At 72.3% G+C, this 104,506-nt stretch carries 94 protein-coding genes and 1 pseudogene (1 of these 95 cut by a window edge); 39 read left to right on the forward strand and 56 right to left on the reverse strand.

Going from position 1 to position 104,506, the window contains the following annotated elements:
• A protein-coding gene (locus IE275_RS03050; RefSeq protein ID WP_189707391.1) for a GNAT family N-acetyltransferase crosses the window boundary here: on the reverse strand, positions 1–547 show its 5' portion. It extends 221 nt beyond the left edge of the window; 547 of the gene's 768 nt are visible here — the first part of the coding sequence; its start codon is at positions 545–547; its stop codon lies beyond the left edge, outside the window.
• Between the two features lie 287 nt (positions 548–834).
• Entirely contained in the window at positions 835–2,316 is a 1,482-nt protein-coding gene (locus tag IE275_RS03055; RefSeq protein ID WP_189707135.1) for an MFS transporter, read from the reverse strand.
• Between the two features lie 247 nt (positions 2,317–2,563).
• On the opposite strand from IE275_RS03055, the gene IE275_RS03060 reads away from it, so the two are divergent.
• The 3 genes from IE275_RS03060 (at position 2,564) to IE275_RS03070 (ending at position 7,048) form a co-directional block, all read left to right on the forward strand.
• A complete protein-coding gene (locus IE275_RS03060; protein WP_189707137.1) occupies positions 2,564–3,187 on the forward strand; it encodes a TetR/AcrR family transcriptional regulator in 624 nt (207 codons plus the stop codon).
• A 205-nt stretch (positions 3,188–3,392) separates the two neighbouring features.
• A complete protein-coding gene (locus IE275_RS03065; RefSeq protein ID WP_189707139.1) occupies positions 3,393–5,702 on the forward strand; it encodes a family 78 glycoside hydrolase catalytic domain in 2,310 nt (769 codons plus the stop codon).
• 80 nt (positions 5,703–5,782) lie between these two features.
• Positions 5,783–7,048: a family 1 glycosylhydrolase gene (locus IE275_RS03070; protein WP_189707141.1), complete on the forward strand. Its 1,266-nt coding sequence runs from the start codon at positions 5,783–5,785 to the stop codon at positions 7,046–7,048.
• A 102-nt stretch (positions 7,049–7,150) separates the two neighbouring features.
• On the opposite strand, the gene IE275_RS03075 is transcribed toward IE275_RS03070, so the two are convergent.
• The 3 genes from IE275_RS03075 to IE275_RS03085 all read right to left on the reverse strand — a co-directional run bounded on the left by IE275_RS03075 (position 7,151) and on the right by IE275_RS03085 (position 9,531).
• On the reverse strand, positions 7,151–7,801 hold the full coding sequence (locus tag IE275_RS03075) for an alpha/beta hydrolase (protein WP_189707143.1): 651 nt from the start codon (positions 7,799–7,801) through the stop codon (positions 7,151–7,153).
• Between the two features lie 120 nt (positions 7,802–7,921).
• On the reverse strand, positions 7,922–8,407 hold the full coding sequence (locus IE275_RS03080; protein WP_229870080.1) for a DoxX family protein: 486 nt from the start codon (positions 8,405–8,407) through the stop codon (positions 7,922–7,924).
• A gap of 143 nt (positions 8,408–8,550) precedes the next feature.
• The gene (locus IE275_RS03085; protein ID WP_189707393.1) at positions 8,551–9,531 is read right to left on the reverse strand and encodes a helix-turn-helix domain-containing protein; all 981 of its coding nucleotides are present in this window, start codon (positions 9,529–9,531) and stop codon (positions 8,551–8,553) included.
• 444 nt (positions 9,532–9,975) lie between these two features.
• Between IE275_RS03085 and IE275_RS03090 the strand changes: the two genes are divergently transcribed.
• The gene (locus IE275_RS03090) at positions 9,976–10,812 is read left to right on the forward strand and encodes a DUF1206 domain-containing protein (RefSeq protein WP_189707147.1); all 837 of its coding nucleotides are present in this window, start codon (positions 9,976–9,978) and stop codon (positions 10,810–10,812) included.
• Between the two features lie 88 nt (positions 10,813–10,900).
• On the opposite strand, the gene IE275_RS03095 is transcribed toward IE275_RS03090, so the two are convergent.
• Positions 10,901–11,659 carry a DeoR/GlpR family DNA-binding transcription regulator gene (locus tag IE275_RS03095; protein ID WP_189707149.1) on the reverse strand — a complete coding sequence of 253 codons (759 nt, stop codon included), beginning with the start codon at positions 11,657–11,659 and terminating at the stop codon, positions 10,901–10,903.
• 47 nt (positions 11,660–11,706) lie between these two features.
• On the opposite strand from IE275_RS03095, the gene IE275_RS46765 reads away from it, so the two are divergent.
• A complete protein-coding gene (locus IE275_RS46765) occupies positions 11,707–11,835 on the forward strand; it encodes a hypothetical protein (RefSeq protein ID WP_268255246.1) in 129 nt (42 codons plus the stop codon).
• Positions 11,832–12,509 (forward strand): NUDIX domain-containing protein, encoded by a 678-nt coding sequence (locus IE275_RS03100; RefSeq protein WP_189707151.1) that lies wholly within the window; start codon positions 11,832–11,834, stop codon positions 12,507–12,509. Before IE275_RS46765 ends, IE275_RS03100 begins: the two co-directional genes overlap by 4 nt.
• Before the next feature lie 33 nt (positions 12,510–12,542).
• On the opposite strand, the gene IE275_RS03105 is transcribed toward IE275_RS03100, so the two are convergent.
• Together IE275_RS03105 and IE275_RS03110 are read right to left on the reverse strand one after the other, a co-directional pair.
• Positions 12,543–14,138, reverse strand: coding sequence for a glycerol-3-phosphate dehydrogenase/oxidase (locus IE275_RS03105; protein WP_189707153.1), 1,596 nt, complete (start codon positions 14,136–14,138; stop codon positions 12,543–12,545).
• Positions 14,135–14,734, reverse strand: coding sequence for a TetR/AcrR family transcriptional regulator (locus IE275_RS03110; protein WP_189707155.1), 600 nt, complete (start codon positions 14,732–14,734; stop codon positions 14,135–14,137). Before IE275_RS03110 ends, IE275_RS03105 begins: the two co-directional genes overlap by 4 nt.
• A 72-nt stretch (positions 14,735–14,806) precedes the next feature.
• Here IE275_RS03110 and IE275_RS03115 point away from each other — a divergent pair, with 72 nt between their 5' ends.
• From IE275_RS03115 to IE275_RS03125, 3 genes are all read left to right on the forward strand, one after another.
• Positions 14,807–16,399 carry an FAD-binding oxidoreductase gene (locus tag IE275_RS03115; protein WP_189707158.1) on the forward strand — a complete coding sequence of 531 codons (1,593 nt, stop codon included), beginning with the start codon at positions 14,807–14,809 and terminating at the stop codon, positions 16,397–16,399.
• 73 nt (positions 16,400–16,472) lie between these two features.
• Positions 16,473–17,351: a YegS/Rv2252/BmrU family lipid kinase gene (locus tag IE275_RS03120; protein WP_189707160.1), complete on the forward strand. Its 879-nt coding sequence runs from the start codon at positions 16,473–16,475 to the stop codon at positions 17,349–17,351.
• Between the two features lie 86 nt (positions 17,352–17,437).
• On the forward strand, positions 17,438–18,301 hold the full coding sequence (locus IE275_RS03125; RefSeq protein ID WP_189707163.1) for a PhzF family phenazine biosynthesis protein: 864 nt from the start codon (positions 17,438–17,440) through the stop codon (positions 18,299–18,301).
• Positions 18,302–18,406: 105 nt separating this feature from the next.
• Here IE275_RS03125 and IE275_RS03130 read toward each other — a convergent pair whose 3' ends face one another.
• From IE275_RS03130 to IE275_RS03160, 7 genes are all read right to left on the reverse strand, one after another.
• Positions 18,407–19,150: a dienelactone hydrolase family protein gene (locus IE275_RS03130; protein WP_189707165.1), complete on the reverse strand. Its 744-nt coding sequence runs from the start codon at positions 19,148–19,150 to the stop codon at positions 18,407–18,409.
• Between the two features lie 232 nt (positions 19,151–19,382).
• Positions 19,383–19,754 (reverse strand): VOC family protein, encoded by a 372-nt coding sequence (locus tag IE275_RS03135; RefSeq protein ID WP_189707167.1) that lies wholly within the window; start codon positions 19,752–19,754, stop codon positions 19,383–19,385.
• 49 nt (positions 19,755–19,803) lie between these two features.
• Positions 19,804–20,253: a DUF4265 domain-containing protein gene (locus tag IE275_RS03140; protein ID WP_189707169.1), complete on the reverse strand. Its 450-nt coding sequence runs from the start codon at positions 20,251–20,253 to the stop codon at positions 19,804–19,806.
• 68 nt (positions 20,254–20,321) lie between these two features.
• Positions 20,322–20,990, reverse strand: coding sequence for an Rv1733c family protein (locus IE275_RS03145; protein ID WP_189707171.1), 669 nt, complete (start codon positions 20,988–20,990; stop codon positions 20,322–20,324).
• A gap of 117 nt (positions 20,991–21,107) precedes the next feature.
• The gene (locus tag IE275_RS03150) at positions 21,108–21,962 is read right to left on the reverse strand and encodes a rod shape-determining protein (RefSeq protein WP_189707173.1); all 855 of its coding nucleotides are present in this window, start codon (positions 21,960–21,962) and stop codon (positions 21,108–21,110) included.
• Positions 21,959–22,327 (reverse strand): TraR/DksA family transcriptional regulator, encoded by a 369-nt coding sequence (locus tag IE275_RS03155; protein ID WP_373299160.1) that lies wholly within the window; start codon positions 22,325–22,327, stop codon positions 21,959–21,961. Before IE275_RS03155 ends, IE275_RS03150 begins: the two co-directional genes overlap by 4 nt.
• Positions 22,328–22,386: 59 nt before the next feature.
• A complete protein-coding gene (locus IE275_RS03160; protein WP_189707177.1) occupies positions 22,387–22,716 on the reverse strand; it encodes a TraR/DksA family transcriptional regulator in 330 nt (109 codons plus the stop codon).
• Positions 22,717–23,152: 436 nt separating this feature from the next.
• Here IE275_RS03160 and IE275_RS03165 point away from each other — a divergent pair, with 436 nt between their 5' ends.
• The 4 genes from IE275_RS03165 to secD all read left to right on the forward strand — a co-directional run bounded on the left by IE275_RS03165 (position 23,153) and on the right by secD (position 28,133).
• On the forward strand, positions 23,153–24,127 hold the full coding sequence (locus IE275_RS03165) for a sensor histidine kinase (protein WP_189707179.1): 975 nt from the start codon (positions 23,153–23,155) through the stop codon (positions 24,125–24,127).
• Between the two features lie 3 nt (positions 24,128–24,130).
• On the forward strand, positions 24,131–24,913 hold the full coding sequence (locus IE275_RS03170) for a response regulator (RefSeq protein ID WP_189707181.1): 783 nt from the start codon (positions 24,131–24,133) through the stop codon (positions 24,911–24,913).
• 122 nt (positions 24,914–25,035) lie between these two features.
• Positions 25,036–25,722, forward strand: coding sequence for a hypothetical protein (locus IE275_RS03175; protein WP_189707184.1), 687 nt, complete (start codon positions 25,036–25,038; stop codon positions 25,720–25,722).
• Between the two features lie 77 nt (positions 25,723–25,799).
• The gene (gene secD, locus IE275_RS03180; RefSeq protein ID WP_229870058.1) at positions 25,800–28,133 is read left to right on the forward strand and encodes a protein translocase subunit SecD; all 2,334 of its coding nucleotides are present in this window, start codon (positions 25,800–25,802) and stop codon (positions 28,131–28,133) included.
• Positions 28,134–28,207: 74 nt separating this feature from the next.
• Here secD and IE275_RS03185 read toward each other — a convergent pair whose 3' ends face one another.
• From IE275_RS03185 to IE275_RS03210, 6 genes are all read right to left on the reverse strand, one after another.
• On the reverse strand, positions 28,208–29,644 hold the full coding sequence (locus IE275_RS03185; RefSeq protein ID WP_189707186.1) for a GMC family oxidoreductase: 1,437 nt from the start codon (positions 29,642–29,644) through the stop codon (positions 28,208–28,210).
• A gap of 255 nt (positions 29,645–29,899) precedes the next feature.
• The gene (locus IE275_RS03190) at positions 29,900–31,354 is read right to left on the reverse strand and encodes an aldehyde dehydrogenase family protein (protein ID WP_189707188.1); all 1,455 of its coding nucleotides are present in this window, start codon (positions 31,352–31,354) and stop codon (positions 29,900–29,902) included.
• Positions 31,355–31,580: 226 nt separating this feature from the next.
• On the reverse strand, positions 31,581–33,242 hold the full coding sequence (locus tag IE275_RS03195) for an IclR family transcriptional regulator domain-containing protein (RefSeq protein ID WP_229870059.1): 1,662 nt from the start codon (positions 33,240–33,242) through the stop codon (positions 31,581–31,583).
• 177 nt (positions 33,243–33,419) lie between these two features.
• Positions 33,420–34,760, reverse strand: coding sequence for an MFS transporter (locus IE275_RS03200; RefSeq protein ID WP_229870060.1), 1,341 nt, complete (start codon positions 34,758–34,760; stop codon positions 33,420–33,422).
• A gap of 524 nt (positions 34,761–35,284) precedes the next feature.
• Positions 35,285–36,163, reverse strand: coding sequence for an AraC family transcriptional regulator (locus IE275_RS03205; protein WP_189707190.1), 879 nt, complete (start codon positions 36,161–36,163; stop codon positions 35,285–35,287).
• Between the two features lie 120 nt (positions 36,164–36,283).
• Positions 36,284–36,862: a helix-turn-helix domain-containing protein gene (locus IE275_RS03210; protein WP_189707192.1), complete on the reverse strand. Its 579-nt coding sequence runs from the start codon at positions 36,860–36,862 to the stop codon at positions 36,284–36,286.
• Positions 36,863–36,981: 119 nt separating this feature from the next.
• Here IE275_RS03210 and IE275_RS03215 point away from each other — a divergent pair, with 119 nt between their 5' ends.
• Positions 36,982–38,388 carry an MFS transporter gene (locus IE275_RS03215; protein WP_229870061.1) on the forward strand — a complete coding sequence of 469 codons (1,407 nt, stop codon included), beginning with the start codon at positions 36,982–36,984 and terminating at the stop codon, positions 38,386–38,388.
• Between the two features lie 66 nt (positions 38,389–38,454).
• Here IE275_RS03215 and IE275_RS03220 read toward each other — a convergent pair whose 3' ends face one another.
• The gene (locus tag IE275_RS03220; RefSeq protein WP_189707194.1) at positions 38,455–38,832 is read right to left on the reverse strand and encodes a nuclear transport factor 2 family protein; all 378 of its coding nucleotides are present in this window, start codon (positions 38,830–38,832) and stop codon (positions 38,455–38,457) included.
• Between the two features lie 118 nt (positions 38,833–38,950).
• Between IE275_RS03220 and IE275_RS03225 the strand changes: the two genes are divergently transcribed.
• Positions 38,951–39,295, forward strand: coding sequence for a hypothetical protein (locus tag IE275_RS03225; protein ID WP_189707196.1), 345 nt, complete (start codon positions 38,951–38,953; stop codon positions 39,293–39,295).
• A gap of 87 nt (positions 39,296–39,382) precedes the next feature.
• Positions 39,383–40,207 carry an L-histidine N(alpha)-methyltransferase gene (locus tag IE275_RS03230; RefSeq protein WP_189707198.1) on the forward strand — a complete coding sequence of 275 codons (825 nt, stop codon included), beginning with the start codon at positions 39,383–39,385 and terminating at the stop codon, positions 40,205–40,207.
• 48 nt (positions 40,208–40,255) lie between these two features.
• Here the strand turns inward: IE275_RS03230 and IE275_RS03235 are convergent, their stop codons facing one another.
• Entirely contained in the window at positions 40,256–40,825 is a 570-nt protein-coding gene (locus IE275_RS03235) for a GNAT family N-acetyltransferase (RefSeq protein ID WP_189707200.1), read from the reverse strand.
• A 289-nt stretch (positions 40,826–41,114) separates the two neighbouring features.
• On the opposite strand from IE275_RS03235, the gene IE275_RS03240 reads away from it, so the two are divergent.
• Positions 41,115–41,756 carry a superoxide dismutase gene (locus IE275_RS03240; RefSeq protein ID WP_189707202.1) on the forward strand — a complete coding sequence of 214 codons (642 nt, stop codon included), beginning with the start codon at positions 41,115–41,117 and terminating at the stop codon, positions 41,754–41,756.
• Between the two features lie 138 nt (positions 41,757–41,894).
• Here the strand turns inward: IE275_RS03240 and IE275_RS03245 are convergent, their stop codons facing one another.
• Both IE275_RS03245 and IE275_RS03250 read right to left on the reverse strand, forming a co-directional pair.
• The gene (locus tag IE275_RS03245) at positions 41,895–43,748 is read right to left on the reverse strand and encodes a DEAD/DEAH box helicase (RefSeq protein ID WP_189707204.1); all 1,854 of its coding nucleotides are present in this window, start codon (positions 43,746–43,748) and stop codon (positions 41,895–41,897) included.
• 87 nt (positions 43,749–43,835) lie between these two features.
• Positions 43,836–44,039: a cold-shock protein gene (locus IE275_RS03250; RefSeq protein ID WP_020943502.1), complete on the reverse strand. Its 204-nt coding sequence runs from the start codon at positions 44,037–44,039 to the stop codon at positions 43,836–43,838.
• Between the two features lie 315 nt (positions 44,040–44,354).
• Between IE275_RS03250 and IE275_RS03255 the strand changes: the two genes are divergently transcribed.
• Together IE275_RS03255 and IE275_RS03260 are read left to right on the forward strand one after the other, a co-directional pair.
• Positions 44,355–45,377 carry a phosphotransferase family protein gene (locus IE275_RS03255; RefSeq protein WP_189707206.1) on the forward strand — a complete coding sequence of 341 codons (1,023 nt, stop codon included), beginning with the start codon at positions 44,355–44,357 and terminating at the stop codon, positions 45,375–45,377.
• Between the two features lie 75 nt (positions 45,378–45,452).
• Positions 45,453–46,319 carry an NmrA family NAD(P)-binding protein gene (locus tag IE275_RS03260; protein ID WP_189707208.1) on the forward strand — a complete coding sequence of 289 codons (867 nt, stop codon included), beginning with the start codon at positions 45,453–45,455 and terminating at the stop codon, positions 46,317–46,319.
• 400 nt (positions 46,320–46,719) lie between these two features.
• On the opposite strand, the gene IE275_RS03265 is transcribed toward IE275_RS03260, so the two are convergent.
• Positions 46,720–47,262, reverse strand: coding sequence for a hypothetical protein (locus IE275_RS03265; RefSeq protein WP_189707210.1), 543 nt, complete (start codon positions 47,260–47,262; stop codon positions 46,720–46,722).
• 96 nt (positions 47,263–47,358) lie between these two features.
• Positions 47,359–47,730 carry an MFS transporter gene (locus IE275_RS03270; RefSeq protein WP_189707212.1) on the reverse strand — a complete coding sequence of 124 codons (372 nt, stop codon included), beginning with the start codon at positions 47,728–47,730 and terminating at the stop codon, positions 47,359–47,361.
• A gap of 16 nt (positions 47,731–47,746) precedes the next feature.
• Between IE275_RS03270 and IE275_RS03275 the strand changes: the two genes are divergently transcribed.
• Positions 47,747–47,938 (forward strand): hypothetical protein, encoded by a 192-nt coding sequence (locus tag IE275_RS03275; protein WP_229870062.1) that lies wholly within the window; start codon positions 47,747–47,749, stop codon positions 47,936–47,938.
• Positions 47,939–48,050: 112 nt separating this feature from the next.
• Here IE275_RS03275 and IE275_RS03280 read toward each other — a convergent pair whose 3' ends face one another.
• Complete coding sequence (locus tag IE275_RS03280) at positions 48,051–49,562, reverse strand: protein kinase domain-containing protein (protein WP_189707214.1); 1,512 nt, start codon at positions 49,560–49,562, stop codon at positions 48,051–48,053.
• Between the two features lie 222 nt (positions 49,563–49,784).
• Between IE275_RS03280 and IE275_RS03285 the strand changes: the two genes are divergently transcribed.
• Together IE275_RS03285 and IE275_RS03290 are read left to right on the forward strand one after the other, a co-directional pair.
• Positions 49,785–50,327, forward strand: a complete 543-nt coding sequence (locus tag IE275_RS03285) for a hypothetical protein (protein WP_189707216.1) — start codon at positions 49,785–49,787, stop codon at positions 50,325–50,327.
• Positions 50,328–50,465: 138 nt separating this feature from the next.
• Positions 50,466–50,783 (forward strand): hypothetical protein, encoded by a 318-nt coding sequence (locus tag IE275_RS03290; protein ID WP_189707218.1) that lies wholly within the window; start codon positions 50,466–50,468, stop codon positions 50,781–50,783.
• Between the two features lie 179 nt (positions 50,784–50,962).
• On the opposite strand, the gene IE275_RS03295 is transcribed toward IE275_RS03290, so the two are convergent.
• Positions 50,963–52,396: an MFS transporter gene (locus IE275_RS03295; RefSeq protein WP_189707220.1), complete on the reverse strand. Its 1,434-nt coding sequence runs from the start codon at positions 52,394–52,396 to the stop codon at positions 50,963–50,965.
• Positions 52,397–52,567: 171 nt separating this feature from the next.
• Between IE275_RS03295 and IE275_RS03300 the strand changes: the two genes are divergently transcribed.
• On the forward strand, positions 52,568–53,554 hold the full coding sequence (locus tag IE275_RS03300) for an Lrp/AsnC family transcriptional regulator (protein WP_189707222.1): 987 nt from the start codon (positions 52,568–52,570) through the stop codon (positions 53,552–53,554).
• Between the two features lie 31 nt (positions 53,555–53,585).
• Here IE275_RS03300 and IE275_RS03305 read toward each other — a convergent pair whose 3' ends face one another.
• The 3 genes from IE275_RS03305 to IE275_RS03315 all read right to left on the reverse strand — a co-directional run bounded on the left by IE275_RS03305 (position 53,586) and on the right by IE275_RS03315 (position 56,860).
• Entirely contained in the window at positions 53,586–54,236 is a 651-nt protein-coding gene (locus tag IE275_RS03305) for a tetratricopeptide repeat protein (protein WP_189707224.1), read from the reverse strand.
• 108 nt (positions 54,237–54,344) lie between these two features.
• Positions 54,345–55,757: an NtaA/DmoA family FMN-dependent monooxygenase gene (locus tag IE275_RS03310; RefSeq protein ID WP_189707226.1), complete on the reverse strand. Its 1,413-nt coding sequence runs from the start codon at positions 55,755–55,757 to the stop codon at positions 54,345–54,347.
• A complete protein-coding gene (locus tag IE275_RS03315) occupies positions 55,754–56,860 on the reverse strand; it encodes an LLM class flavin-dependent oxidoreductase (RefSeq protein WP_189707228.1) in 1,107 nt (368 codons plus the stop codon). The genes IE275_RS03310 and IE275_RS03315 overlap by 4 nt, the downstream gene beginning before the upstream one ends.
• 407 nt (positions 56,861–57,267) lie before the next feature.
• Here IE275_RS03315 and IE275_RS03320 point away from each other — a divergent pair, with 407 nt between their 5' ends.
• Entirely contained in the window at positions 57,268–58,089 is an 822-nt protein-coding gene (locus IE275_RS03320) for a DUF1684 domain-containing protein (protein WP_189707230.1), read from the forward strand.
• A 112-nt stretch (positions 58,090–58,201) separates the two neighbouring features.
• On the opposite strand, the gene IE275_RS03325 is transcribed toward IE275_RS03320, so the two are convergent.
• From IE275_RS03325 to IE275_RS03335, 3 genes are all read right to left on the reverse strand, one after another.
• Positions 58,202–59,473, reverse strand: a complete 1,272-nt coding sequence (locus IE275_RS03325) for an MBL fold metallo-hydrolase (protein WP_189707232.1) — start codon at positions 59,471–59,473, stop codon at positions 58,202–58,204.
• Between the two features lie 120 nt (positions 59,474–59,593).
• A complete protein-coding gene (locus tag IE275_RS03330) occupies positions 59,594–59,959 on the reverse strand; it encodes a winged helix-turn-helix transcriptional regulator (protein WP_189707234.1) in 366 nt (121 codons plus the stop codon).
• Between the two features lie 142 nt (positions 59,960–60,101).
• Positions 60,102–61,793 (reverse strand): IclR family transcriptional regulator domain-containing protein, encoded by a 1,692-nt coding sequence (locus IE275_RS03335; RefSeq protein WP_189707236.1) that lies wholly within the window; start codon positions 61,791–61,793, stop codon positions 60,102–60,104.
• Positions 61,794–62,096: 303 nt separating this feature from the next.
• On the opposite strand from IE275_RS03335, the gene IE275_RS03340 reads away from it, so the two are divergent.
• From IE275_RS03340 to IE275_RS03350, 3 genes are all read left to right on the forward strand, one after another.
• Positions 62,097–62,834, forward strand: coding sequence for an aquaporin (locus tag IE275_RS03340; protein WP_189707238.1), 738 nt, complete (start codon positions 62,097–62,099; stop codon positions 62,832–62,834).
• Between the two features lie 147 nt (positions 62,835–62,981).
• Entirely contained in the window at positions 62,982–64,451 is a 1,470-nt protein-coding gene (locus tag IE275_RS03345; RefSeq protein ID WP_189707240.1) for an aldehyde dehydrogenase family protein, read from the forward strand.
• Positions 64,452–64,576: 125 nt separating this feature from the next.
• Positions 64,577–64,867 (forward strand): hypothetical protein, encoded by a 291-nt coding sequence (locus tag IE275_RS03350; RefSeq protein WP_229870063.1) that lies wholly within the window; start codon positions 64,577–64,579, stop codon positions 64,865–64,867.
• Between the two features lie 42 nt (positions 64,868–64,909).
• Here the strand turns inward: IE275_RS03350 and IE275_RS03355 are convergent, their stop codons facing one another.
• The 3 genes from IE275_RS03355 to IE275_RS03365 form a co-directional block, all read right to left on the reverse strand.
• Entirely contained in the window at positions 64,910–65,737 is an 828-nt protein-coding gene (locus tag IE275_RS03355) for a thioesterase family protein (protein WP_189707244.1), read from the reverse strand.
• Positions 65,738–66,026: 289 nt separating this feature from the next.
• Positions 66,027–67,376 carry an ankyrin repeat domain-containing protein gene (locus IE275_RS03360; RefSeq protein ID WP_189707246.1) on the reverse strand — a complete coding sequence of 450 codons (1,350 nt, stop codon included), beginning with the start codon at positions 67,374–67,376 and terminating at the stop codon, positions 66,027–66,029.
• Positions 67,377–67,378: 2 nt separating this feature from the next.
• Complete coding sequence (locus tag IE275_RS03365; RefSeq protein ID WP_373299162.1) at positions 67,379–67,585, reverse strand: hypothetical protein; 207 nt, start codon at positions 67,583–67,585, stop codon at positions 67,379–67,381.
• A 142-nt stretch (positions 67,586–67,727) separates the two neighbouring features.
• On the opposite strand from IE275_RS03365, the gene sigJ reads away from it, so the two are divergent.
• From sigJ to IE275_RS03385, 4 genes are all read left to right on the forward strand, one after another.
• A complete protein-coding gene (gene sigJ, locus IE275_RS03370; RefSeq protein ID WP_189707248.1) occupies positions 67,728–68,672 on the forward strand; it encodes an RNA polymerase sigma factor SigJ in 945 nt (314 codons plus the stop codon).
• 112 nt (positions 68,673–68,784) lie between these two features.
• A complete protein-coding gene (locus IE275_RS03375) occupies positions 68,785–69,987 on the forward strand; it encodes an NAD(P)/FAD-dependent oxidoreductase (RefSeq protein ID WP_189707250.1) in 1,203 nt (400 codons plus the stop codon).
• A gap of 212 nt (positions 69,988–70,199) precedes the next feature.
• The gene (locus IE275_RS03380; protein WP_189707252.1) at positions 70,200–70,619 is read left to right on the forward strand and encodes a hypothetical protein; all 420 of its coding nucleotides are present in this window, start codon (positions 70,200–70,202) and stop codon (positions 70,617–70,619) included.
• A gap of 260 nt (positions 70,620–70,879) precedes the next feature.
• Positions 70,880–71,725, forward strand: a complete 846-nt coding sequence (locus IE275_RS03385) for an RNA polymerase sigma factor SigF (protein ID WP_189707254.1) — start codon at positions 70,880–70,882, stop codon at positions 71,723–71,725.
• A 229-nt stretch (positions 71,726–71,954) separates the two neighbouring features.
• Here IE275_RS03385 and IE275_RS03390 read toward each other — a convergent pair whose 3' ends face one another.
• The 3 genes and pseudogenes from IE275_RS03390 to IE275_RS03400 form a co-directional block, all read right to left on the reverse strand.
• A complete protein-coding gene (locus IE275_RS03390; RefSeq protein ID WP_189707256.1) occupies positions 71,955–73,181 on the reverse strand; it encodes a glycoside hydrolase family 88 protein in 1,227 nt (408 codons plus the stop codon).
• A 172-nt stretch (positions 73,182–73,353) separates the two neighbouring features.
• The gene (locus IE275_RS03395; protein WP_189707258.1) at positions 73,354–74,403 is read right to left on the reverse strand and encodes a hypothetical protein; all 1,050 of its coding nucleotides are present in this window, start codon (positions 74,401–74,403) and stop codon (positions 73,354–73,356) included.
• 194 nt (positions 74,404–74,597) lie between these two features.
• Positions 74,598–75,035 (reverse strand): annotated as a pseudogene (locus IE275_RS03400) (phosphotransferase); the annotation flags it as partial.
• Between the two features lie 346 nt (positions 75,036–75,381).
• Between IE275_RS03400 and IE275_RS03405 the strand changes: the two are divergent.
• Positions 75,382–76,320, forward strand: coding sequence for an amidohydrolase family protein (locus tag IE275_RS03405; RefSeq protein WP_189707260.1), 939 nt, complete (start codon positions 75,382–75,384; stop codon positions 76,318–76,320).
• Positions 76,321–76,446: 126 nt separating this feature from the next.
• Here the strand turns inward: IE275_RS03405 and IE275_RS03410 are convergent, their stop codons facing one another.
• Both IE275_RS03410 and IE275_RS03415 read right to left on the reverse strand, forming a co-directional pair.
• Entirely contained in the window at positions 76,447–77,202 is a 756-nt protein-coding gene (locus tag IE275_RS03410) for an esterase/lipase family protein (protein ID WP_189707262.1), read from the reverse strand.
• A 296-nt stretch (positions 77,203–77,498) separates the two neighbouring features.
• Positions 77,499–78,296: a DeoR/GlpR family DNA-binding transcription regulator gene (locus IE275_RS03415; RefSeq protein ID WP_189707264.1), complete on the reverse strand. Its 798-nt coding sequence runs from the start codon at positions 78,294–78,296 to the stop codon at positions 77,499–77,501.
• A 514-nt stretch (positions 78,297–78,810) separates the two neighbouring features.
• Here IE275_RS03415 and IE275_RS03420 point away from each other — a divergent pair.
• Entirely contained in the window at positions 78,811–79,125 is a 315-nt protein-coding gene (locus IE275_RS03420; protein WP_189707266.1) for an alpha-amylase inhibitor, read from the forward strand.
• Between the two features lie 194 nt (positions 79,126–79,319).
• Here the strand turns inward: IE275_RS03420 and IE275_RS03425 are convergent, their stop codons facing one another.
• Positions 79,320–79,970: an FMN-dependent NADH-azoreductase gene (locus IE275_RS03425; RefSeq protein ID WP_189707268.1), complete on the reverse strand. Its 651-nt coding sequence runs from the start codon at positions 79,968–79,970 to the stop codon at positions 79,320–79,322.
• Between the two features lie 144 nt (positions 79,971–80,114).
• On the opposite strand from IE275_RS03425, the gene IE275_RS03430 reads away from it, so the two are divergent.
• Positions 80,115–80,474 (forward strand): winged helix-turn-helix transcriptional regulator, encoded by a 360-nt coding sequence (locus IE275_RS03430; protein ID WP_189707270.1) that lies wholly within the window; start codon positions 80,115–80,117, stop codon positions 80,472–80,474.
• A gap of 25 nt (positions 80,475–80,499) precedes the next feature.
• Here IE275_RS03430 and IE275_RS03435 read toward each other — a convergent pair whose 3' ends face one another.
• The 3 genes from IE275_RS03435 to IE275_RS03445 are packed head-to-tail and all read right to left on the reverse strand — an operon-like array spanning position 80,500 to position 82,939.
• Positions 80,500–81,399 carry an SDR family oxidoreductase gene (locus IE275_RS03435; RefSeq protein WP_189707272.1) on the reverse strand — a complete coding sequence of 300 codons (900 nt, stop codon included), beginning with the start codon at positions 81,397–81,399 and terminating at the stop codon, positions 80,500–80,502.
• Positions 81,400–81,448: 49 nt separating this feature from the next.
• Positions 81,449–82,192 carry an SDR family oxidoreductase gene (locus IE275_RS03440; protein ID WP_189707274.1) on the reverse strand — a complete coding sequence of 248 codons (744 nt, stop codon included), beginning with the start codon at positions 82,190–82,192 and terminating at the stop codon, positions 81,449–81,451.
• A 48-nt stretch (positions 82,193–82,240) separates the two neighbouring features.
• A complete protein-coding gene (locus IE275_RS03445; RefSeq protein ID WP_189707276.1) occupies positions 82,241–82,939 on the reverse strand; it encodes a TetR/AcrR family transcriptional regulator in 699 nt (232 codons plus the stop codon).
• A 163-nt stretch (positions 82,940–83,102) separates the two neighbouring features.
• Here IE275_RS03445 and IE275_RS03450 point away from each other — a divergent pair, with 163 nt between their 5' ends.
• Complete coding sequence (locus IE275_RS03450) at positions 83,103–83,771, forward strand: HAD family hydrolase (RefSeq protein ID WP_189707277.1); 669 nt, start codon at positions 83,103–83,105, stop codon at positions 83,769–83,771.
• A gap of 163 nt (positions 83,772–83,934) precedes the next feature.
• On the forward strand, positions 83,935–84,600 hold the full coding sequence (locus IE275_RS03455) for a nitroreductase (protein ID WP_189707279.1): 666 nt from the start codon (positions 83,935–83,937) through the stop codon (positions 84,598–84,600).
• A 63-nt stretch (positions 84,601–84,663) separates the two neighbouring features.
• Here IE275_RS03455 and IE275_RS03460 read toward each other — a convergent pair whose 3' ends face one another.
• The gene (locus tag IE275_RS03460) at positions 84,664–85,338 is read right to left on the reverse strand and encodes a class F sortase (protein WP_189707281.1); all 675 of its coding nucleotides are present in this window, start codon (positions 85,336–85,338) and stop codon (positions 84,664–84,666) included.
• Positions 85,339–85,462: 124 nt separating this feature from the next.
• Entirely contained in the window at positions 85,463–85,951 is a 489-nt protein-coding gene (locus IE275_RS03465; RefSeq protein WP_189707283.1) for a sortase, read from the reverse strand.
• Between the two features lie 356 nt (positions 85,952–86,307).
• Between IE275_RS03465 and IE275_RS03470 the strand changes: the two genes are divergently transcribed.
• The 3 genes from IE275_RS03470 to IE275_RS03480 all read left to right on the forward strand — a co-directional run bounded on the left by IE275_RS03470 (position 86,308) and on the right by IE275_RS03480 (position 88,454).
• Positions 86,308–86,976 carry a DUF4232 domain-containing protein gene (locus tag IE275_RS03470; protein WP_189707285.1) on the forward strand — a complete coding sequence of 223 codons (669 nt, stop codon included), beginning with the start codon at positions 86,308–86,310 and terminating at the stop codon, positions 86,974–86,976.
• A 224-nt stretch (positions 86,977–87,200) separates the two neighbouring features.
• Complete coding sequence (gene gcvH / locus IE275_RS03475; protein ID WP_189707287.1) at positions 87,201–87,593, forward strand: glycine cleavage system protein GcvH; 393 nt, start codon at positions 87,201–87,203, stop codon at positions 87,591–87,593.
• Positions 87,594–87,779: 186 nt separating this feature from the next.
• Positions 87,780–88,454 carry a hypothetical protein gene (locus tag IE275_RS03480; protein WP_189707289.1) on the forward strand — a complete coding sequence of 225 codons (675 nt, stop codon included), beginning with the start codon at positions 87,780–87,782 and terminating at the stop codon, positions 88,452–88,454.
• Between the two features lie 94 nt (positions 88,455–88,548).
• Here IE275_RS03480 and IE275_RS03485 read toward each other — a convergent pair whose 3' ends face one another.
• The 7 genes from IE275_RS03485 to IE275_RS03515 all read right to left on the reverse strand — a co-directional run.
• A complete protein-coding gene (locus tag IE275_RS03485; protein WP_037751662.1) occupies positions 88,549–88,752 on the reverse strand; it encodes a cold-shock protein in 204 nt (67 codons plus the stop codon).
• A gap of 269 nt (positions 88,753–89,021) precedes the next feature.
• Positions 89,022–89,840, reverse strand: coding sequence for a class I SAM-dependent methyltransferase (locus IE275_RS03490; protein ID WP_189707291.1), 819 nt, complete (start codon positions 89,838–89,840; stop codon positions 89,022–89,024).
• 434 nt (positions 89,841–90,274) lie between these two features.
• Positions 90,275–90,838: a hypothetical protein gene (locus IE275_RS03495; protein ID WP_189707293.1), complete on the reverse strand. Its 564-nt coding sequence runs from the start codon at positions 90,836–90,838 to the stop codon at positions 90,275–90,277.
• Entirely contained in the window at positions 90,835–97,338 is a 6,504-nt protein-coding gene (locus tag IE275_RS03500) for an RHS repeat domain-containing protein (protein ID WP_189707296.1), read from the reverse strand. Before IE275_RS03500 ends, IE275_RS03495 begins: the two co-directional genes overlap by 4 nt.
• A 164-nt stretch (positions 97,339–97,502) precedes the next feature.
• A complete protein-coding gene (locus IE275_RS03505) occupies positions 97,503–101,186 on the reverse strand; it encodes a laminin G domain-containing protein (RefSeq protein WP_229870065.1) in 3,684 nt (1,227 codons plus the stop codon).
• Positions 101,187–101,426: 240 nt separating this feature from the next.
• Positions 101,427–102,926, reverse strand: coding sequence for a carotenoid oxygenase family protein (locus IE275_RS03510; RefSeq protein WP_189707300.1), 1,500 nt, complete (start codon positions 102,924–102,926; stop codon positions 101,427–101,429).
• 164 nt (positions 102,927–103,090) lie between these two features.
• On the reverse strand, positions 103,091–104,506 hold a 1,416-nt coding region (locus IE275_RS03515; RefSeq protein ID WP_308435630.1), incomplete at its 5' end, for a glycoside hydrolase family 2 protein.

Below are 104,506 nucleotides of genomic sequence, written 5' to 3' on the forward strand. Positions count from 1 at the left end.
TCGTCGCGGCGCAGGTGACGGGGACACCGTCCCGCAGGCCCAGGTAGGCGTGCACATCCTCCTTCCACAGGGTGGATCCGGCGAGTCCGTCGCGGCCGTGTTCAAGGGGGAAGCCGTAGGCGCGCGAGTTGAGGTCGGCGTAGGCGTGAAGGTGCTCGTCGGTGCGCACGCGTACGAACGTGAGGTCGGGGTGGGCCGGTTCGGGAAGGGGGAGCAGGTCCCCGGCCATGCCGGTGCCGGGGAAGGCGTGGACGAGACCCGCTCGCTCGGCCGCCGCCGTGAGACCGGTGCGCGCGTCGGCGTCGAGGAGGTCCTCGAAGACCCACAGGAAGCCCGGGAACGTCTTCGCGCGCATGAGGTCCGCCGCTTCGGTCAGCCGCCGCTCCAGCAGCGCGGGGTCCGCTCCCAGGTCGGTCAGCGTGACGCAGTTCCAGAACGCGAACCGGCAGTCGGCCCAGCGCACGGCGATCCCGGGCAGGTCCCGTACATCGGCACCCGCGTCCCGGTCGAGCACCATGGACCGCCAGACCGTGGCGAGTTGCTCCATCGATTCGACCGAGTCCTCGTATCGCGTCACCGTCGTCACTCCTTCGATCGTCGAGCTTCACGGAGAAGCCTTCGGCGCAGCCTTCAGCGAAGCCTTCGGCACAGCCTTCAGGGTGACAACGACCGCGTCCCGTCCGACGGTTCGCGCTTTTCGGCCGAGTCGGGGGCGATCCCCGGTCGAGTCCGGGGCGCCCCCAGCCGGGCCCGGGGCCGCCCCCCAGTCGGGCCCGGGGCCGCCCCACGGTCGCGGCCGGGCCCGTCCGTCCGGCGGCCCCGGCGGTCGGTCGGTCAGGCGAGCTGCGGGGCGGCCCCGGGCTCCTCGTCGGCCGGGTCGTGCAGGGGCGGGATGAACAGGGAGAGCAGCAGGGCGACCAGTGTGACCAGGGCACCGAGCCAGAAGATCCAGGAGTAGCCGGTGTCGAGGTAGAAGGCGGTGCCCTGGACGAGCGTGCTGTCCGAGGCGAGGACGGCGTAGGCCCCCGCGGTGAGGAGGGCACCGAACAGGCTGATGAGCATGTTGAGCATGCCGCTGCCCAGGCCCTGCTCCTCGCGCGAGACCACGCCGACCACGAGAGCCGGTGCTCCCGCGACGACGACGCCGGCCCCGATGTTGGCGACGCAGGAGGTGAGGACGAGTTCGAGTTCGCTGCTGTGGTGGAAGCCGACGAGGGCGTAGCCGACGGCCATCACGGCCAGCCCGGCGCACCAGATCCGGCGGGCGTCGAAGTGCCGCAGATAGCGGCTGACGAGCAGGCCGACGCCGAACATCACCAGGTTCCAGCTCACGCTGACGACGGCGTTGTGGTGCGCCGTCCAGCCGAGGCCGTCCGACACGCCGGGGATGTGGGGGTAGAGGGCGAGCAGGATGGCGAGGCCCGGCATCGTGAACGCGACCGTCTGGGCGAGGCCGCCCGCGGTGAGCGCGAGGGCCACCGGGCGGCGGCGCAGGACTCCAAGGTTCAGGATCGGATGGGCGCTGGAGCGCTCCACGAACAGGAAGGCGACGAGCGCGACGGCTCCCGCGGCCAGCCAGCCGAGCGTGCGCGGGTCCGACCAGCCCCAGCTCTGTCCCTGGCCCACGGCGTAGACCACGGAGGTCAGGCCACCGCCGAGGACCAGGCCGCCGAGCCAGTCGAAGCCGCTGTCGAAGGCGTGCCGCGGTGTCTCCGGGACCAGCAGCGCGATGAGTGCGAAGGCGACGGCGGTGGCGGCGGCGAGGAACCACAGGGCACCGCGGTAGCCCCAGTTGTCGACCAGCCAGCCGGCCAGGAACGGGGAGACGAGGGCCACCAGGCCGACGCTGCTGCCCATGATGCCGCTGGCCGGCTTGACCAGCTTGGCCGGGAAGACGTCCCGTACCGCGGCGAACGACAGGGCGCCGAACGGCCCGTAGAACCCGGCGACGGCCCGGCCCGCCAGGACGAGCCAGAAGCTGCCGGCCAGGGCCGCCAGGGTCTCGCCGAGGGCGCCGAGGGCCGTCATGGCGAGCATGACGCGCTTCTTGCCGTACAGGTCGCCCAGCTTGATCACGAAGGGGGTGAGCAGGGTGGAGACCAGGGTCAGGGTGAGCCCGAACCACACCACCTGTGTGGTGTGGAAGGCCTGCGCGACGCCCGCTGTGGCGTTGGCGCCGAGGATGCCACCCGCGGCCAGCAACTGGGTCGGCCAGGCGAGCGCGATCAGCAGCAGGACGAGGCGGGGGGTCCACCGCCCGTCCCGAGGGGCCCGGGCTGCGAGGTCGACTGAGGGGCTTGATGACAGCGGCGTCATGCCAGCCCTCCTTTCACGGAGGTGCCGAGGGAAGGGGGAGCGCGGGGGGTGGCACGCGGGAGCGGACCGGCGTAACACGTCGCTCACGGGGACGTGACGGCGCGGAAACCCGTCATGGCGTGACGTTGATGATGACTCGAACACTTAGTGGTCGCTAGGTATCCAGGGTGTGACCCATGTCACACGGCGTGTCCGTGGGCGACCGGCGGCCGGTCGCCGCCGGGCGCCTCACCGGTACTGTTCTGGCATGGCGACACCCAGGGGGCCGCGCGGCCAGTACACGGCAGGCCGGGCGCGGCGGACGCAGATCCTGGAGGCGGCTCTGCTGCGCTTCGGCCAGGACGGCTATCGCAAGACGTCCCTCGCCCGCATCGCGCGCGACGCCGAGATCACCGATGCCGGGCTGCTGCACCACTTCCGCGACAAGCAGCAGCTGCTGCTCGCGGTGGTCGAGTACTGGCACGAGCGCATGGACGTCCGCTGGGAGCGGGTCTCGGACTCGGTGCGGGACGCCTTCCGCTGCCATCTGGAGGACACGGCCGAGACGCTCGCCATGCCCGGCATGGTCGAGCTGGCGGTCGTCCTCACGGCCGAGTCCGTCGCGCCCGACCATCCGGCCCACGCCCACTTCACCGAGTGGCAGGAGAAGGGCGTCAGGGAACTGGCCGACCGGCTGCGGGCCGGTGGCCGCAACGGCGAACTCCGGCCCGACCTGGACCACGAGGGCATCGCCCGTGAGTGCGCCGCCATGGATGTCGGATTGCGGCAGCAGTGGCTCGCCGGGGGCCGGTCCTTCGATCTCATCGCCGTCATGCGCGGCCACCTCGACCGCCTGATGCGGGCCATTTCCGCTGATGGACAGGGGTTGTAGGGGCCGGGTGATCCAGGGGCTTCCGGGTGATCCCCGCACACCTATGGATTGACATGCGCATGACTGAATGACGCGACCCGCCCCGTGTCCGGCCGCCGATGGCCATCACCTATGTGTCGCACGCCACACACTCGAACACCTAGTTTTCACTAGGTATTGACCGCATGATCGAGCCTGCTCACTTCCGGTGCTGAGAAAGGCCGCCATGCACCACCACTGGACCGCACGTGTCGTCAGTCCCCGCCCCGCCGCCCCCGCCGACGGGGCCCGCCCCGCCGCCCTGCTGCGCGGCGAGTTCACCGCGCGCTCGGCCGTCGGCTCGGCCCGGCTCCTGGTCACGGCCCTCGGCGTCTACGAACTCGAACTCAACGGCACCGTGGTGGGCGACCACGTCCTGGCCCCCGGTTGGACGAGCTACCGCCATCGCCACCGCTACCAGTCCTTCGACGTCACCGCCCTGGTCCGCGAGGGCCGCAACGCCTGGGGCGCCCGGCTGGCCGACGGCTGGTACCGCGGCCTGCTCGGATTCAACGGCGGCACCAGGGACATCTACGGCGAGCGCACGGGGCTCCTCGCCGAACTGCGCATCGACTACGCCGACGGCTCCACCGACACCGTCGCCACCGGGGACAACTGGCGCTGGAGCCCCGGGCCCGTCCTCGCCACCGGCCTGTACGAGGGCGAGGAGCACGACGCCCGCCAGGAGCACGCCGGCTTCAGTGACGCCGGCTTCGACGACTCGGCGTGGCAGCCGGCCGACATCCTGGAGTTCGACACCGCGGTCCTCTTCCCGGCCGACAGCCCCCCGGTCCGCCGGATCGAACACCTCGCACCCGTCGCCGTGACCACCTCGCCCGGCGGCCGTACGATCCTCGACTTCGGCCAGAACCTCGTCGGGCGGCTGCGCATCCGCGTACGCGGCGAGGCGGGACGCACGGTCACCCTCCGCCACGCCGAGGTCCTCCAGGACGGCGAACTGTGCACGCGTCCGCTGCGGCACGCCACCGCCACCGACCGCTACGTCCTGCGCGGCGACCCGGCGGGCGAGGAGTGGGAACCCCGCTTCACCTTCCACGGCTTCCGCTACGCCGACGTCGAGGGCTGGCCCGGCGACCTCGACGCCGCCGACGTCACCGCCGTCGTCCTGCACAGCGACCTGCGCCGCACGGGCTGGTTCTCCTGCTCGGACGATTCCCTGAACCGGCTGCACGACAACGTGGTGTGGGGGATGCGCGGCAACTTCGTCGACGTACCCACCGACTGCCCGCAACGCGACGAACGCCTCGGCTGGACCGGCGACGTCCAGGTCTTCGCCCCCACCGCCGCCTTCCTCTACGACGTCCGCGGCTTCCTGCGGTCCTGGCTGCGCGATCTCGCCGCCGACCAGGAACAGGACGAGCGGGGAGTCCCCCCGGTGTTCAGCCCGGACATCCCGGTGATCACCCCGGTGCCCCTCCCGCCCGGCAACCCGCCGATGGCCGGCTGGTGCGACGCGGCCGTCGTCGTCCCCTGGGTGCTGTACGAGCGCTACGGCGACGCCGAGGTGCTGGGCGCCCAGTACCCCTCCATGCGCGCCTGGGTCGACGCCGTCGACGCTCTCGCCGGTCCGGCCCGGATCTGGGGCGAGGGCTTCCAGTTCGGCGACTGGCTGGACCCGACCGCCCCGGCCGACGACCCCGGCCGCGCGATGACGTCGTCCGCCCTGGTCGCCACCGCGTACTTCGCGCACTCCACGCGCCTGCTGGCCCGCACCGCCGAGGTCCTGGACGACCAGAACGACGCCGCCCGCTACCACGCGCTGGCCGACGCGGTCCGCGACGCCTTCCGCGCCCGGTTCCACACCGGCGGCGGACGCCTCGCGGAGGAGACCCAGACCGCCTACGCCCTCGCCCTGTGCTTCCGGCTGCTGGAGGACGACGCCGAGCGCGCCGAGGCCGGACGCCGGCTGGCGGACCTCGTGGCCGGAGGCGACCACCGCATCGGTACCGGCTTCCTCGGCACCCCCCTGGTGTGCGACGCGCTGACCGACACCGGACACGTGGACACCGCCTACCGGCTGCTGACCCGGCGATCCTGCCCCTCGTGGCTCTACCAGGTCGACATGGGCGCTACCACCGTGTGGGAGCGCTGGGACAGCATGCTTCCCGACGGCAGCGTCAACGCCGGCGAGATGACCTCCTTCAACCACTACGCGCTCGGAGCGGTCGCCGACTGGATCCACCGCACCGTGGCCGGGCTGGCGCCCGCCGAGCCGGGCTACCGACGGCTGCTCGTCCGGCCCCGCCCCGGAGGCGGCCTCACCTGGGCGCGGGCCGAGCACGACACGCCGTACGGCCGGGCCGAGACCGGGTGGCGTCTCGAAGGCGGCACGCTGCACGTCGACCTCCTCGTGCCGCCGCACGTCACCGCGCTGGTCGAGCTGCCGGGCACCGAACCCGTGGAGATCGGACCCGGCCGGCATTCCTTCTACACCCCGTACCCCGCCCGCACCCCGAATCCCGCGGCCACGTGGTGACGCCCGTGAGCCCGGCCCCTCGGGGCGCATCCCTCACCGGACCGGTGCGGGGAGCACACGCACCAGCGCAAGGAGCACACATGACACACGCCGGCCTGCTCGACGCCTTCCCCCGTGACACCTTCCTGTGGGGTGTCGCCACCGCCGGGCACCAGAACGAGGGCGACAACACCGCCAGCGACACCTGGTTCCTGGAGCACACGACGCCCTCGCTGTTCCGTGAGCCGAGCGGGCCGGCCTGCCGGGGCTATCAGCAGCGGGACACCGACCTCGACCTGGCCGCCGGACTCGGACTCAACGCCTTCCGGTTCTCCGTCGAATGGTCCCGCGTCGAACCCGAGCGCGGCGTCGTGTCCACCGAGGCCCTCGACCACTACGAGCGCAAGGTCGACGGCTGCCTGGAGCGCGGTCTCGCACCCCTCGTGACGTTCAGCCACTTCACCGCACCGCACTGGTTCGCGGCGGCCGGTTCCTGGACCGCCGCCGACGCCCCGGCATGGTTCGCCGAGCAGTGCGACCGTGTCATGGCGCGCTTCGGCGACCGCATCGCGTACGCCGTCACCCTCAACGAACCCAACCTGGAACAGCTGCTCCAGGCCGGCGCGAAGCTTCCGCCCGAGGCGGAGGCGGTCAAGACGCAGATGCTCGCGGCCGCCGCCCGCGCCGCCGGGACCGACAGCTACGCCAGTGCGAACGTCATCCCCGCCGACCTGCAGGACGAGTTCCAGGCGGCGTTCACCCGCGCCCACCGCGCCGCCCGTGGCGCGATCAAGGCCCGCCGCGCCGATCTCCCCGTCGGCGTCTCCATCGCCATCGCCGACGAGGTGGCGACACCCGGTGGCGAGGAACGCCGGGACGCCAAGCGGGCCGCCGTGTACGACCACTGGCTGCGCGAGGCACGCCACGACGACTTCATCGGCGTGCAGAACTACGAGCGCGTCGTGCACGGCCCCGACGGCGAGGTGACCGTCGACGGTGAGCTGAACGGCATGGGCACGGTGATCGCGCCCGGCTCCCTCGCCGGCGCCGTGCGCTACGCCCACGAGGTGTCGGGGGTGCCCGTCCTCGTGACCGAGCACGGCATCCAGACCTCGGACGACGCGCAGCGCGCCGCCTTCGTCCCCGCCGCGGTCCAGGAGCTCGCGGCCGAGGTCCGCGCGGGAACCCCGGTCCTCGGCTACTGCCACTGGACGCTCATGGACAACTTCGAATGGATCTTCGGGTACGGCGCCCAGCTCGGGCTCCACGAGGTCGACCGCGAGACGTTCCGGCGCCGTCCGAAGCCGAGCGCGAAGGTGTACGCGGACGTCGTACGGAGCCACCGAGGGACGCTCGCCCACCGGTGACCCACGGCGGGTGCCGGCCGGGACGCCCCGGACGGCTGCGACGGCTGTGAGGACTGCGGGGCCTGCGCGGACGGGGACCGCGGCGACTGCGACGACCGGGCGTCAGAAGGCGGCGGACGCCGATCGCTCGCCCTGGTTCGCCTCCGTGCCCAGCCAGTCGGCCAGGGCGGCGAGCGCCGGGGGCGCGATCGTGTGGCCCACCGGATCGCGTCGCGCGGTGGTGCGCGCTCCGGATGCGCCGGTCAGGTACCGCCAGGTGTTGTCGAGGAGCTCGCGGGGAATCACGTGGTCGTCCTCGCCCTGCGCGACGAACACGGGCACGCCGTCCAGGTGGCCCGGTCCGGTCGGCAGCCCGGCGTCGAAGGGCAGCGTGCCGTACAGGACGGCGACTCCCGCGTACCGGGCGGGGTCGTCCAGGAGCAGTCCGCCGGCGAAGGCGGCCCCGCCGCTGAACCCGACGAGGAACACCGGCCGGCCGGTCGGCGCGACATCGTCGAGCCATGCCCGGAACCAGTCCATGGTGTCGCGCAGCGACTGCGGTACGGGCCGTCCGATGCCCCGGTTGGCGAACCAGGCGAAGCCGCCGTGCTCGGCGATGGGCGCGCGGACCGCCGCGTACCGCAGACCGGGCGGCAGCGCGTCGGCCAGCGTGATGATCTCGCTCTCGCGCGAGCCGCGGCCGTGCAGCAGGACGACGAGAGGCGCGTCGGGTTCGCCCCGGGTCAGGACGACGGGCGGGGTGGACGTACTCATGGGACAGCTCCAGGCATGAAGCGGACGGAAAGGGTTGGAAAGGGCTGGAAAGGGATGGAAGGGGACGGGCGGGGTGGAGGCGGGGCGCCCGTACCGGGTGCGCGGCGCAGTCGGGGCCGTTCAGTCCCGTACGAGCAGGACGAGACCGGCGATCACGGCGGCGAGGACGACCGCGGCGATGCCGTGGAGGAGACGGTGGGCGCGCAGCACCGGGAGACGGCGGTCGACGGCGAGCCGGCCGGGACCGGTCAGGGCCAGCCCGGCGGCCGTGGCGGCGAGCAGGAGCTCGTACTCGACTCCGGCGGGCGCGAAGAAGCCGCCGCCCCACTTCACGGCCATCGCGTTGATCATCGTGCCGAGTACGGCGGCGCCGGCCAGCGGTGTGAGGAGGCCGAGGACGAGACCGAGGCCGCCGAGGGTCTCGCTCAGCCCCGCCACGAGCGCCATGGTCTTTCCGGAGGGGTAGCCGCTCATGGCGAAGAACTGCCCGGTGCCCTCCAGCCCGCCGCCGCCGAACCAGCCGAACAGCTTCTGGGTGCCGTGCGCGGCGACGGTGAGGCCGAGCGCCAGGCGCACGATCAGCAGGCCGGCGTCGTAGGCGTGCAGGGGCGAGGAGGGCGAGCCCGGCTCGGTGGCCGGGCGCTGGGGGCTGAGCGTGGACGTCACGAGGTCTCCTGAGCGGAACGGAATCATCGACGGAAGTCATTGAAGGTTCAAACGCAGTTCGACTCTACCTGATGCGTGAAACTTCAATCATTCGGGTGGTCCTTCGCGAAGGTGAGCCGCTCGACCTGACCGGGCGGGAACCGGTGCCCGGTCCTCTTCCCGTCGACGTACAGCTCGACCGCGCCCGCGTTCCCCAGGACGAGGCCGATCCGCTCGCTGTCCTGGAAGGTCCTGGAGTCACCTCGTTCGAGCAGGCCGGACCACAGAGGCCGGCCGGCGTGGTCCTCGGCGGAGATCCAGCTGCGGTCGCGGTCGGCGCTGACCTGCACGGTCACACGGTCGCGGGCCGCGGCTGCGGTGGCGCGGCCCGTCGGCCGGGGCGCGGAGCCCGTGCCGGGCCGCTCCGTCTTCCGCGTGGCGGGGGCGGGCCGGCTCGTGGTCGTCGTCGGGCCGACGGCCGCCCGCGTGCCGCCGGCGTCACCGTCGAGAACGGTGTAGCCGATGAAGCCGGTCACCGCGACGACCGCGGCGACCAGGGCGGCGGTCCACCTGGGCTCGCGTCGCCCGGCGCGGATCCGTTCCGCCGGGGACAGGAGAGCGGCCGGGGCATTCGACCCGGGCTGTCCACCGTGGTCCGCGGTGAACCGTGCGAGGAGTGGCTCCGGATCGAGGCGCACCGCGCGTGCGAGGGCGCGAATGTGGCCGCGCGCGTAGAAGTCCCCGCCGCACGGGGCGAAGTCGTCCCGCTCGATCGCGTGCACGAGGCAGCGGCGGACCCGGGTCGTCGTGCTGACGTCGTCGCAGGTCAGCCCGGCCGCGATACGCGCCTGCCGGAGGGTGCGGCCGACGGAGGAGCGTTCCGGAGCGGCGGACCTGCCGGCATCGGGGGTGATCCCGCTTCGGGACTGGTGAGGTACGAAGGCCCGCCGAGTCCCTTCCTCCGGTTCGGATCGGCCCGGCCGGCCGATCACGGCGTCCGGGGTGCTGATGGCGCGGGCGCGCTGCGGTTCGCGAAGCTTGCGCAATTCGCCGTTCGCCGCGGGAATTCCCTGTCCGGCGGCCATGCGGAGACAGTGAGCGCCCCGCTCGAAGTCGCCTTGCTCCAGGTGCTGCCGGGCGAGGGCATAGGTCTCGTATCCGAGCAGCAGATGCTCGGTTCTCTCCTTCAGCTCTCGTGCCGAATCCTGATCGATTCGATTCAATCGCGTCATCACTGCCGCGAATCTCGCCTCGATCTGCGCGGAGTTCACAGTGACGGACTCTTCGTGGCCCATTTCTCCACCTCCCCGACGGCCGTGCGGCCGCCCGTCCCCCGGGCTCGTCACCCCGTACATCGCCTGGACGACACGAATGGGCACTGCCCATTCCAAGATTCTTTTCGGGAACCGGCCGCACCGGTGCCGTGCCCCTCTCCCGCTAGCGCGCGTGATGCGTCGAGCGGCTCCGGGTGTGTCCCGCGTTCCGCAGGGCAGTCGGACTCGGACTCACTCGGAGGAGGGGAGGCCGCGATGAACGCGAGCGCGTCGGTGCGGAACGGCAGGACCGAAGTGGAGCGGGCCGCGCGGGGATCCGTGGTGAAGGGGGCCGCGCGGGCCGGCTTCGCCGCCCGGGGCCTGATCTATCTGCTCGTCGGGGTGCTGGCCCTGCAGATCGCCTTCGGCGACCGTGGGCACGAGGCCGACCGGCAGGGGGCCCTCGGCGAGATCGCGCAACAGCCCTTCGGTGTCGTGGTGCTGTGGGCGCTGGGCGCGGGCCTGGCCGGGATGGCCCTGTGGCGGCTGTCCGAGGCCGTCTTCGGCGCGGCCGGACCCGAGGGGCGTACCGCGAAGAAGCGGCTGCCCGCGCTGGCCCGGTCCGTGTTCTACGGCTTCGTCGCGTACTCGGTCCTGGCCCTCGCCGCCGGTTCCGGGGACGGGGGCGGCTCCAGCGACCGGCAGTCCAAGGACGTCACGGCCCGTCTGCTCGGGGTGCCCGCCGGCCAGTGGATCGTGGGCGTCGCCGGCGCCGGGATCGCCGTCGCCGGGCTGTGGATCGGCTTCCGGGCCGTGACCCGGGCCTACCACGAGAAGCTGCGGCTGGGGCAGATGTCCCGGCGTACCCGGCGCCTGGTGGACGTCACCGGGGTGGGCGGCGGCGCGGCGCGCGGCCTGGTGTTCGCCGCCGCGGGCGGCTTCGCCGTGCGCGCCGCCGTCGACTACCGGCCGGACCGGGCCAAGGGACTCGACGACACGCTCCGCTCGTTCGCCCACACGCCCGCCGGGCCGGGTCTGCTGGCCGGTGTCGCGGCCGGCCTCGTCCTCTTCGGGCTGTTCTCGTTCGCGATGGCCCGCTGGCGAAAGGTCTGACGTCCGGCTCCGCCTCCCGGGGAACGCCCTCCAGTGAGGGCGGCTTCACCGGTGGCCGGAGCTCGCGGGGCATCGGTACGCCGCGTCGTCAGCCGGCTGTGAGGATCTCGATGCCGCGGGTCGTGAGCTGTTCGACGACCGGGTCGAGGGGGTCCGCGTCGGTGATCAGTCCGGTGATCTTCTCCCAGGGCAGTACGCGGTAGCGCGAGGCCGTGCCGATCTTCTCGGACGAGGCCAGGACGTACGTCTCCGCGGCCCGCGCCGCCAGGGCGCGCTTCATGGCGGCCTCCTCGGCGTCGCCGGTGGTCAGTCCCGCCTCGGGGTGGACGCCCGTGACGCCGAGCAGGCAGAGGTCGGCGGAGACGTTCTGCGCCGCCTCCACCGCGGCCGGGCCGCAGGCGACCGCCGAGTGTTTGAAGACGCGGCCGCCGAGCAGGAAGATCTCCGCCTCGCGATGGCCGAGCAGGGCTGCCGCGATCGTCGGGCTGTGGGTGATGACGGTGCACGCCAGATCCGGCGGGAGGGCGTCGGCGACGGCGAGGGCGGTGGTGCCGCCGTCGAGGATGAGCGCGCCGCCCGGCCGGAGCAGCCCCGCGGCCACCGCGGCGACCTTGCGCTTGCCGTCGGGTGCCACGGTCTGCCGGGACGCGTAGTCCACCACGGCCGGAGAGGCGGGAAGCGCCCCGCCGTAGACCCGCTGGCACAGCCCGTCGGCCGCCATGTCGCGCAGGTCGCGCCGGACGCTGTCCTCGGAGATGCCCAGCCCGGCGGCCACCTCCTTGGCGACGATCTTGCCCTCGCGGGCGAGGAGGCCCAGCAGATGATCACGTCGTTCGGCAGCCAGCATCCGCACTCTCTCCTGTTCTTGCATGTTTCTGCACTATCGTAGCGTGCATGATGACCGACAAGCCCGGGCTCTTCCTGACCGCCGACCCCTGTCCCTCCGGCACCGGCGGCGTACCGCACGCCAGGGCCCCGCGGCTCGCCCGCCTCGAAGCGGCCGCCCCGCGGGAGACCGTGTGAGCGGCCGGCCCGGCATCGACATCCCCGATCACCGGGGCCGCACCGGCCTGGACCGGGCCGGCCGTGACCTGGAGCGCAACCCCGACATCGTGATCCGTGACGTGGAGCTCACCTCCCAGGGCTGGCACGTCCTGCGCCGCACCACCTTCGACCAGCGGCGCCAGGACGGCCGCTGGGTCACCCAGCAGCGCGAGACGTACGACCGGGGCGACGGCGCGGTGGTCCTGCCCTACGACACCGAGCGCGGTCGTGTGCTCCTCACCCGGCAGTTCCGCTACCCGGCCTACGTCAACGGTCACCCCGACGGGATGCTCGTCGAGGCGGCGGCCGGACTGCTCGACGGCGACGAACCGGCCGCCGCCGTCCGACGCGAGAGCGCCGAGGAACTCGGCGTGGCCCTCGGCCCGCTCACGCACGTCCTCGACGCCTACATGAGCCCGGGCTCCGTCACCGAACGCCTGCGCTTCTACGCCGCCCCGTACACCCCGGCCGACCGGACCGGGACCGGCGGCGGGCTGGAGGAGGACGGCGAGGACATCGAAGTCCTCGAACTGCCCTTCGCCGACGCCCTCGCCATGACCCGCGACGGACGCATCACCGACGGCAAGACCGTTCTGCTCCTCCAGTGGGCCGCCCTGGACGGACCGTTCGCCCCTTCCGGGGGCCACCCGTGACGATCCGTCCGGGGGCGGGGTGCGGCGGGATCCTCAGCCCGCGGTCCCGCCCTCGCCCAGCAGGTCCCGGGCGGTGTCCAGCGCGGTGGCGCGGTCCTGCGGGACCAGTCCTATACGGGTTCGGCGGTCGAGGAGGTCCGCCGTGTCGAGGGCGCCTTCGTGGTGCACGGCCCACAGCAGTTCGGCCCGGGTGACCGGGTTGCCGTCGAGGACGGGTTCGGCGAGCCGGGGGTCCTGTGCGCCGAGGGCGTGGACGGCGGGCGCCTCGGTGCCGTAGCGGTGGACCAGGCGGCGGGGGGCGCGCAGGGCGGTGAGAACGTGCGGCGGCGCGGCGCCGACCAGCGGGAGTGACGCGGTGGGGGAGGGCCTCGCGGCCAGGCGGCGGGTGGTGACGGCGGCGTCGACGGCGTCCTCGGCCATCCGCCGGTAGGTGGTGAGCTTGCCGCCGACCACGGTGATCACCCCCTCGGGCGAGGTGAGCACCGCGTGTTTGCGGGAGATGTCCGCGGTGCCGGGCCGCGCGCCCGGTCCCGCCGCCGCCGTGGTGTCCAGCAGGGGGCGCAGGCCCGCGAAGGCGCCCACCACGTCTCGGCGGTGGACGGGGACGTCGAGGGCCGAGCCCAGGACGTCGAGGAGGAAGCCGATGTCCGTCTCGGGTGCCTCGGGGACGTCCGGGATGCCGTCGTCGACGGGTTCGTCGGTGAGTCCGACGTAGGTCCGGCCGTCGCCCTGGGGCAGCACGAGGACGAAACGGTTGGTCTCGCCGGGGATCGGGATGTGCAGTCCGGCCGGGAGGGCCCCGAGATGCTCCGAGCGCAGGACGAGATGGGTACCCCGGGAGGGCCGGATGCGGACGCCGTCCACCAGGCCGCCCGCCCACACTCCGGACGCGTTGATCACGGCGCGGGCCCTGATCTCGCCCTCCTCGCCGGTGAGTTCGTCCCGTACCCGGGCGCCGGACCCGGTCAGCTCCAGCGCCCGTACGCGGGTGAGGATCCGGGCGCCGTGGGCCGCGGCCGTGCGGGCGATCGCGGTGACCAGACGGGCGTCGTCGGTGACGCGGCCGTCCCAGGACAGAAGGCCTCCGCGCAGTCCGGCGCCGCGCAGCACGGGGGCGAGGTGGCGGGTCTTTGCCGCGGACAGCCTGCGGGGTGCGGGCAGGGTCGCCCGCGCGGTGCGCGCCGCCAGGCGCAGGGTGTCGCCGGCCCGGAAACCGGCCCAGGCCAGGGCGGCCTGGGGGCGGGAGACCAGCGGGGTGAGGGGCAGCACGAACGGCTGGGCGTGCACCAGATGGGGTGCGGTGCGCTCCATGAGGACCCCGCGTTCGCGTGCGCTCTCGTGGGCGACGTCGAGCTGGGCGGAGGCCAGGTAGCGCAGTCCGCCGTGAATGAGCTTGGAGCTCCAGCGCGAGGTGCCGAAGGCCAGGTCGTGCGCGTCGACGGCGGCGACCGACAGCCCGCGGGCGGCGGCGTCCAGCGCGGCTCCCGCGCCGGTCGCGCCGAGACCGACGACCAGGACGTCCACGGCCGGACCGCCGACGGTCCGGGTCAGTTCGTGCCGACGGCGGGCGGCGGTCAGGGACGAGCCCGGAGCCGGGTGGGCAGGCGGGGCCGTGCTGCTGGGGCTCATGGCGTCAGGGTCCTCTCGAGGATGGTGCGCAGTTCTGCGTAGAAGGCCTCGGGGCTCAGGTCGGCGTCGTCCTCGTCGGTCATGGTGCGCAGCGACAGGGTGAAGGACTGGGCGACCAGGAGCAGGGAGCGGGCCTGCCGTTGCGGATGGCCGGGACGCACCGATCCGTCGGCGTGCCCCTCGCGGAGAGCCTCGGCGAGCAGTCCCAGCAGGGCCTCCTGGCTCGCGCCGCGCCGGTCGAGCACATAGGGGAGGAGCAGCTCGGGATCGACGTCGACGATCTTGCGGAAGAGCGGATGGGTGCGGAAGGCGTCCACTCCGCGCACCATGCCCTCGACGATCCGGGCGCGTGCGCCGGCCCCCGGTTCCGGTACGGGCATCGCGCGGGTGGCCGCCTCGATCCACTCCCGGGTCATCAGGTCGCCGACCAGCGACCGCACATCCGGCCAGCGGCGGTACAGCGTCATCCGGGAGACGCCCGCACGGCGGGCCACGTCGGTGAGAGTCGTGCGCCGGACACCGACGGCCAGGACGCAGTCGCGCACCGCGTCGAGCACCGGATCGCTGTCCGAGGCGTTGTGACGAATAGGCGTCATGTGTCACAGTGTAACGCCCTGCGACGGTGCAGGGGACGGCACTCTTTCGCAACCACCGGTGAGGACAAGCGCATGGACATGCTGTGGAGCGGCTGGGGCGACCCGGCCAGGGCGACCCCGCTGCCCGACGCGGTGACCGGGCTGCTGCGCGACCTGCTCGGGGTCAAGCCCCGCAGCGCCGAACCGCTCACCCTGGACGAGATCGCCGTGCCCGAGCCGGCGCCGGCCGCCGCACTCCGGGCCCTCGCCGACGCCGTCGGCGGCGAGGCCCATGTCCGCACCGGCGCCGAGGCCCGCATCCGGCACACCCGCGGCAAGTCCACCCCCGATCTGCTGCGGATCCGCGGCGGCGACGTGGACGCGATCCCGGCCGCCGTGGTCCTCCCGGCGAGCCACGACGAGGTCCTCGCCGTACTGGACGTGTGCGCCGAACACCGCCTGGCCCTGGTCCCGTTCGGCGGCGGCACCTCCGTGGTCGGCGGCCTCTCTCCCGAGCCGCGACGTCCCTTCGTCGCCCTGGACCTGGCCCGCATGGACGCCCTGATCGCCCTCGACCCGGTCTCCCGGACCGCCACCCTGCAACCCGGACTGCGAGCCCCGCACGCCGAGGCGCTCCTGGCCGAACACGGTTTCACCCTCGGCCACTTCCCCCAGTCCTACGAGTGGGCCACCATCGGCGGATTCGCCGCCGCACGCTCCAGCGGACAGGCCTCGGCCGGCTACGGCCGGTTCGACGAGATGGTCCTCGGTCTCACCGTCGCCACCCCCGCCGGCACCCTCGACGTCGGCCGCGCCCCGCGCTCGGCCGCCGGCCCCGACCTGCGTCAGCTCGTCCTCGGCTCCGAGGGGGCGTTCGGCGTCATCACCTCGGTGACCGTACGCATCCGCCCCCTCCCCGGGACCCGGGTCTACGAAGGGTGGCGCTTCGCCTCCTTCGAGGAGGGCACCGCCGCCCTGCGCCGCCTCGCCCAGGACGGGCCCCGGCCGACCGTGCTGCGTCTGTCGGACGAGACCGAGACACTGATCGGCCTCGCCCAGCCCGACGCCATCGGCTCCTCCGGCTTCCCCGAGGCCGCGGGATGCATGGCGATCGTCGGCTACGAGGGCACCGAGGAGGACACGGCGTACCGCCGGGAGCGCGCCGCGGCCGTACTGCGCGACGCCGGCGGCACCTGCCTGGGCGAGGCGCCGGGCGAACGCTGGGCCCACGGCCGCTACTCGGCCCCGTACCTGCGTGACGCGCTGCTGGACGCGGGCGCCTTCGCCGAGACACTGGAGACCGCGGCCTTCTGGTCCCGGCTGCCCGAGCTGTACGCCTCCGTCCGGGAGGCGCTCACCACCACCCTCACCGAGTCCGGCACACCGCCGCTGGTGATGTGCCACATCTCCCACGTCTACGAGAACGGCGCCTCGCTGTACTTCACCGTGGTGTCGGCGCAGGGCGACGATCCCGTGGCGCACTGGACGCCCGCCAAGCACGCCGCGAACGAGGCGATCCTGGCCACGGGCGGCACCATCAGCCACCACCACGGAGTGGGCAGCGACCACCGGGACTGGTACCTCCGGGAAGCAGGACCGCTCGGCATCGACGCCCTCCAGGCGGTCAAACGACGGCTGGACCCCACGGGGCTGCTCAACCCGGGCATCCTCCTGCCCACCGACTGACCCCACCCCGCTCCGCCCCCCGCACCCACCCCAGTCCGTGCACGACCCGTCAGCCGCCCTCGGAGGCACACCGATGCGACAGTTCACCGCCATCGTCAACCCCACAGCCGGCGGATCCACCGGGGTCGCGGCACTGCTGCGGGTGGCCCGGCTGCTGCGCGAGGCCGGGGCCGAGCTGGAGACCGAGTACAGCCGCAGCCTGGTCCACGCCCAGGACCTCGCCCGCGAGGCGGGAGCGCGGGAGCGGATCGTCCTCGCCGTCGGCGGCGACGGCATCGCCGGCGGCATCGGGGGCACCCTCAGCGGAACCGGCACCGTCCTCGGCCTGGTCCCGGCCGGCCGCGGCAACGACTTCGCCCGGGCGCTGGAGCTGCCCACCGACCCGGAAGCGCTGGCCCGGGTCCTGCTCGACCACGCCCCCCGCCTCGTCGACACCATCGAGGTGGAGTCCGCCCGCGGCCGCGCCGTCGTCCTCGGCAGCGTGTACGCCGGCGTGGACGCACTCGCCAACCGCCACGCCAACCACGCCAGAGTGCTGCGCGGAGCCGCCTCGTACTACATGGGCGGCCTGCGTGCCGTGGCCACCTGGCGCCCGGCCGGCTACCGGGTCACCGTCGACGGCGAGGAGCACACCCACCGCGGCTACACCGTCGTCGTCGCGAACTCCGCCTACTACGGCTCCGGCCGCATCATCGCCCCCGAGGCCCGGGTCGACGACGGGCTCCTGGAGGTGGTGATGATCCGTCACGCGCCGCGGCGGCTCTTCTTCACCCTGATGAACGAACTGAAGTCGGGCGCGCACGTCCACCGGCCCGAGGTGCGGATCCTGCGGGGCCGCGAGATCCGGATCGAGGCCGACCGGCCGGTTCCCTTCGGCGCGGACGGCGAGGTCGACGCCGTCCTCCCCGTCACGGCGAGGGTGCTGCCCGGCTCGCTCTCCGTCCTGTGCTGAACGCCCCGGCCACGGTTCGCCGACCGCGTCCGACCAGCGGCTCGGCGACAGGGAACCAACCCTGTGCGCCGGTCGTTGCGGGGACCATGACAAAGATCGAAGTTCTCCGTTACACGGCCTTCTCCCGGGACCCGAAGGGCGGTAACCCGGCCGGTGTCGTCCTCGACGCCGAAGGCCTCGACGACGACGCCATGCTCGCGATCGCGGCGGACCTCGGCTACAGCGAGTCCGCGTTCCTGACCGCGCCGCCCGAGGGGCTCTCGGGCGAGCCCGGCCGGGCCTTCACCGTCCGGTACTTCAGTCCCCGGGCCGAGGTGCCGTTCTGCGGACATGCCACGGTCGCCACCTCCGTCGCGCTCGGCGAGCGCATCGGCACCGGCGACCTCGTCTTCGCCACCCGATCCGGAACCGTACCCGTCACGGTGAGCGAGGAGAACGGCGAACTGCGCGCGACGCTGACCACGGTCGAGCCCCGCATCGAGGACATCGCCGACGAGGACCTCGCGGAGGCGCTCGCCGCCCTGGACTGGCCCGCCGCCGACCTGGACCCGGCGCTCGTGCCGCGCATCGCCTTCGCGGGCGCCCGGCACCTGGTGCTCGGCGCCGCCACCCGGGAACGCCTCGCGGACCTCGCCTACGACTTCGACCGCCTCGGCGACCTGATGCGCCGCCTGGACCTCACCACGGTGCAGCTGGTGTGGCGGGAGTCCGCGACCGTCTTCCACGTGCGCGATCCCTTCCCGGTGGGCGGTGTCGTCGAGGACCCCGCCACCGGCGCGGCGGCGGGCGCGTTCGCCGCCTACGCCCGGGAACTCGGCCTGGTGCCGGCGGCGTCGGTGCTCACGCTCCACCAGGGCGCCGACATGGGCCGCCCCGGTGAACTCACCGTCGAACTGCGCGAAGGCGACCAGCGTGTCCGGGTGACGGGAGTGGGCGTCCGCATCTCCTGAACCGGGCCGGGAGCGGGCTCGACCGGGTCGTCGGCCGGTCCCGCTCCCGCCGGCGCGCCGGCGCGCCGGTCACCGCGAGGTCGCGGGGCCGAGCGGGGCCGGGTGTCAGCCCAGATGGCGGGTGAAGAACCGCAGCGTGCTGTCCAGCTCGAACGCCGGGATCTCCCCGTGCCTGCCCGGGTTGGCGTGCAGGGTCTTCTCGGCCGAGGCGAAGAGGTCGAACAGCGCCAGGCTCGCCGCCCGCGGCACCGACTCGTCGTCCCACTGCACCAGGAACTCCACCGGGACGGTGATCCGTGCGGCGGCCTCGGCCGAGGTCTCCGCCCCGTTCAGCCCCAGGACCGCCGCGCGGACGCGGGGCTCGGCGGCGACGAACGGAACGCCGAGCCCGCACCCCAAGGACATCCCCCAGTAGCCCACCGGACCGGCGCCCACATGGCCGAGGTCCTGGAGCGCGTCCAGGACCGCCCGCCACTCCGGGACGCTCTGGCCGGCCACGAGTGTGTGCAGCTCGGCGAGGACCGGAGCCACGTCCCCTCCGGTCCGCATCCGGGTCCGCAACTCACCGATGACCCGGAGGTGTTCCTCGGTTCGCGGCCGGTCGCCATGGGCGGGCGCGTCGACGGCCGCCACGGCGAAACCGCACTCGGCCACGAGGCGGGCGGCACGCGCCGCGATGCCGGGAGCCTTCTTGTGCTGGCCCCCGCCGTGCCCCATCAGGATCAGCGGGCGGGGCCCCGAGGCGCCGTCCGGAGTCCACAGCACGCCGGGGATCTCACCGAAGGTGAAGGAGAGGGTGAAGAGCTGTTCGGTGACGCCGTCGGACGACGTCGGTGAGGTGAAGCGCATGCGCGTCTCAAGCCTTTCGGGATGCCTTCTGCGGGCACTCCCTAGCTGAAGCGAAGGAGGGAGCCCCGACCTGTCACAGCGTTGATCGGTCTCACCTCCTCGGCTCACAGCGGCACTTGGCGACGCCGAAAGTACCACAACAGGCCCCTCACCCGGCCGAGCCCGCCCGGACAGGCCGACCCGCACAGGCCGACCCGGACAGGCCGACCCGGACAGGCCCGGCCGGCCGGCCCTAGCCGATGAGGGTGCTCTTCGGGCGGACCACACAGAACTCGTTCCCCTCCGGATCGACCAGCACGGTCCACGACTCGGCGCCGCTCTGCCCGATGTCCGCCCTGCGGGCGCCGAGTGCGAGGATGCGCTCGATCTCGGCCTCCCGGTCCTCCGCGGCGGACGTCAGGTCAAGGTGCAGGCGGTTCTTGACGACCTTGCGGTCCGTCACCGGCATGAAGCAGATGCCGACCGGCGCGGTCACATCCGGCCCGATCACGATCTCCCGCTCCCGCTCGGAGAGAATCCGCCAGCCCAGCACCTCGGCCCAGAACCGGGACAGGGCGGGCAGGTCATGGGCGTCGATGACGATGTGATGCAGCGAAACAGGCATGCCCGCCAGTGTGCCGGTGATCGACCGGACAGGTGTGCGGTAGCGCGTCCTACTCTTCGTCCGGCTGCGCCCACCACCATTCGGCCTGGTCGATGCCGGCCGCCCACGCGTCCATCGCCTGCTCGACCACGGACTCCCCGACCACCCGTGCCACGGTGACCACGATGAACTGCCGTGTGGGCGGGGCCTCGACCAGTCCGCCGAGTGCCTGGACGGCGGTGGTCAGCTCCGCCAGCAGATCCGATGTGAACGGGGCACCGCGATAGGCCTGCACGCACATGTTCTCGCCGCGCTCGGCCACCTCGAACGCCCCGTCGTCGGCCACGCGCAGCACGTCCCCGGCCGCGCAGCCCAAGGTCAGCCCCGGGCTCCCGCCGAGCTCGAACAGGTCGCCTCCCAGGGAGCGGGCCGGAAGCACCTCGAACACGGGGCTGCCGTCACTGCCTCGGCCGGCCATCAGCTTGATGTGGACGTGAACGGGTTCGTCGGATTCGGTCACAGGTGTGATCGTTCCATACCGGGGCGGAACCCTTCGCGCGCCCTGCCAGGGGAGCTCGCCCGCTCCGGCTACCGCGGTGACCCGTGGGCGCGGCTCCAGTGCGGTGCCGTCTCGGCCCACATCGCGTCCCATGCCTCGAGATTGCGTCGTCGCAGCACCCGGGCGACCGCGCCGTACACGGCGCCACCGGCGAGAACGACGGCCAGGAAGGCGACGAGGGCCCAGCCCATGGCCCGGCTGCGGATCTCTTCGACGGTGAGGGGCGGTTCGGTGAGCGTTCCGTCCGCGCCGACCCAGACGGACACGGTGCTGCCCGCGGACAGCCCGGGGATCACGTCCGTCTTCGCGGTACGGGCCTGTCCGTCCGGTCCGGTGAAGCGGACGGTGACCGGGTAGCGGGTGCCGTTCGCCTCGTCGGATCCGGGTTCGAGGTGACCGGGGGCGTCGTGGACGAGGACCGCGGTGGTGTGGTGGCGGATCCGGGCCTGGTGCTCGGCGGTCGTGCGGTAGTGCCGGTAGGCGGTGTCGCCGACGCCGAACATGGCCACCAGAGCCGGCGCCGGCACGAGCAGCAGCAGTCCGAGCGCGACCCAGCCCTGGAGACGGTCGGTGCGTCGCCGCAGCGGGTTGCGCCGCCAGAGCCACAGCCACAGCAACGGCAGCGGGGGCCGCGGGTGATCCTGCCCGTGCTGTTCGGGGGCGGGTGGCGGCTGCGCGGGAGGTATCTCACCGGACACGAGGGGCGTCCTTTCGGGGGCGGGGAACAGGCTGCGCCGGCCCGCCACGGCCGGTGGGGACGGCACCGGCCGTGGCGACAGGGGGACGGGGACAGGACGAGGGGCAGGGGGCGGGGCTCAGCGGGGCATGGAGTGGGGCGCGGTGGCCGTGCCGGGTGGGCAGAAACCCATGACCGAGGGGTGGGAGTACGCGGATCGCAGGAGCATGGCGGCGCCCCGGATCGCGGCGGTGTGCGGCGCCGGTACGGCCCGCACCGGCGCGTGCAGTGCGCCGGTGAGCCGGCCGACGAGGTCAGGGCGCAGCGCGCCGCCGCCCGCCAGGAGAGCGCCCCGGCTCAGCGCGTCGGCGGTGAGGGACGTACGGTCCTGCCGGAGCATCGAGGTGAGCATGGTGACGATCGCCTCCACGATTCCGGCCGAGGTCGCGCCGCTGGGGAAGTCGCCGGTGCCCAGGGCGGCGGAGCGGGCGTCGAAGACGGCGCCGTCGACGAGGAGCACCACTTCGGTGACGTGGGCACCGATGTCGACCACGAGCAGCGGCACCGCGAGGTCGGCGTCCCCGGCCAGGGCGACGGCCCGGGCGGTGGAGACCGTGAGCACGCCGCGCGGACGCAAGCCCTGCACGGCCGTGCGGGCCCGTTCCCGGTGGGCGGGCCCGTCCAGCACGGGCACGGTGACCACCACCAGGGGACGGGTGACACGGGGCAGCCGGTGGCCGATCAGCCGGTCGAGCATCCGGGCCGTCGCCGGTATGTCGACGATGGCGCCGCGCCGGACGGGGCACACCGCGCCGTCGCCGGGGCGGGTCACCGTGGGCACGTCGAGGATCGCCCCGCGGCCGGCGACCCAGGCGCGGGTGCGCGCGCTGCCGAGATCGAGGGCGAGGCCGCAGCACCGCCGGCACGGACGTCCGTCGGCGGAGGAGACGGAGGCGGACGCCGAGAAGCTTCCGGGACGGCGGACGACGGTCATCGCCCGGCCTCCCGTACCTGCTGGCAGCGTGCGCAGTAGCGGGCCTGCGGCACGACCATCAGGCGTTCGCGGTCGACGGGACGCCGGCACAGCGGACAGATGCCGTAGCGGCCCTCGGCGATGCGCTGCAGCGCCGCCTCCACGTCGGCGAGAACCATGCGCGCGGAGGCGGCGAGTGCGAGGTGGACCTCGGCCCGCGCCGAGGACCGCCGCCGGCGCCGGTCCTCGGCGCGGGCCGCCGCCGCGAGGTGCCGCAGCTGTTCCTGACGGAACAGACGCTGTTCACGCAGGCTCTCCAGGAGCACGGCGAGGTCGTCGGGCGACAGCCGGGTGGCACGGTCGTCGATGGTCTGGTTGGTGTTCACCACTTCACCCCTCGGGCAGGGCAGGGCAGGGCAGGAGACGAGAAGGGTCCGGGGACCGATCAGGCGGCGGCGCTGCGCTGGCAGGCGACGCAGAACCGCGTGTAGGGGAGGATCTCCAGGCGTTCCAGGGGGACGGGCATGGAGCAGCCGAGACAGGTGCCGTAGGACCCGTCGTCGACGCGGGTGAACGCCTTGTCGATCTCCTTGAGCACCCGCTGGATCGCCTCGCGTTGCGCGGACATCAGACGGTCGTCCACGCTCTGGACGCTCTCGTCGAGGGCGCGCAGCTGGGCCAGCCGGCTGTCGCGGGCGTGTTCGAGGCGCTGGTGGGCCTCATGGGCGGTCACCCGCTCGGGGCGGGGGCCGGTCTGGGAGAGGTCGAACGGCACGGTGAGGTCCTTTCTCCGACGTGGCGCGCACAGCAGTGGCCGCCCGGTTCGGAGGCGAGCGGTGGGACGACCGCGGGCTCCGGCGAACCGGACGGCTTGTTCACGCTCAAGCCTGATCGGCCGCGTGCCGGAATCCCATCGGGCGCGGGCCCCATCTGCCCCGGTCACCGGTGTCCACGGGGTGGGGGAGGGTGACGGACGAGTGGGTACACCACGACCGCGGATATGGGTGTCGGCCCCCATCGACGGCGTGCGGTGGAACGGGGCAGGGTGGGCGCAGGATCGGCCGTGACCAGGGCCGCGGTTCCCACCAGGGGTGTGCGACGACCGACGGCGGAGCCGATCGGTGTCGTTGTCGCGTGTCGCGTGTCGCGTGTCGCGTGTCGCGTGTCGCGTGTCGCTTCGTATGTCGTGTCGCAGAAGGAGGCCTTCCCCGGTGTCGCTGTTCTGGCGGATCTTCGGGCTCAACGCCGTGGTGCTCGGTACCGCCACGGCGCTGCTGCTGTGGGCGCCGGTGACCGTCTCCGTGCCGGTGCTGCTGACCGAGGCGTTCATCCTGGTGGGCGGTCTCGCCGTCATGCTGATCGCCAACGGTGCGCTGCTGCGCTGGGGACTGGCCCCGCTGGAGCGGCTGACCAGGCTGATGACCACCGTCGACCTCTTGCGCCCGGGGCAGCGGCTGCCGGTCCCGGGCGGCGGTGCCGGCGGCGGGGGTGGTGGCGAGGTGGCCGAGCTGATCCGTACGTTCAACGCCATGCTCGACCGGCTGGAGCATGAACGGGCCACGTCGAGCGCCCAGGTGCTGCTCGCCCAGGAGGCGGAGCGGCACCGTATCGCGCAGGAGCTGCACGACGAGGTCGGGCAGAGCATGACCGCGATCCTGCTGGTGCTCAAGCGGGCCGCCGACGACGCCCCCGAGCCGCTGCGCGAGGAGCTGCAACAGGCCCAGGAGATCACCCGGGGGAGTCTGGACGAGGTCCGCCGTCTGGTGCGCCGCCTGCGGCCCGGCGTCCTGGACGACCTGGGGCTCGTCAGCGCGCTCACCTCGCTCGCGCAGGACTTCGCCACCCACACCGGGCTGCGTGTGCTGCGCCGCTTCGACACCGAACTGCCCACCCTGGACAAGGAGACCGAGCTCGTCCTGTACCGGGTGGCGCAGGAGAGCCTGACCAACGCCGCCCGCCACGCGGACGCCAGGCGGGTGGAGGTCGGTCTGCGCCGGGCCGGCGAGGCCGTGACGCTGGAGATCACCGACGACGGCCGTGGCATCGAGGCCGCCCGTGAGGGTGCCGGGATCCGTGGCATGCGGGAGCGGGCGCTGCTCGCCGGTGCCGCGCTGGACATCACCTCCGAGCCCGGCACCGGCACGCGGATCCGCCTCACCACCCCCGTCCCCAGGAAGCGGCACTGACTCATGCCCGACACGACCCCGCCCGACACGACCCCGCCCGACTCGACCTTGCCGGAACCGGCCCTGCCGGAACCGGCCGCCTTCCCCCACCCGGCCTCGCCGTCGTCCCCGGCCGCCGCCCCGCCCCCGGCCGTGCCGCGTCCGGTCCGTATCCTGCTCGCCGACGACCACGCGCTCGTACGCCGTGGTGTCCGGCTGATCCTCGAACGGGAACCGGACCTGGAGGTGGTCGCCGAGGCCGGGGACGGGGCCGAGGCCGTCCACGCGGCCCGTGGCCAGGACATCGACCTCGCCGTCCTGGACATCGCCATGCCCCGTCACTCGGGCCTCCAGGCCACCCGGGAACTGACCGCGCTGAAGCCGGGCCTGCGTGTCCTGATGCTGACCATGCACGACAACGAGCAGTACCTGTTCCAGGCGCTCAAGGCCGGCGCCTGCGGCTATGTGCTGAAGTCCGTCGCCGACCTCGATCTGGTCGCGGCCTGCCGGGCCGCGATGCGCGACGAGCCGTTCCTCTATCCCGGAGCGGTGACCGCGCTGATCCGCAACTACCTGGACCGGGTCCGCCACGGGGAGGAGAACGCCGAGCACGTCCTCACACCGCGGGAGGAGGAGGTCCTCAAGCTCGTCGCCGAGGGCCACTCCTCCAAGGAGATCGCCGAGCTCCTGTTCATCAGTCTCAAGACCGTGCACCGCCACCGGGCCAACGTCCTGCACAAGCTCGGCCTGCGCGACCGGCTGGAACTGACGCGGTACGCCATCCGCGCCGGCCTGATCGAACCCTGAGGCCCGGCGCGCGCGACCGCTGCCCCTGATCTCCGGGACCCGGCCCCCTACTCCCCGGGCCGGGTCCCGGACCCCACCCCGCCGACACCGGCATTCGAGCACCCACCGGAAAGGGACGGTGCATGCGCCCAGCACCTCGCACCGTCCTTCCCGCCCGCGGTCACGGGATCGCGGCGGCCCTGACCGTGCTCGTCGCCGTCCTGCTGACACTGCTGACCCCGGCGGCGACGCACGCGGCCCCCGACGGACCGGTGCCGCACACGGCCGCGTCCGCCACGGATCCGGCCGCCCGGTTCGCCACCCGCACCCCCCGTGCGGATGCGGCCCGGTTCGCCACCCGCACTTCCCGTCCGGATGCGGCCCGGTTCGCCACGGGCATCTCCCGTCCGGATTCGGCCGCGTCCGCCACGGACACCTCGCGCCCGGATCAGGCCGTCTCCGCCACGGGCGCCACGGGCACCTTGCTTCCGCACACGACCGCGTCCGCCACGGATCCCGCCCGTTTCGCCGCCACCGGCACCCCACGTCCCGAGCCGGCCGCGGCGGCCGCGCACACCCCGGGGCCTGACAGCGGCCCCCACGCCGAGGCCCCGTGTGCCACCGGCTGTGCCGCCCCGGCGACCAGGGCCCGGCACGACCACGGCGCGGAGCGCCCGGCCCCACCGGACCACCACGCCACCCCTGCCCATGGCACCGCCGTCCCGCTCGTCGGCGTGCGGACCTCGGCGCGGCCCGCGCCGCAGCCCGCCGTTCCCGGCCCGACACCGTACGACCGTGGCAGGGCACCTCCGGCGCCCACCGGCACCTGACGCATCCCGTCCCACCCCCTTCTTCCCGTCACGGCCGCGCCCGCCGCCGCCGTGACGGTGCCTGCCGGAGGCTCGTGTTGAAACGCCGGAAACCCTCCCTGCGCGCGCGTGCGCTGTTCGCCCTGGCCCTGCTCGCCGCGTCGCTGGCCATCGCCCTCACCACGCCGGTGCGCCTCGGGCTCGATCTGCGCGGCGGCACCCAGATCGTGCTGGAAACCCGCTCCACCGCCACCACCGAGGCCGATCGCGCGGCCACCGACCGCACCATGGAAGTGCTCCGCGGCCGCGTCGACGCGCTCGGCATCGCCGAACCGACCCTGGTCCGCTCCGGCGACCACCGGATCCTCGTCGAACTGCCCGGGGTGCACGACCCGAAGAAGGCCGCCGACGTGCTGGGCCGCACCGCTCAGCTCACCGTGCACGCGGTGCTCGGCCCGGCCGGGACCACCGGCGGCGCCACCACACCCCCGGGCGACCCGGCCGGGGAGCGCGTCCTGCCGGACGAGTCCGGACAGCGCCTTCGGCTGAAGACCGCCGACCTGACCGGGCCGGACATCAAGGGCGCCGACTCCCGGTTCGACCAGAACGGCGGCGCCGGATGGCACGTCACGGTCGATTTCACGGACCCGGGCCGCGACCGATGGACACGGGTCACCGCACAGGCCGCGTGCCATCCCGCCGGCGATCCGGAACGCCGGGTGGCCATCGTCCTCGACGACAAGATCATCTCCTCGCCGCAGGTCGACCCCTCCGTCACCTGCGGAGCGGGCATCACGGGCGGCAGCACCCAGATCACCGGTTCCTTCGACGACACCGAAGCGCGCGAGCTGGCCCTGCTCATCTCGGGCGGTGCCCTTCCCGTCCCGGTCGAGACCGTGGAGCAGCGCACCATCGGTGCCAGCCTCGGCGACGCTGCCATCTCGGCGGCGGCCTGGGCCGCCGTCATCGGCACCGCGCTGACCGCGCTGTTCATCATCGCCGTCTACCGGCTCATGGGCCTGCTCGCGACCGTGTCCCTGGCCTGCTACGGCCTGATCTCGTACGCGGCCCTGGCCGCGCTCGGCGCGACGCTGACCCTGCCCGGCCTGGCCGGGTTCGTCCTGGCGATCGGCATGGCGATGGACGCCAACGTGCTGGTCTTCGAGCGGGCGCGCGAAGAGCACGCCGCCCGCAGCCGCCCCAGCCCCCGTTCGGCGCTGACGGCCGGGTTCCGCGGCGCCTTCGGCGCGATCGCCGACTCCGGCGTCACCACGCTGATCGCCACCGTCCTGCTGTTCCTGCTGGCCTCCGGGCCGGTGCGCGGCTTCGGCATCACCCTCGGCCTCGGCGTCATCGCCTCGATGATCAGCACGCTGGTGATCACCCGGGTGCTCGCCGAGTGGGCGGCGAGCCGCCCCGCCGTCTTCCGCCGGCCCCGTCTCACCGGCATCACGAGCATCGGATGGGTCCGTGAACGGCTGCTGCGCCGCGACCCGTTCCTGATGCGTCGCCCGCGCCGCTGGCTGGCCGCCTCCGCCGCCGTCCTCGTCGTGGCCGCCTCCGGCGTCGTCGTCCGCGGCCTCGACTTCGGCATCGAGTTCACCGGTGGCCGGCTCGTCGAGTACACCACCGGCACGCCCGTCGATCCGGACCGGGCCCGGACGGCCCTCACCGACGCGGGTTTCCCGCGCGCGCTCGTCCAGTCCTCCGGCGACACGGGGCTCACGGTGCGCGCCGAGCACCTGACGGACTCCGAAGCGGCGACCGTCACCGAGACCGTCAGCCGGCTCGGCGGCGACACGGTCAAGGTCCGCGACGAACTGATCGGCCCGAGCATGGGCGACGAACTGCGCCGTGACGCCCTCGTCGCGCTCTCCCTGGCCCTGGGCGCCCAGTTGCTCTATCTCGCGGTCCGGTTCCGCTGGACGTTCGGCTTCGCGGCCGTCGGCGCGCTCGCCCACGACGTGCTCATCCTGGTCGGTGTGTTCGCCTGGCTCGGCAAGCCCGTCGACGCGGTCTTCCTGGCGGCGCTGCTGACCGTCATCGGCTACTCGGTCAACGACTCCGTCGTCCTGTTCGACCGCATCCGGGAACTGCTCGGCCGCGACCGCACCACGCCGTCGGCGCGGCTGACGAACCAGGCGATCCTTCAGACCCTGCCCCGCACGGTCAACACCGGCATGGGCGCGGCCCTCATCATCACCGCCCTCGCCGTCCTCGCCGAGGGCACACTCACCGACTTCGCCCTCGCGCTGCTCATCGGCCTGGCGGTGGGCACCTACTCCTCCGTCTTCACCGCCGCACCCCTCACCGTCGAACTGCACGCGCGCCGCGAAGCCCGCAGACCGGCACGCCCCGACGGGCGCCCGGGACCCGCCCGCACCCCTCTGCCACGCGCCGCCCGCCGGTCCGGGCAGCCGGAGAGGCGGTGAGCCGGTGTCACAGGGCACGGGGCCGTCTCGTCCCGGGCGTGCGGCCACGGACGCCGCGGCCCCCGTGCGGCCGGCTACCGGGCGGCGAAGGTGGCCGCCCGGTAGCCGATCATCATGGCGGCCAGGTTGGTGTGGGCCCGGGGAACCGTCGGCATGACGGAGGCGTCGGCCACGCTCAGCCCCTCCACGCCCCTGACCCGGAGGTACTCGTCCACGACGCCGTCACCGTCGCGGCTCATCCGGCAGGTTCCCACGGGGTGGTGGTACGTCAGGGCCTGCGCGCGGCAGGCCTCGGACAGGTCCTCGCCGCGCCACCAGGGTGAGTCGGGCAGCTTCACCCGCCCCTGGGCGGCCAGGTCGTCGACGAGGTCGGCGGCCCGGGTGACGATGTCGGCCGCGCGGACCCGGTCGAGCGGATCGGACAGGTGGCCGAGGCGCACCTTGGCCCGGCCGCGGCCCAGCGTGAGACGGCCCCTGCTCTCCGGGGTGACCAGCGCCGCGGCCACGGCGGCGGTGTCGGGTGCCGCCGTGGGGTCGAAGAAGGGGGCATGATAGGCGAACATCTGAGCCTGCGGATGGTTCTCGCCGGGCAGCTCGTAGGTGAGCAGGGTGCCCCGCCCACCCGGCATGGGCAGCTCCGAGGCGTCGGTGACCTCGACGTTCATCTGGAACAGCACATGGTCGGACAGGTTCGTGCCCAGCTGCGGTGCGTCGGTGACGACCGGTATCCACGCCGCCCGCAGGGCGTCGGCCGGGCCGATGCCCGATTGGAAGAGGATCTCCGGGGTCCCGAACGTTCCGGCGGAAAGGATGACCTGGTCGGCTTCGACGAGGTGCTCGCCCCGGGCGTCGCGAAGGACGACCCCGCAGGCCGCGCCGCCGCTGACCAGCACCCGCAGCACCTCGCTGTCCGGCAGCAGCCGGACATGGGCACGGGCGCGGATACGGGGCAGGACGGCCACCAGGGTGCTCATCCGCACCCCGTCGACGTGGTTGGTGGGGAAGGGGCCGAAGCCCAGGGCGCCGGGCGCGTTGTGGTCCGGTACCGGATCGTGGCCGTGGCGCCGGTAGGTGTCCTGGAACGCCAGGTCGAACGCGCTCTGTTCGTAGCGGGTGATCGCGATCGGGCCGTCGGCCCCGTGGTGGTCGTCGTGCCCGAACTGCCGGTCCGCCTCGATGGCGCGGAACGCGGGCAGACACGCCTCGTAGGACCACAGGTCGGAACCCCAGGCGTCGTAGCACCACGGGTGCCCCCGGACGGCCGCCGCCGCGTTGACCGCGGAACTGCCCCCGAACACCTTGCCCCGCGGCAGGAACGCGCCCGTGGCCTCGTCGGCGTAGGGCCAGTAGTAGTGGGGCGGCAGCAGGATCTCGGTGCGCAGTTCGCCGGGGACCTCCGGGCCGGGGTCTGTGCCGGCGTCCACCAGGACGACCTCATGTCCTGGATCCTCGCTGAGCTTCCACGCACACATGAGGCCGGCGGACCCGGCTCCCACGATCACTGTCCGCATGGAGCCTCCTTTCGAAAGTACGGCTTGACTGACAGCGCCATCGACGACGCGATGCGCGATGTGATGGACGACGTGATGGATGACGCGCTGGACGACGCGATGCGCGACGCGGTCGACGACCCGCTGGACGACTCGCTGGACGACCCGCTGGACGACTCGCTGGACGACCCGATGGACGACGCGATCCGCGACCTCGTCGAACGGCGGCGAGCCCCCGGCACCTCGCCGTCGTGGATCGCGCGGGGCCGACGGCGATCAGAGGGGGAAGGCCGGGCGGCCCTCGGCGCCCAGCGTGATCCATCGCGGCTCGGTGAAGGCGTCGGTGCCCGCCGACGACCCGAAGCGGCCGAAGCCGGACTCGTGGATGCCGCCGAACGGGGCCTGGAGACCGTCGGTGATGCTCCGGTTGTTGACGTGCACGGCATCCGCGGGCAGTCTCCGGGCGACCGCGACGCCGGTCGCCCAGTCGCCGGTGACGACCCCGGCCGTCAACCCGCGGGGAGGGCCGCTCGCCAGGGCGACGGCCTCGTCCGTGCTGTCCGTGACATGGACGGCCACGGCGGGGCCGAAGATCTCCTCGCTCCACATGGCCATCCGCGGAGTGAGGCCGGTGAGCACCACGGGCGCGATCAGCGTGCCGTTCCCTTCGACCGCGCCGGTACCGGTCACCGCCGTCGCTCCCTTGGCCAGCGCATCGGTGACCAGCGCGGAGACCCGCTGGGCGGTACCGGCGTGGACGATCCGCCCGTCGGCCTCGGCGGGCCAGCCGGGGCCCTGCCGCGGCAGCGCCGGGACGCGTTCGGCGAGGGCGGCGAGGAAGCGGTCGGCGAGTGAGCGGTGAACGATGATGCGATCGGTGCTCAGACAGCTCTGGCCCGCGTTCAGGAAGGAGCCGACGATCGCGGTGTCCACCGCGTGGTCGACGTCCGCGTCCTGAAGGACCAGGAGGGAGTTCTTGCCGCCGAGTTCGAGGACGGCCGGCTTGAGGTGCCGGGCCGCCTCCACCCCGACGGCGCGACCCACCGCGGTCGAGCCGGTGAAACTCACGGCGCGCACCCGCGGATCGGTGACGAGCCGTCGCGTGACATCGGCGGCCTCGTCAGGGCCGTGGGTGACGACGCTGAGGACGCCGTGCGGAAGACCCGCCTCCTCCCACACCTCCTGGAGCAGCAGGCCACCGGAGAGAGGGGTGCTCTCGCTGGGCTTGAGGACGACGGTGTCGCCCAGGGCCAGGGGCAGCGCCACGGCGCGCACGCCCAGCAGGACGGAGGCGGTCCAGGGGGTGATGGCGGCGACGACCCCCACCGGCACCCTGAGGCGCAGGGAGCAGGCGCCCGGCGTCTCGGTGGGCGTGACCCGCCCGTTCGGCCGGGTGACGGACGCGGCCGCTTCGATCATGAGCTGGGCCGCCAGCTTCGTCTGGAACGCCGCCCAGGGTGCGCGGGCCCCGACCTCCGCCGCCATGACGTCGACGATCTTGTCCGTGCGACGCAGCAGCAGGTGCGCGGCCTGCAAGAAGACGGCGCTCCGCTCCGCCGGTGCCATGGCCGACCACGAGGCGAAGGCCCGGTCCGCGGCGCCGACGGCCTCCGCCGCCCGGACGCCGGCGGCGTCCTCCGGCCCGTCGCCGGGCGCCTTGGCATCGAGTAAGCCGCCCTGGGCGGCCGGGGCTCGATGCCCGTCCGTGCCCCGGCCCTGCAAGCTGGACATGCGTGTCTCCTGAACAGTGAACCTGCGCCTTCCGGCACGGCCGCGGCCATGACGGCCCGGCCGCGGCGTTCCGCGATCCGCCCCTTCGCGTGGCCCGCGTGGGGGCGGAAGCCGGGGCCGGTCCCAGCCAATCCCATGGGCATCGCGTGAGCCATGACGACAGTGATCGTCGGCCATCAGCAAATGGAGGGGGACCGGGCAAGGGCCCGCCGGAGACACCGGCGGTTCAGACCACCGGCACGGTCACGAAGCGTGCCGCGGTCGCGAGGTCCGTCTCGATGCGGGACACCGTGGCACGCAACTGCGGGAGCACCTCGTCGAGGCACTCCTCCTCGGTGCGGCGACCACTGTGCATCGCCACGTTGACGGCTGCCACGACCCGGCCCGCTCGGTCGCGGACCGGAACGGCGATCGACCGCAGCCCCGTCTCCAGTTCGCCGTCGGTGAGCGCGAACCCCTGCTCGGCCACCCGGTCCAGCAGCTCGTCCAGTTGCCCGCGGTCGGTGACCGTCCTGACGGTCAACGGCCGGAGCGGCTCGCCACCGTCCAGGACGGCCGTGCGCTCGCCGGGCGGCAGCCCGGCCAGGAGGACACGGCCCATCGACGTGGCGTAGGCGGGGAAGCGGGTGCCGACGGTGATGTTGACGCTCATCACCCGGTACACGGCGGCGCGCCCCGTGTACCGGATGTCGCCGCCCTCCAGCACCGCCATCGAGGCGGAGTCGTGCACCCGGCCACCCAGCGCTTCGATGTGCGGCTGGGCGAGTTCGGCGAGCGAGATCCGGGACAGCGGAGGGAAGCCCAGTTCGAGGATGCGCGGGGTGGGCCGGAACGCCCGGCCTTCGGCGACCACGTACCCCAGGTGCTCCAGGGTGAGCAGCGCCCGCCGGGCGGTGGCCCGGACCAGGCCGGTGGCGCGCGCGGCGTCGGCGACGGTCAGGGTGTCGCGGCCCGCTCCGAACGCCGTGACGACGGTGAGTCCGCGGGCCAGCGACTCGACGAACTCCCGCCCCATGACCTGCTTCGACGTCCCCGTCCAGGTGGCGGTCCCGGACTGCGGTTCCGTCGAGGGGGCGGGCGCGTGGCGCAGCGTCTCCTCCATCTCCGCCACCGTCCGCCGGAGTTTGCGCAAGGCGGCGTCCCGCAACGACGCCACGTCGTGCCGGCTGGTGTGACTGACCACGCTGACGGCGCACACCTGACGGCCGTGCGGGTCGCGCACGGCGGCGCCGAGCGCGACCAGACCCGGTTCGATCCGCTGATCGTCCTCCGCCCAGCCGTGCCGTGCCGCCTCGGCGCACAGTTCGGGGGTGAACGCGGCTCTCCACCGTTCCCCGGACGGTACGGCCCGGGTTTCGTGATCCGCCGGCGCGGCGGACTTCTCGGACCACTCCGCCCAGGTCTGTGCGGGCCACTCGGCGGCGATCAACGCGCCCGGCGCCGCCCGTTCCACCGACAGCACGTCACCGATCCCGAAGCAGAGGGTCATCGCCCGCCGGTGCTTGACCTGATGGATCATCCGCAGTTCCGTGCCGTCCGGCACGACCAGCGACACGGACTCGTCCAGGTCGTCGGCGAGCGCGCGCACGTGCGGGCCCAGGAGTTCGGGCAGCCGGACGGCGGCGAGATAGGCGTTGCCCAGCTCCATGACGCCCGGCAGGAGCGCCACGTCCCGCCCGTCCAGCCGGACGTACCCCATGTGGGCCAGGGTCGCCGCGATCCGGTCCACCGTGGCCCGGGGGAGGCCGGTGGCGTACGACAGGTCGCGCAGGCTCATCGTGCCGTCCGCCTCGGTCAGCCGCCGCAGCACGTCGATGCCGCGCATCAGCGGGGCGACGGCCACGGCCGGCGCCGTGGGGGCGGGCGGCGAGTCTGCGGGGCTGATCATGGGGACTCCATGCGGTCCGGCTACGGCGACGGCGACGGGGCGGGGGCGGTGGCGGATCAGGGACACCGGGCCGGTGGGACGGACGAACGGGCTGGTGGGACTGATGGGTTGTGACTTTACGGCCCCTGGCCCGTCCGCGGGTGAGGCGGAGGGCCAGGGGCCGGGGGGCCTGGGGCCTCAGTCGGTGGCGCCGGCCAGCGCCGTCTTCGGGCCCGGCGCCGCGTGCGGCCGGGTGCGCTGTGCCAACGGCACCAGGGATATCGCGGCGGCGGCGAGCACCGCGGCCACGGCGAACGTGGTGAAGCCGAGCGAGGCGTTGCCGTCGGCGATCACCATGCCACCGAGCCACGGGCCGACCACGGCGCCGGTGCGGCCCACGCCGGTCACCCAGCCGAGGCCGGTGGCGCGTCGGCTCGGCCCGTACACCCGGGCCGTGGTCGCGTAGACCATCACCTGGGCGCTGAACAGCCACACACCGGTGATGAACACGACGACGTAGGCGACGCCCAGCGGCAGGTGGGCGCGGAGCAGGAAGGCCCCGGCGGCGGTGAGCAGGAACCAGATCGCCGACACCTTGACGGGTCCGAAGCGGTCGGCGGTGCGGCCGGCGACCAGCATGCCGAGGATGCCGCCCGCGTTGATCACCATGAGGAAGGTGACGGACGAGGAGAGCGAGTAGCCCGAGGCCCGCATCAGCTCGGGCAGCCAGGTGGAGACGCCGTAGACCAGCAGCAGTCCGGCGAAGGACGCGATCCACAGCAGCGGTGTCGCCCCACGGGTTCCGGGTGCGAAGAGGTCCCCGATCGCGGCCATGCGTCCCTTGGCGCCGGTCGAGGGCACGTCGGCCTCGCCCGGACGGTCCAGCCCGTACCGGTCGGCGACGGCGTACGCCTGCTCGGTGCGGCCCTTGGCGAAGAGGACACCGGGCGATTCGGGCAGCCACTTCACGACCAGTGGGACGGCGATGACGGCCGGAAGGACACCCGCCCAGAAGACCCAGCGCCATCCGTGGTCGGGGGCGACGACGAGGCCGATGCCCGTCGCGGCCATGCCGCCCGCGTGGTACGAGGTCATCATGAGGCCCGTGGCCAGCGCGGCCCGCCGGGGAGGGGCGAACTCGGCGACGAGCGCCAGCCCGATCGGCATCAGCCCGCCGAGTCCCAGACCCGACAGGAAGCGCCCCGCGGCGAAGACGGTGACATCGGGCGCCGCGGCACACAGCGCGGACCCCAGCGAGAAGAGCACGACACTGACCGTGACCAGAGGTTTCCGCCCGAGCCAGTCGGTGAGCGTGCCGGTCGCGAGGGCACCGATCAGCATGCCGAAGGTCGTCCAGCTGCCGACGGTGCCCGCCTTGCCGGGGGAGAAGCCGAGGTCGGGGTCGTCGAGCAGATGCGGGATGACCGCGCCGTAGATGTTGACGTCCATGCCGTCGAAGAAGACGGCGAGCCAGCACAGGGCGATGACGGGTGCCACGGCTTTGAACGAGCGGGTCGGTGGGGACGCGAGAGGGGTCACGGGTGACTCACTTTCTTTCACGACGTCGTGATGAGCGAGACGGAGGAGGCGGCCGGGCCGGGATGTCGGCGATTCGGCCCGCGATGCGGCCGAGTGGTGTCTCAGCGGAACGTCGCGGCTGTGCGGTGCGGGTGTGCGGTGCGGGTGTGCAGAGCGGTTGGTGCGGTGCGGGTGTGCGATGCGGTGTGGGGCGCGAGCGCCAGAGTGTGCGCCAGGTGAAAAACGGCTCACAATCGGTGCAGAGGAGTTTCCGGGTGCGCCTCCGCCCTGTCAACGGGTCCGCGCAAGGGGCTTCACTCGGACACCACATGGCGAGAACGATAGTTCTCGCCATGTGGCTGATGCGCGACTCTCCGTGCGGTCGGGCCTGACGGTCAGGCCCGACCGGGGGTGTCTGCACGGAAATCGGGCGTTCTGTTCATATATGTACGCCGCGCATGTCGCCTGAGTGGGCTGCTAGAGTGGAGAACGAATGTTCTCTACGATGCTCGCGAGCGGCTCACCAGGCACAGGAAGGAAGGGCTCTAGCTCTGCTCCCGCTCCACCGGGAGCCACAGCTCGGCGTCCGCCTCCGCCGTGCCCGGAACCAGGCGCGTGCGCAGGATCTCCGGGCCGGGCCGGCTGAAGTAGGGGTTGGACGGGAACCACTGGGTGAACACGTCCCGCCACAGATACTGGATGGCCTGCGGCGCCGGGCCCGAGGTGCTGAAGACCGCCCAGGTCCCGGCCGGTACGGCCAGGGCGACCGTGCCCTCGGGAAGGGGCGAGGCAACGGGCCCGGACGTGATCACCCCTTGGTAGTAGTCGAGTTCGGTCCCCTCGGCGCGGCTCGGATCCAGGTCGTCACAGACCGAGACGATCCCCTGCGGCTCCTGGTCCGACAGCTTCTCCAGACGTTCCAGGGTCCGCGGTTCGATGCCACGGACGAAATCGATGATCGCCTGGTTCGGCCCCGCGTGAACCAGCGGTACCCGGGCCTTGAGACCCGTGACGGTGAAGGCCGGGCGGTCCACCACGCGGTATCGCATGCTGCTGTTCCCTTCGACGGTGAGGTGGAAGGACAACCGTGGCTGCGAGACGAGCGCGGCACCGGTACGCCGGGCCTCCCCCGGTCCCACACCGTGCACGGCCCGGAACGCCCGCGCGAACGCCTCGCCCGAGCCGTACCCGTAGCGCACGGCGATCTCCAGCAGCGAGTCACGTCCGCTGAGCACCTCGGCGCCCGCGACGGTGAGCCGGCGGCGTCGGACGTACTCGGACAGCGGCATCCCGGCGAGCGCGGAGAACATCCGGCGCAGGTGGTACTCCGAGGTGGCCGCGATCCGGGCCAGGCCGCCCACGTCGATCGGCTGGTCCAGCCGGCTCTCGATGTGCTCCATGACCTGGTTGAGCCGCTCCAGCACGCCCGGTCTCCTTCCTCTTTACGATCATCACGCTAGCCAGCGCCCACCCGGCCGGACCCGACATTCTGTGCCTGATCAAGTCGGGTGCGGACCGGGACTCCCGTACGGCACGGCCGCCCTTCAGTCGCTCGCCGGCGGGCCGGTGCGGACGCGGGCCTGGTCGCCGTGGGGACCGAACAGGTGCAGGATCTCCACGGCTTCGCCGCCGGACGGGCCGAACCAGTGCGGTTCACTCGTGTCGAACTCGGCCACCTCGCCGGGCCGCAGGACGAGTTCGCGTTCCCCGAGGACGAGGCGCAGCTCGCCGGCGAGCACGTACAGCCACTCGTAGCCGGCGTGGGTCACCAGTCGCGGTTCGCGCTGGGCGAGCACCTGCTTGAACACCTGGACCCGGCCCGGGTACTGCGTCAGCGGCACGAGGACGCTCCCGCTCTCCCGCCGTCGCGGCTTCAGATGAACCCGGGGGTCACCGGTGGCCGGCGCCGCGACCAGCTGGTCCAGGGCGACGCGGTGCGCGCGGGCCAGCGGGATCAGCAGATCGAGCGTCGGGCGCCGAATCCCCGACTCCAGGCGCGAGAGCGTGCTCACGGAGATCCCGGTCTCCTCCGCGAGGGCTTCGAGGGTGAGCCCCCGGTCGCGCCGCAGCGCGCGCAGCCGTGGCCCGATGCTGTCGAGGATCTCCGCGAGTTCGGCGTCCATACGACCATTTTGCGGTCTTCGCAAAGACGCTGGGCCCGGCCCCTGCTCCGGGCCGAACGTGAGGGGCATCCGATCCGATCCCGATCGCGATTCCGACCCCGTATCGAAGGGCACCCACCGTGACCGTCGCGACCTTCCCGGCCGCTGTTCCACCCTCCCCGCTGAGCGCGCGCCGGCGCTGGACGGTGCTGGCCGTCTGCGCGCTCAGCATGTTCCTCGTGGGCGTGGACACCACCATCGTCAACGTCGGCCTGCCCGCCATCGGGCAGGCGCTCGGCGTGGGCACGCGCGGCCTGGAATGGGCCGTCGACGCGTACACCGTGGTCCTGGCCGGCCTCCTCATCGCCTCCGGTGCACTCGCGGACCGCTTCGGACGCCGCCGGATCTTCCGGTGCGGACTGATCGTCTTCGGCCTGGCCTCCGTCGCCTGCGCCCTCGCCCCGTCGTTCGGCCTGCTCGTCGCCGCCCGTGCCGTCCAGGGGATCGGGGCCTCGATGCTGAGCCCCGTGGCGCTGGCGATCGTGGTGAACGCGATGCCCGACCCGCGGGAACGGGCCAGGGCGATCGGCCTGTGGGCGTCGGTCTTCGGGCTCAGCATGGCGGCGGGCCCGGTCACCGGCGGAGCCCTCGTCGCGGCGTTCGGCTGGCGTTCGGTGTTCTGGATCAACGCGCCGGTCGTCTGTGCCGCCCTCCTCCTGGTCGCCCTGGTGGTGCCGGAGTCCCGCGGGGAGCGCGCCCGGCGCCCGGACCTGCCCGGCCAGGCGCTGATCGGCCTGGTGCTGTGCCTGGTCGTCGGCCTGCTCATCGAAGGCCCCCGCATCGGCTGGACCTCACCCGTGGCCCTCGCGGGCTACGCCCTGCTCGCCGTGGCGACGGCCGGATTCGTCCGCGTGGAGCTGCGGCGGAGCGAACCCCTGATGGACCTGCGCCTCTTCCGTCGGCCGCCGTTCGCGACAGCGGTGCTCGGCGCCATGGCGGTGTTCGTCGCGCTGAACGTCACCCTGCTCCTCAACACCCTCTACTTCCAGCACACCCGCGGCTGGAGCCCGCTCGCGACCGGCGCCGCGACCCTGCCCATGGCACTGGGCGCCACCTTGTGCGCGCCCTGGTCCGGCGCCCTGGTGGGACGCCTCGGGGCCCGCCGTCCCCTGGCCCTCGCGGGAGGGTTCACCGCGGCCGGCGGCCTGTGCCTGATCGGCCTGGGCCCGCACACCGGCGTGCCGCTGATCCTGTTCGCCTACCTGCTCATCGGCATCGGGTTCGGTTTCGCCAACGCCCCGCTCACTCACACCGCGGTCAGCGGCCTGCCGCCGGCCCGGGCGGGCGTGGCGGGGGCGATCACCTCCACGGCACGCCAGGTCGGCGCGGCGGTCGGGATCGCCGTCGCCGGGGGCATGGTCGCGGGCACTCCTCCCACCGCGCTCGCCACGGCCTCCCGGCCGGCCTGGCTCCTCGTCGCGGCCTGCGGCCTGTTCCTGCTCACCGCGGCACGAGCCGCCCGGCCACCGGCCATCGGGGCGGCGTAGGCCGTATCGGCAGAGAACGACGATCCGCAAGAAGCGGCGATGCGCAAGAAACCACGATCCGCATCGCTACGCGGCCCCGGACGGAACAAGGGTGGCCTGGTGGAAGTACATGCGCCAGGCCGTTCCCGTCCTCCGCCACAAGGAGCTTCGCCGGGCCCGACGCCCCTGGTCGTCGGTGAAGTACGTCAGATGAACAACGCCGGGAGCGAGAACGACCCCGGACATCTCGCTGACGTTCACCGACGACTCCGATGACACCGTTTCCGCGCTCAGGACCGCGACGATGGACTCCACGTCCCAGCGCCGCCCCGAGGCCCCGAACTCGGTGAACTCCGGATCCAGAAGCTCCCGTACAAGGGACGGAGACGCCCGCACCTCGGGTTCGAGCAGCCGCAATTCCGCATCGATGGCGGCCTGGATCGCCCGCTCGCTCTCGTCCGTCATACCGGAATCCTACGAACCCGTCCCGCCGGCACGCCATGACGGATCATCCGGCGCGAGCCGAACCGCACCAGGCGCCCGGATTCCGTCCCGCGGATCACGGCGCCCTAGGCTCGAGGCCATGCACAACACCCTGACCGAGCACGCCCGGTGTCTCTACGGGGACGAGTACCGACCTGCGCCGGAGTGCGGTGCCGAACACGGGGAGCACTATTTTGTCGAGGAGTTGACGTTCGCCGACGCGGATTCGATCCTGGCCATGCTGCGCGAACTGTGCCCGCACGTGGCTGACGGCTGCCTTCCGGTCTGGATCCGGAACCTGTCCTATCGGCTGGTGCTCCTGCAACGGCCCGACGAACCGGCGTTGATGCGCGAGGCCGCCGAGAGCCTGTGGATGCACGGCCCGGACTGGGACGGCATCGCGGCCGACCTGGTGAAGCGGGCCGACGTGCTGGAAGCGGGCTGAAGACGAGGTCCTCGCGAGAGCGGGCCCGCGGCCCCGGAAACCTTGATCGGCCCGTCACCGAGCTGTTCTTCCGACCAGACTCACCCCATGACCACACACCTCTCCTACGTCCACGGCTACTCCGAGCACGAGACACGCCGCCTCGGCGAACAGGCCGACACGCTCGCCGCCCTGCTCCACTCCGGAACGTCCTATCTCGCCGGAAGCCGGGTCCTGGAGGTCGGCTGCGGTGTCGGCGCGCAGACCGTGCATCTGGTGGAGTCCAGCCCGGAGGCCGAGTTCGTTGCGGTGGACGTCTCCGCGACGTCACTCGCCGAGGCCAGGGCCCGGTTACTGGCACACGCCCCGACCGCCCGGGTGAGCTGGATCCGGGCGGACCTGTTCCGACTCCCGTTTCCCGAGGCGTCGTTCGACCACATCTTCGTCTGCTTCGTCCTGGAACACCTGACGGCCCCGCAGCAGGCGCTGAAAGCCCTGCGGCGTCTGCTGCGCCCCGGCGGCACCCTCACCGTGATCGAGGGCGATCACGGGTCGGTGTTCTTCCACCCCGACAGCGCCTACGCCCGTGCGGCGATCGACTGCCAGGTCCGGCTCCAGTCCGCCGCGGGTGGCAACGCACTGCTCGGCCGCGCCCTGCACCCCCTGCTGACGTCCGCCGGGTACGCGCAGGTGACGGTCCGTCCGCGCACGGTGTACGCCGACACCTCCCGGCCCGAACTGGTCGGAGGCTTCACCAGGAGCACCTTCATCGACATGATCGCCGCCGTACGGGACCAGGCACTGGAAGCCGGCCTGATGACCGCCGAGGACTTCGACCGCGGGATCACCGACCTGCACCGCACCACGGACGAGAAGGGCACCTTCCACTACACCTTCTTCAAAGGCGAGGCGGTGAAGACGAAGGAGGCGTGAGCAGGGGCCCGGATCCCGCCAAGGGCGCCACCCCGCCGCGTCACGGGGTCACAGCGGCTGGGCCGCCAGGGCCCCGGCGGGGTGGCGGGGGCCGAGGAAGACGACGATGCCCTCGCCGTCGGGGGAGGGGTGGGTGGCCTGGGTCCAGCCCTGGCCGCGGTAGAAGGACATGGCCCGCGGCGAGCGGAGCGAGGTGAGCAGCCAGGAGCGGCCGTCCGGGGCGTCTTCGGCGACCGCTTCGAGAAGATCGGCGGCGAGGCCGGTGCCGTGCGCCTGGGGGCGGACGGCGAGTTCGTCGATCTCGCGGGCGCCGCACAGCCAGTCCACGGTGCGTTCGGGGCCGAGGCCGGCGGCGGCCCGGGGGTAGCAGCGGTCGGTGGGGAACGGGGCGAGGGTGGTCCAGGCGGTGGCGAAGCCGACGACCTCTCGGCCGCCGAAGGCGAGCGCGGCGGTGAAGCCCGGACGCCGTACGGCGACGCGGAGCGATCCGAGGAACTCGATCGCCTGCTCCGCGTCCTCGTTCCAGGGCGGCGCACAGAAGGCGTCGACGTAGACGGAGTGCAACGCCACGGCGTGGTCGAGGAGTTCGGGACCCTGGAAGAGGCGGATGTCCGTCACGCGGCCACCGCCCCGGCGGTGACGGGGTGCGGGGCCGGGTTCTCGATGCCGAGCACGATCGAAGAGCCCATGCCCCACCCCTTCCTGTACCGACCACGTCTGTTGCAACCTATTCGCAATAACCTATATTTTGCAACAGCGCGGGGCGCCGTATGCCTGACAGCGTCCGTTCCATGGGCGGCGCCCCGCGCCCTCGTGTCGCTCGTCCGTTGCTTGATCGGCAAGAGGTCGCTAGTACTGTTAGCGTGCAGCTGCATAACATTCGCAATAACGTCGGAGGACGTTGGACATGGCGGTTTACACGCTCCCGGAGCTTCCGTACGACTACGCGGCGCTCGAGCCGGTGATCAATCCGCAGATCGTCGAGCTGCACCACGACAAGCACCACGCGGCGTACGTCAAGGGCGCGAACGACACCCTGGAGCAGCTCGCGGAGGCGCGGGACAAGGAGCAGTGGGGCTCGATCAACGGCCTGGAGAAGAACCTGGCCTTCCATCTCTCCGGCCACATCCTGCACTCGATCTACTGGCACAACATGACCGGTGACGGTGGCGGCGAGCCCCTGGCCGCCGACGGTGTGGGCGACCTGGCCGACGCGATCACCGAGTCCTTCGGTTCGTTCGCCGGATTCAAGGCCCAGCTGACCAAGGCGTCCGCGACGACCCAGGGTTCGGGCTGGGGCGTCCTCGCCTACGAGCCGCTCTCCGGCCACCTGATCGTCGAGCAGGTCTACGACCACCAGGGCAACGTCGGCCAGGGGACCACCCCGATCCTGGTCTTCGACGCCTGGGAGCACGCCTTCTACCTCCAGTACAAGAACCAGAAGGTCGACTTCATCGACGCGATGTGGGCCGTCGTCAACTGGCAGGACGTGGCCAAGCGTTACGCCGCCGCCAAGGAGCGCGGCAACAGCCTGCTGCTCACGCCGTGACGCCGTAGCCGCGGACGCGTAGATGTCCTGCTCGTGATCGTCTTCTCAACCTTCACCGGCAGGCGGCACAAGGAAGGGCTCTCCCGGGCGGGTCGCTCGGGAGAGCCCTTCTGTCTCAGTAACCGCTGCCGGACGGCTCTAGGCGGGCGAGGTGCCGCGGTCGTGTCCGCCGCGGCGGCCGGAGCCGCGGCCTGCGGCGGGGCCGCCGGTGCGGCCGGTGCCCCTCGCGGCCGCGTCGCCGGCCGTCCGCCGGCCGGACCCGCGGGCACCCTGACCGGTCGCCTTACCCGCCGTCTTGCCGTTCGCCTTGCCGTTCGCCGCGTCGGTCGACGACCGTCGGCCGGACCCGCGAGAGCCCTGACCGTTCGTCGTGTCGCCCGTCGCGTCGGCAGCGGTCCGTCGGCCGGAGCCCCGGGCGGGCGCGCCGGCGCCGCCACCCGTAGGCCTGTCGCTCCGAGTCCGGTGGCTCGTGCCGCGTCCGCCCGGTGCGGACGTGCCACCGGCCGTGGACGCGTCGCGACCCGCTCCGGCCGCGGGCCGGCGCCTCGAACTCCGCTGCGCCGTCTCGGTGCCGGCGCCCGCCGCCTCGGCTCCGCCGCCGCCGCTGCGACGCCGGCGGCCGGGCCGCTTGTCGGCTCCGGCGCCGCCACCGGTGCCGCGTCCCGTGCGGGACGCCACCGGCGCCGGGGGAGCCGGGACCTCGATGGTGACGGGCACACCGGAAGGCTCGCGGGCGCCCGTGATGTCGGTCAGTGCCGTGTCGCTCGACGTGACGCGAGCGGTCCGGGGGCGGATGCCCGCGTCCGACATGAGCTGGGTGACCTCCCGCTTCTGGTCGGGCAGGACCAGGGTGACCACACTGCCCGAGCCACCGGCGCGGGCCGTGCGGCCGCCCCGGTGCAGATAGTCCTTGTGGTCGGTGGGCGGATCCACGTTCACGACGAGCTCGAGGTCGTCGATGTGTATGCCCCGCGCCACGACGTTCGTCGCGACCAGTGCGGTGACCTGGCCGTTCTTGAACTGTTCCAGGACACGGTTGCGCTGCGGCTGGGAGCGGCCTCCGTGCAGCGCGGCCGCACGGACACCGACGGCCAGCAGCCGCTTGGCGAGCCGGTCGGCCGACCGCTTGGTGTCGAGGAAGAGGATGACCCGGCCGTCACGGGCGGCGATACGCGTGGTGACGGCCTTCTTGTCGGTCTCGTCCATCACGTGCAGGACATGGTGCTCCATGGTGGTCACCGCACCCGCGGACGGGTCCACGGAGTGCACCACGGGGTCGGTCAGGAACTGCTGCACCAGGCGGTCGATGTTGCGGTCCAGGGTGGCCGAGAACAGCATGCGCTGCCCGTCGGGCCGTACCAGCCGGAGCAGCTTGGTGATCTGCGGCAGGAAGCCCATGTCGGTCATCTGGTCGGCTTCGTCCAGCACCGTGATGCGGACGTCGTCGAGTACGCAGTCCCCGCGTTCCACGAGGTCGTTGAGCCGGCCCGGCGTCGCCACGAGCACCTCGGCGCCGCGCTGGAGCGCGGTGGCCTGCTTGGTGAGGGACAGCCCGCCGACCACGGTGGTCAGCCGGAGGTTCACCGCCGTGGCGTAGGGGCTCAGCGCGTCGGTCACCTGCTGGGCGAGCTCACGGGTGGGCACCAGGACGAGGGCGAGCGGCGCCTTGGGCTCCGCGCGCAGTCCGGTCGTCCGGGCCAGGAGCGCCAGACCGAACGCGAGGGTCTTGCCGGAGCCGGTGCGTCCACGCCCCAGCACGTCACGGCCCGTGAGCGAGTTGGGCAGCGTGGCGGACTGGATGGGGAACGGGGCGGTCACGCCCTGCGCGGTGAGGGTCTTCAGCAGCCCCGCGGGCATGTCCAGGTCGGCGAAGTCCTCGACGGCGGGAAGCCCGGGTGTCGTGGTTTCCGGCAGCTGGAATTCCCTGGGCGGCGACGTGAGCGGTCGGGGGGAGGAGGAGCGACGGTTCGGCTTCTGGAACCTGCGGGACATGCGGTTGTCTGCCTCTCTGGAAACAGCAGAAACCGGAGTCCGCACCGTGATGGTGCGGACCCCGGTTCGCGGTTACGCGTCCGGTGATCAGGCGGGGACGATGTTCTCCGCCTGCGGGCCCTTCTGGCCCTGCGTGACGTCGAAGGAGACCCGCTGGCCCTCCTGGAGCTCACGGAAGCCCTGGGTGGCGATGTTCGAGTAGTGGGCGAACACGTCGGGGCCGCCGCCGTCCTGCGCGATGAAGCCGAAACCCTTTTCAGAGTTGAACCACTTCACGGTTCCCTGTGCCATGACATTCTCCTTCTGTAGGCAGAGAGGCCCCATCCGGAGATGCCGGAAAAACTGACGCGCCTGAAGGAGAACTGTTCCTGTCAGGCGCGCATAGGTTCATGGGTACCACAACTACAACAACCTGCGAACCCTAACACAGCCCGCCGTCCCGAGGTGGATCATCGACGTGCGGCCCGACCGCCGGCACTCCCGGGTGGGGGACGTCGCACCTCTTGAAGCGGCCGCGTGCTCTGTACGAGGATCCGGGGCAGCGCGTGGTGGGAGCGCTCCCGCCCGCCGTGACCGTCCTTCGACGAGTGAGAGCGAGCTGCCCCGGTGGAGAGCCTGACCAAACGCTCCCTGACCGCCGCCCAGCTGGACGTTCTGGTGCGCGGATCGATGGGTGTCGGGTGCCGTGTGGAGACGGAGCTGACCGACGGCTGGTTCAACACCGCGTACCGGGTCCGGCTCGACGACGGGCGGCCTGCCGTGGTGAAACTCGCGCCGCCGGCCGACGCGCCCGTACTGACGTACGAGCGCGGAATCATGGCGACCGAGGCCATGGTCTATCGGAGCCTCGCCCCTCTCGCCTCCCTCGCCTCCCTCGCCGACGGTGGCGTGCCGACCCCGACACTGCTGCACGAGGGCGACGGATTCCTCGCCGTCTCCGTGCTGGACGGCACCCCGTGGGACAAGCTCACCGACCGGCTCTCACCGACCGCCCAGACGGCTCTGCGCCGCGAACTGGGCGCCGTCACCGCGCGCCTGCACACGCTGGGGCCCGAGGACGGACGGTTCGGCTACCCGAGCGCCGAGTCGGGACTCTCCGCTCCCGATTGGCGGACCGCGTTCACCGCCATGGTGGACGCCCTTCTCGACGACGCCGTGCGCTGGCACTCCGACCTGGGTGTGCCGAGCGACGACATACGGGCCCTGGTGGCGCGGGGCGCACGGGTCCTCGACGAGGTCACCGAGCCGCGCCTGGTCCACTTCGACCTGTGGCCGGGCAACATTTTCGTCCAGGTCCCCGGCGGGGACCGCCCGGACGCCCGTATCACCGGCATCATCGACCACGAGCGGGCGTTCTGGGGCGACCCGGTCGCCGAGCTGGTCTCGCTGGCCTTCGGCGGGGACATCGGTCCGGACAGCGATCTCGTGGCCGGCTACGTCCGGGCCGGCGGCCGCCTCGACTTCACTCCCGCCGTCCGCCACCGGCTGGCCCTGTACAGCCTCTACCTGGGTCTGCTGCTCGTCGTGGAGTGCGGCCCCCGCGGCTACGTGGGTGACCACCTCGCGTACTGCCACCGCAACCTGGCGGAGCGGGTGGCCGAGGTGCGCGCGCTGGACCGAAGGCGGTGAGCGAGCGCAGGACGGGCACGGACGTCACCCATTGGTTACGGTGGGCGCTCAGGGCGATCCAAGGAGTGAGCGTCGGTGGCGACGGTGCTGGTGACGGGGGCGACGGGGAACGTCGGTTCGAGAGCCGTCGACGAACTGCGTGACCGCGGCATCCCCGTGCGTGCCTTCGTGCGGGACCCGGAGCGCGCGGCCGCCGTCCTCGGAGGGCTCACCGACCTCGCGCACGGCGACTTCGCGCGGGTGGACTCGGTCCGGCGGGCCATGGACGGCATCGAGCGGGTGCTTCTCATCTGCGGGAACGACCCTCGCCAGGTCGAGTTCGGGACGGCCGCGATCGACGCGGCGGCCCGCGCCGGTGTCCGGCGGATCGTCCTGCTGTCCACGATCGGGGCCGAGGCGGGTTCCCCCACGGTCTTCTTCGACCAGCACGGCCGCATCGAGGAGTACCTGCACGGGTCGAGGATCCCGGGTGTGGTCCTCCGGTCCTCCCATCTGATGTCGAACCTTCTCGGCTCGGCGGCGACCATCAGGCAGGCGGGCCGCTTCTTCCTCCCGGCCGGCGACGCCCGTATCGCGATGATCGATCCGCGTGACGTCGCCGCTGCCGCGGCCGCCGCCCTGACCACCGACGGACACGACGGTCGGACCCATGTCCTCACCGGACCGGAGGCCCTCACCTACGGCGATGTCGCGCGGCGCCTCTCGGGGGTCGTGGGCCGCCCGATCGAGTTCGTGGACGTGCCGGACGAGGCGGCGCTCGCGGGACTGGCCCGGGCCGGCCTGTCCCCGTGGCTCGCCGAGCAGGTCGTGGCCGTCTTCGGCGCGCTGCGCGACGGTGTGAACGCGTCCACCACCGACACGGTCCGGGAACTGACCGGCCGCGAGCCGCGCGACATCGAGGACTTCGTCCGCTGGTCGGCTCCGCTGTTGCAGAGCGACTGAGGCCCGTCGTTCGGATCAGGCCGGCCCGGCGTGGCACAGGCCGAGGCCGGCGCCCTCCTGTCGTCTCCGCCGCTGCCGTCCCCCTGGTGCCAGTGCCCAGGGATACCTTCCGGTTCGACGGCCCGCGCACTCCGGGTCGTTCGGGACGAGGGGTGGGCCGTGAGCTTCCCCATGCAGTTGCGCGCCGTCGAGAACTCCGAGGTCCGGCACGACCATCGGCAGGCATCGCTCTTCCCCACGAGCGTCTCGTTCGACGCCCTGTGGGAGGGGGGTGGTCCTCGCATCCGCGCCGCGCTCGGTCCCGGCTGGGCCGAGGAGGACGTCAGGGGCATCTACGTGCACCACCACACCGGCCTCCGTGCCTTCCACGACCGCACGGCCACAGCCGGGAAGGCCGTGGTCAAGGCCTTCTGGTACGGGCGTCGGTCCTTCGGGACCACGGCAGGAACGCTGCCCTGCGGCGACGCGGCGGAGCCGCGAGCACGGTCGACCGGACGCCCAACGCCTCCAGCCGGGAGACCAGTTCCGCCTCCTGCGTCTCCGTGACGGCGAACCACAGGGAGGTACCCGAGTCGCCGGCGCTGAAGATCAGCCGATCTCCTCGCCACCCCTCGGCGCCGATCGTGTGAGGGACCAGATCCGACAACATCGCGAACTGCCGGTCGTCGCGCACGTCGACGTCGATCCCCATGCCGGGATCGTCCTTCCGGGAGCGGGTGCCGTCCGCCACCTGACCGCGGGCCAGGGACAACGCACGCTCGAAGGAGTGCAGTACGGCAGGAGGCCAGGTGTCGTCGCTGTAGGCGTCGACGTGTGCTGTGGCGATGTCCGGGCGCAGCACCCGAAGCGCCTCGCGATGAACGAGCGCTGTCTCGGCGTCGGTCGATCCGGCGATGAGCACGAGTTCGCGGCGCGGTTCGTCGTTCGGGTTGATCACAGGCACGAGCTTCTCATGGCCGCGGCCGGCCGCACCTCCGGTGAAGTGCGGCTGGTGCCACGGCCTTTGCACGGGGCGAGCGGCGGGCCGCGTCCCCGCGTCTCAGGCCGCCGTTGTCGTCTGCCGAGTCCCGGTGGACCGCTGCCAAGGGCGGGCGAGTGCGACGAGCGCGAGGAGTGCGGCGACCGATGCGCTGAGCATGATCAGGGCCATGGGCAGGGAGCTGTCCTCACCGAACACGCCGACCAGCGGAGAGGCGACGGCCCCGAGGAGGAACTGAAGGCCGCCCATGAGGGCGGAGGCCGCGCCCGGCGCGGCGCGCCCGAGGGTCTGGCCGATGGTCATGGCCGCCGGGAAGACGAGGCCGATCCCGCCGACGGTGACGAACAGGGCGGTCCAGGTGCCCACCAGGGACTCACCCACGGTCAGCACCACCAGGACCTGGCCCAGCGCGCCGATCAGGACGACGCCCACGCCGCCCGCGAGCAGGGTGCCGAGCCCGACGCGCCCGGCCGGACGCGCGATCGCGCCCGCGGGTGCCGAGGCGATCGACGCCCTCTTCCCCCGCCGGCCGGCGGCGGAGCCGGAGCTGCCGGCGGGGCTCGGCGAGGACCGGGACTGGGTGCTCCGGGCGCTGGGACGGCTGGTGGAGGCGATGGAGAGCGGCACTTCGCGCGGCTGAGAGTCCGCCGTCCCGGCAGCCGCGACCACCTCGTGGAGCACCCGGACCGCGACCCCGACCGGTGATCGTGACCGCGCCGGAACCGTACCCGCCGCCGTCCGGCGGGGCGGACCTACGTTCCGCGCGTGCACCGGCCGGTCGGGCTCGACGCCGGTGGGCGGCACTGGAGGGCGAAATCGTCCGAACTGGTGCTGAGGTACCGGCCGATGCAGCTGTTCGCCGTCGTACGGCCGCGCTCCGCGCAGAACGTCAGCGCGGCGCGGCCGTCGGTGAAGGGGCCGGGCGCGTAGATCACCCAGTAGCCGCCACGGAGCGAGGCGTAGTCGTCGCTGCGCAGGACGAGCGCCTCGGGCACGGAGGAACGGATGCCCGCGAGGCGCCTGTCGCGCGCCGCCGTGCCCGAGGAGACGGGCTCGGAGTACAGCTGGGCGATCCAGCCGCCGTTCCCGGCCGGAGGCGCCGACGACGTGGCCGTACTCGGCGCGGAGGACGAGGGCTCGCCGGGAGTCGGTGTGGGGGTCGGGCTCGGGCTCTGCTTCGGCGTCGAGCTGTGAGCCGGCGTCACGGGCGTGGCCGACGTGCTCGGCGTCGAGCCGCCCGCCCCTTCGACGGGCTTGTCGCCGTCGAACGGGTGCAGGGTGAGGACCAGGACGGCCGTCACGACGGCGGCGGCCAGGGCGGCGAGCGCGGCCGTGAGAGCCGGTCTGTGACGGCGGTGCGGAAGCCCCGGCAGCTGGGTGTCGGGCCGTGTGGGCGGCGCGGGCACGTGCGGGGCCGGTACCGGCGCCGCCGTCAGCGTCGGCCGGTCCCACTGCGGTGTGCCGCCGGACTCGGCCCGGGCCAGCAGCCCGTCCAGGAGCGTGGCGTCGGGGCGGGCGGCCGGGTCGCGCACGAGGAGGGCCAGCAGGACGGGGGCGAGGGGACCCGAGCGCACGGGCGGTGGCACCGGGTCGTCGAGGACGGCGGCGAGGGTGGCGAGCGTGGTCTCACGGCGCAGCGGGCTCACGCCCTCCACGCACACGTACAGCACCAGCCCGAGGGACCACAGGTCGGAGGCCGGCTCGTCGCCACGGCCACGGATGCGTTCGGGGGCCATGTACTCGGGGGAGCCCACGAGTTCACCCGTGACGGTGAGCGCGGTCGTGCCCTGGAGGGCGGCGATGCCGAAGTCGGTGAGCACGGCGGAGCCGTCGGGGCGGAGCAGGATGTTCGCCGGCTTGACGTCCCGGTGCTGGATTCCGGCCGCATGGGCGACGCGCAGCGCGGCGAGCACCTGACGTCCGATGCGTGCGGCCTCCGCCGGACTCAACGGGCCCTCGGACAGGCGTTGTTGCAGCGACTGTCCCGGCACCAGCTCCATCACGATCCACGGGTGCGGATGCGCCTCGATGATCTGATGGACGGTCACCACATGCGGATCGTTGAGCCGTGCCAGCGCCCTCGCCTCGCGCATGACCCGCTCACGGACGGCAGCCGAGGCCTCCGCGTCGGGCCGTACGGCCTTGAGGGCGACGTCCCGGTGCAGCACGGTGTCACGGGCCCGCCACACCGTGCCCATCCCCCCGCTGCCGAGCCGCTCGACCAGCTCGAAGCGTCCGTCGATCATGTCCCCCGATGCGCTCATGCACGTCAGATTAGGGGAGCGGGCGATGCCCGGGTGACGGATCCGGATCACCTTGGTACGACCGGTTTTCGCCGAGGTGCTGGCGGCGGGCTCGGGCACGTCGGCGCCGCCGACCCCTTAGGCTTCCGCGCGTTGCCGTCCCGGCCCTCGGGCGGGACGTCACACATCGCCGCGCGACCCGAGGGCTTCCCCTGCGGGCCGGCCTGTTGCCATGATCCACCCATGGCGACAGGCAGCTCACCGGAGTACGAGGCGCGTTACGGCTGGGACCGCAGGACCGTGGGAGTCGTCGCGGTCTCCGCCGTCTTCACCGTCGCCCTGCTGCTCCCCGGCATACCGTTGTTGGCCCGGATCCTCGGCCTGCCGCTCTTCGGCGCGGGCGGACTCTTCATGGCGTACGTGGCGCTGAGCCGCAAGGTCGCGTTCCGGGTGGACGAGACCGGAGTACTCCTGGGCGGCAGCCCCGCACGGTACGCGGCGACCACCGGACATGTGCCCTGGGCCGACATCACGGGCGTCGTCCTCTGGCGACAGGAGGCGGGCGACGCGTCCCTGCCCTATGTCGGAGTCACCCGGCGAGAGGGGGCTCCGGCCCTTCCCGGAGACGGCCCGACGGCCCGTGCCGTCGTCGCACACCTCGTCCCGGTGCCGGCCGATGTCGCCATGGCCTCCCGGGCGGTGACGGGATGGCGGCTGGACAGGAACCGCCTGGTCGCCGCTGTCGCCCACTTCGCGCCCGGGATCCCCGTGCGTGACCTGTCCTGAGCCCGCCGCAGGCCTGCCGGGCGAACGCCGGCACCGGATCGCCGTACGACGGACGGGGCCGAGCGGGCCGCGTACGCGCGCGTCGGGGATCTTGGCGCCGGAGCGGGGTAGCCGGAAGGAGACCGAGGGAGGACAGCCATGACGACGTACGTCATTTCGGTGCCGGGTACCTTCACCGACGGGGCCGAGGAGGCGACGCGGGCCGAACTGGCCCGGGCACTGCGCCCGGCGGACCCGCACCGCACCCACCTGGGCACCGAAGAGGACCTCGACATCCTGACCGTCCACGACGACGGCACCTTCACCGTCCGGCTCACCGTCGAAGCGGACAGTGGCCCCGACGCCGAGCGCGAGGCTCGCGGGTTCGCCCGCTCGGCACTGAGCAGCGTCGGCCTCGACGACGGCACCGCGCCCCTGGGACCGGCCGTGATCACGGGCATCGACTCCGAGGACTGACGAGCACGGCGGGCACGGAGGGCATGGCGGGGACGGCGGGGACGGCGGTGCATCGCGCCGGCGGCTGCCCCCCCCACGACGAGGGCCGGAGAGCCCCGTCTACGACTGCGCCCGGCGAAGGCGGCCGGTCGGTCGACCGGTCGGCGGTAGCTGCCGGCGGCAGCCGCCCCCGACGGACGTCAGCGGCCGCCGCGGCGGGCGGTCATCGCCGTGGCCGCCACCGCCGTCGCGGCCAGGAGCACCGCGGCCACCCCCAGCGCGCGCTGGGCCGCGGTGCCGACGCTGTCGGCCGCCCCCAGATAGACGCCGCCCACGACGGCGAGGCCGAGTGTTCCGCCGAGCTGCTGGACGGCGTTGAGCAGGCCCGCCGCCGAGCCGGTCTCCTGCGGGCCGACGGTGCTCAGCGCGGTGCTGAAGAACGGCGGGGTGAACAGCCCGGTGCCCAGCCCGGCGACGGCGAGCGCGGCCGGCAGCAGGGCCGGGTAGCTGCCGGGTTCCGCGGCGCGGTACGCGAGCACGGCGGCCGCCAGGCCGAGCGCGAGGACGGCGATGCCGGTGTGCAGGACACGCGTCCCGTACCGCGGGACCAGGTGCGTGCCGGCCGCCCACGAGCCGAGCGCGAGTCCGGCGGACCACGGCAACAGGGTGAGTCCGGCGGTGAGCGGGCCGTCGTGGAGGCCGAGTTCGAGATGCAGCACGACGGTGATCATGACGCCGTTCATGACGGCGAAGAACAGTGCCGAGGTGGCCAGCGCCGCGGGGAACGCCCGACCGCGCAGCAGGGCCGGTTCGATCAGCGGGACGTGACCACGGCGGGCGGCGCGGCGCTGATGGGCGACGAACACGCCCAGCACCGCGCTGCCCGTGGCGGCGACGGCCCACGCGACGGGCGTGACGTCGTCGCCGGTGGCCAGCGGGCAGACGACCAGGGCGGTGCCGAGCATGGCGAGCACGGTGCCGACCGGGTCGAGGCGGGGCCGCTTCGGCGCGCGGTCCTCGGCCAGGTGCGGGGTCGCGGCCAGGACGGCGACGGCCAGGGGAAGGTTGACGAGGAACACCGCCCGCCACGAGGAGCCGAGCAGGTCGGCATGGGTCAGGACGCCGCCGAGGACCGGGCCGAGAACCGCGGACAGACCCATCACGGGGCCGATCATGCCCAGCGCCCGGGTGAGTTCGTCGCCGTCGTACAGGGCGCGGATCAGCCCGAACGTCTGCGGGATGATCGCGGCCGCGGCCGCGCCCTGCACGGCCCGCATCGCGATCAGGGCCGCGGCACCGGGTACGAGCGCGCAGGCCAGGGAGGCGGCGGCGAACGCGACGACGCCGATACGGAAGACCCGTTTGCGGCCGGCGATGTCACCGAGCCGGGCGCCGGTCAGCAGGCCGAGGGCGAACGCGAGGGTGTAGGAGGCGCTGAACCACGGGATGGTGGCCTCGGACCCACCGAGATCGGCGTGGATGACGGGTCCGGCGACCTGGACGATCGTGGCGTCCAGGAGGTTCATCGCCTCGGCGGTCAGTACCGCGGCGAGCGCGAGCCCACGGTGACCGGACACGGGCGGGACGGTGGAGGGCCGGGCGTGGCCGACGGGGCGGTTCGTGGTGCGGGACATGGGTCTCCCCCGGGGACGGGACGGGCGTGACGGTGGTGGCCGGCCCGCGGACGGCGTGGTCACCGTGCCGAAGACGGCCGAGGACCACCGTGTCGCCCGGTCGTCCTCCCCTTCCATTTCCTCGGCCTCGATCGACGATTACTTCCATCGGCATGGGCTAGTTTGCTGAATATGCTCGTACTGGACGATCTGGACCGAGGCCTCATCCACGCCCTTCAGGTGGACGCGCGGGCGCCGTTCACGCTCGTCGCCGACGTCCTCGGCTGCTCGACGCAGACCGTCGTCCGCCGCTACCGGCGGCTGCACGCCCAGGCCGGGCTGCGCGTTGTCGCCCTGCCCGCCCCGCGCAGCTCCGGCACGCAGCAGTGGTTCGTCCGGCTGACCGCCGCGACGCGCAGCGCGCACGACATCGCGCTGGCGCTCGCCCGCCGCCCCGACACCTCCTGGGTGCGGCTGACCTCCGGCGGCACCGAGATCGTCGCGATCATCCACGCCGAGCCCGCGGGCCCGGACGCGCACGGCCTGCTCCTGCGCGACATCCCCCGCACCGCCGGGATCACGGCGGTGTCCGCGCACCATCTGCTGCACATCTACCTGGGCGGGCCGACCGCGTGGCGGGGACGGGTGGACGCCCTGGACGCGGGCCAACAGGCGCGGTTGCGGACCGAGGCCGGCACCCCCGACACCACCGGCGCGCGGGGGAGTCCCGCACACCTCCTCACCGACGAGGACCGTCTGCTGCTGGCCGCGCTGCGCGAGGACGCGCGCACCAGCTACGCGGACCTGGCCGCCGCGACCGGCTTCACAGCCGCCACGGTGGCCCGCCGACTGGCCGAACTGCGGGCGCGCGGCGCGCTGTTCTTCGACGTGGATGTCGAACCGGCCCTGCTGGGGGTGACGGTGTCCGCCCTGCTCTGGATGCAGGTGGCGCCCGCTCACCTGGACGCGGTGGCGACAGCGCTGGCCGGACACGAGGAACTCGCCGTCGTCGCCGCGACGACCGGCCCGACGAACCTGGTCGCGCACGCCCTGTGCCGGGACGCGGAAGCCCTCCACCACTATCTGACGCGGCGCGTGGCCTGGGACGCGGTCACCCGGATCGAAACGGCGCCGGTCCTGCGCACCTACAAGGCGGCGGCGACACTGCGCGCGGGCTGAACCCGCCCGGCGCAGGACCCCGGAGCGCGTCTCACGGCAGGTCGAGTTCCGCGCGGGCCGCCGCCACCCAGCGCAGCACGCCGTGGGCCTCGGCGCTCTCGGCCAGTTCTGTCGCTTCCTCGAGCAGCGCAGCCGCTTCGGCCCGCTGTTCCTGCTGAGCGGCAAGATGGGCCAGCCCGATCAGGTTCGCCGCGACACCCGGCAGGAATCCCAGGTCCCGGCGCAGGCGGGTGGACTTCTCGAAGTGCGTCCGGGCCTCGTCCAGGCGGCCGGCCATGTGGGCGGCGAAGCCGAGGTGCCGCAGGGCGTAGGACGTCGTCAGCCGGTCGTCGGCCCGGGTGGCGAGGCCGAGGGCACGTTCGAAGGCGGGTACGGCGGTGTCGGTGTCGTCGCGGACCACCTGGTGGAAGGCGCCGACCCAGAACACCGCCTCGCCCTCGCCCCGCACGTCACCGAGACGCTGGTACAGCTCCGCCGCACGCTCGAAGAGCTCCAGCTCCCGCGCGTCCTCGACCCGCTCCTCCAGGAAGCGGGCGTGGATCACCTGGCCGCGGGCCAGCGCGAGGTCCGCCTCGACCTCGTCGAGGCTGCGGTCGGCGGACGCCAGCGCACCGCTGTCGCCGCCGAACACGGCACGCTCGTAGAGGAGTCCGGCCTGCTTGATTCGCTCGTCCGCAGTCATGCCGTGATCGTATCGACCGCCTGTCCGGGTATATGACGATCAGTCAAACAAAGGTCCTGAGCGGGAGTTGGGCCCGTCACGGGCCCTCGCACAGACGGCCCCAGGTGCTCAGCCGGCCCCCGGACGCTCGGCCGACGCCCCCAGCGGCTCGCGCGCTCCCCGTGGCTCGCGCAGCCCCAGGTGCTCGCGCAGGGTCGTCCCCGTGTACCGCGTGCGGTAGACGCCGCGTTCCTGGAGTTCCGGGACGAGCAGGTCGACGATGTCGTCGAGGCCGTCGGGGATCAGGTACGGCGTGATGTTGAAACCGTCGACGGCCCCGTGCCGGACGTAGCGCGTGAACCTGTCGGCGAGTCCGGCGGGCGTGCCGACATGGCCGCGCTGCGGGCCGAGGTTGATGACCGTCTCGCGCAGCGACCAGCCGTTCGTCTCGGCCTTCTGTCGCCACTCGGCGACGGCCTCGCGAGGATCGGCGACGCGGCGGGCACCGAACGAGCCGTCGTTCTCGGCGACGACGGGGTCCTCCTTCGGCAGCGGCCCGTCGGCGTCCCGGTCGGACAGGTCCAGCCCCCACAGGAGTCCCGCGACACCCAACGCCGTGGCGGGGGTGACCTGTTGGAGCCTGATCCAGCGCTTCTTCTCCAGCGCCTCGGCCTCGGTGGCCCCGATGATGATCTCCGTGCCCGGCAGGATGCGCAGATCGTCCTCGGGTCGGCCGACGGCCCTCAGGCGCCGGCGGACGTCGTCGGCGAAGGCGAGCGCGTCGTCGAAGTCGTTGCCGTGCGCGGAGAAGATCACGTCGGCGTTGCGGGCGGCGAAGTCGCGGCCCTCGCCGGAGTCCCCCGCCTGGAAGATCACCGGGTGGCCCTGGGGGCTGCGGGGCAGAGTGGGCGCGAGATCGACGTCGAACTGCGCCCCGCGATGGCGCACCTGGCGCACGGCGTCGGGTGCGGACCAGCTCGGGGCGCCGGGGGAGCCCGAGACCGCGCCGTCCTTCCAGCCGTCCCAGATCGCGCGGGCCACGGTGAGGAACTCCTCGGCGCGCCGGTAGCGGTCCGCGTGGTCGAGGTGGCCGCCGCGGCGGAAGTTGGCGCCGGTCCAGGCGTTGTCGGTGGTCACCACGTTCCAGCCGGCCCGGCCCGCGGACAGCAGGTCGAGGCCGGAGAGCCTGCGGGCCAGGTCGGCGGGCTCGTTGAACGTGGTGTTGGAGGTGCTGACCAGGCCGATCCGGTCGGTGACGGCGGCCAGGGCGGCGAGCTGGGTGACGGCGTCCGGACGTCCGGCGACGTCGAGTTCGTGGATGCGGCCGTCGACCTCGCGCAGCCGCAGGCCCTCCCCGAGGAAGAACGCGTCGAACAGGCCCCGCTCGGCCCGTTGCGCGACCCGGCGGAAGTTCGCGGGGTCGATCTGTGAGCCGCCGGCCGGGTCGGACCAGATCGTCCAGTGGTTGACGCCCTGGAAGAAGACGCCGAAGTGCAGCTGTGCGTGCGGGCGGGGCACGTCGAGGGGATCGGTGCGGGTCATCGGGTCTCCTCCGGGGCGGCCGGGACCGCGACGGCGTGGCGGTTGGCGGGGCGTTCCAGGCCCAGGTGCGCGCGCAGGGTGGCGGCGGGCAACGGGCGTACGGCGAGCCGCCGTTCGACGAGGGCGGGGATCACCAGCCGGGACAGGACGGGCAGATCCTCGTCGAGGACCAGGGGATGCAGGCGTACGCCGTCGACCACACCCGTCAACTCGGCCAGCAGGGCGATGAGTCCGGTGGCGCCGCCGGTGTACCGCAGGCGCCCCCGTTGGGTCCACGGCGCGTGCCGTTCGAGGTCGGCCACCCGGTCCTCGGCGGCGGCGTGCGGGGTGTCGAGGGCGACCTCGACCTCGGCGAAGGTGCGGGGCGCTTCCGCACGGGCGGCGGCCGCGGTCACCGCCGCGAGGTCCGGACCCCCGACGAGGGCCACGTCGAGCCGGCCGGCGGGCACGGCATCGGGCCGGCCGAGGACCACGAGCTGCCCCTGGGGCGGGCGCGGCACGATCGCCGGACCCTTCACCGTGTAGGTGCCGCCGGTGAAGTCGACGTAGTGCAGCCGGTCGCGGTCGAGGTAGCGGCTGGTGGCGACGGAGCGGATGACGGCGTCGTCCTCCCAGGAGTCCCACAGCGCGCGGGTGACGTCGATGCCGTCGCCGGCCTCGCGGGTACGGGCGGCGGTGCCGTCGACGAGCGGGCGTCCCCAGGCACGGGCCGCCGCCGGCGCCGGCTCGTCGCCGACGACCCAGCCGGCGCGTCCGACGGAGATGTGGTCGAGGGAGGCCAACTGGCCGGAGACATGGAACGGTTCGGCGTACGTGACGGGGACGACGGGAGCGACGCCGACGACACTCGTCGACGCGGCGAGGAACGCGGCCCGTTCCACCGCTCCGATGCGTCCCACGACGTCGGGCGCGCTCCCGGGCGGCAGGGCGCCGTCATCGAGGGTGACCAGGGTGAACCCGGCGTTCTCCGCGGCGGCGGCGACGCCGGCCACCCGGCGCGGGGTGAGCAGGTGATCGGGTGAGTGGGCGGCGCGGCGCCAGGCCGCGGGATGGGCGCCGTCACCGTCGATTTCGAGGGCGAGCCGCAGGGCGGGGCCGGACATGGGAGTTCCTTCCGAGGCACGTCGAGACGGCCGGCCCGGGTGGGCCGGCGGGGTCAGGGGCGTGCGGAAGGACAGACGGCGGAGGCGGTGCGGCAGTAGTCGACATGCCGCCGGGTGATCAGCCGCAGGTCCGTGCCGGCACCGCTCGGTGCCGTGCCGGGAACGTGCATCGGGGCCTCCACCCGTCCGGACCGGACCGCTTCAACCGGATCGGACCGCTTCAACCTATGCCGCCCGCCCCGGAAGGTGTCAAGAGCATTAGATGTGCGCGCATGAAAACGGGTGGCGGAGATTGCAGGCTCGTGAAATCCGCCGTCCCGGGCCCCGGATTCGGTCCCGGCGGGGATGACACTCGGGCTCGGGGTGGTTGCAGCCGGCGTCCGCCCGAACGCCCCAGGGGAGCACACATGACCGTCCAGGACATCGACCGCACCGGATTCGTGCAGGAGTGGGAGGAGTGGCACCGGCGGAAGGAGGAGGTGCTGGCCGGCCCGCACGGCTTCCTCGCCATCACCAGCCTGCGCTGGCTCGCGCCCGAGCCGGCCCGCTTCGACGACGCCCCGGGTGCCTGGTCCAGCACCGCCGAGGGCGTCGTCGTCGACCTCGCGGAGGGCGAGGAGCTGACCGTGGACGGGACCGTGGTGCGCGGCCGCCACGCGTTCGGCGTGATCGCGGAGCGGGACAGCGTGTACGCCGCCGCCGGTGACACGCTGATCGAGGTCGCCAAGCGCGGCGGCCACGACATCGTCCGGCCCCGCCACCCCGACAACGCCCTGCGCACCTCCTTCACCCGCACGCCGGCCTACGACCCCGACCCCCGCTGGGTGCGGCAGGGCCGCTTCGTGGCGCACCCGCGGCCGCGACCGGTGACCGTCGGGGCCGCGGTGGAGGGCCTGGAGCACGTCTACGATTCCCCCGGGCAGGTCGAGTTCGAGCTGGCGGGCGAGACGTACCGGCTGACCGCGTTCAACGGCAAGGCGCCGGGCGGTCTGACGGTCCTGTTCACCGACGCGACCTCGGGTGTCACGACGTACGCCGCGAACCGCTCCCTCCAGATCGCCCCGCCGGACTCCGAGGGGCGGGTGACGGTCGACTTCAACCGGGCGGGCAATCTGCCCTGCGCCTACACGGATCTGGCGACCTGCCCGCTGCCGCCCACGGAGAACCGCCTGCCCGTGGCCGTGGAGGCGGGCGAGCGGATCCCGCTGGAACGCGGCGGGCGGGCCTGACGGCCGTCGGCATCCGCGCGAGCTCCGACCCCCGCCCGGGGCCGGACAGGCCCGAGCCCCGGCGGCCAGGACCTCGCGTGGGGTCGTCCTGGCCGAGGAGACCGGGGCTGCCTCAGAGGTCCTGGGGGGCGTCGACGATGTGGGAGAGCGCCACGGTGAGGGCGTTCTCGCGGGTGAAGACGTCCACCGCGCCGAGCCGCCCCAGCCACTTGCGGTGGATGACGGGCTCCACCTTGTCGGCGACGGCCTGGAGGTAGAGGTCGAAGCCGGCCCAGTTGTTGCCCGCCTCGACCTTGCCGAAGAACGGGCCCATGTCCGTGGCGGCGATGGCCTTACCGGTCTCGCTCCACAGGTCGCGCACGAACTCGCGCGAGGTCTCGATGTCCTTCTTGGTGCCGAGCCGGTGGACATGGCCGCCGATGTACGTGTCCAGGTCCATCGTGGCGAGCAGGTCGTGGGCCCGCAGGACGCCGGGGACGCTGTCGGCGGTGCCCCAGGCGCGGAAGGGGGCCCAGCCGGGCATGACGACGTCCACCATCATGGCCGCGCGCTGTCGCGGGGCGTGGATGAGGATGTTGCCCGTCTCGTGGTTGGGGCCCGGGTAGCTGAGCAGGAGCCGCTCGCCGCCCACGTCGAGCCGGTGGCTGTCGGTGAAGGTGACGGTGGGCATCGGGCGCCCCGGATCCCGGCTGGCCTTGATGCGCTCCGCGGTCGCGGTGTGCGCGATACGGATCACGTCGCCGAAGGCGGACGCGTTGGCGGTGTGGTCGGCGTGGTCGTGGCTGTAGACCAGGTGGGTGACCTTGCGGTCGGTGACGCGCCGGATGGCGGCCGGTAGCGCCTCGGCGAGTGAGGGCGGGGCGTCGATGACGACCACTCCGGTGCGGGTGACGAGGAACGCGGCCTGCGTGCCGCCCGCGGTCACGGCGTAGAACGTGTCGCCGATGCGGTCCAGCCGGTAGCCCTCGGGGGGTACGGGGAGCGGCTTGGCGGTGGCGGGGAGCGGTGCGAAGGAGCGGGTGGCGGCGCCGTCGGGGGACTCCGGGAGCGCCAGGCGCAGACCGGGGCTCGGCTCGCCGCCGTGGGCGTCCAGAACATCGCGGTTCAGGCGGTACAGCTCCGCCCACCGCTGCTCGGAGCCGAGGTAGCGGCCGGCGATGCCGCGCAGGGTGTCGCCGCGCACGGTTCGGTAGAAGGCACCGCCGCCGGACGCGGTGGTCGCTTCCGCCGTGGCCCGATCGGGCCAGGCCATGGCCGTCAGGCCGGCGGCCACGGGGGCTGCCGCCATGCCCCACCGCAGGATGCCGCGACGGGACGGCGGCCGCCGGCTGCTGTCGCTGTCGCTGTCGTGAGGGTGGGTGTGGTCGTTCTGCTCTTCACACATGGTGAACTCCCTGGAGACCGGGTGCCGTTGTCGGTACTCCGGGCACGCTAGGGATCACCCGCACAGTGGTTGAAGATCGCACTTTTTCGATAGTGCCTATACGCCGGTAAAGCGTGCAGCTCAGCTGTCGCCGTCGTACGTGCGTTGTGCCGCAGAGCACATCTCGTGGTGGTCGTCGGTCCAGCGCAGCAGCACCTCGACGGGGGTCCGCAGCGTGTGGCCGAGCGGTGTCAGCTCGTACTCGACATGCGGCGGTATCACCGGGTGCACGGTGCGCAGCACCAGACCGTGGCGTTCCAGCTGGCGCAGCGTCTGGGTGAGTGCCTTCGGGGTGACGCCTTCGAGCCGCGCCGCGAGTTCACCGAACCTGCGCGGCCCCTCCGTGAGGCAGCCGACCACGAGGATCGTCCACTTGGCGCCGATGAGGTCGATCAGGGACCGGCTGGCGCAGGCGGCCGAATAGGGGTTCGTCTTGCTCAGATGCATGCGGCCAGTGTCCATCAACGGCCCGGACCGCCCCGTCCGGACCGCCCCGCCCCGTCACGTCCGGACCATCCCGTCACTTCCGGACCATCCCGTCACTTCCGGACCGTCCCGTCCGGACCCGTCCGGCCCGGACCGAGGCGCCTCAGCCCGTCTCCACCGGGGCATGCGCGGACACCATCGCCAGATCGGTCTCGACACGGGCCGCGCACGCGCGCAGGGCGGGCAGCATGGCTGCGACGGTGTGTTCGGGGGAGTCCGGCCCGGCGTGCAGCGCGACGTTGACGGCCGCGACGGCCCGCCCGCCCCGGTCCCGCACCGGCACGGCGAGTGAACGCAGCCCGATCTCCAACTCCTGTTCCACCAGCGCGAATCCGTCGTCGGCGGCCCGCCGGAGCGCGGTGGTGACCTCGGCGGGCGAGGTGAGGGTGTACGGGGTCAGGTCCTGCGGGGGAAGAGCCTCGAGGCGTGCCGCGCGGTCCGGCTCGGGCAGGCCGGCGAGCAGGACGCGTCCCATCGAGGTGGCGTACGCGGGCAGCCGTGCGCCGGGGGCGATGCGGGCGCTGGTGATCTGTTCGGTGGCCACCCGCGCGATGTAGCGGACCTCGGATCCGTCGAGGACCGCGAGCGAGGCCGATTCCCCCACCTGCCCGGACAGGTGGGCGAGATGGGGCTGGGCGAGCTCGGCGAGGGTGAGCCCGGACAGCCGCGCGTATCCGAGTTCCAGGACGTGCGGGGTGGGCAGGAACCGGCGCCCTTCCTGTTCCACGTAACCGAGTTGACGCAGCATCAGCAGATTGCGACGGGTGCTCGGGTACGAGAGTCCGGCCGCCTCCGCGGCCTCGGCGAGGGTGAGTCCACCGCGCTGCCGGCCGAGAGCGACGAGGACGGCCAGCCCCCGGGCGAGCGCTTGCAGGAAGGACGGTCCGAGCTCGGGCTTGGCATCGGTGTAGGCGGTCCCGGCGGGCGCGGCCGAAGGGTCGAGGCCGGCGGACGGGCCGAGGGCCGCCGCGGGGCCGTACAGCGCCTGCGAGATCTCCTGCGCCGACCGGGTCATCGCCGTCAGGGCGTGCTCGCGCAGGCCGTCGGCGGAGTGCCGGCTGGTGTGGGCGAGCACGCTGATCGCGCAGACAGGGCGGCCGTCGGCGTCCCGCACCGGGACGGACAGCGCCACCAGGCCCGGGGCGACCAGCTGGTCGTCCAGCGCCCAGCCGGTCGCGGCCGTCGTCCCGGTCCAGGCGGCGAAGTCGGCCTCCGTCCGTTCGGGGCTCGGCTCGGTGGAACGGGTGGGTACGGCGACGAAGCCGGCGTCGAGGGGGTCCGCGGCGCGGCGTGCCCGCCAGGCCTCGTACGTCCGCGGATCCCAGGCGGTGGCGAGGACGGCGCCGGCCGCGCAGCGCTCGGCGGGCAGCAGGTCGCCGACCCGGAAGCCCAGGGGGATCATCCGCCCGGGCGGCACGGCCTTGCCGATGATCCGCGCGTCGCAGCCGTCCAGGACGATCGCCGAGACCGACTCGTCGAGTGCCCGCGCCAGGCGCTCCAGGCTCGGCCGCAGCGCGTGCCCGAAGCCGCTCGCGTCGAGGTAGGCGTTGCCGAACTCCAGCAGGCGGGGGGCGATCGAGAGGTCGCGTCCCTCGGTGCGCAGATGGCCGAGGTGCACCAGGGTCGCGGTGATCCGGTCGACGGCCGACCGGGCCAGGCCGGTGGCGCGGGCCAGGTCGCCCGGACGTACCGGCTGCGGGGCGCCGGCCATCACACGCAGCACCCCCAGGCCGCGCTCCACCGGCCCGGCCGCCTCCGGCCCACCGGTCTCCGGCCCCGGGCCCGTCGAGGACATGCCGGTCCCCGCCTCGGCTCCTCCGGATACCGCCCCTGCAACGCCCGGCGCCATGCCGTCTCCCTCCGCACTCGGCCCTGCGCGGCGCTTGAGGCCGTGCTCCTGCCCATCGTCCGTCATTCGTCGTCCGGGAACGCTACCGGCCATTGACACCCACCACGCGATCGCGCAGACTCGCCGCACTCGCTCAATGAATCAAAGTTCACTCAGCGAAAAAAATGGGGAGCGGTCGGATGCGTCGCGGGACGCACACATCGGGCCGCCCCGTCCCTCTCCCCGTTCGAGGACTTGTAGAGGATCTGTATGAGTACTTCCGCCCAGAGCCGTGCGGACCTCGCCCGGCACACCGTCTACGAGTGCGCGCTGACCACCGTGCTCCTCTTCGCCGTGGTCAGCCTGGTGCGCTGGCTGGCCCTCCCCGACTCCCCGCTGGCGATCGCCGACCCGGACACCCTGTTCGCCGTCGCGGGCCTCGCCGTGGCCGCACTGATCGCGGCCCTGATGTACTCCCCGCCCGGCCGCGCATCGGGCGGCCATCTCCACCCGGGCGTCACCGTCTTCCTGTGGTCGAGCGGCCTCTTCCCGGGCCGGGCGGTCGTTCCGTACGCCGCCGCGCAGCTCGCCGGCTCGCTCGCCGGAACCGCGCTCGCCGGGCTGGTGTGGGGCGAGGCCGTCCAACAGATCGGCTACGGCGCCGTCCACCCCAGACCCGGCATGGGTGACGTCACGCTGTTCCTCGTGGAGGGCGCCGCCCTCGCCGCGGTGTTCGTGGCGGTCGCCCTGGTGATGACCAGGCCCGCGCTACGGGGCGCCATCCCGGCGGTCATCGGCATCGGCGTGGGCGTCGTCATCGCGACCCTGGGCACCGTGACCGGCGCGAGCATCAATCCCGCACGCGCCTTCGGCCCGGCCGTCCTGTCCGGGACGTACGCCCACTTCTGGATCTACATGATCGCGCCGATCGTCGCACCGGCCCTGGTCGGACTCGCCAACCGAGCCCTCAGGACCCGAGGCGTCGCCGCGACACCGGCCGAAGCGTAGGGGTACCTCTGCCGCGCCGGCCGGGGCACGGGGCACCTCGGCCGTGCCGGCCGACGCGCAGCGGCCCCCTTCCAAGCCCGCCCGAGCCCCCTCCCTCCTCCCTCCCTCTCTCCTCCCTCCTTCCCCCCTCTCCTGTCAGGAGCCCCCATGCCCCTCACCCGAGGTCTGGTCATCAACGGCCAGGAGGTACCCGCCTCCTCCGGCCGCACCACCGGCGACATCTCTCCCTGGAGCGGCGACGTGTACGCCGAGGTCGCCGCCGGAACTCCGGACGACGTCCGCCGCGCCGTGGACGCCGCGGACGCGGCGTTCGAGGAGTGGGCCGCGACCAAGCCGGCCGAACGGCGCAGGATCTTCCTCCGGGCCGCCCAGATCATGACCGAACGTGCCGCGGACATCGTGACGTTGATGGCCGAGGAGGTCGGCGGCATCGCGCCCTGGGCCGGCTTCAACGCCCACCTGGCCGCCGACATCCTGCTGGAGGCCGCCGCCGAGGTCACCCGGCCCACCGGCCAGACCCTCGCGACCAACGCCTCGGGCGTCCACTCCACCCAGGTCCGGGTGCCCAAGGGCGTGATCGCCGCGATCTCGCCGTGGAACGCACCGGTCATCCTCGGCGTCCGCTCGGTGGCGATGCCGATCGCCATGGGCAACACCGTGGTGATGAAGCCCAGTGAGGACGCGCCCATCGCCTGCGGCCTCCTCGTCTCCGACGTGCTGCACGAGGCCGGCCTGCCCCCGGGCGTCCTCAACGTCGTCACCAACGACCCCGCCGACGCCCCCGAGGTCGTCTCGGCCCTGATCGCCGATCCTCGGGTACGGATGGTCAACTTCACCGGCTCCACGGAGATCGGCCGCGCCATCGGCGTCCAGGCCGCCCGGCACCTCAAGCCCGCGGTCCTCGAACTCGGCGGCAAGAACGCCCTGTTGGTGCTGGAGGACGCGGACGTCGACTACGCGGTGGACGCCGCGGTATTCGGCTCCTTCATGAACGCCGGACAGATCTGCATGTGCGTGGACCGGGTGATCGTCCACCGCGCCGTGGCCGAGGAGTTCACGGCCAAGTTCGCCGACCGCGTCCGTGCGCTGCCGTACGGCGACCCGGGCGACCCCGGCACGGCGGTCGGCCCGGTCGTGAACCCGGCCGCCGCAGCCCGGATCGCGGCACTCGTCGCGGAGGCCGTCGCCCAGGGCGCCGAACTGGCCGCCGGCACGGGCGAGATCGAGAAGCCGGGCACGCTGATCCGCCCGGTCGTCCTCACCGGCGTCACCAAGGAGATGAAGATCTACTACGACGAGATCTTCGGCCCGGCAACGGTGGTCCACACGGTCGACAGCGCCGACGAGGCCGTGGCCCTCGCCAACGACACCCCGTACGGGCTGACGGCCGGTGTCATCACCGAGAACCTGGCCGGCGGGCTGGAGGTGGCGGGGCGGCTGCGCACCGGCATCGTCCACGTCAACGACCAGTCCATCGGGGACGAACCGCAGGCTCCGTTCGGCGGGGTCAAGAGTTCCGGCTACGGCCGCTTCGGCGGGCAGGCGGGCGCCGAGGCGTTCACCGACACCCGCTGGGTGACCGCTCAGGCCGTGGGACATGCTCACTTCCCGATCTGAGCGGAGCCGTTCGGACGCCCGGTGCGGAGCACGGCGTCGGTCTCCTCTCCGGGCCCGTGACGAGCGGGAATCGGAACGGAATTGCGGATTTCTGGGCACGCGCGAGGCTCGTTATGATCTTGGTCATGACTGTGCAGAGTTCCGACAGAACGCTTTCTCGCAAGCAGAAACTCCAGGAGAAGCAGCGCCGCCAGTTGTCGGTGGTCGACACCGTGGACAAGGCCGAGGGTAAGGTCCGCAAGGCCGAAGCCGAACTGGCCGTGGCCGTCGCCGAGGCGGTGCAGGTGTTCGGTGACGAGCAGTCCGCGTCCGAGGGGCTCGACATGCCGGTCGAAGCGATCCGGCGCTTTGTCGGCATGGCGCAGGACGAGGCGGCCGGTGCCGACGACGTCACCGAGGCCGTCGCCAAACCCTGAGCCCGGCGCGCGCTCGCACAGGTGCGCCGACGGCCGGCCCCGTCATGCCCCCGACGGCAGGGGGCGGACGGTGAGGATCTGCTGGGCCTGCCCCACCGGGCCGTCGACGTCGTGCAGGACGGTGCTGGTGAGGCCCTGGCCGGCGGGGCCGAAGGTGACCGTGGTGTCCAACCCCGTCCACGTGCCCCGCGGTTGGCGGTGCAGGTGGACGGTCAGGTCGACGTTGGGGAACATCCACGCGGTGGGCGGCTGACGGACGGCGATGCCGTTCGCCGTGTCGACGAGGGCGAGATACGACGCGAGCGGGCCGACGGGAACACCGGCGACCAGATCGAGTGGCGTGGAGATCCAGGCGGACGTACGGCCGGGCAGGGGCGGTGCGACCGGGCGGACGTCCAGGGAGGCGATGTAGCCGCCGGGCCAGACGTCGGACATCGACCACGTGGGGAGTGACTCCGGCGGCGCGAGCCGCTCGCCGGGGCCGCCCGCGACCGCGGCGGTGTCGAGGCCGGCCAGGAACCAGGCGCGGGCCCGGACGACCGGACGGCCCGCGATCCGTACCACCGCCTCCAACAGCTCGATGGTCCGGCCCGGGCGGAGGGTCACCACCTCGATCTCGCACTCGTCGAGGGCGAGGCGGCCGAGGATGTCGTAGCTGATCCGCGAGAGGACCAGACCGTCGTCCGGGCCTGCCGCCCGATGCCGGTCGATCGCGTGGACGACGAGCCCGCCCAACGGACTGAAATGCTGCTCGTCCGGATCCCAGGCCCCACCCGCGTGCGTCGTCGGCTTGTAGCGCCGGTCGTCGATGGCTTCGAAGTAACCACCTCGGGTGAACGGGGCCGTGGACGTGGACGTCGAGTCGGACAACGGTCGTTTCTCCTCGGGTGTGACGGACTTCCAGGAGGGAGCAGCCGGAACCGTCGTCACGTCGGCCGATCAAGGACGCTGTCGACGCGTACTCGTCCCACTGCGTGCGACCAAGCGGTTGAAGAGATCTTGTGCACGGCTCCATCATCTCGCGGAAGCCGTGACAGATGGTTGCGAAAATTGCCCCGCCTCACGGAAGGCGTGCAATGTTCTCGGCCCTGATGCGGTCGGTGGAGCAATTGTTTGCCGATCGGAGGAACCTGGGGACCACCGCCGAGGCGGACGGTCCTCATTCGGCAGACGGGTTCTCCCTGCGCCACTTCCACCGCCAGAGCGCGTCCGCCCGGTGATCGTGCTCGAAGCCCTCACCGAGCGGGCCCACCCGCTCCATGGCCTCGGCGGTGCGCGGGTCGTCGCGCAGGGCGAGGCCGTAGGCGGCCTCCAGGCGCAGGAGTTGGTTGTCCTCGTGGAGCAGGGCCGCGAGGGCGTCTGCGACGGCGGGTGTTCGGTCCGGTGAGCCGGCCAGTGCCACCGCGGCCGCACCCCGCGCCGCGGCATCCGGATCCTCGGCCAGGAGGAGCAACGCCTGAGTGATCTCCGGGAGGAGGGTGTCGTCCCGCATGCCCGCGGCGCACGCGCGAACCCGCACCTCGGCGTCCGGATCCCGCAGGAGAGCACGCAGGGCGGTCCTGGCCACGGGAGTGCGGGGACCATCGTCCGCGCAGAGGGCGTAGGGCACTGCGCGGCGTACCAGGGGATCGGGATGGACGGCGTACCGCAGCCCGATCGCCTCCTGGTCCGGATGGTCGTGTTCGGTGAAGACGTCGAGCACCTTCGCGAGCATCCCGCCGTCCGTTTCCTCGGCCGCCCAGGCGGCCAGGAGTCCGGCCTCCTCCTTCCTGTAGGAAGGGCTGGGATCGACAAGGACCCGCATCCTCAGGTAGTCCACCACGAACGCGCGATGTGTCAGGTCGGGGTCGTGGCGATGGGCCACCACGGCCGACCAGGTCTCGAAGCTACGACGCTCACAGAGGATCCAGCGGACCGCCGACCAGTTCACATGTTCGTCGTCACGCCGGCCGACGGCACGGGCGATGAGCTCGTCGACGGGGGTCAGGATGCGGAAGGCCCACTCCAGCGAGGTCAGGATGGCACCGTGTCCGGCCCTTACGACGAGACCACCGAGTGAGACCTGTTCGACCCAGTGGTACTCGTCGTCCTGAACCCGGACCGTCGCGGCCGGACCCGGCGCACCCGCCCGGCGCCGCAACTCCTCGGCCGTGCCCGTCTCGTACCAGCCCCTGGCCAGCGCGAGCAGCCGTTCCCGAGCGGTCTCCGGAAGCCGCAGCCGGGGCTCCTTGCCCAGCACCGCCGAGAAGACCGCCGGAGAGCCCCCGTCCACGGCACGCCACAGCGGCGTGGTCCCGTCCGGCAGCACCCGGTCAGGATCCGCGCCACCCTCCACCAACGCCTCCGCCACCGGCGCGTCGTACGCCGTCACGGCCCCGCACAGCACCGGAAACCCGCCCGCGTCCACGGTGTCCGGATCCGCGCCCCTGTCCAACAACTCCCGCACGGCCTCGACGTCCCCCACCCGCACCGCCGACCCGAGCCGACCGCCGAGTCCACCCTCACCCATGCTCATGCCCCCTGCCAGCAGGTCTGCCCGTCCTCGGGAGAAACGTCGACCGGAAGGCCAGCCGCGAGGAACGCTCGGTGATCGTCCGTGAACTCGAAGCCGTACTCGCGCTCGATGCGCGCGAACTCCGTTTCTGTCAGCCCGGGTTCGCACCCGTAGCGGCCGGTCGCGGCCTCCGCGCCCAGGCGTACTGCCTCACTGCTGATCACCGCCGCACGGTAGCGCCGACCGAGGACCGCAGTCACCCGAGTTGTGCGCGGGATCCGTGGGGGCGGTGAGCCGCGCCGCTCACCCGGAGAGCAGCGCTGCCCTGCCTGCTGTTCCGCTCCCGTGGCGCTTAGGATCGCGAGCATGGCCCTGATCACGAGAGACGTCGACCGCTTCGAGACCGCCAGGCCCCGGCTGGAGGCCATCGCCTACCGGATGCTCGGCTCGGCGAGTGAGGCGGAGGACGCCGTGCAGGAGACGTTCCTGCGCTGGCAGGCGGCCGACGTCGGGCGGATCGAGGTGCCGGACGCCTGGCTGACGAAGGTCCTCACCAACTTCTGTCTCAACCAGCTGACTTCGGCCCGTGTCCGGCGTGAGACGTACGTGGGGACGTGGCTCCCCGAGCCGCTGCTCGCCGGGGACCCGATGCTCGGCCCGGCCGACACCGCCGAGCAGCGCGAGTCGGTCTCCTACGCCGTCCTCGTCCTGCTGGAGCGCCTGTCGCCCAATGAGCGGGCGGTGTACGTGCTGCGCGAGGCCTTCGACTACCCGCACCGGGAGATCGCCGAGATTCTGGACATCACCGAGGCCGCCAGCCAGCAGTTCCACCACCGGGCCAAGAAGCACCTCGCGGAAGGCAAGGCGCGCACCGAGATCGACGAGGCCGCCGCCCGCAGGATCGTCGAGGAGTTTCTGGCCGCGGCGACCAGCGGCCGTACCGAACCGCTCGTCCGCCTGCTCACGCAGGATGCCGTCTCGGTCGGCGACGGCGGCGGGAAGGTCCCGGCCCGCGCGAAGGCGTTCGAGGGTGTGCTCGCGGTCGCCACGTTCCTGCGCGGCCTGTTCAAGCCCAGCGAGGCCAAGCGGGCCTACGTCGGCGGCGCGCCCGACATCTACGCGACGACCGCGAACGGCGGGCCCGCCGTCGTGGCGGTCGTGGACGGCCGGGTCGTCGGGATCACCTGCCTGGAGGTCACCGCGGACGGCATCGCCGCGGTCCTCAACCAGGTCAACCCCGACAAGCTCGTCCGTGCGACCGAGCAGTGGGCCGCCGCGGAGCACGGGGAGGCGCCGCTCCACACCCTCTGAGAGAGTGTGACGCAGGTCACATTCGGATCCTGTCAGGAAACGCCGGCCTGCCCGGTTCAAGGGGCGAGACCACGCCGGACAACGGCGGACCCGTCCAGACAGGAGCACGGACATGCAGCACCGTATCGTCGTCCTCGGAGCCGGCTACACCGGAGCCGTCGCCGCCGGCCGCCTCGCCAGGCGACTGCACCGCGAGGACGTCACCATCACCCTCGTCAACCCCGAGCCCGACTTCGTCGAGCGCGTCCGGATGCACCAGCTCGCGGTCGGCCAGGACCTCAGGCCCCGGCCGTTCGGCGAGATGTTCGCCGGCACGGGTGTGGAACTGAAGCTCGCGAAGGTCACCGCCGTGGACGTGGACCGCAAGGCGGTGACGGTCGCCGCCGTGAACGGCCACGGGCCGGAGGAGCTGTCGTACGACACCCTGGTCTACGCCCTCGGCAGCGGCTGGAACGACGGGGGCGTCCCCGGCGTCGCCGAACACGCCCACGAGGTCGCCGGCCGGTCCGGCGCCCTCCGGCTCCGCGACCGTCTGGCCGCCCTGGACGCCGGCCGACCCGTGGTCGTGGTCGGTGGCGGCCTGACCAGCCTGGAGGCCGTGACCGAGATCGCCGAGGCCCGCCCCGACCTCGACGTCGCCCTGGCCGCCCGCGGCGCCCTCGGCGACTGGCTCTCGGAGAAGGGCCGCGCCCACCTGCGGAAGGTGGTGGACAAGCTCGGCATCACCGTCCACGAACACACCGCGGTCGACGCCGTGGAGGCGGACGGCGTGACGACCGCCGACGGCCGGAGCATCCCCGCCGAGGTCACGGTCTGGACCACCGGCTTCGCCGTCCACCCCATCGCCGAGGCCACCACCCTGGCGCTCACCGACCGCGGCCAGATCGTGGTCGACACCACCATGCGCTCGGTCTCCCACCCGGACGTGTACGCCGTGGGCGACGCGGCGATGGCGATGGGCCCCCAGGACAAGCCCCTCCGTATGTCCTGCGCCTCGGGCGTCCCCATGGCCTGGCAGGCCGCCGACGCCATCGCCGCCCGCCTCGCAGGCGTCAAGGTCCCCCACGTCTCCATCCGGTACTACCAGCAGTGCATCTCGCTGGGCCGCAAGGAGGGCCTGATCCAGTTCGTCACCGCCGACGACCGGGCGGTCGACAGCGCCCTGACGGGCCGTGGGGCCTCCCTCTACAAGGAACTGGTCTGCAAGGGCGCTGCCTGGACCGTCGCCAACCCCACGGCGGGCATGCCCTCCCGGCGCCGGCGTGTCGTACGGCAGGAGACCCCTGGCCGTGTACCGGCAGAGGCGGCGGCCTGACCTCGCCATGGCCGAACTGCCGGTGTCGGACGACGTGGTGTGCTGCGGCAGGGGTGTGGTGGACCCGCTTCTCGGCGGGTCCCTCCGCCGCTCCGCGGTGACCACGACGCGTCGGCCGAGACCAGGGCCGAGGGCTTCGGCCGCCGGATATGTGATGGCCACCCGGAACGTCGTTCTGTACCTTGCCTCCATGACCGACAACCGAAGGGGCGATGCCGCGTAGGCGCCCATCCGCCCTGCGCAGCGAGCGCCTCGCCCGCACCGTGCGACGACGGCGGTACCCGTCCATCGACCGCCTGTCAGGATCCTGCACCGCCGATCTGCGCCGGCTTGAACGCTCCCGCTTCCTCCCCGAGGAAACCGAAGAGGCGTTCTGGCACTGGAAGTCCCTGGCCCACGGACCGCTCAGGCTGATCGCGGACCCGGTGACAGCGCAGCGATGCGGCATCCCGGGCTGTTGTGACATCTCCTCCTTCCGAGACCACCTCGAAGCGGTCCTGCACGCCCTGCCCAAGAAGAGCGCGCGCGAGCTGCGCGCCCTCGTGGAGGCCCTCGACGACAAGATCCTGAGGAGGGTCCGGGCCATCCAGGTCGACAACCTGGGCGAGCCGTGGTGGCGAGACCAGCTCTAGTGGCATGGGCGGCCGAAGTCGCTGTCGTCGTCGACATGGCTGCCTGCTTGCGAGGGGGATCGCCGCCCCGTGGTCTCCGGCCGAGGCTTTCGGTGATCGCGATCGAGTCGGGCTGTAGCCGTATCACTTGTCTTTCGCCGTCTCGCTGTTGGTTGGCTTGGGTGGGGGATGTCGGGGTAGGCGACTCGTCGTCGGCTGCTTCGGGCAAGGCAAGACAGTGCAGGGCATGGGCGGCCGGACGACTACTGGAGGGAAGCATCATGGCGGTCATGAGCATGGCGACGACGGACGCGGGCACCACCGAGCTGCCGGAGGTCGCCGACCCTTCCCAGGTGGCTCCGAAGGACGCCCGGGTGCTGTCCAGGCTGTTCTTCGACGAGTTGACGCACCTGGAGGAGGGCACACCCGAGTACCAGTACGCCCGGAACACGCTGATCGAGATGAACATGTCGCTGGTCCGCTTCGCGGCCGGCCGGTTCCGCAGTCGCGGGCCCGAGGAGATGGAAGACATCGTCCAGGTCGGCATGATCGGGCTGATCAAGGCGATCGACCGGTTCGAGCTGTCGCGCGAGGTGGAGTTCACCTCCTTCGCGATCCCTTACATCGTCGGGGAGATCAAGCGGTTCTTCCGGGACACCTCCTGGGCCGTGCACGTGCCCCGGCGTCTGCAGGAGGCCCGGGTGCAGCTCGCCCGCGCCACCGAGGAGCTGCGCAGCCGCCTGGGCCGTACGCCCACGGTCAAGGAGCTGTCGGAGCTGATGTCCCTGTCCGAGGAGGAGGTCGTCGAGGCGAGGCTGGCGTCCAACGGCTACAACTCCTCCTCGCTGGACGCCACGATCGGGGGCAGCGAGGACGGCGAGAGCGTGCTCGCGGACTTCATAGGCACCGACGATGCGGCGCTGGAGCTGGTGGAGGACTTCCACGCACTGGCCCCGCTGATCGCCGGACTCGACGAGCGTGACCGTCAGATCATTCACATGCGGTTCGTCGACGAACTGACCCAGGCTCAGATCGGCGAACACCTCGGTGTCTCGCAGATGCATGTCTCGCGCCTGCTGTCGCGGACTCTCGCCCGCCTTCGCGAGGGCATGCTCACCACTCGCTGACCCCGCACACGGCGACAACTGGGCCCGTCGCGTCCGGGGCGGGCCCGGAGCCGTGTCCGGTGTCGCCAGCCGCCGGCGGGCGGAGTCGGCTGCCGAGGGGGAGCGCTGGGGCGCGGCCCGGCTCAGCGGAGGTCACCGGGTCCGCGGAGGTCGCCGGCTCAGCGGAGGTCGCCGGGTCCGCGGAGGTCGCCGGGTCCGCGGAGCCGAGGCGCGTGGCGCGTGGTGGTCGTCAGACCGTCGACAGGTCGATGGCCCGGTCGACGTCCTGCGGCTGCAACACGCGCAGGATGCCTTCCAGGAGGTAGTAGTCGGCGTAGGGGAGCGAGATCTCGATCCCGTCCTCGGCCGGCCGGTTGCGGGTGCAGCGGGCCACGACGGCGTCGGCGCGGGCCGACCTCTTCGTCAGGCAGGTCTCCGACAGCGCGGTGAGGATCCGTACCGCCACCTGCCGGTACTCGGGTCTGCCGGTGGCGGCGGCCAGGTCGAGCAGCCCGCACGCCATGACGGCGCCCGCTGACGCGTCCTTGATGTCGTGGGGTTGCTGGGGTGCGCGATAGTCCCACACGGGCACGCAGTCCGGGCTCAGAGCGCCGATCGCGAAGTCGGCGAGCCTGCGGGCCGTGGCCAGGAATTGGCGGTCTCCGGTTCTGCGGTAGATCGTGGTGAATCCGTAGATGCCCCAGGCCTGCCCGCGCGACCAGCAGGAGGTGGGGCTGTATCCCTGGACCGTGTTCGCGCCGATCGGCGCGCCGCTGTCGGGATCGAAGTCGTAGACGTGGGGGGTCGATCCGTCCGGGCGGGGAAAGACCTGCTGCGCCGTCCTGGCGTGCTCCACGGCGACGTTCAGGTACTTCTCGTCGCCCGTCTGCCGGGTCGCGAACGCCAGCAGGTCGAGGTTCATCATCGTGTCGATGATGACCCGGCCCGCGTTGTGCGGGTCGTCGAGTGCTCCCCAGGCCCGGATGAAGCGGCCGCGCGGGTTGTAGCGCTGGACCAGTGAGTCGGCCGCTCTTACGGCACCCGCGCGCCAGCTTTCGTCTCCGGTCAGCCGCCATGCGGTGACCCACGACGGGGAGAAGAGGAAGCCGAGATCGTGGGTGGCGGTGTCGTACTGGCGGGGAGCGAGCTTGCGCGCCGATTCGAGTGCCAGTGCGCGGAGCGAGGCGTCGCCGCTGTACAGATACCCCATCCACAGTGTTCCCGGCCAGAACCCTCCCACCCAGTCACCGTTCTGGGAGTACGTCCACTTCTCGAACTTCGTCCCCACGGGAAACGCGCTGACACCCGGAGCGACGGCGCGCAACTTCCCCACCGCGTAGTCGGCCGCCGCCCGCAGTGCGGACACGGACGCCGACGGCACCTGGTCGCCGGAGGGCTCCGCCGCCCGTGCCGGTGTGGCGGTCGCTGCGGCCGTACCGGCCGCCACGGTGAGGACAGTGCGCCGGGAAACAGTCATGAACTCCTCCAACTGAGCGGCTCAGCAAGGGCGTTGAGCGAGTCTGGCACGGCACCCATCTCGCGGTACACCCACGTGCACAGAGTTCATGTCCATGAACGCCCGTGTCTGTGAACGCCCAGGGTTGTTCACCGCTTCAGGAACACCAGGCCCGAAGTCACGCGCTGACGCTTCATGACCTCCACTGGGCGGCCAGGACCGTTCCGTCCTCGATGTCCCGCTGGGGCAGTCGAAGGCCGAGGGCGTCTTCCAGCGCGTGAAAGTACAGCTCGAAGTCGCTCATCACTTCGGGGTGGTCCAGTTCGGCCCTGCGTATGGCCTGGTTGAGGAAGTCGAGCTGGCCGCCCCGGTAGTAGGGGGCACGGCCGCGCTCGTACCAGATCAGTTCCAGCACACCCCGGTCGTCGTCGACGCGACGACCGTCGCGTGTGTAGTCGAAGGTGTAGATGGCCTTCGCGGACGTGGCGCTCAGCCGCACCGTCTCGGTGACTCCGAGCCGGGCGAGTGCCGCGCTGTCGATCCGGGTGCCGGGTGGTGTCTCGTGGTACATCAGGAACGCCCAGTCGCCCGCCTGCCCGAAGCAGAAGGTCTCCCAGACGATCTCCCAGTCGTCGCGGCTGCCGCCGTCCATGCTGCGCAGGTCCGACAGACGTGTCCCGGCGGCCGTCTGTCCGGGGTCGGCACCGTGGAGCAGGGCGATCTGTTCGGCACTGACACCCTCGCCGCGGAAGAAGGCGAGGTGGGTGAACGGGTCCTGATCGCGCCAGGTGTCGGCGATCCAGGCGAGGCCCTCCAGCGGATCCCGCCCGCACGGCCGCGCCGTCCGCGTCCCGTCCGCTCCACCGCTGCGGAACCGGGTTCCCCACGCGGGGTCGATCTCGGCCAGCATCCCGGCCTGCCCGGAGACGAGGTTGGCGACCGGACCACGGCCGGGGGAACGGGCCACGATGTGCTCGGCGAGACGACGGACCGCTTCCTCGGCGATGAAGTACAGCACCTGGTCGAGGTCTTGGGTGGCGAAGATCTCCTGGTGGGGGCTGTGGTAGCCGCGCGCCGTGCCGTCCTCGTCCAGGACGAGGAAGAGGCCGTCGGCATCGCCTGCACGCGGTGCGTACTGGTCGGGTGAGGTCCCGATGGGCGGGAGCATGGCGTCGTCGAGCAGGTCGGATCCCACGGCTGTCCGGTGCCATGCCTGTTTGAGTATGCGCTCCGTGATCTGCATGGGCGTCAGTATGGAGCCGGCCACTGACACCACCTGGTCCTGGCTTCGGTGGATCCGACACCGCCGGCCGGGCAATGCCGTCGTCACGGCGTGGACACCCGTCGACTCGGCGAGTCTCACGGCGCCCTGAACCACGGCCGTGTTCGGCGCCGCCGCAGAGCTCACCGCCCGAGAGGGCATCGGACATCGATCGCTCAGCCGACCAGAGCAGCGGTGATCTGGCGGGTGGTCTGCGCGGCCACCCGGGGGTTGACGGCGGCGTGCGAGGTATAGGCGTTCAGGCCGGTGGCCAGGGCCCAGCCGCGGCCCCGGGTCCAGGTGGCGTCGTCGACGCCGAGCGTGGAGCGGAGGACGGCCCGGCTCCGGGCCGACATCAGGGTGAACGTGATGGTCAGGTCGCAGGCCGGGTCGCCGATACCGAGCCCGCCGAAGTCGATGACCGCGCTGAGACGGCCACCCTCGACCAGCAGGTTGCCGGTGTGGAGGTCGCCGTGGCACCAGACCGGAGGACGATCCCATCCGGGGGCGCTCAGCGCCGCGTCCCACAGGGCGTTCATGGCCGCGGCGTCGAAGGTGTCGCCGACCTCCGCGACGGCGGCCCTCGTCGCGCGGTCCCGATCGGCCGGCGGCCGGAGACGGTGAGGTCCTCACGAGCGCCCCGGACCAGGGAGTCCCGGACCAGGAAGTCCCCGGGTGTGAATCCCTGAATCGATTTTCGCGACGAGGCCGGCGCGGGGCGGCGCCCTCGCCGGGAGTCGCTCGGGTTCCGTGACCGATCGGACCGCGACGGCGAACCCGGCTTGGCCCGTTCGGATGATTCTCCGGTCGGCCGCGCCCGCTATCGGGGACGGATCGGCCCGTTCACCCTCAGGAGTGCCCTCCCGGGGGTACCTCGTGCGTACGGGCCGCCCCGCCGCGGCGCCGCTCCCAGCTCCCCACACCCCTCGCCGCTCCGTACTTGAGGAGGCTCGGACAGACATGTCGGACCCCGAGCGCATCGATGTACACCAGCACCTGGTCCCGCCGGACTTCAGCCGTGCGATGGCCGAGCGGGCCAGCGCCCTCGGCTGGCCCGCTCCCGCCTGGGACGTCCAGAGCGCGATCGCGATGATGGACCGCAGGTCGATCGCCACCGGCCTTCTGTCGTTTCCCGCGCCGGTCGCGGCCCCGGACGACCCCGCCGCAGCCCGTGACGGCGCCAGAAGCGTGAACGACTACACCGCCGAAGTCGTCAAGGACCGGCCCGATCGCTTCGGTCACTTCGCCGTCCTGCCCCTGCCCGACGTGGACGCCGCGCTCGCCGAGGCCGCCCACGCGCTGGACGAGCTGAACGCCGACGGCCTGATGATCCTGTCCAACGTGTACGGCCGGTACCTCGGCGACCCGGCGTTCGAGCCGCTCTGGGCCGAGCTGGACGCCCGTGCCGCGGTCGTCCTCGTCCACCCCACCGCGCCGCCGGTCGCGCCCGTCCCCGGCATCCCCAGCCCCCTGGTGGACTTCCCTTACGACACGGTCCGCACGGCCCTCCACCTGGCGCTGAACGGCGTGCCGGGGCGCTACCCCCGGATCAGGATGATCCTTCCCCACGCCGGTGGCTTCCTGCCGTACGCCGCCCAGCGCTTCGCCGTCGCCGCCCGGCTCCACCCCGACTCCACCCCCGAGGGCCTGCTGGGCGAGCTCCGGCGCTTCTACTTCGACACCGCCATCTCCGCCGGCCCGGCCGCCCTGCCGTCACTGCTCGCCTTCGCGGCACCCGGCCACGTCCTGTACGGCAGCGACTTCCCCATGCTTCCCGAGGAGTGGGCCACCGGCTTCGACACCGGCCTGGACGACTACCCGCACTGGGAACCCGGCCAGCTCCACGCCGTCAACCGTGGCAACGCCGAACTCCTCGTCCCCCGGCTCGCCAGGTCCTGACCCCGCGGGGGCGGGCATCCGCGCGCGACCGTCCGCGTGCCGCACGAGGCCCGGCCGGGCCGCCGAAACCGAACGTCCTGCCGGGCCCCGGGGGACCGGCAGGACGACGGGTCGCCACGAGGGCGGTCAGCCGGCGATGAAGTCCGCGATCTGGCCGAGTACGACCGTGTCCGTCAGGAACCCGATGTGGGTCTGGCAGACCACGTTGTTGTTGGTCGCGCCGTCCAGCCGGGTGCTGGTGTACGGGAGGATGACGCCGTCGCACGCCGAGTACCAGGTGGCGTACGCGGTGCTGCCCGGCGTCTCGTCGCCCGCGCTGATCTGCGCGATGAACGAGGAGCCCGGGTACATCTGCTGGCAGGTCGTGTAGATCAGACAGGCGCCGGCGGCGGTGGTTCCGTGGTTCGCCCCGGCGATCGAGGCGAGGTGGCTGACGCTGGTGTTGCCGCCCAGGACCTTCAGGTAGTACTGGCTGACGAGGCCGCCCATCGAATGGTTGACGATCGCGACCTTGCTCGCCCCGGTCCGCGCCTTCACGCTGTTGACGAAGGTGGCGAGGCCCTGGGCGTTGGTGATGTTGTTGCCGTACGAGTTGTACTCGTAGGCGAACAGGTTGGAGCTGGACCAGCCGTTGAGCCGGAAGACGCTCATGGCGGTGGTCCAGTTGGACGCGTTGCCTGTGTACCCGTGGACGAAGACGACCGGCGTGCTGGTCGACAGCGCCTCGGCGGCCGCGCCGGCCGACCGCGCGGTGGACGCGGTCGACGCGGCCGTGGCGGCGGGGGCGGCCGCGGTGGCCGTCGACGCTGAGGAGAACAGGGTGAGCGCGAGCGTGGCGGCCGCGAGAACACCGAGAAGCCGGTGCGGGGCATGACGACGCATGAAGCCCTCCTGACGAGGATGGGGGTGGCTGGACCCGACCAGCCTCGTGGGGCGAGACGCGGGCGCAATCGGTGAAATCACCGGCGCGCGCGGGTGACGCCACCGGGTGTGCCCGGCGGCATCGCCCGGAAGGCGGTCCGACCGGTCGGCCCGGGAGCTGTCGCCGCGGAGGCGGGCCGCCGACGAGGTCGGCGGGGACGGACCGCATGCCGAACATCGCCCACCCCTCGGTGGACGGGATCCTGGGCAAGCCCGTCAGTGCTGCCCTTCAGGGCCCTTCAAGCCCGTCGGGCCCTTCAGACACTGACGACCTCGATACCCGCCTCCGTGAGCCGCGCCGCCATGTCAGGAGCGAGGCCGGAGTCGGTGACGAGCACGTCGACGCGGTCGAGACCGCAGATCCTGGCGAAGGCGCGCTTGCCCATCTTGGACGAGTCCGTCGCGAGGATCACCTTCCGGGCGCGCTCCGCGAGGAGCCTGCTGACACTCGCCTCGTCCTCGTGGTGGGTCATCACACCGAGCAGCGGGTCCACACCGTCGACGCCGAGGACCGCGACGTCGAGCACCACTTGGCTCAATACCCCTTCCGTCAGCGGGCCCACCAGTTCGTAGGTCTGGGGGCGCGCCACGCCACCGGTCACCACGATCTTGAACTGCGGACGGACCGCCAGTTCACCGGCGATGTTCAGCGCGTTGGTGACGATGGTGTACATCGGCCCGGAGGAGCCCTCACCGCGCTCGGCCGGGCCGCCCGCCCGGAGCACCAGGGCCCGTGCCACCTCCGTGGTGGTGGTGCCGCCGTTGAGTCCGACGACGTCCCCGGCGCCCAGGAGGTCTGCCACGGCGCTCGCGATGCGCTGCTTCTCGGAGACCCGGCGCGAGGACTTGTAGCGCAGCGGCAGCTCGTAGGACACGCCGTGCGCGATGGCCCCGCCGCGCGTGCGGACGAGCAGCTTCTGCTCGGCCAGCTCGTCGAGGTCGCGCCGGATGGTCGCCGGTGACACGGCCACCGAGACGGCAGCCTCCTCGACGTCCAGCTTGCCGGCGACCGCGAGCAGTTCCAGCAGCTCGCTCCACCGCTCCTGCTTGGACATGCGCCGCTTCCCCTCCGTGCCTGGATCTCCGCGACCGTGCTCCGAGGGGTGAGCGAGGACCGACCTGGCGGCGGGTCGACGGCCCTCGCGAGTCCGGCGCGAAGTTGATCGTCATGCCGCAGTATCGCGCACCGCGCGACCTGGCCGCGGCCTCTGAGTCCATGCCCGGGGGTGAGGCAGTGGCAAGATCCGGACCGATGTCCTGCCGAAGTGCTTGCAAGGCCCTCGGGAGTTGTTCCGCGCCTCACCCCAACCCACCTGCGGGTCCATCGTCGTGTCCATGTGGTGAAGGTGAAACAGTTGAAAGTCGCTTCTGTCGCGATGCCTGCCGGTTCGGAATCGTCCCAGTTCACAGGGGTGTTGCGATGAAATGACGTCCTGGTCCGGAAACAGGGTCCGTCGCTTTGCGCTCACCGTCCCTCACTGAAAGCTTTCGACTACTGAACGAGCTGGGCAGCCGAAGTACTCAGTTCCGTTCAGGAAGTTGACTGTCTATGGGGAGAAGTGATCAGTCATGTGGAGACGCATTCATCGTCACCTGGCCTGTGCGGGCGCGGGGGTTGGGCTTCTGCTGACCCTCACGGCGGCCGGCTCGGCCTCCGCCGCGCCGGCGGCCGCCGAGCCGGCGCCCGCCTGTGTCGCCCTCTATGAGAGCTGGCGCTACATGCAGGCCGGCAACGACTGCGCCGAGACGGCGACCGTGAAGGTCGTCTACCAGGACGGCGCCGAGGGGCTGTGCCACACCGTGCGGCCCGGTGAGGTCACCACCATCGGCGAGGGGTACCTCGGCCTGCACGGCCACGCCGCCTACGTGGCGCTCTGCCAGTAGTCCTGTCCCCACTCCCTGAACGTGTCGAAGCCGCTTCAGGGCCACGAGATGCCCCGCCTGGTCGCGTCGCCGTCTCCGGGGGGAGAGCGCGAGCCCCCTCGCCGCACCTAGGGTGGACGGTGTGGTCCTGCCGACTGTCCTTCGGCAGGACCACACTTCTCCACCGCCTGCTGCGACCCGAGGGGTGCGAGGGGCTATGCGGCGAGGCGGTCCGTCAGCGCCTTGGCCTTGAGGGACGCGTCGGCGAGAGCCTTCTCGCGAGAGGCCTGGTAGAGCGGGACCAGTTCCGACATGGCCGGATTGTGCGGGGCCATGGTGAGCTCCGGAACGATGAACTCGAGATCCATGCCGAGGGCGTCCGCGAAGATCGCCGTGAGGTAGTTCCGTACGTACTCGTAGGGCTCCCTCGGCGTGCCCGGCTCGTAGGAGCCACCGCGGCTGGCGATGACCGTGACCGGGGTGCCCTTGGCGGTGGGCGTCGCGCCCGCCGTGCGGCCGATGAGGATCACGTTGTCCAGCCACGCCTTGAGGGTGGACGGGATCGTGTAGTTGTACATCGGAGCGCCGATCAGCACGGCGTCGGCCTGCTCGAGCTCCTCGATGAACGTCACCCGCTCGGCGAACGCGGCGGCCTGTTCGGGTGTGTGCTCCGACGGATCGGACAGGCCGGCGGTGTGGGCGTCGGCGGTGAGGTGCGGGGCCGGAACCGCGGAGAGGTCGCGGTAGATCACCGTGCCGTTCGGGTGCTGCTCCTCCCAGGTCGAGCGGAACGCCTCGGCCACGGCCCTGGAGGCGGACGCGGACGTCGGGAACACGGACGAGTCGATGTGCAGAAGGGTGGCCACTGATGATCTCCAACGGAGTGTGAGGGCGCGGCACAGCGGGACGACCGGGCGGTCGCACCCACTGACCATTCGTACCTAGCTATAGTAAGCATATGGACTTACTTTTTTTCACCTCCCTACGAGAGGGCCAGTATCCTGGAGGGCATGGCGGCGGAGCAGAGGCACGACGAAACGGCATGCAGGCAGGTGGACGGGGGCATCACCCGGGTCTTCCAGCTGCTGGGAAAGCGCTGGACCGGGCCGATCGTGGCCGTGCTCGTGGAGCAACCCGCCCACTTCGCCGACCTGTGCAGGGCCGTTCCGGGTATCAGCGAGCGGATGCTGTCCGACCGGCTGACCGAGCTGGGCTCCGCAGGTCTCGTCGTGCGCGAGGTCGACGAAGGTCCGCCGCTGCGGGTGTCGTACCGGCTGACGCAGGCCGGGGCCGCGCTGGAACCCGCGCTCAAGGAATTGGGCAAGTGGGCCGAGGAGCACCTGCCGGAAAGTCGCCCCTGTACGGAGTAGGGCTCTGGTCGGAAGCCCGGTGGTGTCAGGCGTTCGCGGGGTGGACGGTGAGCAGGTCGGCGAGACCGACGCGGGTGAGGAAGTCCCGTCGAATCCGGTCGGCGACGTCGGAGACGCTTTCGGAGCCGTCGTCGGCGGGGTCGACGGTGACCCGGTAGGGGCGCTGCCCGGCAGGGAGTGCCACGATGCGGGCGATCGCGTCGGAGACGAGGGAGGCTTCGGCGCCCTCGGGAGCCAGCGCGGCCAGCTTCTCGGCGACCTGGCCGACCAGGCCGGCGTACCTGGTCTCGTACTGCGCCTCGGTCTCCCGGTCGGCCGGACGGCCGGAGTGGGCGAAGTGGTTGGTGCCGCTGGTGAACGCGCCCGGCACCACGATGGTCGTCTCGACTCCCCAGCGGGCCAGCTCGGCCGCATAGCTGACGGCCAGGGAGTCCATGGCGGCCTTGGCCGCGAAGTACGGCGCGAGGTAGGGCGGAGTGCCGCCCTTGACGCTGGTGCTGGACACCCAGATCACGAGACCCCGGCGCGCCTGCCGCATGCCGGGCAGGGCGGCTCGGTTGACGCGCTGCGTGGACAGCACGTTCACGTCGTACAGGTCGGCGAGCTGCTCCGGGGTGAAGGCCTCGGCGGGGCCGGTGGCCATGTGACCGGCATTGTGGATCAGGACGTCTATGCGGCCGTGTTCGGCGAGGATCCGGCTGATCGCGGTGTCGATCGATTCCTGCGAGCTGACGTCGAGTTCGACGGGGCGCAGGTCGACACCGTGCTCCTTGCCGTACGCGGACGCGGCGTCGGCCTGAGGGGCGTTGCGGGTGGCGGTCCGGCGCATGCCCGCGTAGACGGTGTCACCGGCGTCCGCGAGGGCTCGGGCGGTGAGCGCGCCGAAGCCGCTGGACGCGCCGGTGATCACGACGATGTTGGTCATGGCTTTCCTCCTTCTGCGGGTGAGGTCGGTTGCCCGGGCGGGGCGAAGGTCAGGCGACTCCGCCGTTGGCGTACATGACCTGGCCGTTGATCCAGCGGGCCGGGCCGGCGAGGAAGGCGACCGTTTCGGCGATGTCCTGCGGGGTGCCCAGGCGTTCGAGCGGTGCCGCCTTCGACAGGTTGTCGATCGTGGTCCGGTCCTTGCCCTCGAGGAACAGGGGTGTGGCGGTGGGGCCGGGGGCCACCGCGTTCACCGTGATGTCCTTGCCGCGCAGTTCCCGGGCCAGTACGAGTGTCATGGCCTCGACCGCGCCCTTGCTGGCCGCGTAGGCGCCGTAGGTCGGGAACTGCAGGCGGGTGACCGATGTGGAGAAGTTGATGATCGCGCCTCCCGCGCGCACGCGCCGCGCTGCCTGCTGGGAGACGACGAAGGTGCCCCGGATGTTGGTGCGGTGCATGCGGTCGAGGTCGTCGAGGTCCAGCGTCGCGATGGGCGAGAGGAGCATGATGCCGGCGGTGTTGACGACCACGTCGATGCCGCCGAACTCCTGCTCCACGGCGTCGAAGGCGGCGGACATCGCCTGCTCGTCGGCGACGTCACCTCCCACGGCCAGGGCCCGGCCGCCGGCCGAGGTGATGGTGGCGACCGTGTCGTCGGCCTTGTCCTTGTTGCCGGCGTAGTGCACGCCGACGGCGATGCCGTCCGCCGCGAGGCGCTCGGCGACCGCCCGGCCGATGCCGCCGGAGCCGCCGGTGACGAGGGCGACGCGTGTGGTGTTGCTGTCGGTGTTCATGAGCTGTCCTTCGGTGTGTTCGATGAGTGGGGCGGAGGGGGGCGGCTGTCAGCCGGCCTGTCCGGACTCCGCGATGTGCGTCAGCCACTGCCTGAGGAGTGCCGACTCGGCGGGTGTGAAGGGCTGCGGTGTGAGTGCGCCCAGGGAGGAGACCAGCGTGGTGGCGGCCGCCTGCCGTATGTCGTCGGCCGAGGTGTCCGCCGGGGTGTCGAGAAGGATGTCCCGGTGGATCGCGTCCCGGACCATGACGGACAGGTGCGGGTCCGGATAGAGCGTGGGGCGCGTGATCAGCGCGAGCGCGACTCCGGTGTTCGCGGTCATGACCATGCGTGCGGCCACGTCGGGGGTGAAGCGCAGGCGCCCCTGCGCGGCGAGCCGCTCGAGGACCTCGCGCAGGAGCCGCATGGCCTCCTCCGCGGCCTCGGGCTCGGAGCGCAGCACCGAGGAGAACATCAGTTTGTAGGCATTGGGATGCGCCAGCGCGAACGCCGTGTGGCTGTCCCATCCCGCTCGCAGATCCTGGAGCGGGTCGGCGGACTTCTCGGCGGCCCGCTTGCTGCCCAGGTACTGGTCCCAGACATGGTCGACCGTGGCGGTGAGCAGGCCGTCCTTGTCGCCGAACAGCCGGTACAGCACGGGCTGCTGAACGCCGGCGGCCTCGCAGACCGCGCGAGTGGACACGTCGCCGCTGGGTGAGTGCGCCAGCAGGTCCGCGGCCGCGTCGATAATCACTGATCTCGTATCCATGTAATCGACGATAACACCCGCTCGATATCGATGACAACATGAATCTGTTATCGATGATTCGGCCGGATCCGCGCACCGATGTACGCGGCGGACGGCCGCCTCGGGTGCGCGGTCACCCCGCAGGGCCCGGTCTCGCCCGCTCGCCGCCTGGCATGATCAACACGTGACCAGTGAACCTGCGCGGCCGGGCCGCAAGAAGTACGTCCTGTTCGACGTCGACGGCACGCTGATCGACGCCGTGAGCAACCAGCGCCGCGTCTGGGCGACTTGGGCGGAGCGCTACGGGCTCGACCCGGACGAGGTCTACCAAGTGGCCCTGCGGACCCGGCCGATGGAGACGTTCGCCCAGATCGCCGCGGACCGCGACCCGCACGAATGCCTGGCCGCGCTGCACGAGCTGGAGGACGACGACGTCCGGTCCGGCGTCTATGCGGCCTTCGGCGGTGCGGCGGAGCTGCTGCACGACCTGTCGCCGGGATCCTGGGCGCTGGTGACCTCGAACTACGAGCACCGGGTGCGGGGCCGCTTCCAGCGGACCGGGCTGCCGATGCCGGACGTGATCGTGGACGCGGCCGCCGTCGAGGAGGGCAAGCCCTCTCCCGTCCCGTATCTGCAGGCCGCCGCGCGCCTGGCCGCCGAGCCGGGGGACTGCCTGGTCATCGAGGACGCCCCGTCCGGAGTGCGGTCCGGGCTGCGAGCCGGGATGACGGTGTGGGGCGTGAACGCCGCCGTCCCGGTGCAGGGCGTGCACCGCCACTTCGCCAGTCTGCGCGAGGCGGCCCCTCACATCCTGGCCTTCGCGTCCGCACCGCACGGAGATCCCGCGGCCTGAGCCCGGGCCGAGCCCCGAGGGCCCTCCCCGCGGTCCCGGTCCGGTACTTCAGTGCGTTCGCCCCGGCCGAGAACCCGTGGGCCGGCAAGGCCCCGGATCCTGCCGCTTGTGCGTGCCGGGGACGGTAGGGATGTGGTGGTCGTCGGAGAGGGGACGAGCAGACGTGGATGTGTACGAAGCCGTGGACAGTCGCCGGGCCGTGCGGGCGTTCAGTGGTGAGCCGGTGCCCAGGGCGGTGCTCGAACGCGTGCTGGCGACGGCGGCGCGGGCTCCGTCGAGCGGCAATCTCCAGCCGTGGCATGTGTATGTCGTGACCGGCGAGCCCCTGGCCGAACTGAAGCGGCGCGCCACGGCCCGGGCACTGGCGGGTGACCCGGGTGATGAGCGGGAGTATCCGATGTACCCGGCCGAACTGGCCTCGCCCTACGTGGACCGCTTCTCCGCCGCTGCCGCCCAGCGGTACCAGGCGCTGGGGATCGAGCGTGACGACCTCGACAGGCCCAAGAAGATCGCCGCCCTGAACTCGGAGGCGTTCGGGGCGCCGGTCGTGCTGTTCTGCTACCTGGACCGGACGATGGGGCCCGGGCAGTGGGGGGACGCGGGCATGTACCTGCAGACCGTGATGCTGCTGCTCAGGGCGGAAGGGCTGCACAGCTGCCCCCAGGTGATGTGGACGATGTACCGCCGGACGGTCAGCCGCACGGTCGGGGCCGATGACGGGCTCGTGCTGTTCTGCGGTGTCGCGGTGGGATTCGAGAAGGAAGGCGTCCCACGGCTGCGCACCGGGCGGGCGGACATGACGGAGACGGTGAGTTTCATCGGCGTGTGACGCCGTCCGACCCGCACATGATCGCGGACCTCGGAGTCACACCTGACGCCCGTTCGACCGGCCTCATCTCACGGCGGTGAGCGTCGCGTAGACCACGACGTTGCCCTGGTACCCGGTGCGTTTGGTGTAGCCGCCGCCACAGGTGATCACCCGCAGCTCGGCCCGGCCGGAGCCGCCGTACACCTTCTCGCTCGGGAACCGTTCCTTGTCGTAGACCTCCACGGCGTCGACGGTGAAGACGGCCGTACGCCGGTCGGCCCGGTCGATCTCGATGCTGTTGCCCTTGGTCACGGCGCCGAGGTCGTAGAAGACGCCGGGGATGCCGGTGCGCAGGTCCACGTGCCCCGCGGTGACGGCGGTCCCGACGGATCCCGGCGTCGTGCCCCCGCCGTACCAGCCGGCCAGGTTGGGACGGTCGGCGGGCGGGGGCCGTAGCGCCCCGGATGCATCGAGGCGCAGCTTGGTGACGGGGGCGTCCACGTGGATGGCGGGGATCCGGAGCCAGAGCGGTTCCGCGGGCGGCAGCGGTGGGACGGCGGACTCCGCCGCGGGGGCGCTGCGGTGGGCCATGGGGCCCGGCAGGGGGGAGAAGGCCTGGCCTTCGGAAGGCTGTGGTGGCTTTCCGTCGTGCAGTGCGCTGGTCACCAGCACGATGCCTGCCACGAGTGTCCAGGCCAGAACTCTGACCGAGGGGACGAGTGAGGGAGGGGAGGAGTCGGTGGAGTGCCCGGGAGCCATCGGCTGAGTCTCTTGCTTGCGGCGGGGGAGAGGGGAACGGGATCCCTCCGCGCGGCTCCCGGTACAGGAGGAGGTGCCAGGAGCCGCGCGGAGGGGGTGGAGGCGTGGTGGGGGGCGTGGGCGGTCAGGTCGCCTTCGTGTTCGAGCGGTGACGCACCCTCACCAGCCACCCGGCGCCGGCCGCGGCGATGAGCGCTCCGCCGAGAGCGAGCTGCGGACCCGTGGCCTCGGTGTCGCCGAAACCGGCTTCGACGGCGCCGTCGGGCCGGTGCGCCGTGAGTTCGTACGAATCCGTGATCTTGACCCGCGGCGGGCACTTGACGACGACGGTGTCGGTGTCGGGCAGGGACGAACCTTCCGGCACGGTGAACTCGCCGGTGAGCACGCCCTTGCTCTTGCCCTCGAAGAGGTGGAACGAGCCCGCCACCTCGGACTCGCCCTTTCCGTAGGTCTCCTCGCCGCAGGCCGTGGTGCTGACCGTGACCGTGGCGCCGTGGGCGCCCTGGCGGGAGCGGATGTCGAGACCCGAGTCATCGGCGGTCGCGACGGGGACCTGTAGAGCCAGGGCACCGACCACCAGGCCGATACCGATGCCAACGCGTGTGTTGCCCACGAGAACCCTCCAGCGGAGCAGTGTCCGGCCTGATGTGTGCGGCGCGTCTGTTGTACGCCACTGACGAGGCAACCGACGCTCCGTCAACTCCGCAACATGACGGATCGGCCCGCACGTCACCCGGGCAGGTGTACGGCTCGCCCGAGTGCCGGCATTCGCACAGGTCACCACAGGTCACGGAGGCACAGATCCGGTGACCGGACGAATCGTCAGGAGTCGGCGAACAGGCTAATGAGGGGGTGCACCGGCAACAGTGGTCGATCCGGCGAGATCCTGTCACCAAGCTGTGAAGAACCCGGGGGACGCTTGTGCACAGCACGGCACACTTCACGCTTCTCAATCGGGGGAACATCACTATGAGCACCGTCCGCAGAGCTGTCGTCGTCCTCACCGTCGTCTCCGCGTTCGCGCTGACCGCGTGCGGGCCCACCGAGGACGACGCGGCGGGCGGGGCCCCGGCCACGCCCGCCGCGAGCGCGTCCAAGTCGTCGAAGCCGTCGGCACCGTCGAAGCCGTCGGCACCGTCGAAGCCGTCGGCACCGTCGACGACTCCGTCGGGGGCCTCGGCGGGGGGCTCGTCGGGCGGTGACGACGGCTCGTCGGCCGACTACGACGTCTTCCCGTGCAGCACCTACGACGTGACGTTCACCGCGAGCCTGGCGGAGCCCACGACCAGCAGCTATCTCCTGAAGATCACCAACAAGGGCACCAAGGCGTGCAGGGCGCTGGGCCACCCGATCGTGACCTTCGGCGACCTGGACGGACAGGCCACGGAGCGGGGCGCGGCGCCCGGCATCGAGGACGCGCTCCGGCTCGAGCCGGGTGAGACGGCCTACGCGGGGCTCATGGGCGGCGCCGACGACGGCAAGGGAACGACCGTGAACTCGATCGCGATGACGATGAACACCGAGTCCGACCTGGAGCAGACACCGCTCACGGCGACCACCCCCGCCCTGTACGTCTCGCCCGACGTCAACTCCGTGACCCCCTGGGTGAACAACGCGGAGGACGCGCTCAGCCTGTAGTCCGTCCTCGTGCGCGTCCCCGTCGGCGGCGCCCGGGCGTCCCCCGTTCCGGTCGGTGCGCGGTCGACACGTGGGCGGCGAGGCGAGCGTACGTGACTACGGAATGTAGTGTCGATCCGCGGAGAGCAAGGTCCCGCCACATCGGCGCAGGTTCTCAGTCAACGCACACGGCGCCATGTGTCATCGCACCCGGGGGGCGGACACCATCGACGGAGGACGCCACGATGAACATCCCTACAGACCTGAAGTACAGCAAGGACCACGAGTGGGTGAGGGTCGTGGAGCCTGGGCAGGTGACCGTCGGCATCACGGACTACGCGCAGCGCCAACTCGGTGACGTCGTCTACGTGGAACAGCCCAGCAAGGGTGACCGGTTCGACCAGTTCGAGCCGTTCGGCAGCGTCGAGTCCGTGAAATCCGTCTCCGAGCTGTACCTGCCCCTCGCCGGCACTGTCGTGGCTGTCAACGAGGAGTTGAGCAGCGAACCGGAAATGATCAACACCGACCCCTACGGTGACGGTTGGATCATTCAGATCAAGCTGTCCGAGGCCAAGCAACTGGACGAACTGCTGGCCGCGGCCCAGTACAAGGACTTCGTCAGCAGCGAGGACTCCTAGCCGAGGACGGCGATCCGCCGCAGCTGACAGCCTCGGACTCGCCGTGGGCCACGACAGGACCAGGTGTGTCCGGGGCGGCTGCCCAAGTCCACGCAACGATCACGAATCCGTAAAATCACCCAACCGTCGGTACGTGCAGGGACAGGGTGATCGAACCGATTTGTGTCCAGTGCGAGGAGTCAGCAAGTGCGGATCCGAGGGACGGCCACGGTCGTCCTCGCAGCGGCCCTGGTGGCCGGATGCGGGAGTGGTGGCAGCAGCTCCGACGGGAAGGAGTCACCGTCGGCGTCCGAGCGGGCGGTCGAAGCGCCCGCCGATCCGCTCGGGGCGGCCCGGCTGAAGTCCGCGGCTGTGTCGGGCGCAGACGTGGACGGCTTCCAGATCGTCGACTTCCCCGCCGAGCCCGCCGGTGGCGGCACCGCGGCGCCCGCCGTCTGCCAGCCGCTGGAGAACATGCGCACCGCGTCTCCCGAGCCGGACCCCAGGGAGTTCGTCGGCCGTCTCGCCTACGCCGACTCCGGCCCCGCGGCCGGCTCCGCCACCACCGTCGGGCTGATGGCCTACGAACAGTCCGATGCCGTGGGCATCCTCGACGGACTCCGTACGGCCCTCGCGTCGTGCACCGCCTACACCGGCGGTGTGCCCGCCCGCACGACCGCCGAGACGGCCACCGCCCCCGACGCGGGCGACGAGGCCGTCGCCTTCCACCTGCGGACCGAGGGGGACTCCTCGGACGCCTTTGTCGTCGTGCGCAGCGGCGCGACGGTCGTTCTGTTCTTCACCGCGTCCGGCACCGGTTCCGCGGCCGAGGTCCCGAAGGCTCTGGTCTCCGCGCAGATCGGGAAGCTCGAACGGGCCTGACGGGTCGTAGCCGCGCCCGGGCGACACCGGACAGGCGTCAACATGGAATCAGGTCCCAGAGCAGGAGCTGCTCTGGGACCTGATGGTGTCCGGGTCAGGCGGGGGTGATGTTCTCCGCCTGCGGGCCCTTCTGGCCCTGCGTGATGTCGAAGGTGACCGCCTGGCCTTCCTGGAGCTCACGGAAGCCGGAGGCGTTGATGTTGGAGTAGTGCGCGAAGACGTCGGGTCCGCCGCCGTCCTGGGCGATGAAGCCGAAGCCCTTTTCGGCGTTGAACCACTTGACGGTTCCGCTGGCCATGCCGGTCCCTCTCAGTCGCTGTCAGGACCGCACCGCGCGGCCCCGGAGGTAATCGCCCTGGTCCAGCACTGCACAGCAAAGCGCCCGCGCAGCAGCGCGGGCAGACATTGCGAACCACGACATCTGAGAGTGACGCTACACGGCGAAACAGGCTCCCACCAGAGAGCAACGGCCTTGATCCTCAAGCCGGGTCGTGAGGTCCTTCGCATCCCGGACACACACGACACCGTCAGCGCCCTGTCGGTCGACCGCACTTCGCTCCGGTCCCCTCAGCTCCGCTGCCCCCATGCCATCGCCATGCCCGGTCCGAGTTCGGCGAGTCGCGACGAGGACAGGTAGACCAGGGCCTCCTCGACGACGTCGGTGTCGACCCGGCCGGTCGCCTCCAGCGCGGGCCGCATCCGGCTCCAGGTCTCCGACCAGAAACGGGCCAGGGGACTGCCCGCGACCAGGGGTGGGCAGAACAGTTCCGCGGCGACGTTCTGGAGGCCTTCCGCCCTCAGGAAGTGCGGGTACGCCGACACGGAGGAGGTGTCGGTGCCGATCGTCGTCCTCAGCGCCTGCCACATGGCATCCATGGTGCGCCGGTAGGCGGAGGAGGTGTCGAGGAGATCGGGCAGTTCCACGGCGTCACCGAGCACCAGCCAGCCGCCGGGATTCAGCCATCCGGCGAGCCGGGAGATCAGCCGACGCCGCTCGGGGAGGTGCATGAGGACGAACCGGGCGTGGATCAGGTCGAAGCGGCCAGGTCGCAGGCTCTCGTCCGTGAGGTCGGCGGCGACCACCCGCAGCCGAGGGCCCGCCAGGGCGGTGAGCGCGCCGGTGTCCCGGTCCAGGGCGACGACCTCCTCGGCGCCCGCCTCCTCCAGCAGCCAGCGCGCCACCGTTCCGGTGCCGGCGCCGACCTCCAGGCAGCGCCAGCCCCGGCCCGCACCCAGCGCCTGGAGACGGCGGGTGGTGAAGGGGTCGTAGACCAGCGCGCCCGCGTCGATCCGCTCGGCTTCCTGCGGGTGCTCCGGCTCGAAGAGGTCCTGCCCGTACCGGCCGCCGCGGGCGCGCGCCGCGCCGTGGGAAGGCGAATCCGTCATGGCCGGACCTCCTGTGCGCGCCGACGGGCGGGCCGGCCACAGAGGGCCGGACGCGTCGGGGCGGCCGCCGCGGCACCGGTGCGGCGGGGCGCGGGGGCCGCCCGCTCGCGGCCCCCGCGAGGTACCGCGTCGGCCGGGTCGGGGAGCCATGCCCGGGCCGCCGGCCGAGCGTCCCCCACCGCCGGTCCGTCCGTCGTCGCATCCATGACCCGAACCTAGATCCGTCACCGGGAGGCCGCCACCGACGCCGGGCGCCGAAGGCCGCGGCGATCACCGTCACCACGTCGTCGCGGCAGCCTCCGCTCGCCCCTGACGCGCGGGGCAGGGGTCATTTTCGGCCTGCCCGCTCAGGTGGGACGGACATCGGGAACAGGGAAGGGGCCGGGGGCGCGACCGCGCCGCACCCCGGCCCTCCGGCCCCCGGCCCCGTACCCCTACGGGGACGCGGTCGTGGTCTCTCTCGTGAGGTAGTACGTGTCCCGGACATCGGGATCCGACGTCCGGAAGAAGAGCCGCAGTTCACCCTTCTCGCCCTTGCTGACGCCGATGTCCCACACGGCCTTCTCCGGCGGTGGTTCGGTGCGGGAGGTCACGTCCCCCGGGTCGGCGGGACCGGACGGGCCGCTCTCCGGGGCCGTCGGCTTCGCTTCCTCCCCCCGGCCGGTCCGCGGGCCGGCCTCGACGTGGATCACCGAGCCGTTGCCCACGGTGTTCCCGCCCCGGTAGGCGCCGGGCCCCAGCAGCCGCCAGCTGCCCGAGCCCGTCATGCGCCAGGCGTCGTCGAAGGCGAACTCCTGGCCGTCCAGCCGCACGGTGACCGCCCGGGACCCGGCCTCCAGGGTCAGGGAACTCCCCTCCCAGCCCCGCCAGGTGCCGTACAGATCCTTCGCGGCCACCTTCACGGGAGGCGGCGGCGGGTCCGTACGGCTGTCCACGCAGGACGACAGGGCGAGTGCCGCCGTGCACACCGCCGCCAGGGCGGTCGACCGCCGCCTCACCGGCCCGGGTCCGGCATCAGCAGGTTCTCCGACCACTGGAAGGTCATCGTCAGATCCTTCTGGCCCTCCGGGAAGGCCTTGGCGGCCGTCGACGACAGGCGCGATGCCATGGGGTCCTTCGCGCCGCCCTCGTATCCTTCCTTCGACACACCACGGGTCAGCGACTCCACGGTCATCGACTGTGTGATCGTGAACTCCACGGACCCGCGTCGGGTCAGCTTGTTGTAGCCGGTGACGGTCGCCTTCAGGTTGAAGGAGCCCAGTGCCGCCCGGGTGGCGCCCTCCGCGGTGTCCGGGTCGTTGTCCCCCAGGAGCTGGGTGATGGCGTCGGAGACCTCGCCGGCCATCATGCCCTTGAGCGGCAGATCGTTCATGGCGGCACCGTACGCGGTCTTGTAGTCGAGGCCCTTGATGGTCTCCCCGACCTTCGTGCCCTTGCGGTGGGACAGGTACCTGCGCACGACGTCCAGCCAGATGTGCCGCTTGACGTCCTGCGTCATCTTGTCGCGCTCGTCGAACCGGTAGGCGCTCGGGGTGGCTCCCATGAACCACATGGACACGAGCTGGGTGGCGTTCGGGTTGAGGTAGTAGTGCGCGGGGAGGGTCATGCCGCTGTAGGTGGCCCAGCGGTACGCGGCCGCCGCCCTGCGGCCCAGCTCGTTCTGGCGCGTGTCCGTCGACCCCGTCGACCCGGTCGACGTCGAGGACGCGGTCCCGTGCTCTCGCTCCGGGTGGTACACGGAGTCCTCGTCGGGGACGCCGTTGCTGCACCCGGTGATGACGCCGGACATGCACTCGGGGACACCGAGACCGCTGGGGTCCGAGACGGTCGCCGGGTTCTGCGTCGCGTAGCTGTAGCCGTTCAGGGTCTGTGCCGCCCCCTCCTGGAGGACGGGGTCGACGCTGATGAACTGGCCGATGCCCGCGTCGTACTCCCGCGCCCCGACCTGCGTCAGTCCGGTGGAGGCGTCCTTGGGCTTGCCCAGGAACGCCTTGTCGTCGGGCCAGTCGGCCTCCTTGCCGCGCGACTCGCCGAAGGGGGTGGTGTAGCGCCGGGTGACGGCCTGCGTGCCCGCGTCGACGGCGACCGTGGACGTGCCGTGGTTGTCGCCGGCGAGCCAGGTCAGCTTCGCGGTGCCGCTCTCGTTGCTGCGCAGCGCGAGCGTGCTGTCCCCCTGCTTGTAGTAGCGCTGCGCCCAGTACCGGGACGTGCCGCCGGCGGTGTCGAGGTGGAGTTCGCTCCCGCCGAGGTAGAGCACGCTCTCGCCCTGGGTGTCGCGGCGGACGAGGAGTTCGCCGGCCGCGTCGTAGACGTAGTCCGTGGTGGACGTCGTACCGCCCGCGGCCGCCGGCTCGGTGACCCGGGCGAGGTCGCCCTCGTCGTTCCAGAGCAGACTCTGGGTGTTCTTGTCGTCGGGACGCTTGACGGTGTTGCCGGCGGTGTCGTAGCCGTACTGGGCGCCGACGCCGTCGCAGGTGGGTGTCGTGGTGGTGGCCATCAGGGTGTGCGGCTGGGTGGCTCCGGCGCGATAGCAGTACGTCGTGGTCGTGGACCCTCCGGTGCCGTGCTCGGTCTCGGTCGTGCGCTGGCCGGAGTCGCCGTAGGCGTAGCTCGTCCAGTAGGGGGCGGCGCCGCCGAGCCCCGCGGTGCTGCGCGTGGTGGCGCAGTCCCCGCCGGCCGGCGTCCACACGTCGGTCAGGCGCTGGTAGCCGTCGTAGCCGAAGCACTGGTGGTCGGCCGCTCCGGCACCGCCGAGGGTGGTGGCGTCGGAGATCCCGGTGACGTTGCCGGCCGTGTCGTACGCGTAGGACAGGTTGAGCGCGTCGTAGGCGTGGGTCTGGCCGCGCACCTCGGTGCGCAGCAGCCGGCCGGTGCCGTCCTCGTAGTCGTGGACGACGTCGAGCTTCGCCACGCCGGTGGCCTCCGAGACGCCGAGGCGGCGCGTGGAGACCTGGGACAGGTCGGTGTACGTGGTGCCCAGGACGACGCCCTGGCCCCCGGCGGTGAGGGTGGTGGCCAGCCCCCGGTCGCTGTAGCCGTACTCGATCGTCTCCGCCGCGAGACCGCCGGCCGCGGGCTCCTTCGTCCACTGGAGCGTGCCGTCGACGTTGTAGTAGCTGGAGAAGTCCAGCACGTTCGAGGCCAGCGCCTTCGAGGAGACCATGGGGTCGTCGGCGGGCAGGGTCAGCCGGGTGCCGGTGGCGTGGTAGAGGGTGTCGTACGCCGTCACGCTCTGGACGTACGCGGGCCCGGTCGCGCCGCCCGTGTACCGGGTGGAGGACGCCGGTTTGCCCTTGCCGCCGGGGACGGTGTCGTAGGCGAAGTGGCTGAGTTTGTTGGCGTCGGTCTTCTGCGCCGCGAGCACCGAGGCCGTACCGAGGTCCGCGCCGGCGGCGGACTTCCAGGTGTCGGTGACCCGGCCGAGCGCGTCATAGGCGGAGATCACCGCGTGGCCGGTGGAGTCCTTGGTCCAGGACACCTGGTCGAGCGGTGTGAAGCCGGTGGTCGTGGTGCCCTTGTCGGGGTCGGCCAGCGAGGTCTGGCGTCCGTACAGGTCGTAGCCGTACGTCCAGACGGCGCCGTCCGGGCCGGTGAGCGTCTTCTTCCTGCCGTCGGGCCGGTACGCGTACCGGGTGCCGGTGTGATCCGCGCCGACGGCACCGCCGAACTCGGTGTCGGCGGCGGAGGTGCCGGCGTACCGGCGCTGCTCCACCGTGCGGCCCAGGGCGTCGGTGACGGTGCGGGTGGCGGAGCCGCCGGGGACGCCGGTCGTGGCGGTGGAGTCACCGGTGTAGGAGGTCGTGGTCTGCCACTTCTGCACGCCGCCGACGAGGAAGGCGGTGCTCACGGGCCGGCCGGCCGCGTCGTAGCCGGTCTTCGTCAGGCTGGGCGTCTCGCCGTACTCGGCCCGGCTGTACGTCCCCGAGGGCGCGGCCGCGTCGAAGATGTCCTCGTAGGTCTCGTAGGCCAGGCCCCGGCTGTCGTAGCGGGTGTCGGTGAGGATGCGTCCGCCGGTCGCGCCCGGCGTCTGGGTCTGGAGGACCCGCAGCATCGAGTCGTAGACGGTGTAGCTGGTCAGGTAGGTGTCGCCGTCCGCCTTCAGCGTGCCCATCGACGTCCATGAGGGGGCGCCGGCGGTGACGGAGTAGCGGAAGACGTAGGTGGCCTTCTGCCCGCCGGAGTGGCTGCGGTTGGGCAGCCACACGGAGGTGGTGCGGCCGAGGGCGTCGTACTCCGTCTCGGTGAGGTAGTTGTTGGTGTCGTAGGCCTTGGTGGTCAGGCCACGCGCCGGGTCGAAGAAGGTGTAGGACTTCTGCGTCTTGGAGTTGGTGGTCTGGGTGCGGGTCAGCGGGCCGGTGGTCGTCGGGGTGTAGGCGACGGTGGTGGGGTTGCCGTCCGCGTCGGTGGTGGTCAGGGGGCGGCCCAGCACGTCGTAGGTGGTGCGGCCGGCGGTCTGCCAGGACGCCGGGTTGCGCTCACCGCCGGTCGCGGTGGCCGGGTAGCCCGCCGGGCGGCCCTTCCAGGTCGCCTCGCCCTTGGTGGGTGTCTGCGTCGCGCTCCACACCGTGGCCGTGGCGTTGTCGTAGACGGTGGCGGTGTCGGACAGGACGTCGCCCGCGGTGCCCGTGTTCGCCGGCAGGGACAGGGCGGTGTCCGCGACCGAGCAGGCCCGGCCCACGACCCTGGTCCGGGAGATCAGGGAGGTGATGCCCGCGCTCGCGTTGCGGGCGTACCAGGTGCGGGTGCAGCTCTCGTCGCCCGACGTGGCGGTGTCACCCGTGTCGTCGACCCTGGACGCCATCCCCTGGTCGTCGAAGGCGGTGGACGTGGTGCGCGACCGCCAGGTGCCGGACGCGGTCAGATGGACGGAGGTCGTGGCCTTGGCGGTGCGGACGAAGTACGCCTCGGTGTCGGCGTACGACTTGTGCTGGGTGGCGGTGCGCTGCGACCACGGGTCGTCGACGCTCACCGTGACCGGCGTGGTGCCGTTGTAGGTGATCCGCTGGCGCAGGAAGCCGGCGAACTGGTCACTGTCCTTCTGGGCGGGGACGCTCAGGCCGGTGACCGGGACGGCGGAGACACTCGCGGAACGGCGCGTGTCCGGGTCGAGCTTGCCGTCGCCGCCCAGGATCCGGTCGCCGTCCATGCCCTGGAGATAGACCGACGTCACCTTGGACAGATTGCCCCCGGTGCCCTTGGTGGAGGTGACGGTGCCGTAGCCGCGCCACACCGACCAGGTGCGCTCGTCCGACGGGGTCAGCGGCGAGTCGTTGTAGTGCCAGGCCGGGTCGGCGTACGTGTAGCTGTCGACCACGTTGTCGTTGTGGCCGGCGGGGTCGCTGGTGACGACGGCGAGCACCCGGTACTTGTGGAACCAGTCGAGCGACGTCTCCTCGGCGCCGTTGACGTGCCAGTACTGCGGGTAGCAGGACCTGGCGTTGTCGTCCTCGGCGGTGGGCATGGCGCTGCCGCGCACGCACTCCGGGCCGGAGAGCGTCACGTCGGTGATGGCGCCCGTCTCCGAGGTGACGGTACGGATGCGGGGCCGGGACAGCGGCAGGATGTCGTCGGTCGCGTCCACGCGGTTGGGCCGCATGTCGTAGGTGAAGGTGACCGGGTCGACGGCGACGGCGGTGCCGGCCCTGCCGGTCCGGGTGAGGCTCTTGAGGGTCAGCGTCTGGTCCGAGGTGTCGCCGATGTCACCGCCGTCCAGGAACTGCTGGGCCAGCGCCCAGGAGTCGACGGGGGTGAAGGCGCCGGTGCCGGCCGACCAGACGGACGTGTCGACGCCGGTCAGGCGTTTGCGGGAGAAGAAGTTGGGGCTCCGCGCGTCGCAGTCCGCGCCGGAGGCACAGATCGCGTCGAACGGCACGTCCGGCCAGTTCTGCGAGGTGGAGTCCTTCAGCTCGGAGCAGTCCGCGGCCGTGCAGCGCTCCGCGTACGTGAACTCGACCTTGGCGGAGGTGACCCCGGAGAACAGGGCGTCGGCCCGCTGCCCGTAGAGGACCTTGGTGAGGTGGCCGCCGCGGACGTAGGACGCGGTGGCGGTGCTCGCGCCGTTCTTGGCGTAGGAGTTGGTCTCCTTCGTGTACCAGTACGACATGGCGTTGTCGTGCGGGTCCTCGACGTAGTCGAGGTTCCACCGCCAGGCCTGGGTGACGGCGCGGTCGGCGAAGGCACTGCCCCTGTCGTAGCCCGGCTCGCCCGAGTCGTCGCCGAACACCGGTGTCGTCCATACCGAGTTGGTGCGTTCGGTGCCGGCGCCCGGCAGCTTGTTCAGGCCGAACACGTACCGGGTGCCGTCGCCGGTGGTCACCGTCCAGTACTCGCCGTTGTCGTCACCGTTGTCGCCGTCGGTCGAGAGGGTGACGGTGGAGGCGTCGTCGTTCTCCAGCCGCCAGACGCCGGTGGTGTCGTCCTTGACCAGTTCGGTCGCCTTGCCGTTGAGGACGAGGCTGGCGTTGTCGTACTTCCAGCACAGGTCCTTCTTGCCGGTCTGGCCGTCCTCGTCGCAACTGCCGTAGGAGCGCTCGACGTAGGAGTTCACCGTCAGGTCGAAGCCTTCGCCGGCCTGCGCCGACTGGTTGTTCGTCGAGGCCGTCTTCCCGTCGACGACACCCGAGTTGTAGGAGAGGGCCAGCGGGGGAGTGGGGCCCTGCGCCGGTGGCACGCTCATCGGGTAGGACCAGGTGAACGCGCCCGAGGACGCGCCGGCCTCCCAGGTCGCCGAGGGGGACAGCTGGCTCGCGCGGTAGCTGCCCGCGCCGGACGCGGAGTCGCCGGAGTCGGTCGCGGCCAGGGCCAGGACCGTCGGTGCCGCGGCCGACAGGGCGACCGTGCCGGTCACGGACTGCCCGTCGATGTCGTTGCGGGACGCCACCGGGGTGGTGCGGCGGCACTCGGCCTTCCCCGGGGTGGTCAGGGCGCACCGCGGCAGGCTCACCAGGCCCAGCCGGCCCGCCCAGCCGCCGCCGTACGCGGAGGCGAACCGGCCGTAGTCCAGGCCGATGTCCGCGGTCCCGGCCCGTCCGGCGCGCACGGCGAGCACCACGCCCTTGACACCCAGGCGTGTTGCGGCGTCGTGCCCGAGCACCTGTACGGCGGCGGTGCCCGACGCGGCCCGCTTCGCGGACTTCGGGGCGGTGAGGGTGAGGGGCAACTCGCCGACGGCCACCGGCGTGTTCGCCGCCGGTGTGATGCTCAGGCTGCGGTCGGCCGCCTCGGGCCAGTCGGCCCGCTGTTCGGCCCTGGCCCGGCCGGCCTGGCCGTCGTTCTTCTTCCGGTAGGCGGCGACGCGTGCGCGTTCCGCCCGGGCGCCGGGCGTGGTGACCGGCTCGGTCCTGCTGATGTCCCGTTGCCAGAGGGCCGCGAGAGGCTTCGGCCGCTCGGCCGCCTGGGCGACGGACAGCGCGCCGCCGGTCACACTCAGGGCGAGCCCGAGCGCCAGCCCGGGGACGACGACCCGGGCACGCCGACGAGGTGTGCGTTTGCCGAACATGAGAGATGACTCCCGGTGGAGGTTGGGGAAGTGCCAGGAGGACAGGGGGAGCGCCCGCCGGACGGCGGGAGCGCTCCAGGGCGCTCCCCGGTGCTGGGCGGGGCTCAGGGAGGGGAGGGAGGCGGCCGGCACCGGAGTCACCGGGGCCGGCCGCCGCCGGGACGTCAGCCGATCATCGTCTCGAGCTGGTCGCTGTCGGCCGCCGCACCGGCCCAGATCCGGATGTCGCCGATCCTCGCGGGCAGGAAACGGCCCCATGCCCCGCCGGCGTACCCCTTGCCGACGGCCAGTTCACCCTGGCCGATCTTCGCCGTGTACGGGGTCTCCACGTCGTTGCGCGAGGCGTCGAGGTAGAGGCGGATCGTGCCGTCCTGGGCGTCGTACACGCCGGTGAGGCGGACCTTGCCGGAGGTGACGGCGGCGTTGTCGGAGGTGACCGCGGTGAAGCTGCCGTCACTGTTCACACGGCCGAACTTCCAGAACCCCGACGGGTCCTCGTGCAGGTTCCCCTCGTCGTCGAACCAGGTCTCGGTGCCGGTCCGGTGGTACCACAGGCCCCACGCCGAACCGTCGGCCGTGCGCTGGCCGAGGACCTGGCCGACGTAACCGGTGGGCTTGGCGGCGAGCGCGGTCCGGTCGAGTTCGACCTCGGTGGTCACCGTGAAGGAGCCGCTGTCGTCGACGACCGGGCCGGAGACGGTGGCCGCGTCGTCCGTGCCGTCCAGGACGATCGCCTCGCCGTCCAGGGAGGCGCCCCCGGACAGTGTCAGCGAGCGGGCGTAGCCGGTCACGGTGTCGGCCAGGGTGGTGCCGCTCGCGCCCTGCGGGTCGAAGGAGGCCATGAGTTCCGTGGCGGCGGCGGTGCCGGTGGAGTCCAGCAGCTTGGCCTCCTTGGCCACCTCCGCCGCCGGCAGCGCCTCCTGGAACACGGCGGCCTCGTCGATACGGCCCTTCCAGTACTGCGTGTACGTGCCGTACACATAGCTGGCCCGGCCGAACTGCAGGGCCCCGTCGGGAGTCTGCTTCTCGCCGCCGGACGGCACGGCGACCGGGCTGCCCTGGGCGCGGCCGTTGACGTACAACTGGATGGTCCGGTCATCGGCGTCGTAGACGCCCGCGACATGGGTCCACACCTTCAGAGGCACGCCCGCCGTGTCCGCGCCGCTGGCCACGAACTGGCGCTGTCCGGCGCTGTCGGTCCAGTTGAAGCGGAAGATCCACTTCTTGACGCCGCCGGAGTAGTAGAGCGAGAAGCCCGAACTGTCGCTGCCCGTCTGGGACATGACGGTCCGGTACTCGGTGTCGTCCGTGAGGTAGGCCCACGCGGACGCGGTGTAGGAGGACTGGGTGTTGACCACCGGACCCGAGGTCGCGGCGTAGCCCGCCTGCCGGGCCGGGTCGGAGATGTCGTTCAGCCACAGCGAGCGGTCCAGCGAACCGCGGCGGCCCAGCCCCGACCATCCCGAACCGGTGGTGTAGAGGGTCGCCGGATGGCGGGTCCCGTCGGTCGTCGCCGAGTCGGACGCGACGGTCTCACCGGAGCCGACGGCGCTGTCGTTGAAGTTCCAGCGGCTCGTGGCGCCCTTGCCCTCGGCCACGTTGAAGCGGATCGCCTTCGACTCCCCGGACTGGCCCGTGCCGACGCTGTCCACGGCCCGTACGTTCAGCACCTGCACCCCGGACAGGGCGGGCTTCACGGAACGGGTCACCGACGACGTCCCCGACACCTTGGTCCACTTGGTGTCGGTGGCGAGCTTGTACTCGAACGCCACGACGTTCGCGTCCGCGGCGTTCTTGGTGAAGACGAACTGCCCGGCCTGGCCCGGTCCGCCGGTCGCGGCACCGCAGCCGTCGCCGTCGTCCGGGCACACCGGGTACAGCGCGCCCGCCGGAGCGGTGACCGTCGGCGCCTTGGGGCGGGTGGAGTCGACCTGGAAGTAGCACCAGCCCTTGGTGGTGACGGTGCTGTGGCTCTCGATGCTGCTCGCGCCGTCGTTGTAGTAGGAGCGCGAGAACACCGCCATCCGGTACAGGGTGTTCTGCTTCAGGGTGACGGGGGAGGCCACCGTGACCTTGGTGCCGTCGCCCACGAAGCCGCTGGAGGGGCGGACGGGTTCCGTCTTCACCGTCCAGGTCCCGTCGGCCTGCTTCTCCTGCACGGAGAAGTGGGCGCGCAGCGTCGCCCCGCTCTCCCCGCCGGAGGCCGTCTGGACCACCCCCGCGTAGTTCGGCGTCGGGTCCGACAGCCAGGCCGGGTCCGCCGCGTTCGTCTCGCAGGCCGAGCCCACCACCGGGCTCGTGGGCACGTCGGGCAGGCCCACATAGCTCACCGACAGCACCGCGTCGTCGTCGAACCGCTTCCAGCCGTTCGGGTCGCCCTCGTCGCCGGCCTTCAGCATCACCGTCAGCCGGGCGAAGTCACCGGCCGCGAACTTCTGCACGGTGGACGTCAGGTTCTCGTACGACTGGCTCGGGTCGTCGTTGAACTCGATCGGCTTGGCGGGCTGGCTCGGGTCGCAGTTGCTGCCCCGGCCCGCCGAGACCGTACGGTCGCCCAGCACGTCCCAGTTGCTCGTCGGCCCCGGCCAGCGCGTCGCCGAGGAGATCTCCCCGGTCTTCACCAACTGGACCACCGAGGGGCTGCACGACATCGACCAGCGCTCGGTCACCCGGAAGGTCGCGTCCAGGACGCGCTTGCCCTTGAGGCCGGACGGCGAGAACTCGAAGTACATCCGCTGCTTGTAGTTGGAGCCGCAGTAGTAGGCGTAACCGCCCGTCACATACGTTCCGCACAGGCCGATGCCCTCACCGGTGTCACCGCCGGTGAAGTTGTAGAAGGCGTCGCCGTCCGACGACAGCACGGTCCGCTCGGACTCGTTCATCGACACGTTCGGGTCGATGAACTGCGGGTACACCGCGTCCTCGGCGGCCAGCAGCCCGGCGTCCGGCAGGACCGACACCGAGGCGGCGCGTGCCTTCACCGGCAGTACGGACATCCGGTCGCGCGGCCTCGGCGCACGGGCCGGATCCGCCGCGCCCGAGCCGTCGTCCACCACCTGGGTACCGCGGGCGCCGTCCTGCCGCACCCCGGACACCCGGCGGCTGCCGGAGGAGTCCCAGTGCTGGGCGGCCGGCGCGTGGAAGAGGGCGACACCGTTGTCGTCGACCGCCTCCAGCGATCCCGCCGCGCCCTGGCGCACCGTCAGTCCCCGCCCCCGGACCGGGAAGTCGAGGGTGCGCAGAGCCGGCTGGACGGCTGCCTCGGGGGTCTTGACGACCAAGACCTCGCGGTAGCCCTCGACGGTCGCCGTCATCAGCAGGTCCACGCCCGGCAGGACGTCGACATAGCGGGCCCGGTCGCCCTTGACCACCGGCTTCGGCAGCTCACCCGGCCAGCCCACCGTCAGCGACCTGCCGCCCTCGGTGACCGACACCAGGTCCGCGCCCGCACCGCCCGCGGAGAACGACACGCCCGCCGCCGAGGCCCGGGGCGCGATCCGCCCGTCGGCACGGCGTCGCAGGGTGGCGTCCGGCGCGGCCCAGCCGTCGGCCCCGGTCCGCACCCGGACCGGAGCGATCGACTTCTCCAGCGTGAACGTCCTGCCGTCGGGATTGGCGAAAACCGTCTCGTGCTCGGTCCGTTCGCCCGTCACCTCGACGCGCTCGCCGGACGACACCGCCTGGCGCTGCGCCCGCGCCGACTCCGAGAGCGGCGTCTCGCTCTTCGACCCGCCTGCCGCGGATCCCGCCCTCGTCGGCGAGGCCACGGCGACGGCCGGCAGCGTGGCGAGAAGGGCGACCGCGGTGACCACGGACACCCCTCTGCCGATCAGAGCCGGTCTTCGCACGCACAAACGTCTCCACATATCCGGTGGTCCCCCATTGTTGGCGTGAACACAGCAGAGACACGATCGCCGTTATTGATCTAGCCGGCCGAGTGGTCGCCGGACATTTGCCGGGGAGTTCGCCGCGCGTTCACCCGGGGTGCGTGGGCGGCACACGAGCTGTTGGCCGTGGGCCCGGATCGCGCTGTGCGGGGCACGCGTCGCGGGTGTGCGGACCGGCACGGACAATCCGCCGTGCCGGGCTCAGGCGTCCGCGATCCAGCTGCCGTGGAAGCCGAGCGGTACACGGCCGGGCAGGTGGACGCGGGCCAGGGGGCGAGCGGTGAAGTCCTGTGCCGCGAGGATCACCAGGTCGCTCGCCCCGCGGTCGGGATCGTGGACGTAGGCGAGGACATAGCCGTCGTCCTCGCCCCGGGCGTCGTGGCGCGGGACGAACACCGGCTCGCTCACCGCGGCGCCCCGCGGGAAGCGGTGCACCTGACTGCCGGCGCGCAGCATGTCGTGCTTGACCAGGCTGTTGGTGAACGTGTCGTCCGGCGGCACCCCGTCGACCGTCTCGTACGCGACCCACATCTCCGCCGCGCAGGCGGTGTACGCGAAGCGGTGCCGGCGGGAGACGAGGGACTCGTTGATGCGCGGGAACTCCTGGGGGCGGTCGTCGAGGCGTGTGGTGGTGACCCGCCCCGCACGCAGGTCGACGGTCCACCTGTCCAGCACGGGTGTGCCGGTGGTGGAGGGACCGCCGTTGCCGCGGCCGGTGACATGGAACGGCGCGGGCATGGTGGTGAGTTCGAGGACGACGGTGGCGCCCTGGTCGTAGGCGTTGAGGGTGTGGGAAGAGAAGACCGGATCGATCTCGAACCAGCGGACCGCTCCTCCGGCCCGGGGCAGCACGCCCACCCTCATCGGGTGCCGGTCGTTCCACCCGTAGGGGACCGGCGCGCCGGCCTCGGCCGCCGCGGCGTCGAACGTCACGGGTACGTCCACGATCACCACGTACTTCGCGGTGAGGGCGAAGTCGTGCATCATCGGCGCGTCCGCCACCGGAATCCTGGTGGTCCCGGCCACCCTCCCGGTGCGGTCGATCACGAGGTGCCGGACGTGGTTCCAGGTCGGGTGGTAGGTCACCGCGTGCAGTTCGTCCGCCGCCGCGTCGTACTTCGTGTGCGCGGTGAACGCGCCCTCCAGAGTCGAGCGGAAGTCGTAGGGACCCACGGTGTTCAGCTCGCCGTCCAGCTCGTACGGGAGCGGCCCGCTCTCCTGCAACGCCAGGATGCGTCCGCGGTGCGGGACGACGTGCGTGTTGCAGGCGAAGTCGTCCGGTGGCACCGGGCCCGGGTAGGACTCCCCGAGCTTGGCCGCGACCTGGGAGGAGCGCACCCACCGGTTGCGGTACCACTCCGCGCGCCCACCGCGCAGCCGCAGGCCGTGGACCATTCCGTCGCCCAGCATCCAGTGGTGCGCCCGCGCGTCCTCGATGCCGAGGGCGTTCGGGCCCGTCCGCAGGTAGCGGCCGTCCAGGTCCCGGGGGATCCGGCCGGTCACGGGCAGGTCGAACGCGGTCAGCTCCTCGGTGACCGGCGCGAACGCGCCCTCCAGGAACGGGAACGACCGTTCCGCCGTCGTGCCGGTCGCCGCCTGGGCGACGGCGCCGTGGCGTCCCGGTCCGCCGGCCCCGACCACACTCGCGGCCGCGGCCAGTGCCGCACCGCCCAGCACCCTGCGCCGCGTGATGTCGGACATGGTGTTCTCCCCTCTCCGGGCCCCGGCCGATACGGCCGCCGCCCCCCTGCTGACATCGACCACCCTGCCCCGACGAGGGACGGAGGTCAGTCGGCCTGGAACCCGGAAAGGGGGTGGTGGTCTCGACACCACGGGTGGTGTCGAGACCACCACCGGTGGTGTCGCTAAGGGCGGGCCTCGGCGAGGGCGCTGTTGAACGCCTCCACGGTGAGCAGCGGGCGGTGCGAGGGCAGGGCCCGGGCGGGCCAGGACAGGGTGACGTTCTGCGACTCGCCGGGCAGCAGCCACAGGTAGTTGTGGCTGTACAGCGTCGGCAGGACCCGGTGGCCGTCCGTGTCGTTCAGGAGGGACAGCCGGACCATGGCGGCGACGGCCGAACCGTCGTTGCGGACGGTGGCGGACAGTTCGTGCCGGCTCCCGGACCGGGTCACGCGGGTGACCCGCGCGGACACCTTCGTGCGCGGTGTCCCGGCCAGTGCCCGCATCGCGTCCGGCGTGCGGTAGCGCCAGTAGGTGTTCTGCGACAGGACGCGGCCGGTCGGGTCCTCCAGGGTCAGGCGCAGGAGATGCAGGTCGGGCAGGTCGTCGGTCCAGCCGGCGGTGAACGCCTTCGCGGTGGCGGCGGGAGCCACATCGAGGCGGGCGCTCCTGGTGCTGCCGAGCCGGCGGCCCGACAGGTCGAGCAGCCGTGCCGAGACGGTGGCGTCGCGCAGGTTCTTCCGCGTGTGGTTGACGGCGACGACCCGGCCGGCGGGGTCGGCCTGCACATGCAGGGGCTCGCAGGCCGACCGGGCCCCGTAGTAGGTGCCGTTGACGTCGAAGTCGTAGTCGTAGGTCTGCCAGACCGTGCTGTGCCAGGCCGGGTGGGACATCCACAGCATCAGGCCGCTGGCGTTGTCCCACAGGTTCGCGTTCCATGCCTCGAACATGGCGCGCGTGTTCTCGTAGTTGACGAACTGGGCCTTGCGGGCGAAGTCGTCCAGGTCGGTGACGGTGCCGAGACGGGCTTCGACGGCGGCCTTGTAGGTGTGGGGTGCCTGGTTCCCGCGCTCGCTCCAGTCGTGGTGGTACCAGGCGCCGCGGATCGGCCACTCGGGTTCGTCGCCCGTCATGTTCCGCAGGCTGGCGGCGGTGGAGACGACGGGCATACCGATCTCGGTGTGGAAGCCGAAGTCCTTGCTGCCGTAGGTGGACGGGTCGAAGTACTTCTCCGGTTCGACCCAGCCGTACGGTCCGCCGCCGGTGACGATGCCGCCGGCCGAGTTGTTCTGGTAGAGGATGCCGGGCGCCTGCTGCTCGACGGCCTCGCGCATGCCCTGGTCGATGGCGGCCGGCGGGTTGCCCTCGTTGGCTCCGCACCAGATCACCACGCTGGGGTGGATGCGGTGGCGCAGCACGGTGTCCCGTGCGATCGAGACGAAGGCGTCGTGGTCCGGCGGGTCCATGGCCCACGCGTTGGGGAAGTCGTTCCACACCAGGATCCCGTGCTCGTCGCAGGCGGCGAAGAACTCCTCGCGGTCGCACGTGCCGACCCAGTTGCGGATCATGGTGAAGTTCATGTCCCGGTGCATCCGGACGGC

It is taken from the genome of Streptomyces phaeofaciens (assembly GCF_014648915.1).
GTDB classification, from domain to species: domain Bacteria; phylum Actinomycetota; class Actinomycetes; order Streptomycetales; family Streptomycetaceae; genus Streptomyces; species Streptomyces phaeofaciens.

Coding starts and splice junctions, on each gene's coding strand:
- IE275_RS03055 (WP_189707135.1), bottom strand. CDS start 2,316: ATGACGCCGCTGTCATCAAGCCCCTCAGTCGACCTCGCAGCCCGGGCC.
- IE275_RS03060 (WP_189707137.1), top strand. CDS start 2,564: ATGGCGACACCCAGGGGGCCGCGCGGCCAGTACACGGCAGGCCGGGCG.
- IE275_RS03065 (WP_189707139.1), top strand. CDS start 3,393: ATGCACCACCACTGGACCGCACGTGTCGTCAGTCCCCGCCCCGCCGCC.
- IE275_RS03070 (WP_189707141.1), top strand. CDS start 5,783: ATGACACACGCCGGCCTGCTCGACGCCTTCCCCCGTGACACCTTCCTG.
- IE275_RS03075 (WP_189707143.1), bottom strand. CDS start 7,801: ATGAGTACGTCCACCCCGCCCGTCGTCCTGACCCGGGGCGAACCCGAC.
- IE275_RS03085 (WP_189707393.1), bottom strand. CDS start 9,531: ATGGCCGCCGGACAGGGAATTCCCGCGGCGAACGGCGAATTGCGCAAG.
- IE275_RS03090 (WP_189707147.1), top strand. CDS start 9,976: ATGAACGCGAGCGCGTCGGTGCGGAACGGCAGGACCGAAGTGGAGCGG.
- IE275_RS03095 (WP_189707149.1), bottom strand. CDS start 11,659: ATGCTGGCTGCCGAACGACGTGATCATCTGCTGGGCCTCCTCGCCCGC.
- IE275_RS46765 (WP_268255246.1), top strand. CDS start 11,707: ATGATGACCGACAAGCCCGGGCTCTTCCTGACCGCCGACCCCTGTCCC.
- IE275_RS03105 (WP_189707153.1), bottom strand. CDS start 14,138: ATGAGCCCCAGCAGCACGGCCCCGCCTGCCCACCCGGCTCCGGGCTCG.
- IE275_RS03110 (WP_189707155.1), bottom strand. CDS start 14,734: ATGACGCCTATTCGTCACAACGCCTCGGACAGCGATCCGGTGCTCGAC.
- IE275_RS03115 (WP_189707158.1), top strand. CDS start 14,807: ATGGACATGCTGTGGAGCGGCTGGGGCGACCCGGCCAGGGCGACCCCG.
- IE275_RS03120 (WP_189707160.1), top strand. CDS start 16,473: ATGCGACAGTTCACCGCCATCGTCAACCCCACAGCCGGCGGATCCACC.
- IE275_RS03125 (WP_189707163.1), top strand. CDS start 17,438: ATGACAAAGATCGAAGTTCTCCGTTACACGGCCTTCTCCCGGGACCCG.
- IE275_RS03130 (WP_189707165.1), bottom strand. CDS start 19,150: ATGCGCTTCACCTCACCGACGTCGTCCGACGGCGTCACCGAACAGCTC.
- IE275_RS03135 (WP_189707167.1), bottom strand. CDS start 19,754: ATGCCTGTTTCGCTGCATCACATCGTCATCGACGCCCATGACCTGCCC.
- IE275_RS03150 (WP_189707173.1), bottom strand. CDS start 21,962: ATGACCGTCGTCCGCCGTCCCGGAAGCTTCTCGGCGTCCGCCTCCGTC.
- IE275_RS03170 (WP_189707181.1), top strand. CDS start 24,131: ATGCCCGACACGACCCCGCCCGACACGACCCCGCCCGACTCGACCTTG.
- IE275_RS03175 (WP_189707184.1), top strand. CDS start 25,036: ATGCGCCCAGCACCTCGCACCGTCCTTCCCGCCCGCGGTCACGGGATC.
- IE275_RS03185 (WP_189707186.1), bottom strand. CDS start 29,644: ATGCGGACAGTGATCGTGGGAGCCGGGTCCGCCGGCCTCATGTGTGCG.
- IE275_RS03190 (WP_189707188.1), bottom strand. CDS start 31,354: ATGTCCAGCTTGCAGGGCCGGGGCACGGACGGGCATCGAGCCCCGGCC.
- IE275_RS03195 (WP_229870059.1), bottom strand. CDS start 33,242: ATGATCAGCCCCGCAGACTCGCCGCCCGCCCCCACGGCGCCGGCCGTG.
- IE275_RS03210 (WP_189707192.1), bottom strand. CDS start 36,862: ATGGACGCCGAACTCGCGGAGATCCTCGACAGCATCGGGCCACGGCTG.
- IE275_RS03220 (WP_189707194.1), bottom strand. CDS start 38,832: ATGACGGACGAGAGCGAGCGGGCGATCCAGGCCGCCATCGATGCGGAA.
- IE275_RS03225 (WP_189707196.1), top strand. CDS start 38,951: ATGCACAACACCCTGACCGAGCACGCCCGGTGTCTCTACGGGGACGAG.
- IE275_RS03230 (WP_189707198.1), top strand. CDS start 39,383: ATGACCACACACCTCTCCTACGTCCACGGCTACTCCGAGCACGAGACA.
- IE275_RS03240 (WP_189707202.1), top strand. CDS start 41,115: ATGGCGGTTTACACGCTCCCGGAGCTTCCGTACGACTACGCGGCGCTC.
- IE275_RS03245 (WP_189707204.1), bottom strand. CDS start 43,748: ATGTCCCGCAGGTTCCAGAAGCCGAACCGTCGCTCCTCCTCCCCCCGA.
- IE275_RS03250 (WP_020943502.1), bottom strand. CDS start 44,039: ATGGCACAGGGAACCGTGAAGTGGTTCAACTCTGAAAAGGGTTTCGGC.
- IE275_RS03280 (WP_189707214.1), bottom strand. CDS start 49,562: ATGAGCGCATCGGGGGACATGATCGACGGACGCTTCGAGCTGGTCGAG.
- IE275_RS03285 (WP_189707216.1), top strand. CDS start 49,785: ATGGCGACAGGCAGCTCACCGGAGTACGAGGCGCGTTACGGCTGGGAC.
- IE275_RS03290 (WP_189707218.1), top strand. CDS start 50,466: ATGACGACGTACGTCATTTCGGTGCCGGGTACCTTCACCGACGGGGCC.
- IE275_RS03295 (WP_189707220.1), bottom strand. CDS start 52,396: ATGTCCCGCACCACGAACCGCCCCGTCGGCCACGCCCGGCCCTCCACC.
- IE275_RS03300 (WP_189707222.1), top strand. CDS start 52,568: ATGCTCGTACTGGACGATCTGGACCGAGGCCTCATCCACGCCCTTCAG.
- IE275_RS03305 (WP_189707224.1), bottom strand. CDS start 54,236: ATGACTGCGGACGAGCGAATCAAGCAGGCCGGACTCCTCTACGAGCGT.
- IE275_RS03310 (WP_189707226.1), bottom strand. CDS start 55,757: ATGACCCGCACCGATCCCCTCGACGTGCCCCGCCCGCACGCACAGCTG.
- IE275_RS03315 (WP_189707228.1), bottom strand. CDS start 56,860: ATGTCCGGCCCCGCCCTGCGGCTCGCCCTCGAAATCGACGGTGACGGC.
- IE275_RS03320 (WP_189707230.1), top strand. CDS start 57,268: ATGACCGTCCAGGACATCGACCGCACCGGATTCGTGCAGGAGTGGGAG.
- IE275_RS03325 (WP_189707232.1), bottom strand. CDS start 59,473: ATGTGTGAAGAGCAGAACGACCACACCCACCCTCACGACAGCGACAGC.
- IE275_RS03330 (WP_189707234.1), bottom strand. CDS start 59,959: ATGCATCTGAGCAAGACGAACCCCTATTCGGCCGCCTGCGCCAGCCGG.
- IE275_RS03335 (WP_189707236.1), bottom strand. CDS start 61,793: ATGTCCTCGACGGGCCCGGGGCCGGAGACCGGTGGGCCGGAGGCGGCC.
- IE275_RS03340 (WP_189707238.1), top strand. CDS start 62,097: ATGAGTACTTCCGCCCAGAGCCGTGCGGACCTCGCCCGGCACACCGTC.
- IE275_RS03345 (WP_189707240.1), top strand. CDS start 62,982: ATGCCCCTCACCCGAGGTCTGGTCATCAACGGCCAGGAGGTACCCGCC.
- IE275_RS03350 (WP_229870063.1), top strand. CDS start 64,577: ATGACTGTGCAGAGTTCCGACAGAACGCTTTCTCGCAAGCAGAAACTC.
- IE275_RS03360 (WP_189707246.1), bottom strand. CDS start 67,376: ATGGGTGAGGGTGGACTCGGCGGTCGGCTCGGGTCGGCGGTGCGGGTG.
- sigJ (WP_189707248.1), top strand. CDS start 67,728: ATGGCCCTGATCACGAGAGACGTCGACCGCTTCGAGACCGCCAGGCCC.
- IE275_RS03375 (WP_189707250.1), top strand. CDS start 68,785: ATGCAGCACCGTATCGTCGTCCTCGGAGCCGGCTACACCGGAGCCGTC.
- IE275_RS03380 (WP_189707252.1), top strand. CDS start 70,200: ATGCCGCGTAGGCGCCCATCCGCCCTGCGCAGCGAGCGCCTCGCCCGC.
- IE275_RS03385 (WP_189707254.1), top strand. CDS start 70,880: ATGGCGGTCATGAGCATGGCGACGACGGACGCGGGCACCACCGAGCTG.
- IE275_RS03390 (WP_189707256.1), bottom strand. CDS start 73,181: ATGACTGTTTCCCGGCGCACTGTCCTCACCGTGGCGGCCGGTACGGCC.
- IE275_RS03395 (WP_189707258.1), bottom strand. CDS start 74,403: ATGCAGATCACGGAGCGCATACTCAAACAGGCATGGCACCGGACAGCC.
- IE275_RS03405 (WP_189707260.1), top strand. CDS start 75,382: ATGTCGGACCCCGAGCGCATCGATGTACACCAGCACCTGGTCCCGCCG.
- IE275_RS03410 (WP_189707262.1), bottom strand. CDS start 77,202: ATGCGTCGTCATGCCCCGCACCGGCTTCTCGGTGTTCTCGCGGCCGCC.
- IE275_RS03415 (WP_189707264.1), bottom strand. CDS start 78,296: ATGTCCAAGCAGGAGCGGTGGAGCGAGCTGCTGGAACTGCTCGCGGTC.
- IE275_RS03420 (WP_189707266.1), top strand. CDS start 78,811: ATGTGGAGACGCATTCATCGTCACCTGGCCTGTGCGGGCGCGGGGGTT.
- IE275_RS03430 (WP_189707270.1), top strand. CDS start 80,115: ATGGCGGCGGAGCAGAGGCACGACGAAACGGCATGCAGGCAGGTGGAC.
- IE275_RS03435 (WP_189707272.1), bottom strand. CDS start 81,399: ATGACCAACATCGTCGTGATCACCGGCGCGTCCAGCGGCTTCGGCGCG.
- IE275_RS03440 (WP_189707274.1), bottom strand. CDS start 82,192: ATGAACACCGACAGCAACACCACACGCGTCGCCCTCGTCACCGGCGGC.
- IE275_RS03445 (WP_189707276.1), bottom strand. CDS start 82,939: ATGGATACGAGATCAGTGATTATCGACGCGGCCGCGGACCTGCTGGCG.
- IE275_RS03460 (WP_189707281.1), bottom strand. CDS start 85,338: ATGGCTCCCGGGCACTCCACCGACTCCTCCCCTCCCTCACTCGTCCCC.
- IE275_RS03470 (WP_189707285.1), top strand. CDS start 86,308: ATGAGCACCGTCCGCAGAGCTGTCGTCGTCCTCACCGTCGTCTCCGCG.
- gcvH (WP_189707287.1), top strand. CDS start 87,201: ATGAACATCCCTACAGACCTGAAGTACAGCAAGGACCACGAGTGGGTG.
- IE275_RS03485 (WP_037751662.1), bottom strand. CDS start 88,752: ATGGCCAGCGGAACCGTCAAGTGGTTCAACGCCGAAAAGGGCTTCGGC.
- IE275_RS03490 (WP_189707291.1), bottom strand. CDS start 89,840: ATGACGGATTCGCCTTCCCACGGCGCGGCGCGCGCCCGCGGCGGCCGG.
- IE275_RS03500 (WP_189707296.1), bottom strand. CDS start 97,338: ATGTTCGGCAAACGCACACCTCGTCGGCGTGCCCGGGTCGTCGTCCCC.
- IE275_RS03510 (WP_189707300.1), bottom strand. CDS start 102,926: ATGTCCGACATCACGCGGCGCAGGGTGCTGGGCGGTGCGGCACTGGCC.